The organism is Geodermatophilus sp. SYSU D00879 (assembly GCF_054050375.1).
The window spans coordinates 561,747-658,782 of the sequence record NZ_JBJGZF010000001.1 but is presented as its reverse complement, the minus strand read 5'-3'; the positions used below and the strand labels follow the sequence as shown (position 1 = coordinate 658,782).

At 76.2% G+C, this 97,036-nt stretch carries 103 protein-coding genes, 2 tRNA genes and 1 riboswitch (1 of these 106 running past the window's edge); of the genes, 71 read left to right on the top strand and 34 right to left on the bottom strand.

Annotated elements, in window-relative coordinates; translation table 11 throughout:
• Nucleotides 1-44: 44 nt before the first annotated feature.
• From ACI79B_RS03360 to ACI79B_RS03345, 4 genes are all read left to right on the top strand, one after another.
• Entirely contained in the window at nt 45-368 is a 324-nt protein-coding gene (locus ACI79B_RS03360; RefSeq protein WP_456930025.1) for a hypothetical protein, read from the top strand.
• Entirely contained in the window at nt 365-1,933 is a 1,569-nt protein-coding gene (locus ACI79B_RS03355; protein WP_456930026.1) for an alpha/beta hydrolase, read from the top strand. Before ACI79B_RS03360 ends, ACI79B_RS03355 begins: the two co-directional genes overlap by 4 nt.
• Nucleotides 1,934-2,133: 200 nt before the next feature.
• Nucleotides 2,134-5,034 carry a type I DNA topoisomerase gene (gene topA / locus ACI79B_RS03350; protein ID WP_456930027.1) on the top strand — a complete coding sequence of 967 codons (2,901 nt, stop codon included), beginning with the start codon at nt 2,134-2,136 and terminating at the stop codon, nt 5,032-5,034.
• A 2-nt stretch (nt 5,035-5,036) separates the two neighbouring features.
• Nucleotides 5,037-5,804, top strand: coding sequence for a class I SAM-dependent methyltransferase (locus ACI79B_RS03345; protein WP_456930028.1), 768 nt, complete (start codon nt 5,037-5,039; stop codon nt 5,802-5,804).
• Here the strand turns inward: ACI79B_RS03345 and ACI79B_RS03340 are convergent.
• The 3 genes from ACI79B_RS03340 to ACI79B_RS03330 are packed head-to-tail and all read right to left on the bottom strand — an operon-like array spanning nt 5,791 to nt 7,378.
• Nucleotides 5,791-6,105, bottom strand: coding sequence for a winged helix-turn-helix domain-containing protein (locus ACI79B_RS03340; protein ID WP_456930029.1), 315 nt, complete (start codon nt 6,103-6,105; stop codon nt 5,791-5,793). The genes ACI79B_RS03345 and ACI79B_RS03340 overlap by 14 nt on opposite strands.
• Complete coding sequence (locus tag ACI79B_RS03335; RefSeq protein WP_456930030.1) at nt 6,102-6,533, bottom strand: hypothetical protein; 432 nt, start codon at nt 6,531-6,533, stop codon at nt 6,102-6,104. Before ACI79B_RS03335 ends, ACI79B_RS03340 begins: the two co-directional genes overlap by 4 nt.
• A gap of 53 nt (nt 6,534-6,586) precedes the next feature.
• The gene (locus tag ACI79B_RS03330) at nt 6,587-7,378 is read right to left on the bottom strand and encodes a trans-aconitate 2-methyltransferase (protein WP_456930031.1); all 792 of its coding nucleotides are present in this window, start codon (nt 7,376-7,378) and stop codon (nt 6,587-6,589) included.
• Nucleotides 7,379-7,422: 44 nt separating this feature from the next.
• Between ACI79B_RS03330 and tmk the strand changes: the two genes are divergently transcribed.
• From tmk to ACI79B_RS03290, 8 genes are all read left to right on the top strand, one after another.
• Entirely contained in the window at nt 7,423-8,124 is a 702-nt protein-coding gene (gene tmk, locus ACI79B_RS03325; protein ID WP_456930032.1) for a dTMP kinase, read from the top strand.
• A complete protein-coding gene (locus tag ACI79B_RS03320; protein ID WP_456930033.1) occupies nt 8,121-9,293 on the top strand; it encodes a DNA polymerase III subunit delta' in 1,173 nt (390 codons plus the stop codon). Before tmk ends, ACI79B_RS03320 begins: the two co-directional genes overlap by 4 nt.
• Nucleotides 9,294-9,350: 57 nt before the next feature.
• Nucleotides 9,351-9,423: transfer RNA gene (locus ACI79B_RS03315), tRNA-Thr, on the top strand.
• 82 nt (nt 9,424-9,505) lie between these two features.
• Nucleotides 9,506-9,952: a helix-turn-helix transcriptional regulator gene (locus tag ACI79B_RS03310; RefSeq protein ID WP_456930034.1), complete on the top strand. Its 447-nt coding sequence runs from the start codon at nt 9,506-9,508 to the stop codon at nt 9,950-9,952.
• Nucleotides 9,953-9,957: 5 nt separating this feature from the next.
• Nucleotides 9,958-10,365 (top strand): VOC family protein, encoded by a 408-nt coding sequence (locus ACI79B_RS03305; protein WP_456930035.1) that lies wholly within the window; start codon nt 9,958-9,960, stop codon nt 10,363-10,365.
• Between the two features lie 133 nt (nt 10,366-10,498).
• Nucleotides 10,499-12,886, top strand: coding sequence for an ATP-binding cassette domain-containing protein (locus ACI79B_RS03300; RefSeq protein ID WP_456930036.1), 2,388 nt, complete (start codon nt 10,499-10,501; stop codon nt 12,884-12,886).
• 184 nt (nt 12,887-13,070) lie between these two features.
• A complete protein-coding gene (locus ACI79B_RS03295; RefSeq protein WP_456930037.1) occupies nt 13,071-13,718 on the top strand; it encodes a flagellar brake protein in 648 nt (215 codons plus the stop codon).
• A gap of 27 nt (nt 13,719-13,745) precedes the next feature.
• The gene (locus ACI79B_RS03290) at nt 13,746-14,492 is read left to right on the top strand and encodes an SAM-dependent methyltransferase (RefSeq protein ID WP_456930038.1); all 747 of its coding nucleotides are present in this window, start codon (nt 13,746-13,748) and stop codon (nt 14,490-14,492) included.
• A 93-nt stretch (nt 14,493-14,585) separates the two neighbouring features.
• On the opposite strand, the gene ACI79B_RS03285 is transcribed toward ACI79B_RS03290, so the two are convergent.
• Nucleotides 14,586-15,077, bottom strand: a complete 492-nt coding sequence (locus ACI79B_RS03285) for an inorganic diphosphatase (RefSeq protein WP_387987239.1) — start codon at nt 15,075-15,077, stop codon at nt 14,586-14,588.
• 68 nt (nt 15,078-15,145) lie between these two features.
• Between ACI79B_RS03285 and dacB the strand changes: the two genes are divergently transcribed.
• The 10 genes from dacB (at nt 15,146) to ACI79B_RS03235 (ending at nt 24,415) form a co-directional block, all read left to right on the top strand.
• Entirely contained in the window at nt 15,146-16,567 is a 1,422-nt protein-coding gene (gene dacB / locus ACI79B_RS03280; protein ID WP_456930039.1) for a D-alanyl-D-alanine carboxypeptidase/D-alanyl-D-alanine endopeptidase, read from the top strand.
• 39 nt (nt 16,568-16,606) lie between these two features.
• Complete coding sequence (locus ACI79B_RS03275) at nt 16,607-17,692, top strand: zinc-dependent metalloprotease (protein WP_456930040.1); 1,086 nt, start codon at nt 16,607-16,609, stop codon at nt 17,690-17,692.
• Nucleotides 17,693-17,705: 13 nt separating this feature from the next.
• Complete coding sequence (tilS, locus tag ACI79B_RS03270; RefSeq protein WP_456930041.1) at nt 17,706-18,716, top strand: tRNA lysidine(34) synthetase TilS; 1,011 nt, start codon at nt 17,706-17,708, stop codon at nt 18,714-18,716.
• The gene (gene hpt / locus ACI79B_RS03265; protein WP_456930042.1) at nt 18,713-19,300 is read left to right on the top strand and encodes a hypoxanthine phosphoribosyltransferase; all 588 of its coding nucleotides are present in this window, start codon (nt 18,713-18,715) and stop codon (nt 19,298-19,300) included. The genes tilS and hpt overlap by 4 nt, the downstream gene beginning before the upstream one ends.
• 201 nt (nt 19,301-19,501) lie before the next feature.
• Nucleotides 19,502-21,538, top strand: coding sequence for an ATP-dependent zinc metalloprotease FtsH (ftsH, locus tag ACI79B_RS03260; RefSeq protein ID WP_456930043.1), 2,037 nt, complete (start codon nt 19,502-19,504; stop codon nt 21,536-21,538).
• Nucleotides 21,535-22,152, top strand: coding sequence for a GTP cyclohydrolase I FolE (folE, locus tag ACI79B_RS03255; RefSeq protein ID WP_456930044.1), 618 nt, complete (start codon nt 21,535-21,537; stop codon nt 22,150-22,152). The genes ftsH and folE overlap by 4 nt, the downstream gene beginning before the upstream one ends.
• Nucleotides 22,149-23,012 carry a dihydropteroate synthase gene (gene folP / locus ACI79B_RS03250; protein WP_456930045.1) on the top strand — a complete coding sequence of 288 codons (864 nt, stop codon included), beginning with the start codon at nt 22,149-22,151 and terminating at the stop codon, nt 23,010-23,012. The genes folE and folP overlap by 4 nt, the downstream gene beginning before the upstream one ends.
• Complete coding sequence (gene folB / locus ACI79B_RS03245; RefSeq protein WP_456930046.1) at nt 23,005-23,385, top strand: dihydroneopterin aldolase; 381 nt, start codon at nt 23,005-23,007, stop codon at nt 23,383-23,385. The genes folP and folB overlap by 8 nt, the downstream gene beginning before the upstream one ends.
• Nucleotides 23,382-23,885, top strand: coding sequence for a 2-amino-4-hydroxy-6-hydroxymethyldihydropteridine diphosphokinase (gene folK / locus ACI79B_RS03240; protein ID WP_456930047.1), 504 nt, complete (start codon nt 23,382-23,384; stop codon nt 23,883-23,885). The genes folB and folK overlap by 4 nt, the downstream gene beginning before the upstream one ends.
• A 5-nt stretch (nt 23,886-23,890) precedes the next feature.
• Nucleotides 23,891-24,415 (top strand): DUF3180 domain-containing protein, encoded by a 525-nt coding sequence (locus tag ACI79B_RS03235; RefSeq protein WP_456930048.1) that lies wholly within the window; start codon nt 23,891-23,893, stop codon nt 24,413-24,415.
• A gap of 4 nt (nt 24,416-24,419) precedes the next feature.
• Here the strand turns inward: ACI79B_RS03235 and ACI79B_RS03230 are convergent, their stop codons facing one another.
• The gene (locus ACI79B_RS03230; RefSeq protein ID WP_456930049.1) at nt 24,420-25,604 is read right to left on the bottom strand and encodes an ABC transporter ATP-binding protein; all 1,185 of its coding nucleotides are present in this window, start codon (nt 25,602-25,604) and stop codon (nt 24,420-24,422) included.
• 3 nt (nt 25,605-25,607) lie between these two features.
• On the opposite strand from ACI79B_RS03230, the gene ACI79B_RS03225 reads away from it, so the two are divergent.
• From ACI79B_RS03225 to ACI79B_RS03210, 4 genes are all read left to right on the top strand, one after another.
• On the top strand, nt 25,608-26,339 hold the full coding sequence (locus ACI79B_RS03225) for an ABC transporter permease (protein ID WP_456930050.1): 732 nt from the start codon (nt 25,608-25,610) through the stop codon (nt 26,337-26,339).
• A complete protein-coding gene (locus ACI79B_RS03220; RefSeq protein ID WP_456930051.1) occupies nt 26,336-27,076 on the top strand; it encodes an ABC transporter permease in 741 nt (246 codons plus the stop codon). The genes ACI79B_RS03225 and ACI79B_RS03220 overlap by 4 nt, the downstream gene beginning before the upstream one ends.
• A 161-nt stretch (nt 27,077-27,237) precedes the next feature.
• The gene (locus ACI79B_RS03215; RefSeq protein ID WP_456930052.1) at nt 27,238-28,248 is read left to right on the top strand and encodes a glycine betaine ABC transporter substrate-binding protein; all 1,011 of its coding nucleotides are present in this window, start codon (nt 27,238-27,240) and stop codon (nt 28,246-28,248) included.
• Nucleotides 28,249-28,331: 83 nt separating this feature from the next.
• A complete protein-coding gene (locus ACI79B_RS03210; protein WP_456930053.1) occupies nt 28,332-29,327 on the top strand; it encodes a DUF6779 domain-containing protein in 996 nt (331 codons plus the stop codon).
• 125 nt (nt 29,328-29,452) lie between these two features.
• Here the strand turns inward: ACI79B_RS03210 and ACI79B_RS03205 are convergent, their stop codons facing one another.
• On the bottom strand, nt 29,453-30,199 hold the full coding sequence (locus ACI79B_RS03205; RefSeq protein ID WP_456930054.1) for an SDR family oxidoreductase: 747 nt from the start codon (nt 30,197-30,199) through the stop codon (nt 29,453-29,455).
• 308 nt (nt 30,200-30,507) lie between these two features.
• On the opposite strand from ACI79B_RS03205, the gene ACI79B_RS03200 reads away from it, so the two are divergent.
• From ACI79B_RS03200 to ACI79B_RS03155, 10 genes are all read left to right on the top strand, one after another.
• A complete protein-coding gene (locus tag ACI79B_RS03200) occupies nt 30,508-31,452 on the top strand; it encodes a Rossmann-like and DUF2520 domain-containing protein (RefSeq protein ID WP_456930055.1) in 945 nt (314 codons plus the stop codon).
• Entirely contained in the window at nt 31,449-32,303 is an 855-nt protein-coding gene (panC, locus tag ACI79B_RS03195) for a pantoate--beta-alanine ligase (RefSeq protein WP_456930056.1), read from the top strand. Before ACI79B_RS03200 ends, panC begins: the two co-directional genes overlap by 4 nt.
• A complete protein-coding gene (gene panD / locus ACI79B_RS03190) occupies nt 32,300-32,725 on the top strand; it encodes an aspartate 1-decarboxylase (protein WP_456930057.1) in 426 nt (141 codons plus the stop codon). The genes panC and panD overlap by 4 nt, the downstream gene beginning before the upstream one ends.
• Complete coding sequence (locus ACI79B_RS03185) at nt 32,722-34,401, top strand: L-aspartate oxidase (RefSeq protein ID WP_456930058.1); 1,680 nt, start codon at nt 32,722-32,724, stop codon at nt 34,399-34,401. The genes panD and ACI79B_RS03185 overlap by 4 nt, the downstream gene beginning before the upstream one ends.
• Nucleotides 34,395-35,303, top strand: a complete 909-nt coding sequence (nadC, locus tag ACI79B_RS03180) for a carboxylating nicotinate-nucleotide diphosphorylase (protein ID WP_457000057.1) — start codon at nt 34,395-34,397, stop codon at nt 35,301-35,303. Before ACI79B_RS03185 ends, nadC begins: the two co-directional genes overlap by 7 nt.
• A 5-nt stretch (nt 35,304-35,308) precedes the next feature.
• The gene (locus ACI79B_RS03175) at nt 35,309-36,103 is read left to right on the top strand and encodes a type III pantothenate kinase (RefSeq protein ID WP_456930060.1); all 795 of its coding nucleotides are present in this window, start codon (nt 35,309-35,311) and stop codon (nt 36,101-36,103) included.
• Between the two features lie 46 nt (nt 36,104-36,149).
• A complete protein-coding gene (gene lysS, locus ACI79B_RS03170) occupies nt 36,150-37,652 on the top strand; it encodes a lysine--tRNA ligase (protein ID WP_456930061.1) in 1,503 nt (500 codons plus the stop codon).
• 161 nt (nt 37,653-37,813) lie between these two features.
• Nucleotides 37,814-38,167: a histone-like nucleoid-structuring protein Lsr2 gene (locus tag ACI79B_RS03165; RefSeq protein WP_456930062.1), complete on the top strand. Its 354-nt coding sequence runs from the start codon at nt 37,814-37,816 to the stop codon at nt 38,165-38,167.
• Between the two features lie 294 nt (nt 38,168-38,461).
• Nucleotides 38,462-41,002, top strand: a complete 2,541-nt coding sequence (locus ACI79B_RS03160) for an ATP-dependent Clp protease ATP-binding subunit (protein WP_456930063.1) — start codon at nt 38,462-38,464, stop codon at nt 41,000-41,002.
• A 79-nt stretch (nt 41,003-41,081) separates the two neighbouring features.
• Nucleotides 41,082-41,288, top strand: a complete 207-nt coding sequence (locus tag ACI79B_RS03155; protein ID WP_456930064.1) for a hypothetical protein — start codon at nt 41,082-41,084, stop codon at nt 41,286-41,288.
• 7 nt (nt 41,289-41,295) lie between these two features.
• Here ACI79B_RS03155 and ACI79B_RS03150 read toward each other — a convergent pair whose 3' ends face one another.
• The gene (locus ACI79B_RS03150; RefSeq protein ID WP_456930065.1) at nt 41,296-42,171 is read right to left on the bottom strand and encodes an A/G-specific adenine glycosylase; all 876 of its coding nucleotides are present in this window, start codon (nt 42,169-42,171) and stop codon (nt 41,296-41,298) included.
• Between the two features lie 77 nt (nt 42,172-42,248).
• On the opposite strand from ACI79B_RS03150, the gene ACI79B_RS03145 reads away from it, so the two are divergent.
• Complete coding sequence (locus ACI79B_RS03145) at nt 42,249-42,947, top strand: MucR family transcriptional regulator (RefSeq protein WP_456930066.1); 699 nt, start codon at nt 42,249-42,251, stop codon at nt 42,945-42,947.
• Between the two features lie 88 nt (nt 42,948-43,035).
• Here ACI79B_RS03145 and disA read toward each other — a convergent pair whose 3' ends face one another.
• The 3 genes from disA to ACI79B_RS03130 form a co-directional block, all read right to left on the bottom strand.
• A complete protein-coding gene (disA, locus tag ACI79B_RS03140; RefSeq protein WP_387987151.1) occupies nt 43,036-44,124 on the bottom strand; it encodes a DNA integrity scanning diadenylate cyclase DisA in 1,089 nt (362 codons plus the stop codon).
• Between the two features lie 87 nt (nt 44,125-44,211).
• A complete protein-coding gene (gene radA, locus ACI79B_RS03135; protein ID WP_456930067.1) occupies nt 44,212-45,582 on the bottom strand; it encodes a DNA repair protein RadA in 1,371 nt (456 codons plus the stop codon).
• A 77-nt stretch (nt 45,583-45,659) separates the two neighbouring features.
• Complete coding sequence (locus tag ACI79B_RS03130) at nt 45,660-46,340, bottom strand: hypothetical protein (protein WP_456930068.1); 681 nt, start codon at nt 46,338-46,340, stop codon at nt 45,660-45,662.
• A 797-nt stretch (nt 46,341-47,137) separates the two neighbouring features.
• Between ACI79B_RS03130 and ACI79B_RS03125 the strand changes: the two genes are divergently transcribed.
• The 3 genes from ACI79B_RS03125 to ACI79B_RS03115 all read left to right on the top strand — a co-directional run bounded on the left by ACI79B_RS03125 (nt 47,138) and on the right by ACI79B_RS03115 (nt 49,032).
• Entirely contained in the window at nt 47,138-47,356 is a 219-nt protein-coding gene (locus ACI79B_RS03125; protein ID WP_456930070.1) for a hypothetical protein, read from the top strand.
• A 78-nt stretch (nt 47,357-47,434) separates the two neighbouring features.
• Nucleotides 47,435-48,055 (top strand): RNA polymerase sigma factor, encoded by a 621-nt coding sequence (locus ACI79B_RS03120; RefSeq protein ID WP_456930071.1) that lies wholly within the window; start codon nt 47,435-47,437, stop codon nt 48,053-48,055.
• Entirely contained in the window at nt 48,052-49,032 is a 981-nt protein-coding gene (locus ACI79B_RS03115) for a hypothetical protein (RefSeq protein WP_456930072.1), read from the top strand. Before ACI79B_RS03120 ends, ACI79B_RS03115 begins: the two co-directional genes overlap by 4 nt.
• An 18-nt stretch (nt 49,033-49,050) precedes the next feature.
• On the opposite strand, the gene ACI79B_RS03110 is transcribed toward ACI79B_RS03115, so the two are convergent.
• Nucleotides 49,051-49,896 carry a UbiA family prenyltransferase gene (locus tag ACI79B_RS03110; RefSeq protein WP_457000056.1) on the bottom strand — a complete coding sequence of 282 codons (846 nt, stop codon included), beginning with the start codon at nt 49,894-49,896 and terminating at the stop codon, nt 49,051-49,053.
• 130 nt (nt 49,897-50,026) lie between these two features.
• Here ACI79B_RS03110 and ACI79B_RS03105 point away from each other — a divergent pair, with 130 nt between their 5' ends.
• Genes ACI79B_RS03105 through ACI79B_RS03080 form a run of 6 tightly spaced genes read left to right on the top strand, consistent with a single transcriptional unit; the run spans nt 50,027 to nt 54,451 of the window.
• Nucleotides 50,027-50,509 carry a CarD family transcriptional regulator gene (locus tag ACI79B_RS03105; protein WP_073418385.1) on the top strand — a complete coding sequence of 161 codons (483 nt, stop codon included), beginning with the start codon at nt 50,027-50,029 and terminating at the stop codon, nt 50,507-50,509.
• 32 nt (nt 50,510-50,541) lie between these two features.
• On the top strand, nt 50,542-51,204 hold the full coding sequence (ispD, locus tag ACI79B_RS03100) for a 2-C-methyl-D-erythritol 4-phosphate cytidylyltransferase (RefSeq protein WP_456928033.1): 663 nt from the start codon (nt 50,542-50,544) through the stop codon (nt 51,202-51,204).
• The gene (gene ispF, locus ACI79B_RS03095) at nt 51,201-51,704 is read left to right on the top strand and encodes a 2-C-methyl-D-erythritol 2,4-cyclodiphosphate synthase (protein WP_456928034.1); all 504 of its coding nucleotides are present in this window, start codon (nt 51,201-51,203) and stop codon (nt 51,702-51,704) included. Before ispD ends, ispF begins: the two co-directional genes overlap by 4 nt.
• A 25-nt stretch (nt 51,705-51,729) precedes the next feature.
• On the top strand, nt 51,730-53,133 hold the full coding sequence (gene cysS / locus ACI79B_RS03090; protein ID WP_456928035.1) for a cysteine--tRNA ligase: 1,404 nt from the start codon (nt 51,730-51,732) through the stop codon (nt 53,131-53,133).
• Nucleotides 53,115-54,089: a 23S rRNA (guanosine(2251)-2'-O)-methyltransferase RlmB gene (gene rlmB / locus ACI79B_RS03085; protein WP_456928036.1), complete on the top strand. Its 975-nt coding sequence runs from the start codon at nt 53,115-53,117 to the stop codon at nt 54,087-54,089. The genes cysS and rlmB overlap by 19 nt, the downstream gene beginning before the upstream one ends.
• Nucleotides 53,984-54,451: a cupin domain-containing protein gene (locus tag ACI79B_RS03080; RefSeq protein WP_457000060.1), complete on the top strand. Its 468-nt coding sequence runs from the start codon at nt 53,984-53,986 to the stop codon at nt 54,449-54,451. Before rlmB ends, ACI79B_RS03080 begins: the two co-directional genes overlap by 106 nt.
• 2 nt (nt 54,452-54,453) lie before the next feature.
• On the opposite strand, the gene ACI79B_RS03075 is transcribed toward ACI79B_RS03080, so the two are convergent.
• The 3 genes from ACI79B_RS03075 to ACI79B_RS03065 form a co-directional block, all read right to left on the bottom strand.
• Nucleotides 54,454-55,719: a DUF445 domain-containing protein gene (locus ACI79B_RS03075; RefSeq protein ID WP_456928037.1), complete on the bottom strand. Its 1,266-nt coding sequence runs from the start codon at nt 55,717-55,719 to the stop codon at nt 54,454-54,456.
• A 61-nt stretch (nt 55,720-55,780) separates the two neighbouring features.
• The gene (locus tag ACI79B_RS03070) at nt 55,781-57,046 is read right to left on the bottom strand and encodes a S1C family serine protease (RefSeq protein ID WP_456928038.1); all 1,266 of its coding nucleotides are present in this window, start codon (nt 57,044-57,046) and stop codon (nt 55,781-55,783) included.
• 104 nt (nt 57,047-57,150) lie between these two features.
• A complete protein-coding gene (locus tag ACI79B_RS03065) occupies nt 57,151-57,927 on the bottom strand; it encodes an ABC transporter permease (RefSeq protein ID WP_456928039.1) in 777 nt (258 codons plus the stop codon).
• 151 nt (nt 57,928-58,078) lie between these two features.
• Between ACI79B_RS03065 and ACI79B_RS03060 the strand changes: the two genes are divergently transcribed.
• The gene (locus ACI79B_RS03060; RefSeq protein ID WP_456928040.1) at nt 58,079-58,789 is read left to right on the top strand and encodes a hypothetical protein; all 711 of its coding nucleotides are present in this window, start codon (nt 58,079-58,081) and stop codon (nt 58,787-58,789) included.
• On the opposite strand, the gene ACI79B_RS03055 is transcribed toward ACI79B_RS03060, so the two are convergent.
• Nucleotides 58,759-59,034: a DUF2695 domain-containing protein gene (locus tag ACI79B_RS03055; RefSeq protein WP_456928041.1), complete on the bottom strand. Its 276-nt coding sequence runs from the start codon at nt 59,032-59,034 to the stop codon at nt 58,759-58,761. The genes ACI79B_RS03060 and ACI79B_RS03055 overlap by 31 nt on opposite strands.
• A 56-nt stretch (nt 59,035-59,090) precedes the next feature.
• On the opposite strand from ACI79B_RS03055, the gene ACI79B_RS03050 reads away from it, so the two are divergent.
• Nucleotides 59,091-59,163, top strand: a tRNA-Thr gene (locus ACI79B_RS03050).
• Here ACI79B_RS03050 and ACI79B_RS03045 read toward each other — a convergent pair.
• Complete coding sequence (locus ACI79B_RS03045) at nt 59,163-59,591, bottom strand: DUF5313 family protein (RefSeq protein ID WP_456928042.1); 429 nt, start codon at nt 59,589-59,591, stop codon at nt 59,163-59,165. The two genes, ACI79B_RS03050 and ACI79B_RS03045, sit on opposite strands and share 1 nt — an antisense overlap.
• A gap of 120 nt (nt 59,592-59,711) precedes the next feature.
• Here ACI79B_RS03045 and ACI79B_RS03040 point away from each other — a divergent pair, with 120 nt between their 5' ends.
• The 6 genes from ACI79B_RS03040 to ACI79B_RS03015 all read left to right on the top strand — a co-directional run bounded on the left by ACI79B_RS03040 (nt 59,712) and on the right by ACI79B_RS03015 (nt 67,167).
• Nucleotides 59,712-60,143, top strand: coding sequence for a CBS domain-containing protein (locus ACI79B_RS03040; protein ID WP_456928043.1), 432 nt, complete (start codon nt 59,712-59,714; stop codon nt 60,141-60,143).
• Nucleotides 60,144-60,167: 24 nt separating this feature from the next.
• Nucleotides 60,168-61,085, top strand: a complete 918-nt coding sequence (rarD, locus tag ACI79B_RS03035; RefSeq protein WP_456928044.1) for an EamA family transporter RarD — start codon at nt 60,168-60,170, stop codon at nt 61,083-61,085.
• Nucleotides 61,086-61,168: 83 nt separating this feature from the next.
• Nucleotides 61,169-61,501, top strand: coding sequence for a DUF3263 domain-containing protein (locus ACI79B_RS03030; RefSeq protein WP_456928045.1), 333 nt, complete (start codon nt 61,169-61,171; stop codon nt 61,499-61,501).
• Nucleotides 61,502-61,566: 65 nt separating this feature from the next.
• On the top strand, nt 61,567-63,270 hold the full coding sequence (locus ACI79B_RS03025; RefSeq protein ID WP_456928046.1) for a LytR C-terminal domain-containing protein: 1,704 nt from the start codon (nt 61,567-61,569) through the stop codon (nt 63,268-63,270).
• An 88-nt stretch (nt 63,271-63,358) separates the two neighbouring features.
• Nucleotides 63,359-66,298 (top strand): alpha/beta fold hydrolase, encoded by a 2,940-nt coding sequence (locus ACI79B_RS03020; protein ID WP_456928047.1) that lies wholly within the window; start codon nt 63,359-63,361, stop codon nt 66,296-66,298.
• Nucleotides 66,295-67,167, top strand: a complete 873-nt coding sequence (locus tag ACI79B_RS03015) for an ABC transporter permease (RefSeq protein WP_456928048.1) — start codon at nt 66,295-66,297, stop codon at nt 67,165-67,167. Before ACI79B_RS03020 ends, ACI79B_RS03015 begins: the two co-directional genes overlap by 4 nt.
• A 114-nt stretch (nt 67,168-67,281) precedes the next feature.
• On the opposite strand, the gene ACI79B_RS03010 is transcribed toward ACI79B_RS03015, so the two are convergent.
• The gene (locus tag ACI79B_RS03010; RefSeq protein WP_456928049.1) at nt 67,282-68,103 is read right to left on the bottom strand and encodes an HAD family hydrolase; all 822 of its coding nucleotides are present in this window, start codon (nt 68,101-68,103) and stop codon (nt 67,282-67,284) included.
• Between the two features lie 61 nt (nt 68,104-68,164).
• A riboswitch (SAM riboswitch) is annotated at nt 68,165-68,288 on the top strand.
• A gap of 12 nt (nt 68,289-68,300) precedes the next feature.
• Here ACI79B_RS03010 and thrC point away from each other — a divergent pair.
• The 4 genes from thrC to groL all read left to right on the top strand — a co-directional run bounded on the left by thrC (nt 68,301) and on the right by groL (nt 72,370).
• A complete protein-coding gene (gene thrC, locus ACI79B_RS03005; protein WP_456928050.1) occupies nt 68,301-69,602 on the top strand; it encodes a threonine synthase in 1,302 nt (433 codons plus the stop codon).
• Nucleotides 69,603-69,821: 219 nt separating this feature from the next.
• Nucleotides 69,822-70,022 (top strand): cold-shock protein, encoded by a 201-nt coding sequence (locus tag ACI79B_RS03000; RefSeq protein ID WP_089405184.1) that lies wholly within the window; start codon nt 69,822-69,824, stop codon nt 70,020-70,022.
• A 77-nt stretch (nt 70,023-70,099) separates the two neighbouring features.
• Complete coding sequence (locus tag ACI79B_RS02995) at nt 70,100-70,525, top strand: hypothetical protein (protein WP_456928051.1); 426 nt, start codon at nt 70,100-70,102, stop codon at nt 70,523-70,525.
• A 216-nt stretch (nt 70,526-70,741) separates the two neighbouring features.
• Nucleotides 70,742-72,370: a chaperonin GroEL gene (gene groL / locus ACI79B_RS02990; RefSeq protein ID WP_456928052.1), complete on the top strand. Its 1,629-nt coding sequence runs from the start codon at nt 70,742-70,744 to the stop codon at nt 72,368-72,370.
• 110 nt (nt 72,371-72,480) lie between these two features.
• On the opposite strand, the gene ACI79B_RS02985 is transcribed toward groL, so the two are convergent.
• Nucleotides 72,481-73,005: a VOC family protein gene (locus ACI79B_RS02985; protein WP_457000059.1), complete on the bottom strand. Its 525-nt coding sequence runs from the start codon at nt 73,003-73,005 to the stop codon at nt 72,481-72,483.
• Between ACI79B_RS02985 and ACI79B_RS02980 the strand changes: the two genes are divergently transcribed.
• Nucleotides 72,910-73,695: a DUF72 domain-containing protein gene (locus ACI79B_RS02980; protein WP_456928054.1), complete on the top strand. Its 786-nt coding sequence runs from the start codon at nt 72,910-72,912 to the stop codon at nt 73,693-73,695. The genes ACI79B_RS02985 and ACI79B_RS02980 overlap by 96 nt on opposite strands.
• On the opposite strand, the gene ACI79B_RS02975 is transcribed toward ACI79B_RS02980, so the two are convergent.
• The gene (locus ACI79B_RS02975) at nt 73,696-74,694 is read right to left on the bottom strand and encodes a Gfo/Idh/MocA family protein (protein WP_456928056.1); all 999 of its coding nucleotides are present in this window, start codon (nt 74,692-74,694) and stop codon (nt 73,696-73,698) included.
• A 35-nt stretch (nt 74,695-74,729) separates the two neighbouring features.
• On the opposite strand from ACI79B_RS02975, the gene ACI79B_RS02970 reads away from it, so the two are divergent.
• Nucleotides 74,730-75,005 carry a DUF4031 domain-containing protein gene (locus tag ACI79B_RS02970; RefSeq protein WP_456928057.1) on the top strand — a complete coding sequence of 92 codons (276 nt, stop codon included), beginning with the start codon at nt 74,730-74,732 and terminating at the stop codon, nt 75,003-75,005.
• Here the strand turns inward: ACI79B_RS02970 and ACI79B_RS02965 are convergent.
• Together ACI79B_RS02965 and ACI79B_RS02960 are read right to left on the bottom strand one after the other, a co-directional pair.
• Nucleotides 74,977-75,594 carry an HD domain-containing protein gene (locus ACI79B_RS02965; RefSeq protein ID WP_456928058.1) on the bottom strand — a complete coding sequence of 206 codons (618 nt, stop codon included), beginning with the start codon at nt 75,592-75,594 and terminating at the stop codon, nt 74,977-74,979. The genes ACI79B_RS02970 and ACI79B_RS02965 overlap by 29 nt on opposite strands.
• The gene (locus ACI79B_RS02960; protein WP_456928059.1) at nt 75,591-76,862 is read right to left on the bottom strand and encodes an ArgE/DapE family deacylase; all 1,272 of its coding nucleotides are present in this window, start codon (nt 76,860-76,862) and stop codon (nt 75,591-75,593) included. The genes ACI79B_RS02965 and ACI79B_RS02960 overlap by 4 nt, the downstream gene beginning before the upstream one ends.
• A 51-nt stretch (nt 76,863-76,913) precedes the next feature.
• On the opposite strand from ACI79B_RS02960, the gene ACI79B_RS02955 reads away from it, so the two are divergent.
• Nucleotides 76,914-77,729: a phospholipid scramblase-related protein gene (locus tag ACI79B_RS02955; RefSeq protein WP_456928060.1), complete on the top strand. Its 816-nt coding sequence runs from the start codon at nt 76,914-76,916 to the stop codon at nt 77,727-77,729.
• A gap of 182 nt (nt 77,730-77,911) precedes the next feature.
• Here the strand turns inward: ACI79B_RS02955 and ACI79B_RS02950 are convergent, their stop codons facing one another.
• Complete coding sequence (locus ACI79B_RS02950) at nt 77,912-79,300, bottom strand: glucose-6-phosphate dehydrogenase (RefSeq protein WP_456928061.1); 1,389 nt, start codon at nt 79,298-79,300, stop codon at nt 77,912-77,914.
• A 166-nt stretch (nt 79,301-79,466) separates the two neighbouring features.
• Between ACI79B_RS02950 and ACI79B_RS02945 the strand changes: the two genes are divergently transcribed.
• Nucleotides 79,467-79,589: a hypothetical protein gene (locus ACI79B_RS02945; protein ID WP_456928062.1), complete on the top strand. Its 123-nt coding sequence runs from the start codon at nt 79,467-79,469 to the stop codon at nt 79,587-79,589.
• Between the two features lie 101 nt (nt 79,590-79,690).
• The gene (locus tag ACI79B_RS02940; protein WP_456928063.1) at nt 79,691-82,624 is read left to right on the top strand and encodes a helix-turn-helix transcriptional regulator; all 2,934 of its coding nucleotides are present in this window, start codon (nt 79,691-79,693) and stop codon (nt 82,622-82,624) included.
• Between the two features lie 70 nt (nt 82,625-82,694).
• Here ACI79B_RS02940 and ACI79B_RS02935 read toward each other — a convergent pair whose 3' ends face one another.
• Nucleotides 82,695-84,485 carry a DEAD/DEAH box helicase gene (locus ACI79B_RS02935; protein ID WP_456928064.1) on the bottom strand — a complete coding sequence of 597 codons (1,791 nt, stop codon included), beginning with the start codon at nt 84,483-84,485 and terminating at the stop codon, nt 82,695-82,697.
• Nucleotides 84,486-84,687: 202 nt separating this feature from the next.
• Nucleotides 84,688-84,870: a hypothetical protein gene (locus ACI79B_RS02930; protein ID WP_456928065.1), complete on the bottom strand. Its 183-nt coding sequence runs from the start codon at nt 84,868-84,870 to the stop codon at nt 84,688-84,690.
• Here ACI79B_RS02930 and ACI79B_RS02925 point away from each other — a divergent pair.
• Complete coding sequence (locus tag ACI79B_RS02925) at nt 84,859-85,281, top strand: hypothetical protein (protein WP_456928066.1); 423 nt, start codon at nt 84,859-84,861, stop codon at nt 85,279-85,281. The two genes, ACI79B_RS02930 and ACI79B_RS02925, sit on opposite strands and share 12 nt — an antisense overlap.
• A gap of 119 nt (nt 85,282-85,400) precedes the next feature.
• Nucleotides 85,401-85,493: an LPXTG cell wall anchor domain-containing protein gene (locus ACI79B_RS02920; RefSeq protein WP_456928067.1), complete on the top strand. Its 93-nt coding sequence runs from the start codon at nt 85,401-85,403 to the stop codon at nt 85,491-85,493.
• A 36-nt stretch (nt 85,494-85,529) separates the two neighbouring features.
• Here the strand turns inward: ACI79B_RS02920 and ACI79B_RS02915 are convergent, their stop codons facing one another.
• Nucleotides 85,530-85,682, bottom strand: a complete 153-nt coding sequence (locus ACI79B_RS02915; protein WP_456928068.1) for a hypothetical protein — start codon at nt 85,680-85,682, stop codon at nt 85,530-85,532.
• Nucleotides 85,683-85,686: 4 nt separating this feature from the next.
• Nucleotides 85,687-86,079 (bottom strand): ACT domain-containing protein, encoded by a 393-nt coding sequence (locus ACI79B_RS02910; protein WP_456928069.1) that lies wholly within the window; start codon nt 86,077-86,079, stop codon nt 85,687-85,689.
• A 17-nt stretch (nt 86,080-86,096) separates the two neighbouring features.
• Between ACI79B_RS02910 and ACI79B_RS02905 the strand changes: the two genes are divergently transcribed.
• Nucleotides 86,097-86,357, top strand: coding sequence for a hypothetical protein (locus ACI79B_RS02905; protein WP_456928070.1), 261 nt, complete (start codon nt 86,097-86,099; stop codon nt 86,355-86,357).
• A gap of 60 nt (nt 86,358-86,417) precedes the next feature.
• On the opposite strand, the gene ACI79B_RS02900 is transcribed toward ACI79B_RS02905, so the two are convergent.
• A complete protein-coding gene (locus ACI79B_RS02900) occupies nt 86,418-88,103 on the bottom strand; it encodes a DNA repair helicase XPB (protein WP_456928071.1) in 1,686 nt (561 codons plus the stop codon).
• A gap of 41 nt (nt 88,104-88,144) precedes the next feature.
• The gene (locus ACI79B_RS02895; RefSeq protein WP_456928072.1) at nt 88,145-90,406 is read right to left on the bottom strand and encodes a helicase-associated domain-containing protein; all 2,262 of its coding nucleotides are present in this window, start codon (nt 90,404-90,406) and stop codon (nt 88,145-88,147) included.
• A 57-nt stretch (nt 90,407-90,463) separates the two neighbouring features.
• Between ACI79B_RS02895 and ACI79B_RS02890 the strand changes: the two genes are divergently transcribed.
• The 3 genes from ACI79B_RS02890 to ACI79B_RS02880 all read left to right on the top strand — a co-directional run bounded on the left by ACI79B_RS02890 (nt 90,464) and on the right by ACI79B_RS02880 (nt 92,997).
• Entirely contained in the window at nt 90,464-91,024 is a 561-nt protein-coding gene (locus ACI79B_RS02890; protein ID WP_456928073.1) for a hypothetical protein, read from the top strand.
• A gap of 93 nt (nt 91,025-91,117) precedes the next feature.
• Complete coding sequence (locus ACI79B_RS02885; RefSeq protein WP_387988018.1) at nt 91,118-91,345, top strand: hypothetical protein; 228 nt, start codon at nt 91,118-91,120, stop codon at nt 91,343-91,345.
• Complete coding sequence (locus tag ACI79B_RS02880) at nt 91,342-92,997, top strand: AMP-binding protein (RefSeq protein WP_456928074.1); 1,656 nt, start codon at nt 91,342-91,344, stop codon at nt 92,995-92,997. The genes ACI79B_RS02885 and ACI79B_RS02880 overlap by 4 nt, the downstream gene beginning before the upstream one ends.
• Here the strand turns inward: ACI79B_RS02880 and ACI79B_RS02875 are convergent.
• Together ACI79B_RS02875 and ACI79B_RS02870 are read right to left on the bottom strand one after the other, a co-directional pair.
• The gene (locus ACI79B_RS02875) at nt 92,994-93,299 is read right to left on the bottom strand and encodes a hypothetical protein (protein WP_456928075.1); all 306 of its coding nucleotides are present in this window, start codon (nt 93,297-93,299) and stop codon (nt 92,994-92,996) included. The genes ACI79B_RS02880 and ACI79B_RS02875 overlap by 4 nt on opposite strands.
• A 42-nt stretch (nt 93,300-93,341) precedes the next feature.
• Nucleotides 93,342-94,109, bottom strand: a complete 768-nt coding sequence (locus tag ACI79B_RS02870; RefSeq protein ID WP_456928076.1) for an endonuclease/exonuclease/phosphatase family protein — start codon at nt 94,107-94,109, stop codon at nt 93,342-93,344.
• Between the two features lie 71 nt (nt 94,110-94,180).
• Here ACI79B_RS02870 and ACI79B_RS02865 point away from each other — a divergent pair, with 71 nt between their 5' ends.
• On the top strand, nt 94,181-94,750 hold the full coding sequence (locus tag ACI79B_RS02865; RefSeq protein ID WP_456928077.1) for a nucleotidyltransferase family protein: 570 nt from the start codon (nt 94,181-94,183) through the stop codon (nt 94,748-94,750).
• On the opposite strand, the gene ACI79B_RS02860 is transcribed toward ACI79B_RS02865, so the two are convergent.
• Together ACI79B_RS02860 and ACI79B_RS02855 are read right to left on the bottom strand one after the other, a co-directional pair.
• The gene (locus tag ACI79B_RS02860; protein ID WP_456928078.1) at nt 94,740-95,048 is read right to left on the bottom strand and encodes a DUF202 domain-containing protein; all 309 of its coding nucleotides are present in this window, start codon (nt 95,046-95,048) and stop codon (nt 94,740-94,742) included. The genes ACI79B_RS02865 and ACI79B_RS02860 overlap by 11 nt on opposite strands.
• Complete coding sequence (locus tag ACI79B_RS02855) at nt 95,048-95,416, bottom strand: YidH family protein (RefSeq protein ID WP_456928079.1); 369 nt, start codon at nt 95,414-95,416, stop codon at nt 95,048-95,050. The genes ACI79B_RS02860 and ACI79B_RS02855 overlap by 1 nt, the downstream gene beginning before the upstream one ends.
• Nucleotides 95,417-95,531: 115 nt before the next feature.
• On the opposite strand from ACI79B_RS02855, the gene ACI79B_RS02850 reads away from it, so the two are divergent.
• Nucleotides 95,532-95,927: a cold-shock protein gene (locus tag ACI79B_RS02850; RefSeq protein ID WP_456928080.1), complete on the top strand. Its 396-nt coding sequence runs from the start codon at nt 95,532-95,534 to the stop codon at nt 95,925-95,927.
• A 3-nt stretch (nt 95,928-95,930) separates the two neighbouring features.
• Here ACI79B_RS02850 and ACI79B_RS02845 read toward each other — a convergent pair whose 3' ends face one another.
• Complete coding sequence (locus ACI79B_RS02845; RefSeq protein WP_456928081.1) at nt 95,931-96,431, bottom strand: DUF2771 family protein; 501 nt, start codon at nt 96,429-96,431, stop codon at nt 95,931-95,933.
• Nucleotides 96,428-97,036, bottom strand: partial view of an MFS transporter gene (locus ACI79B_RS02840; RefSeq protein ID WP_456928082.1) — the 3' end only. The gene runs 762 nt beyond the window's last position; the window shows 609 of its 1,371 coding nt (coding positions 763-1,371); the start codon falls outside the window, past its right edge; the stop codon is at nt 96,428-96,430. The genes ACI79B_RS02845 and ACI79B_RS02840 overlap by 4 nt, the downstream gene beginning before the upstream one ends.

Sequence of the window (97,036 nt, the reverse complement as noted above, 5' to 3'; positions counted from 1 at the left end):
GGCGCCGGACCCACCCGGGTCCGGCGCCGACGCCGGGAGGGCCGTTGTCCGCACCCATCGCCATCAAGCTCGACGCCGTCCAGGCGCTCGGCGAGGAGCTCGCCGCCCTGGCCGCCGAGCTGTCCTCCGACGCCGACCTGTGCGCCTCGACCGCGGTCTCGCTGGCCACGGCGGCGCCCGGTGAGGTGTCGGACCGGGCCGGGACGACCGGGCGGCTGTGGGCGGTGCTCGTCGCCGACCTCGTCGCCGGGGCCGACGCCGCGGCCACCGCCCTGCTCGACGCGGTGCGGTCCTACCGGCTGGCCGACGCCGCGGTCTCCGACCGGCTGCTGGCGGCGCGGGCGGCGCTGCCCGTGGGCGACCGGTGAGCGCCCCGGGCCTCACGGCCGTCGCCGCGTGGGACGTCGCCCTCCTCCACGGCGCCGTCTGGACGCTCGAGGCGGTGACCGAGCGGCTGCCGCGGTGGCGCGCCCGGACGGAGGCCGTCGCCCGCGCCCTGGAGGCCGCCGAGTGCTGGTCCGGCGACGCGGGGCGGGCCGCGGCGGGAGCGCTGGGGCAGGTGTCCGCGGTGGTCACGGCGGTGACCACCGCCCTGGGCGCGTCGCTGGACCGGCTGCAGGACACCGCCCGGGAGGCCCGCACCGCCCAGGACCTGGCCGGGCAGGCGCTGGCCGAGGCCGCCGCCCGGGGCCTGACCCTCGACGAGGCCGGCGGGGTCGTCCTCCCGGCACCGGCCGCACTTCCGGCCGGCGCGACGCCGGAGGCGCTGGTCGGCCACTACGACGCGATCGCCGAGCAGGCCGCCGCGGCCGAGCGGGTCGCCGGGCGGGCGGCCGACGCCCTCCGCGCGGCCGCCCGCGCCGCCGCCTGCGCGGCCGACTCGGCCGCGCCGCTGGACGGGATCGGGGCGGCCGGGGGAGTCGCGCCCCCGGGCTACGCCGGCCTCGCGGCGGCCGTGGCCGCGGACGGGGTGTGGGTGCCCTCCTGCCTGCCGGTGCGGGGGACGCCGCCGGAGTCGGTGGCGGCCTGGTGGGCGGGGTTGTCCACCCCGGCGCGCGAGCTCGTGACCTCGGTCGACCCCCGGCTCGTCGGGAACCTGGACGGCCTGCCGGCGTGGGCGCGGGACCGGGCGAACCGGCTGGTGCTCGAGCGGGCTTTGGCCGACCCGTCGGAGGACACCGGGGAGACCGCGCGGGCGGTGGCCGACGAACTGGCGCGCGCGGAGGCGGCCGGCCGGCCGGTGCAGCTGTGGAGCCTCGACCTCGACGACCACCTGGTGGCCGTGGTCCACGACGACCTCGACACCGCCGACGCCGTCGGGGTGTACGTGCCCGGCGTCGGCAACGACGTCGACGACCTCGGCGGCCTGGGGGCCGACGCGCGGGCGGTCGCCGACGCGGCCCGCGCCGCCGCCCCCGCCGCCGCGGTGGCGACGGTCGCCTGGCTGGGCTACCGCCCGCCGGGCAGCGTCGTGTTCCCGACGGCGTGGGGCGAGGGGCGGGCGGCGACCGGCGGGTCGGCCCTGGCCGGCGACCTGGCCGGGCTGGCGGCGGCGCGGGCGGCCGACCCCGTCCGGGGCGGCGAGCCGCCCCGGGTCACCGTCGTCGCGCACAGCTACGGGACCGTCGTGGTCGACCGTGCCGCGGAGGAGCCCGGGCGGCTCGCGGCCGACGCGCTGGTCCTCCTCGGCAGTCCCGGGATGGACGGCCCCGCGTCGGACCTGGAGGTGGCGGAGGTCCACGAGGCCTCGCCGTCGATGGACCTCGTCACCTGGCCGCTGGACGTCCACGGCACGAACACCGGCGACGACGACTTCGGGGCCACGTCGCTGCCGGCCGACTGGGACACCTGGCACACCTGGTACCTCGACCCCCGCCGGCCGACCCTCGCGGGGATCGGGGAGGTGGTCGCCGGGTCCCAGGAGGGCGACTGAGCAGCCGGGACCCGCCCGGGGGAGGCCGGGAACAGCGGCGCCGCTGCACCGTTGGAGGCGGTGACGGCACGCCCGCGCGCAGTCGCCGACCGGTCACGTCCCGGCGTCGTGGCCTACCGTGGCCCGCCGAGGGGGCGCACCGCGTGACGACGAGACCGCACACCGCGCTGCCGCGACCAGCACCACCCGACAGGAGCACCGTGCCCACGAAGACCGCGAAGAACGGCCAGACCGCCGCCACGACCGCCGGCGGCACGAGCACGCCCGCCCGCCGCCGGGCCGCTGCTGCGGGGGGTGGCCGCCCGCTGGTCATCGTGGAGTCGCCGACCAAGGCCGGGAAGATCGCCGGCTACCTCGGCAACGGCTACGTCGTCGAGGCCAGCGTCGGGCACATCCGCGACCTGCCGCGCAACGCCGCCGACGTCCCGGCCGAGCACAAGGGCGCCCCGTGGGCCCGCCTCGGCGTCGACGTCGACAACGCCTTCGAGCCGCTCTACGTCATCAGCCCCGACCGCAAGCAGCAGGTCAGCCGGCTCAAGCAGCTGGTCAAGGACGCCAGCGAGGTCTACCTCGCGACGGACGAGGACCGCGAGGGCGAGGCCATCGCCTGGCACCTGGTCGACACCCTCAAGCCGCGGGTCCCGGTCCGCCGGATGGTCTTCCACGAGATCACCCCCGAGGCGATCGCCCGCGCCGTGGCCAACCCCCGCGAGCTGGACACCGCGCTGGTCGACGCGCAGGAGACCCGCCGCATCCTCGACCGGCTCTACGGCTACGAGGTCAGCCCGGTCCTGTGGAAGAAGGTCCTGCCCCGGCTGTCGGCCGGCCGCGTGCAGTCGGTGGCCACCCGCATCGTCGTCGAACGGGAGCGCGAGCGGATGGCGTTCACCGCCGCCGACTACTGGTCCCTCGACGGCGTCTTCGCCGTCCCCGGCCGGGCCGGCGCCGACGCGGGCGAGCCGACGACGCTGCGCGCCCGCCTGGTCAGCGTCGACGACAGCCGCGTGGCCACCGGCCGCGACTTCGACCCCGCCACCGGGCAGGTGACCGGCGACGTCGTCCACCTCGACGAGGCCGGCGCCCGGGGCCTGGCCGCCCGGCTCGAGGGCCGGCAGGTCACGGTCAGCCGGGTCGACGAGAAGCCCTACCGGCGCCGCCCCTACGCGCCGTTCACCACCTCCACGCTGCAGATGGAGGCCGGCCGCAAGCTCGGCTGGTCCTCGGCGCAGGTCATGCGGGTGGCCCAGCGGCTGTACGAGAACGGCCACATCACCTACATGCGGACCGACTCGACCAACCTCTCCAACGAGGCGATCAACGCCGCCCGCACCCAGGCCCGCGAGCTCTACGGCGACGCCTACGTCCCCGCCGAGGCCCGCCGCTACAGCAAGAAGGCCAAGGGCGCGCAGGAGGCGCACGAGGCGATCCGCCCCGCCGGCGACTCCTTCCGCACCCCCGGCCAGCTCGCCGGACAGCTCGCCCGCGACGAGTTCCGCCTCTACGAGCTGATCTGGCAGCGCACCGTCGCCTCGCAGATGGCCGACGCCGTCGGGCAGACGGTGAGCATCCGGCTGGCCGGCCGCAGCACCACCGACGAGCGGGTCGAGTTCACCGCCAGCGGCCGCACCATCACCTTCCCCGGCTTCCTGCGCGCCTACGTCGAGTCCCGCGACGAGGGCGCCGGCAACGGCGACGACGAGCACGGCAGCGACGACGCCGAGCGGCGGCTGCCCCGGGTCGAGCGCGGCCAGCAGCTCGACACGCGGTCGCTGGAGCCCAAGGGCCACACGACGACCCCGCCGTCGCGCTACACCGAGCCCAGCCTGGTCGCCCGGCTCGAGGAGCTGGGCATCGGCCGCCCCTCGACCTACGCGTCGATCATGCAGACCATCCAGGACCGCGGGTACGTGTGGAAGAAGGGCGCCGCGCTGGTGCCCTCCTTCACCGCCTTCGCGGTGGTGAACCTGCTCGAGCAGCACTTCGCCGCGCTGGTCGACTACGACTTCACCGCGTCGCTGGAGAACGAGCTCGACGAGATCGCCTCCGGCGAGCTCGGCCGGGTCGACTGGCTCACCGAGTTCTACTTCGGCGGCGAGGGCCGGCACGCCGGCGGCATCGCGGCCTCCGGCGGGCTCAAGCAGGTCATCGGCCAGCAGCTGGAGGAGATCGACGCCCGCGGCGTCAACTCGATCCCGCTGCGCGCGACCGGGCCGGCCGGCGAGCCGGTCGTGGTCCGCGTCGGCCGCTACGGCCCCTACCTGCAGGCCGGCGGCGAGGAGGGCCCGCGGGTCAGCCTCCCCGAGGACCTGCCGCCCGACGAGCTGACCAGCGAGAAGGTCGCCGAGCTGCTCGCCGCGCCCTCCGGCGACCGGCAGCTGGGCGCCGACCCCGGGTCCGGTCACCCGGTGGTCGTCAAGGCCGGCCGCTACGGCCCCTACGTCACCACCGTGGTCCCCGAGGGCAGCAAGGACAGCCCGCGGACGGCGAGCCTGTTCGCGTCCATGTCCCCGGAGACGGTGACCCTCGAGCAGGCGCTGCAGCTGCTCACCCTGCCGCGCACCGTGGGGACCGCCCCCGACGGCGAGGAGATCCAGGCGCTCAACGGCCGGTACGGGCCCTACCTCAAGAAGGGCAGCGACTCGCGGTCGCTCGAGGACGAGCAGCGGCTGTTCACCGTCACCCTCGACGAGGCGCTGGCCGTGTTCGCCCAGCCCAAGCAGCGGGGGCGGCGGGCCGCGGCCGCGCCGCTCAAGGAGCTGGGTCCCGACCCGGTCACCCAGGGCCAGATCACCGTCCGCGAGGGCCGGTTCGGTCCCTACGTGACCGACGGCGAGACCAACGCCAGCCTGCGCAAGGGCGACGACGTCGAGACCATCTCCCTCGACCGCGCCGCCGAGCTGCTCGCCGACCGCCGCAGCCGGCCCGCCGCCACCAAGAAGAAGGCCGCCAAGAAGGCGACCAAGACGACGGCGGCCAAGAAGACGACGGCCACCAAGGCCACGGCCACCAAGGCCACGGCGAAGAAGGCCGCCAAGACGACGGCGGCCAAGAAGACGACCGCGAAGAAGGCGGCCGCGTCCGACGCCGTCCCCGCGAGCTGAGCGTGACGGCGACCGGCTCGCTCGACCCCGCCGACTGGCAGCAGCGGCGGACGTCGTTCGGGTCGGTCGCCGCCGACTACGCCGCGCTGCGCCCGGGCTACCCGGCCGACGCGGTGGCGTTCCTGCTCGGCGACCGGCCGCGGCGGGTGCTCGACCTGGGCGCGGGCACCGGCCTGCTCACCGACGTCCTCGTCGCCGCCGGGCACGAGGTGCTCGCCGTGGACCCGTCGGCGGAGATGCTCGCCCAGCTGCGGGTCCGGCACCCCGGCGTCCCGGCGGAGGTCGGCGGCGCGGAGGCGATCCCGCTGCCCGACGCCTCCGTCGACGCCGTCGTCGCGGGCCAGGCCGCGCACTGGTTCGACCCGGCGCCCGCCGCGCGTGAGCTGCGCCGGGTGCTGCGGCCCGGCGGCGTCGTCGGGTTCGTGTGGAACACCCGCGACGAGACCGTTCCCTGGGTCGCCGCGCTCGGCGCCGCGCTGGCCGGCGAGGCCCGCGGCCACGAGGCCGACCAGGGCGTCGTGGCCGCCTTCGCCGCGGCGCTGCCCGCCGACGTCGCCACCGCGCGGTCGCGGGTCGTCCAGCAGGTCCCGCCCGAGCAGGTCGTCGGCGGCATCGGCACCCGCAGCTACGTGGCGATGATGACCCCCGGCGCCCGCGCCGCCTTCCTCGCCGGCATCCGCGACCTGCTGGCCACCCACCCGGACACGGCCGGGCGCGACCTCCTCGAGCTGCCCTACCGCACCGACGCCCACCGGCTCACCCCGCGCTGAGCGCCCGGCCCTCCGCGATCGCCCGCAGCGCCGCCACGTGCGCGTCGAAGGCCGCGCGGCCGCGCGCGGACAGCCGCAGCCAGGTCCGCGGCCGCTTGCCGACGTAGCCCTTGCGCACCTCCACGTAGCCCGCCCGCTCCAGCACGGCCACCGTCTTCGACAGCACCGAGTCGCTGACCTGCACGCCGTCGCGGACGAAGCCGAACTCCGCCTCCTCCGCGGCGGCCAGCGTGGCCACCACCGAGAACCGCACCGGCGCGTGGATCACCTCGTCGAGGGCGTGCCGCGGGTGCCCGGTCACCGCGGCCGCTCCCGCCAGGCGCCGACCAGGCACGGCGCCGCGACGGCGACCGCCAGCGGCGCCCACCAGGCCCAGTCGGCGGCCAGTCCCGGCACGGTGAGGCCCACCGCGAGCCCGAGGCCGAGCACCGCACCCCAAACGCCCATCGCCAGGCCGAACCGGGTGGAGAAGCCGGCGCGCACGGAGCCCCGGCCGGCCAGCAGCGCCGCCGCCGCGCCCAGCACGGCCAGCGCGTAGACCACCGCCGCCGCGGCGACCCCGCGCTCGGAGCCGGCCACCGGCGGGGCGAGGAAGAACCCGGCGCTCGCGCAGCCGAGGGTGAGCAGGAACGCCGCCGCCGCGGGGCTGGCCTCCCGCCGCACCCGGGCGGCGGCCGCGTCGGCCTCGGCCAGCAGGGCGGTGGCGGACTCGGGCGTGGGAGCGGGCACGGCGGCCTCCTCGGTCGGGGTGCGCGACAGAGTGGCAACTACTTTCCACCCGGTCAAGTAGTTGCCGACCGGGATCCGACCGCGAACACCCGGCGGAAGGGCAGCACCGTCGTCCCGTCCGGCCGCGCCGGGTGGGCCGCCCGCAGCGCCGCGGCGTACTCGGCGGTGAACGCGGCGGCGTCGGCGTCGTCGAGCTGGGCCAGCACCGGCCGCAGCACCGTGCCACGCACCCAGCTGAGCACCGGGTCGGCGCCGCGCAGCACGTGCAGGTAGGTGGTCTCCCAGACGTCGGCGGACAGGCCCGCCGCCGTGAGGACGTCGAGGTAGCCCGCCGGGTCCAGCACCGGGTCGGGCGGGGGAGCGACCGCGGCCAGGCGGGGCGCCCACCGCGGCGCGGTGCACAGGTCGGCGAGCAGCCGGTGGGTCGGCGCGCGGTGGTTGCCGGGCACCTGCAGCGCCAGCCACCCGCCCGGGGCCAGCGCCCCGGCCCACCGCGCGAGCAGGTCCGCGTGCCCGGGCACCCAGTGGAGGACGGCGTTGGTGACCACGACGTCGACCGGGCCCTCCGGCCGCCAGCCGCGGACGTCGCCCGGCACGAAGCGCACCCGGCCGGCGACGGCGTGCGCGGCCGCGGCGGCGAGCATCTCGGGGGAGGAGTCGACGCCGGTCACCCGCGCGCCGGGCCAGCGCCGCGCGAGCGAGGCGGTCAGCTCCCCCGTGCCGCAGCCCAGGTCGACCACCTCGCGCGGCTCGCGGGCGTCCACCCGGGCCACCAGGTCGGCGAACGGCCGCGCCCGCTCGCCGGCGTGGCGGAGGTAGACGGCGGGGTCCCAGGCGGCGGTCACGCGCCGACCGTAGGACCCCGGGAGCGTCGCCCCCGGCCGGTACCGTGGACCGGCCGACGCCCGCCCGCCACGACTCCCGGGAGCCCCCGATCGACGCCTCTGGTCGCCTGCCCGGCCGCGGCCTGTTCGTCGCCTTCGAGGGTGGGGAGGGCGCCGGGAAGTCCACCCAGGTCCGGCGGCTGTTCGACTGGCTGGGCCTGGTCGAGGTGCCGGCCCGGGTGACCCACGAGCCCGGCGGCACGCCGCCCGGCGCCCGGATCCGCGCGCTGCTGCTCGACCCGGCCAGCGCCGGGCTGTCCCCACGGGCCGAGGCGCTGCTGTACGCCGCCGACCGCGCGCACCACGTCGACACGGTGGTCCGCCCGGCGCTCGACGCCGGCGAGGTGGTGGTCACCGACCGCTACGTGGACAGCTCGCTGGCCTACCAGGGCGCCGGCCGGGCGCTCGCCCTCGAGGAGGTCCGGCGGCTGTCGGCCTGGGCCACCGGCGGCCTGGTGCCCGACCTCACCGTGCTGCTGGACCTGCCGCCCGAGGCGGGCCTGGCCCGCGCCCGCGGCCGCGCCGCCGCCGACCGGCTGGAGTCGGAGTCGGTGGAGTTCCACGAGCGGGTCCGCGCCACCTTCCTCGCCCTCGCCGCCGCCGAGCCCGGGCGCTACCTGGTGCTCGACGCGCAGCGCCCCGCCGACGAGCTCGCCACGGCCGTCCGCGACCGGGTCGCCGCGCTCATGCCGGGGAGGGTGGCGTGAGCACGGCCGACGGCGTCTGGGCGGAGGTCATCGGCCAGCCGGCGGTGGTCGCCGAGCTCAAGGCGGCCGTCGCCCAGCCCGCGGCGATGACCCACGCCTGGCTGTTCACCGGGCCGCCCGGCTCGGGCCGCTCGGTGGCCGCGCGCGCCTTCGCCGCCGCGCTGCAGTGCCCCGACGGCGGCGACGGCACCTGCCACGCCTGCCGGACGGTGCTCGCCGGCACCCACGCCGACGTGCAGACCGTCGCCCCCGAGGGCCTGTCGATCGGCGTCGTCGAGGCCCGCGAGCTGGTCCGGCTGGCCGGGCGGGCGCCGTCGCAGGGCCGCTGGCAGGTCGTCGTCGTCGAGGACGCCGACCGCATGACCGAGCAGGCCTCCAACGCCGTGCTCAAGATGATCGAGGAGCCGCCCCCGCGGACGGTCTTCCTGCTCTGCGCGCCGAGCCTGCACCCCGAGGACGTGCCGGTCACGATCCGCTCGCGCTGCCGCGTCGTGAGCCTGCGGACGCCGCCGGTCGACGCCGTCGCCGACGTGCTGGTGCGCCGCGACGGGATCGACCCGGCGCTGGCGGCCTGGGCGGCGGCCGCGGCCGGCGGGCACGTCGGGCGCGCCCGGCACCTGGCCCGCGACGAGGACGCGCGGCTGGCCCGCAAGGCCGTGCTCGACATCCCGCTGTCGCTGGTCTCCCTGGCCGCCTGCCTCACCGCCGCCGACGACCTGGTCAGCGCCGCCAAGGAGGAGTCCGACCGGACCACCGCCGCCCTCGACGACGCGGAGACCGAGGCGGTCAAGGCCAGCCTCGGCGTCGGCGCCCGGGGGCCGGGGGTGGCCGCCGCCCGGGGCGGTGCCGGGGTGCTCAAGGACCTCGAGAAGCGGCAGAAGAGCCGCGCCACCCGGCTCGGTCGCGACTCGCTGGACCGCGCGCTGGTCGACCTCGCCGCGCTCTACCGCGACGCGCTGGTCCTCGCCGCCGCGGGCGAGCACTCGCCGGTGCTGTCGCACCCCGACCGGCGGGCCGACGCCGAGGAGCTCGCCCGGCGGATCGGCGCCGAGGGTGCGCTGCGCCGGATCGACGCCGTCCTGGCCTGCCGCACCGCGCTGGAGCAGAACGTGAAGCCGCAGGTCGCCGTCGAGGCGCTCACCGTGGCGCTGCGCCTGCCCGCCACCTGACCGCCGGGCCTGCGGGGGCGCGGCCGACCGGTGTCGTACTCTGGACGCCGCACGCCCGCCGCCTTAGCTCAGTCGGTAGAGCATCTCACTCGTAATGAGAAGGTCGTCGGTTCGATTCCGACAGGCGGCTCCCCTGCAGCGGCCCTCCCCCTCCGGGGAGGGCCGCTGCGTCGTCCCTGGGGATCGTGGGTCCGCTCTGGCACGATCCGCCCGTGGCCGGCGGACCCGACGAGCAGCGCCTGCGCGACCTCGCGTGGCTGCGTCGCGTCCGCGACCGGATCGACCGGGAGTACGCCCAGCCGCTCGACGTCGAGGCGCTCGCCCGGGGCGTGCACGTGTCGGCCGGGCACCTCAGCCGCGAGTTCCGCCGCGCCTACGGGGAGTCGCCCTACTCGTACCTGATGACCCGGCGCATCGAGCGGGCCATGGCGCTGCTGCGCCGTGGGGGCATGAGCGTCACCGAGGTCTGCTTCGCCGTCGGCTGTTCGTCGCTGGGCACCTTCAGCACCCGCTTCGCCGAGCTGGTCGGCATGCCGCCGAGCACCTACCGGCGCCTCGCGGCCGAGTCCACCGCCGGCATCCCGGCGTGCGTCGCCAAGCAGGTCACCCGACCGGTCAGGAATCGAGAAGCCCCGGTGGGGACGCCGTCCCTAGCGTGACCGCCATGGACCTCACCATCCACTACACCTTCCTCCCGCACGACGACCCGGAGGCCTCGCTGGCCTTCTACCGCGACACCCTCGGCTTCGAGCTCCGCAACGACGTCGGGTACGGCGGCATGCGCTGGCTCACCGTGGGCCCGCCCGGCCAGCCCACCTCGATCGTCCTGCACCCGCCGGCCGTCGACCCCGGCGTCACCGACGACGAGCGCCGCACGATCACCGAGATGATGGCCAAGGGCACCTACGCCTCCATCGTCCTGGCCACCAAGGACCTCGACGGCGCCTTCGAGCGGCTGCAGGCCGGCGACGCCGAGGTCGTCCAGGAGCCGGCCGAGCAGCCCTACGGCGTCCGCGACTTCGCCGTCCGGGACCCCGCGGGCAACCTCGTCCGCGTCCAGGAGGCCGGCTGAGCCGCCCACCGTCCCGCCAGCACGACGCCCGCCCGGTGTCAGCCGGACGGGCGTCGCCCCGTGCCGGCCGTCACCCCCACCAGGTAGACAGCGACAGCGCCCCCGACGCAGGCGCCCACCGGATGGAGAGACGATGAGCACCGCCACCAGCACCGACCGGCAGGCGTCCGGGTCGCACGCGGCCGACTCCCACGACCTCATCCGCGTGCACGGCGCGCGCGAGAACAACCTCAAGGACGTCAGCGTCGAGCTGCCCAAGCGCCGCCTGACGGTCTTCACCGGCGTCTCCGGCTCGGGCAAGAGCTCCCTGGTGTTCGGCACGATCGCCGCGGAGTCCCAGCGGCTGATCAACGAGACCTACAGCGCCTTCGTGCAGGGCTTCATGCCCACGCTGGCCCGGCCCGACGTCGACGTCCTCGACGGCCTGACGACGGCGATCATCGTCGACCAGGAGCGGATGGGCGCCAACCCGCGCTCCACGGTCGGCACCGCGACCGACGCCAACGCGATGCTGCGCATCCTGTTCAGCCGGCTCGGGCAGCCGCACGTCGGCGGGCCCCAGGCGTTCTCCTTCAACGTCGCCTCGATCAGCGGCGCCGGCGCGGTCAGGCTCGAGCGGGGCGGGCGCGAGGTCAAGGAGCGCCGGGAGTTCAGCATCACCGGCGGCATGTGCCCGCGCTGCGAGGGGATGGGCCGGGTCAACGACATCGACCTGTCCGCCCTCTACGACGAGCGCAAGTCGCTCAACGAGGGCGCGCTGACCGTCCCCGGCTACAGCATGGACGGCTGGTACGGCCGCATCTTCACCGGCGCCGGGCTGCCCATGGACAAGCCGATCGCACAGTTCACGAAGCGAGAGCTGGACACGCTCCTCCACAGCGAGCCGACGAAGATCAAGGTCGAGGGGATCAACCTCACCTACGAGGGCGTCATCCCCAAGATCCAGAAGTCGATGCTGTCCAAGGACGTCGACGCGATGCAGCCGCACGTCCGCGCCTTCGTCGAGCGGGCGATCACCTTCACCACCTGCCCCGAGTGCGGCGGCTCCCGGCTCAGCGAGGCCGCCCGGTCCTCGAGGATCCGCGGCGCCAGCATCGCCGACCTGTGCGCGATGCAGATCAGCGACCTCGCCGAGTGGGTCCGCGACCTCGACGAGCCCTCCGTGGCCCCGCTGCTCACGGCGCTGCGCGAGACGCTGGACTCCTTCGTCGGGATCGGGCTGGGCTACCTGTCCCTCGACCGCCCCTCGGGCACGCTGTCCGGCGGCGAGGCCCAGCGCACCAAGATGATCCGCCACCTCGGCTCCGCCCTCACCGACGTCACCTACGTCTTCGACGAGCCCACCGTCGGCTTGCACCCGCACGACATCCAGCGGATGAACGACCTCCTGCTGCAGCTGCGGGACAAGGGCAACACCGTGCTCGTCGTCGAGCACAAGCCGGAGGCGATCGCGATCGCCGACCACGTCGTCGACCTCGGCCCGGGGGCGGGCACCGCCGGCGGCGAGGTGGTGTTCGAGGGGACCGTCGAGGGGCTGCGGGCCAGCGGCACGCTGACCGGGCGGCACCTGGACGACCGGGCCGCGCTCAAGACCTCGGTGCGCACGCCGACCGGCGCGCTGGAGGTCCGCGGCGCCCGCACGCACAACCTGCAGGGCGTCGACGTCGACATCCCGCTCGGCGTGCTCGTCGTCGTCACCGGGGTGGCCGGGTCGGGGAAGAGCTCGCTGGTCCACGGGTCGGTGGCGGGCCGGGAGGGCGTGGTGACCGTCGACCAGACCGCGATCCGCGGCTCGCGGCGGAGCAACCCGGCCACCTACACCGGCCTGCTGGACCCGATCCGCAAGGCGTTCGCCAAGGCCAACGGGGTCAAGCCCGCGCTGTTCAGCGCCAACTCCGAGGGCGCCTGCCCCACCTGCAACGGCGCCGGGGTCGTCTACACCGACCTCGGGATGATGGCCGGCGTCGCCACCCCCTGCGAGCAGTGCGAGGGCCGGCGGTTCGACGCCTCGGTGCTCGAGTACCACCTCGGCGGCAGGGACATCAGCGAGGTGCTCGCGATGCCGGTCGCCGAGGCCCGGGAGTTCTTCGGCTCCGGCGAGGCCCGCACGCCCGCCGCGGCGAAGGTGCTCGACCGGCTCGCCGACGTCGGGCTCGGCTACCTCACCCTCGGCCAGCCGCTCACCACGCTGTCCGGCGGCGAGCGGCAGCGGCTGAAGCTGGCCGCCCAGATGGCCGACGAGGGCGCCGTCTACGTGCTCGACGAGCCGACCACCGGCCTGCACCTCGCCGACGTCGAGAACCTGCTCGCCCTGCTCGACCGGCTCGTCGACTCCGGCCGGTCGGTGGTCGTCATCGAGCACCACCAGGCGGTCATGGCGCACGCCGACTGGATCGTCGACCTCGGTCCCGGGGCCGGTCACGACGGCGGCCGGGTCGTCTTCGAGGGCACGCCCGCCGACCTGGTCGCCGCCCGCTCCACCCTCACCGGCGAGCACCTCGCGGCCTACGTCGGCGGCTGAGGGCCGGCGCTCCGTTCCCCGCCCGACTGGAGATCCCCGTCATCCCTGCCGATGGGGGGACGAGGACTCCGGCAGGACCCACCTCTCCGGGCGACACGGCCGGGCGGGGCAGGTCCTCGCCGGCGCATCGCGCGGAACGATGCCGTCCGCAACTGGTGACGGTACGCAGAGAGGGAGATCGGCCATGGCCACCCCGGGAGTGGACTACCCCGAGGACAGGACCGTGCTCGACGTGAAGGCGGTCAGCCGCGACGACGTGCTGACCAGCTTCGTCGAGGAGGCGACGGGCGGCGAGCTGGTCGTCAGCGTGGCCCAGGACGCCTCGCAGCGCCGGGTCCGGCTGGAGCCGGGGGAGACCCTGGAGCTGGTCTGGCGCGGCCCGGAGGAGCTGCGGTCGGTGCCCGCCGAGCTGCTGGAGGTGCACGGCGGCGACGCGCCGACGTGGCGGCTCCGGCTCACCGGGCCGGCCTCGCGCGGGCAGCGCCGGGCCGCCGTGCGCGCACCGCTCTCCCTGCCCGTCGAGGTCACCGCCGGCGGCCAGAGGCGCTCGGGGACCACGCGGGACCTGAGCGAGGGCGGCACGCACTGCCTGCTCGACGGCGAGCCCGACCGCACCGGGGCCCTGGAGCCCGGCGGCGTGGTGCACGTGCGCCTCGACGTCGACGGCCGGGCCGTCGCCGTGAAGGCGGAGGTCGTCCGGCGCCACCCCCGCGAGGACAAGCGCCCCGAGCTGTCCCTGCGGTTCATCGGCCTCGCCGAGCGCGACGAGGACCTCATCCGCCGGCGGGTGTTCGCCGAGCTGCGCGAGCTGCGCTCCCGCGGCCTCATCTGACCCGGCGGGCTGCGCCAGACTCCCGGCGTGGACAGAGCCCTCCTCAGCGCCGTCGCCCACCGCTGGCACCCGGTCGCGGCCCCCGTCTCCGACGACGCCCTCGCCCGGCTGGTCGCGCGACTGGCCCCGCCGGAGGACGGCCGGGTGCTCGACCTCGGCTGCGGCTCCGGCGCGTGGCTGCTTCCGCTGGTGGCCGCCCACCCCGGCGTCGTCGGCGTCGGGGTAGACACCTCCGCGCCGGCCCTCGACGCCGCCCGGGACCGCGCCGCGCTCGGCGGCCTGGTCGGCCGGGTCGAGTTCGTGCAGGCCGACGCGGCGGCCTGGCGCGGCGGGCGGTTCGACGTCGTCGTCTGCATCGGCGCCACGCACGCCTTCGGCGGACCGGCCGGGACCCTCGACGCGGTGCGCGGCCACCTGCGCCCCGGCGGCCGGGTGCTGTTCGGCGACGGCTTCTGGGAGGCCGGGCCCGGCGAGGCGGCGCTGGCCGGCCTCGGCGCCGAGCCCGGCGAGCTGCCGGACCTGCCCGGGCTGCTGGCCGAGGTGACCCGGGCCGGCTTCGAGCCCGGCTACGGCCACCTGTCCACGCTCGCCGAGTGGGACGAGTACGAGTGGTGCTGGACCGGCGCGGTCACCGAGTGGGCGCTGACCGAGGCGGCGGGGGAGGACCGCGCCGCCGCCCTGGAGGCCGCCCGCACGCACCGGCGGCAGTGGCTGGAGGGCTACCGCGGCGAGCTGGGGTTCCTGACCCTCGTCCTGCACGACGCCAGGCGCTGACACGACGACGGCGGTGCACCCCGCGGAGGGGTGCACCGCCGTGCGTCGTCCGTCGTGCGCTCGGAGGGCCGGTGGATCGCCCGGGGGCGGCGGTCAGTGGCCGCCGGCCTCCTGGGCCCGCTTGATGGAGGCGTCGATCTCGGCCTGGGCCTCGGCCCGGCCGACCCACTCGGCGCCCTCGACCGACTTGCCCGGCTCGAGGTCCTTGTAGGTCTCGAAGAAGTGCTGGATCTCCAGCCGGTCGAACTCCGAGACGTCGGTGATGTCCTGCAGGTGGGCCATGCGCGGGTCCGTGGCCGGGACGGTGAGGACCTTGTCGTCCCCGCCCTTCTCGTCGGTCATCCGGAACATGCCGATGGCCCGGCAGGTGATGAGGCACCCGGGGAAGGTCGGCTCCTCGAGCAGCACGAGGGCGTCGAGCGGGTCGCCGTCCTGACCCAGGGTGTTCTCGATGTACCCGTAGTCGGCCGGGTAGCGCGTGGAGGTGAACAGCATCCGGTCGAGCCGGATGCGTCCGGTGGCGTGGTCCAGCTCGTACTTGTTGCGCTGGCCCTTGGGGATCTCGATCGTCACGTCGAACTGCACGGCACGTAGTGTGGCCCACCGGTATCAGGCCCACCGGCGCAGGTCCGCCCCGGGGTCTCGTACGGGGGGTGGGCAGCATCGCGCCGAACGGTCCGACGACGGTCACGCCGAACTACCGGCGGCTGCGCCGGCGCCTGCTGATCAGCGCCCTGGCGGTGCTGCTGGTGGCCGCGCTGGTCGTCGGCGGGGTCCTGTTCCTGACCCGGGACGACGACGCCCCGGGCACCGCTGCCGGGCCCGCCGCGGTGCTGCCCGACGTCGGCGACCCCGCCCCCGTGCTCGCCGCGCTCGCCTCCGACGCGCCCGCCCCCGACCCCGACGTCCTCGCCGCCGAGCTGGGCCCGCTGCTGGCGGTCCCGGCGCTGGCCGGTGGGGTGGACGCCGAGGTGGTCGACGTCGCCACGGGGGAGACGCTGGTCGACCAGGGCGCCGGTGACCAGGTGACCCCGGCCTCGACGGCCAAGCTGCTCACCGCCGTCGCGGCGCTGACCGCCCTGGACCCCGACGACACGCTCGAGACGACGGTCGTCGCCGGGGCGGCCCCGGACGAGGTCGTCCTCGTCGGCGGCGGCGACCCGACCCTGTCCACGACCAGCCCCTCGCTCACCTACCCGGGCGCGGCCACCGTCGCCGACCTCGCGGCACAGGTGCGGGCCGCACTGCCGCCGGGGACGACGGTGGGCCGGGTCGTCGTCGACACCTCGCTGTTCGAGGGGCCGCTGACCGCGGAGGGCTGGGGGCCGGAGGACGCGCCCTCGAGCTACGCCGCCCCGGTGACCGCGGCCGCGGTGGACGGCGCGCGGGTGGTCCCGGGGGAGAACGCCCGCAGCGGTCAGCCTGGCACCGACGCCGGGCGGGCGCTGGCCGAGGCGCTCGGCGTCCCGGACGCGGCCGTCGAGCTCGGCGCGGCCCCCGACGGCGCGACGACGCTGGGCACCGTCCGCTCGGCGCCGGTCGCGCGGCTGGTCGAGCAGGCGCTGTCGCAGTCGGACAACCTGCTGGCCGACTCGCTGGCCCGCCACGTCGCCCTGGCCCGCGGCCTGCCGCCCACGTTCGAGGGTTCGGCGGAGGCGGTCACCGGGGCGCTGGCCGACGCCGGCCTCGACACCGCAGACGTCGAGCTGTACGACGGCAGCGGCCTGTCCCGGCTGGACCTGGTCACCCCCGACCTGCTCGCCGACGTGGTCACCGGCGCCGCCGACGGGTCCCTGCCCGGCGCCTCGGCGGTCGTCTCCGGGCTGGCCGTCGCCGGCTACGACGGCACGCTCGCCGACCGCGGCGACACCGACCCGGCCACCGCCCCCGGCGCGGTGCGCGGCAAGACCGGCACGCTGCTCGGCGTGCACGCCCTCGCCGGCACGGTGGTCACCGCCGACGGCCGGCTGCTGGCCTACGCGCTCGTGGCCAACGGCACCACCGGCGGCGGCGGTCCCGAGGAGGCGGCGCTGGACGCCGTGGCCGCGGCCCTGGCCGCCTGCGGGTGCCGCTGAACGGGGCCGACGCCCGGCCTGCGCGCGTACGGTGAGGCGATGACGAGCAGCGCACTGGTCGACTGGGAGCTCGCCGGGCGCACCGCCCGCCGCCTGGCCGGGCCCGGGCCCGCCACCACGCGGGAGGAGGCCGCCGCCGTCGTCCGCGAGCTGCACGAGGCCGCCGCGGCCGCCGTCGCCCACGTCGAGGGCCTGACCGGGCTGCACCCGGTCGCGGGCGGCCCCGTGCCGGAGGTCGCCGTCGTCGACCGGCCCGGCTGGATCGACGCCAACACCACCGGCATGGCCGCCCTGCTGGACCCGCTGGTCACCGCGCTCACCGAGCGCTCGGAGAGCCGGCCCGGGCCCCTGGCCACCGCGATCGGCTCGCGCGCCACCGGCGTCCAGGCCGGCGGGCTGCTGGCCTTCCTGTCCTCCCGCGTCCTCGGCCAGTACGAGGTGTTCGGCACCGGCGGGCGGCTGCTGCTGGTGGCGCCCAACGTCGTGGACGCCGAGCGCAAGCTGGGCGTGGACCCGTCCGACTTCCGCATGTGGGTGTGCCTGCACGAGGTCACCCACCAGCTGCAGTTCACCGCCTTCCCGTGGCTGCGCGACCACCTCGAGGCGCAGATCGCCGAGTTCGTCGAGGCCACCGACCTCAGCCCCGACGCGCTGCGCGACCGGATGTCCGACCTGGTCCGCGGGATCGCCGACGCCGTCCGCGGCGGGGACGGCGACGAGGGCTCCCAGGGGCTGATGGCGCTGGTGCGCGACCCCGAGCAGCGCGCCGTCCTGGACCGGGTCACCGCGGTGATGAGCCTGGTCGAGGGGCACGCCGAGTTCGTCATGGACGGTGTCGGCCCCGACGTCGTGCCCTCGGTCCGCACGCTGCGCAAGCGCTTCGCCCAGCGCCGCAAGGGCCGCGGGCCGCTCGACCGCGTGCTGCGCCGGCTGCTGGGCCTGGAGCAGAAGATGAAGCAGTACGCCGACGGGCGGACCTTCGTCGGCGGCGTCGTGGACCTCGTCGGCATGGAGGGCTTCAACCGGGTGTGGACCGGCCCGGAGACCCTGCCGCTGGTCGAGGAGCTCACCGACCCCGCCCGGTGGGTCGAGCGGGTGCACGGCCGCCCGGCCGTGACCGCCTGACACCCGGGGCGCGGTGAGCGGCCCGCCGGTCCCGGTCGCGGAGGTCCGCAGCGCCGTCCGGCCGGGCCTGCGGGCGTCCGGGCGGCCGGTGCTGGTCGCGGTCAGCGGGGGGGCGGACTCCCTCGCGCTGGCCGCCGCGGTCGCGTTCGAGGCCCCGCGCGCCGGGGTGCCCGCGGGCGCGGTGACCGTCGACCACGGCCTGCAGCCGGGCTCGGCGCAGCGCGCGCGGGACACCGCCGACCTGCTGCGCGGGGCGGGACTGGACCCGGTGCTGGTCGTCCCGGTCGCGGTGGGCACCGGGGGCGGCCCCGAGGGCGCGGCCCGCGCCGCCCGGTACGCGGCCCTGACCGGGTGCGCGCGGGAGCACGGCGCGCGGATCGCTCTCGGCCACACCCTCGACGACCAGGCCGAGACCGTGCTGCTCGGGCTGGGCCGCGGCTCGGGGCCGCGCTCGGTGGCCGGGATGGTGGCCGAGCGCCCGCCGTTCTGGCGGCCCCTGCTCGGCGTCCGCCGGGCCACCACCCGGGCCGCCTGCGCGGCCCTGGCCCTGCCGGTGTGGGACGACCCGTGGAACACCGACCCGGCCTACCGCCGTGCGCGGCTGCGCGCCGAGGTGCTGCCGCTGCTGGAGGACGTGCTCGGCGGCGGCGTCGCCCCGGCCCTCGCCCGGACCGCGGAGCAGCTGCGCGAGGACCTCGACGCGCTCGACGCGCTGGCCGACGACCACCTCGCCCGGATCGCCGGCCCGGACGGCCTGCCGGTCGCGGACCTGGCGCCGCTGCCGGCCGCGCTGCGCCGCCGGGTGCTGCGCGGCTGGCTGCGCGGGGCGGGGGTCGGCGACCTGCAGGCGGTGCACCTGGCCGCCGTCGACGCGCTGCTGACCGGGTGGCGCGGGCAGGGGCCGGTGGCCCTCCCGGGCGGTGCGGAGGCGCTCCGGGCGTCTGGCAGGCTGGTGCTGCGGCCCGCCGGCTCCCGGGGCGGGAGGGCCGGAACCGCCCCCGACCCCGAGGAGCAGCGTCCGTGAGCGAGACCGCGTCGACCCCTGTCGTGCTGGGGCCCGACCACGGCTACGGCCCCGACATCGACCACGTGCTGCTGTCCGAGCAGCAGATCCAGGACAAGATCACCGAGCTGGCCGACCAGATCGCGCGGGACTACGAGGGCCGGGAGGTCCTGCTCGTCGGCGTCCTCAAGGGCGCGGTGCTGTTCATGAGCGACTTCGCCCGGGCGCTGCGGCTGCCCACCCAGATGGAGTTCATGGCCGTCTCCTCCTACGGCAGCTCCACCAGCTCCTCGGGGGTCGTGCGCATCCTCAAGGACCTCGACCGGGACATCTCCGGCATGGACGTGCTCGTCCTCGAGGACATCATCGACTCCGGGCTGACCCTGTCCTGGCTGCTCAAGAACCTCGGCAGCCGCCGGCCCGCCTCGCTGGAGGTGTGCGCGCTGCTGCGCAAGCCCGACGCGATCAAGGTCGAGGTGCCGGTGCGCTACGTCGGGTTCGACATCCCCAACGAGTTCGTCGTCGGCTACGGCCTCGACTACGCCGAGCGCTACCGCGACCTGCCCTACATCGGGACGCTCAAGCCCGAGGTCTACACGAGCTAGCGGGGTCCCCAGGACGGGGGAGGGCACAGCGCCTGCGCAGCTCGCTCACAGGGGACGGACAGCCTCCCCGGTGTACCGTCGACCGCAACGACGCTGCCCCGAGCGCCCAGGTGCCCGCCCGGGTCGCGCGGAGCGTCACCGGACGCGATCAGGAGGGTCGACGGGCCAGGCCGGAGCCCCCCGGCCGCCCGGCATCGGTGTATGGAACGCAAGAAGATCTTCCGCTCGGTGTGGTTCTGGGTCGTCCTCGTCGTCCTGGTGGCCCTCGGGCTGTCCACCTTCCTCGGCGGCGGCTCCAGCTACGAGCAGGTCAACACCTCGGTCGCGCTGCAGCAGATCGAGGACGGCAACGTCGAGTCGGTCACGATCAACGACAAGGAACAGACCCTCGACCTCGACCTGCGCGACCCCTACGAGGGCAACGACCAGATCAGCGCGTCCTACCCGATCGGGGCCTCCGACGACGTCTTCGCCCTGGTCTCGGGGATCGACGCGAACGGCCAGAGCACCGGTGACGGCGTCGACTTCACCACGAACGTCACGCAGGACAACGTCTTCGTCAGCGTCCTGATCAGCTTCCTGCCCTTCCTCATCCTCCTGCTGCTGCTGTTCTGGCTGTTCAACTCCATGCAGGGCGGCGGCCGCGGCGTCATGGCCTTCGGCAAGTCCAAGGCCAAGACCGTCAGCAAGGACATGCCGAAGACGACGTTCGCCGACGTCGCCGGCGCCGACGAGGCCATCGAGGAACTGCAGGAGATCAAGGACTTCCTCGCCAACCCGGTCAAGTTCCAGGCCGTCGGCGCCAAGATCCCCAAGGGCGTGCTGCTGTTCGGCCCGCCCGGCACCGGCAAGACGCTGCTCGCCCGCGCGGTGGCCGGCGAGGCCGGCGTGCCGTTCTTCTCGATCTCCGGGTCGGACTTCGTCGAGATGTTCGTCGGCGTCGGCGCCAGCCGGGTCCGCGACCTGTTCGAGCAGGCCAAGCAGAACGCACCGGCGATCATCTTCGTCGACGAGATCGACGCCGTCGGCCGGCACCGCGGCGCCGGCATGGGCGGCGGCCACGACGAGCGCGAGCAGACGCTCAACCAGATGCTCGTCGAGATGGACGGCTTCGACGTCAAGGGCGGCGTCATCATGATCGCCGCCACCAACCGGCCGGACATCCTCGACCCCGCGCTGCTGCGCCCGGGCCGCTTCGACCGCCAGATCGCCGTCGACCGGCCCGACCTCGAGGGCCGCAAGCGGATCCTCGAGGTGCACGCCAAGGGCAAGCCGCTCGCCCCCGACGTCGACCTCGAGACCGTCGCCCGTCGCACCCCCGGCTTCACCGGCGCGGACCTGGCCAACGTGCTCAACGAGGCCGCGCTGCTCACCGCCCGTCAGGGCAACTCGGTCGTCACCGACGCCACCGTCGAGGAGGCGATCGACCGCGTCATCGCCGGCCCCGAGCGCAAGACGCGGGCGATGAGCGAGAAGGAGAAGAAGGTCACCGCCTACCACGAGGGCGGGCACGCCCTGGTGGCGCACGCGCTGCCCAACCTGGACCCCGTGCACAAGGTGACGATCCTGCCGCGCGGCCGCTCGCTCGGGCACACGCTCGTCCTGCCGACCGAGGACAAGTACACCCAGACCCGCTCGGAGATGATCGACACCCTGGCCTACGCCCTCGGCGGGCGCGCGGCCGAGGAGCTGGTCTTCCACGAGCCGACCACCGGTGCCGGCAACGACATCGAGAAGGCCACCTCGATGGCCCGCGCGATGGTCACCCAGTACGGCATGAGCGCCAAGCTCGGCGCGGTGAAGTACGGCAGCACCGACTCCGAGCCGTTCCTCGGCCGGGACATGGGCTCGCGGCCGGACTACTCCGAGGCCGTCGCCGCCGACATCGACGCCGAGGTCCGCGCCCTCATCGAGGCCGCCCACGACGAGGCGTGGGAGATCCTCGTGGAGTACCGGGCGGTGCTCGACCAGCTCGTCCTCGAGCTGATGGAGAAGGAGACCCTCTCCAAGGACGACATGGCCCGCATCTGCGCGCCGGTCACCAAGCGCCCGTCGCTGGCTCCCTACAACGGCTTCGGCAAGCGCACGCCGTCGGACCAGCCGCCGGTGCTGACCCCCGCCGAGCGGGCGGCCCAGGCCAACGGGGCCAACGGCCACGGGGCCACCGCGTCCGGCAACGGGCTGGTCAAGGGCGGCAACAGCCCGGTCGGTGACGTCGGCGCCCCCGTCCAGAGATGAGCGAGATCCCGGAAGAGGCCGAGGACGAGGTCCGTCCGGACTTCTCGCGGGTCGACTCGGCGCGGGCGGAGGCCGCCGTCCGCGAGCTGCTCCTCGCGGTGGGCGAGGACCCGGACCGGCCCGGGCTGCGGGACACCCCCGCCCGGGTCGCCCGGGCCTACGCCGAGACCTTCGCCGGCCTCTGGCAGGACCCCGGCGAGGTCCTCGCCACCGTCTTCGACGAGGACCACGACGAGATGGTCCTGGTCCGGGACATCCCGATGTACTCGACCTGCGAGCACCACCTGGTGCCCTTCCACGGCGCCGCGCACGTCGGCTACATCCCCGGCGACGACGGCCGGGTGACCGGGCTGTCCAAGCTGGCCCGCCTGGTCGACGTCTACGCCCGCCGCCCGCAGGTGCAGGAGCGGATGACCCGGCAGATCGCCGACGCGCTGGCCGAGCACCTCAAGCCGCGCGGCGTGATCGTCGTCGTCGAGGCCGAGCACCTGTGCATGGGGATGCGCGGCATCCGCAAGCCCGGGTCGACGACGGTCACCTCGGCCGTCCGCGGCATGTTCCGGGAGAACGCGGCCACCCGTGCCGAGGCGATGAGCCTCGTCCTGGGCCGGTGACCGGCCGCCGCGCCGAGCTCCTGCACCCGGGGCGGTGCGTGGTGATGGGCGTCCTCAACGTCACGCCCGACTCCTTCTCCGACGGCGGCTGCTTCGCCGACACGGCGTCCGCGGTCGCGCACGGGCTGGCGATGGCCGCGGCGGGAGCCGACTACGTCGACATCGGCGGTGAGTCCACCCGCCCGGGCGCCGACCGCGTGGACGCCGCCGAGGAGCGCCGCCGCGTCGTCCCGGTGGTCCGCGAGCTCACCGGCGCCGGCGTGCGGGTCAGCGTCGACACCACCCGCACCGAGGTGGCCGAGGCGGCGCTGGAGGCCGGGGCGGTGCTGGTCAACGACATCAGCGGCGGGCTGGCCGACGACGGCATGGCCGCGCTCGTCGCCGACGCCGGCGTCCCGTGGGTGCTCATGCACTGGCGCGGCCACAGCCGCGAGATGTACGCGCAGGCCACCTACGGCGACGTCGTCGCCGAGGTCTGCGCGGAGCTGTCCGGCCGGGTCGACGCCGCCCTGGCGGCGGGCGTGGACGCCGCCCAGCTCGTGCTCGACCCCGGCCTGGGCTTCGCCAAGCAGGCGGCGCACAACTGGGCGCTGCTGGCCGCGCTGCCCCGGGTGGTGTCCCTCGGCCTGCCGGTGCTGGTCGGCACCTCCCGCAAGTCCTTCCTCGGCCGCCTGCTCGCCGGCCCCGACGGCGCGCTGCGCCCGGCGCCGGGCCGGGACGCCGCCACCCTGGCCACCACCGTCCTGGCCGCGGAGGCCGGCGCCTGGGGCGTGCGGGTGCACGACGCCGCGGGCTCGGCCGACGCCGTGCGCACCGTGGCCGCCGTCCAGCGCGCCCGGGAGGAGGCCCGTCGTGACTGACCGCCGCGTCCCCGACCGGATCGCCGTCCGCGGTCTGACCGCGCACGCCCACCACGGCGTCTACGGCTTCGAGCGCGAGAACGGGCAGACCTTCTCCGTCGACGCCGTCCTGGAGCTCGACACCGCGCCCGCCGCCGCCGGCGACGACCTGACGAAGACGGTCAACTACGCCGAACTCGCCCAGCGGCTGCACGCCGTCCTCACCGGGGAGCCGGTGGACCTGCTCGAGACCCTCTGCCAGCGGCTGGCCGACGTCTGCCTCGCCGACCCGCTGGTCGAGGCCGCCGAGATCACCGTGCACAAGCCGCAGGCCGACCTCGGCGTCCCCTTCGACGACGTCACCGTCACCATCCGCCGCGAGCGTGCGACATGAGCCGCGCGGTGCTGTCGCTCGGCGCCAACCTCGGCGACCGGGCGAAGGCGCTGCGCACCGCCGTCGAGGCGCTCCGGGCCGACGGCCTGGTCGCCCGCTCGACGCTGTACGAGACGCCGCCGTGGGGGCCGGTCGAGCAGCCGTCCTACCTCAACGCGGTGGTGTTCGTCCGCGGCGACCGCGACGCCGCCGGCTGGCTGGCCCGCGCGCACGAGCTGGAGCAGGCCGCCGGGCGCACCCGCGAGGTGCGGTGGGGCGCGCGGACCCTCGACGTCGACGTCGTCACGGTGACCGCCGACGACGGCACCCCGGTCCTCTCCGACGACCCGGCGCTCACGCTGCCGCACCCGCGGGCGCACGAGCGGGCGTTCGTGCTGGTCCCGTGGCTGTCGCTGGACCCGACCGCGGTGCTGCCGGGGTACGGGAAGGTGGCCGACCTGGTCGCCGCCCTGCCGCCGGAGGACGTGGCCGCGGTCGTGCGCTGGGAGCACCTGCATTGAGGCCGGTGAACCGCCGCGACCTGGTCGTCGTCGCCGTGGGGCTGGCGCTGGCCGCCTGGCTGCTGGTCCGCGTGACCTACGGCAGCCTGCCGCCACTGCGCTGGTGGCTGCCGGTGCCGCTGGCTCTGCTCGCCGTCGTCGAGGCGCTGGGCGCCCGCACGCTGCGCGCCCGGCTGGAGGCCGAGCGCGCCGCCCGGCGCAGCGCCCGCGGGGGAGAGGCGCCGCCCGCCGACCGCGGCGCGCCGCTGGTGCGCCGCGTCGAGCCGCTGCTGGTGGCGCGGCTGGCGGTGCTCGCGCAGGCCAGCGCCTTCGTCGGCGCGGCGTTCGTCGGCATCTGGGCCGGGGTGCTGCTGCACGTGGCCCCCGCGGTGTCCCGGCTGCAGGCGGCCGGCAACGACACCGTCACCGCGCTCGTCGGAGTCCTGTGCGCCGTGGCGCTGACCGTCGCCGCGCTGTGGCTGGAGTCGGTCTGCCGCATCCCGCCGGAGGAGCGCGACGACCCGCGGCCGGGGGACGGCGTCCGGGCCTAGCCGCTCACCCCCGCGCGGGCACCGGGCCGGCGGTCTCCGGAGCCGTCCCCTCCACCGAGCGGCGCAGCGCCGCGTGCAGCGACTCGGGGGTGAGCACCCCGAGGAAGACGTCGCCGTCGAGCACCGCGACCCAGCCGGCCTCGTGCTGGAGCATCGTCGCGAAGGCGGTCTTGAGCGACGCGTCGGCGGGCACCCAGGCCTCCATCCGGTGCGCCGCCGACCCGACCGTGCCGGCGCCCGAGGCCCGCTCGGCCGACAGCCAGCCGTGCAGCCGGCCGTCGTCGTCGAGGACGACCGCCCAGCGGGCGCCCCCGGCCTCCAGCGACGCGCGGGCGTCGGCCAGCCCGTCGGCCACGTGCACGACCGGCGGCCGCTCCAGGTCGTCGGGGCCGATGCCGGTGACCGCCAGCCGCTTGAGGCCGCGGTCGGCGCCCACGAAGTCGGCGACGAAGGCGCTGGCCGGCCGGCCGAGCAGCTCCGCGGGCGGCGCGAACTGCTCGACGTGGCCGCGGGTGCTCATCACCGCGATCCGGTCGCCGAGGCGGACGGCCTCCTCGATGTCGTGGGTGACGAACACGATCGTCTTGCGCACCGTCTCCTGCAGCCGGAGGAACTCCGCCTGCAACCGCTCGCGGACCACCGGGTCCACCGCGGAGAACGGCTCGTCCATCAGCAGGACGGCGGGGTCCGCCGCCAGCGCCCGGGCCACGCCGGCCCGCTGCCGCTGGCCGCCGGAGAGCTGGGCCGGGTACCGCCCGCCGTGGACGGCGGGCTCGAGGCCCACGGTGGCCAGCAGCTCGTCGACGCGGGCCCGGGTGCGCCGCTTGTCCCAGCCCAGCAGCCGCGGCACGGTGGCGACGTTGTCCCGCACGGTCTGGTGCGGGAAGAGCCCGACGTTCTGGATGACGTAGCCGATGCGGCGGCGCAGCCGGTCGGCGTCGACGCGGGTGACGTCCTCGCCGCCGAGCAGGATCCGCCCCGTCGTCGGCTCGATGACCCGGTTGATCATCTTCATCGTCGTGGTCTTGCCGCAGCCGGACGGGCCGACCAGGACCGACAGCTCGCCCGCGGCGAAGGTGAGGTCCAGCCGCTCCACGCCGACCGTGCCGTCGGGGTAGGTCTTGCTGACCCCCTCGAGCCGGATCTCCTCTGCGGTGCTCTCCCGGCCGGCATCGGCAGTAGCGTCCACGGGGTGACCTCCCTGGGTGCGCGCCCCCTGCTGGACGCGGTGAGCGACCCCGTGGCGGGGCTGCTCGCGGTGGACGAGGCGCCGAACCCGTGGTTCGACCCGTCCTACGTGACGGAGAACTGGGACTCCATCCTGTCCTACACCGGCGAGCACGTCCGGCTGACCGTGCTGGCGGTGGTGATCGGCGCGGCCATCGCGCTGCCGCTGGCGGTGCTCGCCCGGCGCAGCCGGTTCCTGTCGGCACCGGTGCTCGGCCTGTCCACGGTCGTCTACACGATCCCGTCGCTGGCGATGTTCGCGCTGCTGGTGCCCTTCACCGGGTTGTCGTCGAACACCGTGCTCATCGGCCTGGTCGCCTACTCCCTGGTCATCCTGGTGCGGAACTTCCTCGCCGGCCTGCAGGGCGTCCCGGCCGACGTCCGCGAGGCGGCGCGGGGGATGGGGCTGTCGGCCGCGCAGACGTTCTGGCGGGTGGACCTGCCGCTGGCCCTCCCGGCGTTCATGGCGGGGCTGCGGATCGCCACGGTGTCCACGGTGGCGCTGACGACGGTCGGCGTCCTCGTCGGCCACGGCGGGCTCGGGCAGCTGATCACCGGCGGGTTCGCGGCGAACTTCTACCGCGCCGAGATCGTCACCGGCGCGGTCGGGTGCGTGCTGCTCGCGCTGCTGGCCGACGTCCTGCTCGCCGGCGCCGAGCGTGCGCTCACCCCGTGGACGCGGGCGGTGCGGGCGTGAACGACTTCTCGAGGGCGCTCGTCTACCTCAACGACCCGTTCAACTGGACCCGCCCCAACGGCATCGCCGACCTGACGATCGAGCACCTGGGCATCTCCGCCGTCGCGGTGCTCGCGGCGATGGTCGTGGCGCTGCCGGTCGGCGTCGCCCTGGGGACGGCGCGCCGCGGTGCGGGCCTGGTCGTCGTCCTGTCCAACGTCAGCCGGGCGGTCCCGACCCTCGCGCTGCTCACCCTCTTCGCCGTCAGCCCCATCGGCTTCGGCAACCGCGCGACGACCATCGCGCTGGCGGTGTTCGCCGTCCCGCCGATCCTCACCAACACCTTCGTCGGCTTCCGCGGCGTCGACGCCGAGGTGAAGGAGGCGGCCCGCGGGATGGGGATGAGCCGGGCGCAGGTGCTCGGCCGGGTCGAGCTGCCGCTGGCCCTGCCGCTGGTGACCACCGGCATCCGCACCGCGGCGGTCCAGGTGGTGGCGACGGCGGGGCTGGCCGCGCTGGTCGGCGGGGGAGGGCTGGGCCGGCTGATCAACCTCGGGTTCGGCCAGCAGGACTACGGCGTGATGATCGCCGGGGCGATCCTCGTGGCGGGCCTGGCGCTGCTCACCGAGCTCGTCCTCGCGGTGCTGTCCTGGGCGGTCACCCCGGGCCCGCGCCGGCTGCCGTTCCTGCACGCCCGGACGGCCCCGTCACGGGACGGCGCCGTGCCGGAACCCACCGCCAGCGGGGTGCCGCTGTGACCTGCGTCTCCGGCTGATCGCGGGCAGGTAACGAGAGCGCAACACATCGGCGGGGGCGGTGTCGGTGTGCGGGACCCGCGGGTTGCATGGGCCGCGCGGGGGACCCCCGCCAGACACGCGTCGCGGCCGCACGCCGCACGGGACACAGAAGGCGGGACACCATGCGCACGCAGCGCGCCCTGACTCCTCTCCTGCTCACCGGTCTGCTCCTGACCGCCGCCTGCGGCGAGTCGGGCTCCTCGGGCACCGGCGGCTCGACCGCGAGCGGCTCGGCCGCCAGTGGCGACGCCTGTGCCCCGGTGGCCGGCGACCAGCTGGTCGTCCTCGAGGACGACCAGGAGCTGCAGAACGCCGACAACATCGTGCCGGCGGTGACCTCGGCCACCGCCGCGGCCAACCCCGCGCTGGTGCCGGCCCTCGACGCGGTCTCGGCGGCGCTGACCACCGACCAGCTCATCGACATGAACGCCGCCGTCGACCTCGAGCGGCAGAGCGCCGAGGACGTCGCGGCGCAGTGGGTCGAGGACAGCGGCGTGACCGAGGGCCTCGAGCAGGGCAGCGGGCCGGTCATCGTGGGCGCCGGCAACTTCACCGAGTCGACGATCCTGGCCAACGTCTACGCCGGGGTCCTGCAGGCCGCGGGCTTCGACGCCACCGTGCGCGAGGTGGGCAACCGCGACCTCTACCTGCCGGCGCTAATCTCGGGCACCGACCTGCAGGTCTTCCCCGAGTACCTGGCCACCGTCACCGAGGCGCTCAACGCCCAGGTCAACGGCCCCAACCCGGCGCCGATCGCCAGCGGCGACGCCCAGGCCACCCGCGACGCGCTGCAGCCGCTGGCCGACCAGGTCGGGCTGACCTTCGGCACGCCGTCGGAGGCCGCCGACCAGAACGCCTTCGCCGTGACGCAGGAGTTCGCAGAAGGGCTGGGCGTGACCACGCTGTCGGAGCTCGCCGACGCCTGCGGCGACGGGTCGCTCGTCCTGGGCGGGCCGGCCGAGTGCCCGACCCGGCCGTTCTGCCAGCCGGGCCTCGAGGAGACCTACGGCCTGCAGTTCGCCGAGTTCCGTGAGTTCGACGCCGGCGGCCCGGCGACCAAGGCCGCCATCCAGCAGGGCGAGGTCTCGATGGGCCTGGTCTTCAGCTCCGACGGCGCCCTCGCGCAGGACTAGCGACTCCAGGCGGGCCCCCGGCCGCGGCACACGGGACGATTCCGTACCGCAGTCGGGGGCTCGCTCAGCGTTACCCTGAGGTCATGCGGACGGGAGGGCGGCTGCGCGTCGCCGGGCAGGTGCTCGGGTGCGTGCTCGCCACCGCCGCGACCGCCGTCGTCTTCCTCAGCGACGACCCGCAGGTCTTGCGGGTGGCCGTGGTCGCCGTCGCCTGGGCCGGCCTCGGCGCCGCCTTCGCGGCCGGGCGCCGGCCGGAGCCGGCCGCCGGCGGTCCCGACGTCGCCGCCCTCGAGGCGCAGCTGCGCCGGGCCCACGAGGCCGAGCGCGACCGCGACGCGGCCGCCCACCGCGAGTCGGAGCGGCAGCTGGAGGCGCGGGTCCGCAGCGAGTCCGAGGCGTCGATGCGCCGCGAGCTCGACGGGCTGCGGGCGGAGCTGGCCGGGCTGCGCGGGGACCTCTCGGACCTCGGCGCGCTGCACGCCGAGGTCGCCGCGATCGGCGCCCTGCGGACCGACCTGGCCGAGCTGGCCGGCCTGCGCGCCGACGTCGGCCGGCTGCGGGCCGAGCTGACCGAGCGGTCCGCGGGCGAGCTGCCCCACACGGGCGAGCTGCACCACTCCGGCGAGATGCACATCGAGCGGGTGGTCATGCGCACCCAGTCGGTGCGGACCGGCCGCGAGCCGCTGGAGCCGGCGACCGCCGCCTGGCACGCCGCCGTCCCGCGGGAGCTGGGCGGCTGGCCCGCGCCGTCCGACGGACCCGGCGCCGGGGTGCCGACCACGGCCGCCGTGCCGCTCCCGGCGCCGGAGCCCGAGCCCGAGCCGGTCGCGCGCGTGGTGACGCCGCCGCCGGTCCCGCGCCGGCGCCACACCGACCTGCCCGCCGGCCTGCTGCCCCCGGCGCCGCAGGAGCAGCTGACCCTCGAGCGCCCCTCCGTGCACTCCTCCGCCGCGCGGCACGGCGGTCACGGGGCGCCCGTGCCCCCGGACGACGAGGCCGGCGCGGCGCGGCTCGCGCAGATCCTCGCCGAGAGCGGGGTCACCCCCGGCGGCCGGCGCCGCCGCTACCGCGACGCCTGACGGAGGACCCCTCCTTCCACCGCTCGCAGGCTCGCGCCAGGCCCCGTCCACAGGCTCGCCGCGAGCCTGCGAGCGGTGGGGAGGACGGGGTCCTCCTGCCTGCGAGGGGGCCGATGGGCCGTCGGCTACGCCGGGCCGCGGGAGAGCGCGCCGCCGTCGAGCACGAGCGTCTGACCGGTGACCCAGCCGGCGCCGAGCAGGTAGGCCGCGGCCTCGCCGACGTCCTCGGGCTCGCCGAGCCGGCCGGCCGGGTAGGCGCGGGCGGCCTCCTCCTCGCGCCCCTCGTACAGCGCGCCGGCGAACCGGGTCTTCACCACCGCCGGGGCGACCGCGTTGACCGTCACCTTCGGGCCGAGCTCCACGGCCAGCTGGGTGACCAGGTTGACCAGCCCCGCCTTGCTGACGCCGTAGCCGCCGATCATCGGCGAGGCCTTGAGCCCGGCCACCGACGCGACGACGAGGACCGAGCCGCCGTGCTCGGACATCCACGCCCGCCAGGCCTCCTGCACCAGGCCGAGCGTGCCGACGACGTTGGTGTCGAGGATCTTCCGGAACGCGTCGAGGTCCAGGTCGACCATCGGGCCGTAGACCGGGTTGATCCCGACGTTGCCGACCAGGTGGTCGAGGCTGCCGAACCGCTCGACCGCGGTGCGCACCGCCTCGGCCCGGTGCGCGGCGTCCCCGGCGTTGCCCGCCACGCCGACGGCGACGTCGGGACCGCCGAGCGACGCGACGGCCTCCTCCAGCGCCTCGGACTTGCGGGCGGTGAGCACCACGCGTGCCCCCCGGTCGACCAGGCTGCGGGCGATGGCCAGCCCGATGCCGCGGCTGCCGCCGGTGACCAGTGCGGTGCGTCCCTCGAACGTGCCCACGTCACTCCCTCGTGTCCGCCGGCGACCGCGTCGGCGCCGGTGCCGCCGCAACCGTAGGACCGCCCCGGACGGGCGTCCCGCCCACCCCGGCGAGCGGAGCGTGAGCCACCCCACACCGCCGTTCCGTTGCAGGCGCCCCGGGGCCGACTCACACTCGCCTTCGGCGCGTCGCCCGCGTGACACACCCGGTCGCAGCGGACGGCCCGCCGGCACCACCCGCACCGCACCCGCACCACCCGGGCCGCCAACGACGACGGTCCGCCCACCGAGTCCGGTACCCGCCAGGGACTGGAACGAGAGGTGACCCGATGCCTGCTGCCCGCAGGACCCCCCGCGCTGCCGGGCTCGAGCCCGCCGACAGCGCCCCCGCCCGGCTCCGCGTCGGCGTCATCGGCGCCGGCCGCGTCGGCGCCGTCCTCGGGGCCGCGCTCGCCGCCGCCGGCCACGACGTGGTCGCCGCCTCCGGCGTCTCCACCGCCTCCGCCGAGCGCGCCGCCCGGCTGCTGCCCGGCACCCCGCTGCTGCCCGCCGACGAGGTGGTCGCCGCCGCCGACCTCGTGGTGCTCGCCGTCCCCGACGACACGCTGCCCGGCCTGGTCGCGGGCCTCGCCGAGACCGGCACCTGGCGCGCCGGCCAGCTGGCCTTCCACACCTCCGGCGCGCACGGCCTGGCCGCCCTCGCCCCCGCGGAGCGGGCCGGCGTCCTCCCGCTCGCCCTGCACCCCGCCATGACCTTCACCGGCGCCCCCGAGGACGCCGACCGGCTCGCCGGCGCCCCGTTCGGCGTCACCAGCCGCCCCGAGCACCGGCCGGTCGCCGAGACCCTGGTGCTGGAGATGGGCGGCGAGCCGTTCTTCGTCGCCGAGGACGACCGGCGGCTCTACCACGCGGCGCTGGTCACCGGCGCCAACCACCTGGTCACCCTCGTCGCCGAGGCCGCCGACCTGTTGCGCCAGGCCGGCGTCGACGCCCCGGCCCGGGTGCTCACCCCGCTGCTCACCGCCGCGCTGGACAACGGCCTGCGCCGCGGCGACCGCGGGCTCACCGGCCCGGTCAGCCGCGGCGACGTCGGCACGGTGGCCGACCACCTCGCGACGCTCACCGACCGGGCGCCCGAGTCGGTGGCCGCCTACGTCGCGATGGCGCAGCGGACCACCGAGCGGGCGCTGTCCGCGGGCCGGCTCAAGCGGCACGAGGGCGCGCCGCTGCTCGACCTGCTGTACGAGGCCGCCGACCCCGCGGGCTCCCGGTGAGCGCCCCCGCCGTGCCGGCCGTCGCGGAGACGGTCGCCGAGCTCCGCGAGCTGATCGCCCGGCTGCCCGGCCCGGTGGCGCTGGTCCCGACCATGGGCGCCCTGCACGAGGGGCACCGCGCGCTCGTCCGCGCCGCCCGCGAGCGGGCCGGCAGCGTCGTCGTGTCGGTGTTCGTCAACCCGACCCAGTTCGGCCCCGGCGAGGACCTCGACCGCTACCCGCGCACCTGGGACGCCGACCTCGCCGCGCTCACCGACGAGGGCGCCGACGTCGTGTTCCACCCGACCGTCGACGAGGTCTACCCGCCCGGCTCGCTCGGCGTCACCGTCGACCCCGGCCCGCTCGGGTCGGTCCTCGAGGGGGCGGTCCGGCCCGGCCACTTCGCCGGCGTGCTGACCGTCGTCGCCAAGCTGTTCGGCCTCACCCGGCCCGACCTCGCGTTCTTCGGCGAGAAGGACTACCAGCAGCTGACGCTGGTCCGGGCCATGGTCCGCGAGCTGGCGCTGCCGCTCGAGGTGGTCGGCGTCCCGACCGTCCGCGAGGACGACGGCATGGCGCTGTCCAGCCGCAACCGCTACCTGGCGCCGGAAGAGCGCGCCCGCGCCGCGACGTTGAACAGGGCGCTGCGTGCCGGGGCGGACGCCGGCCCGCGCGGCGCCGCGGCCGTCCTCGCCGCCGCCCGCGAGGTGCTGGCCGGCGCGCCCGAGCTGGCGCCCGACTACCTCGCGCTCACCGACCCCGACCTGGGCCCGGCCCCCGCCGCCGGCCCCGCTCGCCTCCTGCTGGCCGCCCGCGCCGGCGCCACCCGCCTCCTCGACAACGTCCCCGTCACCCTGGGAGCCCCCCGATGATGCGCACGATGCTCAAGTCCAAGATCCACCGGGCGACGGTGACGCAGGCCGACCTGCACTACGTCGGCTCGGTGACGATCGACGAGGACCTGCTCGACGCCGCCGACCTCATCCCCGGCGAGCAGGTGGCGATCGTGGACGTCACCAACGGCGCCCGCCTGGAGACCTACGTCATCCCCGGCGAGCGGGGCAGCGGCGTCATCGGCATCAACGGCGCCGCCGCGCACCTCGTGCACCCCGGCGACCTGGTGATCCTGATCAGCTACGGCCTCATGGACGAGACCGAGGCCAAGAGCTACATCCCGAAGGTCGTGCACGTCGACGGCGGCAACCGCGTCGTCGAGCTGGGCGGGGACCCCTCGGCCCCGGTGCCGGGCGCGCCCGACCAGCAGCGCAGCGACCTCGGCGTCCCCGTCCGGTGACCCTGGCGGCCCCGACCGTCAGCGGCCTGCCCACCCGGCTGGCCGCGCCCGCGCCGGGCTGGGAGCTGTCGGCCGACGTCTGCGTCGTCGGCTCCGGCGTCGCGGGCCTGTGCGTCGCGCTGCACGCCCGGGCCGCCGGGCTGTCGGTCGCCGTCGTCACCAAGGTCCGCGTCGACGACGGGTCGACCCGCTGGGCGCAGGGCGGCATCGCCGCGGTGCTCGACCCGGCCGACAGCCCCGGGGCGCACGCCCGCGACACCGAGGTCGCCGGCGTCGGGCTGTGCGAGCCCGACGCCGTCCGCACCCTGGTGACCGAGGGCCCGGCGCGGCTGCACCAGCTCATCGGCTGGGGCGCCGGCTTCGACCGCGACGGGTCGGGCCGCCTGCTGCTCACCCGCGAGGGCGGGCACACCGCCGACCGGATCGTGCACGCCGGCGGCGACGCCACCGGCGCCGAGGTCATGCGGGCCCTGTGCGAGGCCGTGCACGCCGACCCCGGCATCACCCTCGTCGAGCACGCGATGGTGCTCGACCTGCTCACCGACGCCGCCGGCCGGGCCGCCGGCGTCACCCTGCACGTCCTCGGCGAGGGCACCGAGGACGGCGTCGGCGCGGTCCGCGCGCGGGCCGTCGTCCTCGCCACCGGCGGGATGGGCCAGGTCTACGCCGCGACGACGAACCCCCCGGTGTCCACCGGGGACGGCGTGGCCCTGGGCCTGCGCGCCGGCGCGGTCGCCACCGACCTGGAGTTCGTGCAGTTCCACCCGACGTCGCTGTACCGCGGCCCGGGCGCCCGCGGGCAGCAGCCGCTGGTCAGCGAGGCGCTGCGCGGCGAGGGCGCGGTGCTGCGCGACGGGGCGGGGGAGCGGTTCATGCTCGGCGTCCACCCGCAGGCCGAGCTCGCGCCGCGCGACGTCGTCGCCAAGGCCATCACCCGCGTGCAGCTGCGCGACGGCGTCGACCACGTGTGGCTCGACGCCCGGCACGTCCCCGGCCTCGCCGAGCGGTTCCCGACCATCGTGGCCAGCTGCCGCGCGATCGGCGTCGACCCGGTCACCGACCTGGTGCCGGTCACGCCGGCCGCCCACTACGCCTCCGGCGGCCTGGTCACCGACCTCGCCGGCCGGACCACCGTCCCCGGGCTCTACGCCTGCGGCGAGGCCGCCTGCACCGGCGTGCACGGCGCCAACCGGCTGGCGTCGAACTCGCTGCTGGAGGGGCTGGTGTTCGCCGCCCGCATCGGCGCGGAGCTGGCCCGCTCGCTGCCCCCGGCCGAGCCGGCCCGCGCGGCCGTCGCCGGGACCTCGGGCCTGCTCGACCCCGCCGGGCGGCGCACGGTCACCGAGACGATGTCCGGACGGGTCGCCGCGCTGCGCTCGGGCGCCGGGCTGGCCGAGGCCACCGGCGTGCTCGCCGGGCTGGCCGCCGGGCTGGCGGCCGGCCCCGGCGCCGCCCCCGGCGTGGCGAGCTGGGAGGCCACCGACCTGCTCACCGTCGCGAGCGCCCTCACCGCCGCCGCCGCCGCCCGCGAGGAGACCCGCGGCTGCCACTGGCGCGAGGACCACCCCGCCACCGAGGAGGACTGGCGGGTGCACCTCGACGTCCGCCTCGACGACGACGGCCGGCTGCGCCTGACCCGCCGGCCGGTGGGGACCCCCGTGGTGCAGCCGTGGTGACCGCCGACCCGCGGTCGCTGGCGGACACCGGGCTCACCGAGGCCTGGGTCGACGACCTGGTCGAGCGCACCCTGGCCGAGGACCTCGCCGGTGGGGCCGTCCTGCCGAGCGCGCCGGACCTGGCCGTCGCCCTCGACGTCACCAGCGCCGCCACCGTGCCCCCGGCCCAGTACGGCACCGCCGACCTCGTCGCCCGCGCCGACGGCGTCGTCGCCGGCCTGCCCGTCGCCGCCCGCGTGTTCGCCCGCCTCGCGCCCGGCGCCACGCTCACCGCCGGCGCGGCCGACGGCGACCGGGTGACCCGCGGCGACGTGCTGCTGACCGTCCGCGGGCCGGTCCGCGCGCTGCTGGCCGCCGAGCGCAGCGCGCTGAACATCGCCAGCCGGGCCAGCGGCATCGCCACCGCCACCCGCGCCTGGGTGGACGCCGTCGAGGGCACCGGCGCCGTCGTCCTCGACACCCGCAAGACGACGCCCGGGCTGCGCCCGCTGGAGAAGTACGCGGTGCGCTGCGGCGGCGGGTCGAACAAGCGGATGGGCCTCTACGACGTCGCGATGGTGAAGGACAACCACGTCGCCGCCGCGGGCTCGGTCGCGGCCGCCGTCGCCGCGGTGCGCGAGCGGGCGCCGCGGGTGCCGGTGCAGGTGGAGGCGGACACCCCCGCGCAGGCGGTGGAGGCGGTCGAGGCCGGCGCGGACTTCCTGCTGCTGGACAACATGCCGCCCGCGCAGCTGCGCGAGGTCGTGGCGCTGGTCGGCGGCCGCGCCGAGCTCGAGGCCACCGGCGGGCTCACCCTCGCCGTCGCCCGCGAGGTCGCCGCCACCGGGGTGGACTTCCTCTCGGTCGGCGCGCTCACGCACTCCTCGCCGATCCTCGACCTCGCGCTCGACCTGCGGAGCTGACCGGCGTGCTGCTCACCGTCGACGTCGGCAACAGCCAGACCGTGCTGGCCACCTTCGACGGCGCCCGGCGGGTCGGGTGCTGGCGCGTGACGACGCACGCGCGGGCCACCTCCGACGAGATCCGGATGCTGTGGCGCGGGCTGCTGCGCGACACCCAGGTCACCGGCGTCGCGGCGTGCTCGACCGTGCCGGCGCTGCTGCCCGCGCTGCGGCAGCTGCTGGACTCCCTCGAGGTGCCGGTCGTGCTCATCGGCCCCGGCGTGCGCACCGGCGTCCCGCTGCACGTGGACAACCCGCGCGAGGTCGGCGCCGACCGCGTGGTCACCGCCCTGGCCGCGCACGAGCTGTTCGGCCGGGCGCCCGACGGCGGCGGCCGCCCCGTCGTGGTGGTCGACTTCGGCACCTCCACCAACGTCGACGCCGTCGGCCCCGACGGGCAGTTCCTCGGCGGCGCGCTGGCCCCGGGCGTCGAGGTCAGCCTGGAGGCGCTGGCCACCCGCGCCGCGCAGCTGCGGTCGGTGGAGCTGACCGTGCCGGCGCAGGCGATCGGCAAGAACACCGTCGCCGCGCTGCAGTCCGGGCTGGTGCTGGGCTTCGCCGGCCTGGTCGACGGGCTGGTCGGCCGGATCGCCGGCGAACTGGTCGCGCAGTTCGGCGACCCGCCGGTCGTCGTCGCCACCGGGGGCCTGGCGCCGCTGGTGGCCGACAGCTGCCGCACCATCGGCGAGCGCGAGCCCGACCTCACCGTGCACGGCCTGCGCCTGGCCTTCGAGCGCTCCCAGGCCGGCGGCCGCCGCTAGGACGTCGCCGGAGGTGGCGCGGCGCACGGCCGTAGGCTCGGACGACGTGACCGACGAACCCCCGGGCGTGCCGGACGACGAGCTCCCCGAACAGCTCCGGGTCCGCCGCGCCAAGCTCGACCGGCTGCGCGAGTCCGGCGTCGACCCGTACCCGGTCACGGTGGAGCGCACGACCTCGCTGGCCGACGTCCGGGCCAAGCACCCCGACCTCGAGCCCGACACGACGACCGGCGAGCGGGTCGGCGTCACCGGCCGGGTCATCTTCAGCCGCAACACCGGCAAGCTGTGCTTCGCGACGCTGCGCGAGGGCGACGCCGAGCTGCAGGTCATGCTCTCCCGCGACCGGGTGGGCGCCGACGCGCTCGACGCCTGGAAGGCCGACGTCGACCTCGGCGACCACGTCTTCGTCGAGGGCGAGGTCGGGACGTCGCGGCGCGGCGAGCTGTCGGTGTTCGCCGACTCCTGGCGCATGGCGGCCAAGGCGCTGCGCCCGCTGCCGGTGGCGCACAAGCCGATGAGCGAGGAGCTGCGGGTCCGCCGCCGCTACGTGGACCTCATCGTCCGCGACGAGGCGCGCCGCACCGTCCGGCAGCGCGCGCAGGTGATGGCCGCGCTGCGGTCCGGGCTCACCGGCCGCGGCTTCCTCGAGGTCGAGACGCCGATGCTGCAGACCGTGCACGGCGGCGCCGCGGCCCGGCCGTTCCGCACGCACATGAACGCCTTCGACCTCGACCTGTACCTGCGCATCGCGCCCGAGCTGTTCCTCAAGCGGTGCATCGTGGGCGGCCTGGAGAAGGTCTTCGAGATCAACCGCAACTTCCGCAACGAGGGCGCCGACAGCTCGCACTCGCCGGAGTTCGCGATGCTCGAGTTCTACGAGGCCTACGCCGACTACCAGGACGTGGCGCGCACCACGCGCGAGCTGATCCAGGAGTGCTGCGCCTCGCTGTTCGGCGACCACGTCGCGCGCCACCACGACGGCACCGAGATCGACCTGTCGGGGGAGTGGCCGCAGGTGCCGCTCTACACGCTGGTCTCCGACGCCGTCGGCGAGGAGGTCACCCCGGAGACGCCGGTCGAGCGGCTGCGGGAGCTGGCGGAGCGACACGACGTCGGCGTCGACCCGGCGTGGCTGCCCGGCAAGGTGGTCGAGGAGCTGTTCGAGGCGCTGGTGCAGGACTCGCTGCAGGCGCCCACGTTCGTCGTCGACTACCCGGTCGACACCTCGCCGCTGACCCGCGCGCACCGCACGACGCCGGGCCTGGCGGAGAAGTGGGACCTCTACATCGCCGGCATCGAGCGCGGCACCGGCTACTCCGAGCTGGTCGACCCGGTGGTCCAGCGCGAGCGGTTCACCCAGCAGGCGCTGCTGGCCGCGGCCGGCGACCCCGAGGCCATGGTGCTCGACGAGGACTTCCTCGAGGCCCTCGAGTACGGGATGCCGCCCAGCGGCGGCGTCGGCATGGGCATCGACCGGCTCATGATGACGCTCACGGGACTCGGTATCCGGGAGACGATCCTGTTCCCATTGGTCCGGCCGATTGGCTGAAACTCCCGGCGCCGTTCCGCTCAATTCCTCCCCGAAATGGGCGACCCGCCGCGCGGGATTGGTCCGCCGGGTCCGTTCTGTGGTGCAATGTGCGCGTCGCCCGGTTCCGGGTGGCTGCAATTGTCCGGCCACGGGGGCCGAGAGGGAGCGAGGAAAGCGGAATGGCGCGCAAGGTCCAGGTGATCCTGAGTGACGACCTCGACGAGGACCTCCCCGCCGACGAGACGGTGAGTTTCTCGCTCGACGGCACGAACTACGAGATCGACCTGTCCGAGAAGAACGCGGAGGAACTGCGCAACGCCTTCTCCCGGTACGTGCAGGCCGCCCGCAAGGTCGGCCGCGGCGGCGGCCGGGCCTCCGGCGGCGGCCGGTCCCGGGCCACCGGTGGCGGCGGCCGGATGGACCGCGAGCAGGCCGGCGCGATCCGCGACTGGGCCCGGAAGAACGGCCACAACGTCAGCGACCGCGGCCGCATCCCGGCCAGCGTCGTCGAGGCCTACGAGGCCGCCCACTGAGGCGGTCCCGCAGCACGTGACCGACGGCCCGGTCCCCGCACGGGGACCGGGCCGTCGGCGTCCCCGACCGACACGCCGTCCGCTGTCGGCGTAACGCTCGCGGAACACCGCCCCGTCACCATCGGTTGGACCGGGCAAGCCACCCACCGCACCGCCGGTCGCGACCGACGGGACGGCGTGGTCCGTGACTACAGTGGAATGACCGGTGCCCCAGCGCGCCGACGGACGTCGGGTGCTCCTCCCCGCTCGTGGGGAGGGACGTGCCGGACCAGCCGGTCAGAGGAGAAGCAGCAGATGTTCGAACGGTTCACCGACCGAGCCCGACGGGTGGTCGTCCTGGCGCAGGAAGAGGCCAGGATGCTCAACCACAACTACATCGGCACCGAGCACATCCTCCTGGGCCTGATCCACGAGGGTGAGGGCGTCGCTGCCAAGGCCCTCGAGTCGCTCGGCATCTCGCTCGAGGGTGTCCGCCAGCAGGTCGAGGAGATCATCGGCCAGGGTCAGCAGGCCCCGTCCGGGCACATCCCCTTCACCCCGCGGGCGAAGAAGGTGCTCGAGCTGTCCCTGCGCGAGGCGCTGCAGCTCGGCCACAACTACATCGGCACCGAGCACATCCTGCTCGGCCTGATCCGCGAGGGCGAGGGTGTCGCCGCCCAGGTCCTCGTGAAGCTGGGCGCCGACCTCAACCGCGTCCGCCAGCAGGTCATCCAGCTGCTCTCCGGCTACCAGGGCAAGGAGCCGGCCTCGGCCGGCGGTCCCTCGGAGGGCACGCCGTCGACGTCGCTGGTGCTCGACCAGTTCGGCCGCAACCTGACCCAGGCCGCGCGCGACTCCAAGCTCGACCCGGTCATCGGGCGGGCCAAGGAGATCGAGCGGGTCATGCAGGTCCTCTCGCGGCGGACCAAGAACAACCCCGTCCTCATCGGTGAGCCCGGCGTCGGCAAGACCGCCGTCGTCGAGGGCCTGGCCCAGGCGATCGTCAAGGGCGAGGTCCCCGAGACGCTGAAGGACAAGCAGCTCTACACGCTCGACCTCGGCGCCCTGGTCGCCGGGTCGCGCTACCGCGGTGACTTCGAGGAGCGCCTCAAGAAGGTGCTCAAGGAGATCCGCACCCGCGGCGACATCATCCTGTTCATCGACGAGATCCACACCCTCGTCGGTGCCGGTGCCGCCGAGGGCGCGATCGACGCCGCCAGCATCCTCAAGCCGATGCTGGCCCGCGGTGAGCTGCAGACCATCGGCGCCACCACGCTCGACGAGTACCGCAAGCACCTGGAGAAGGACGCCGCGCTCGAGCGCCGCTTCCAGCCGATCCAGGTGGGCGAGCCGACGCTCACCCACACGATCGAGATCCTCAAGGGCCTGCGCGACCGCTACGAGGCGCACCACCGGATCAGCATCACCGACGGCGCCCTCGTCGCCGCCGCCACGCTGGCCGACCGGTACATCTCCGACCGCTTCCTGCCGGACAAGGCGATCGACCTGATCGACGAGGCCGGCGCCCGGATGCGGATCAAGCGGATGACCGCCCCGCCGGACCTGCGCGAGTTCGACGACCGGATCGCCGGCATCCGCCGCGAGAAGGAGTCCGCGATCGACGCGCAGGACTTCGAGAAGGCCGCGTCGCTGCGCGACAAGGAGAAGACCCTCCTGGCCGAGAAGGCCGAGCGGGAGAAGGCGTGGAAGGCCGGCGACATGGACGTCGTCGCCGAGGTCGACGACGAGCAGATCGCCGAGGTGCTGGCCAACTGGACCGGCATCCCCGTCTTCAAGCTCACCGAGGAGGAGACGACCCGTCTGCTCCGCATGGAGGACGAGCTCCACAAGCGGATCATCGGCCAGGAAGAGGCCATCAAGAGCGTCAGCCAGGCGATCCGTCGCACCCGCGCGGGCCTCAAGGACCCGCGTCGCCCCGGTGGCTCGTTCATCTTCGCCGGCCCCTCGGGTGTCGGTAAGACCGAGCTCGCCAAGGCGCTCGCGAACTTCCTGTTCGGCGAGGACGACGCGCTCATCCAGATCGACATGGGCGAGTTCCACGACCGGTTCACCGTGTCGCGGCTCGTCGGTGCCCCTCCCGGCTACGTCGGTTACGACGAGGGCGGCCAGCTGACCGAGAAGGTGCGGCGCAAGCCGTTCTCGGTGGTCCTCTTCGACGAGATCGAGAAGGCCCACGCCGACGTCTTCAACACGCTGCTGCAGGTGCTGGAGGACGGCCGCCTCACCGACGGTCAGGGCCGGATCGTGGACTTCAAGAACACGATCCTGATCCTCACGACCAACCTCGGGACGCGGGACATCTCCAAGGCGGTCGGCCTCGGCTTCCAGGCCGGGAACGACGACCAGTCGAACTACGAGCGCATGAAGACGAAGGTCCACGACGAGCTCAAGCAGCACTTCCGGCCTGAGTTCCTCAACCGCATCGACGACATCGTCGTGTTCCACCAGCTGACCGAGGCCGAGATCATCCAGATCGTCGACCTGATGCTCGCCCGCGTGGAGAGCCAGCTGAGCAACAAGGACATGTCGCTCGAGGTCACCCAGGAGGCCAAGAAGCTCCTGGCGGCCCGCGGGTTCGACCCGGTGCTGGGCGCCCGGCCGCTGCGCCGGACCATCCAGCGCGAGATCGAGGACGCGCTGTCGGAGAAGATCCTCTACGGGGAGCTGACCGCCGGTCAGATCGTCGTGGTGGACGTCGAGGGCGAGGGCACCGACGCGAAGTTCACCTTCCGCGGCGAGACCAAGCCGATCGACCTGCCCGACACGCCCCCGGTGGCGCTGACCGTCGGCGACGACGAGGACGGCACCCAGGGCCCGTCGCTCCGCAAGGAGTGAGCAGGTAGCTCCACCGACAGGGGCCGTCTCCCGCGAGGGAGGCGGCCCCTGTCGCGTTCCCGGGGAGGGGGGCGGGGCGATGGCCCGCGGGGACCACCCGAGGCGGACGCCGGTTTACGGCGGGCTGCTGATCGCGCTCGCCATGGTCGGCGCCACGCTGGTCGTGGTGGCCGGCGCCGGCCTGCCGGGCGCCGTCCGCGGCCTCCTGCTCGTCCTGGCCGCGCTAACGGCGCTGGCGGGGTGGCTGCTGACCTTCCGCGACCTCACGCCGCCGCGGCGCCGCTGAGCGGGGCTCAGGCGGGGAGGGCGAACCGGCCGTCGTCGGTCTGCTCGACGAGGCCGTCGGCCAGCAGGGAGTCCAGGCAGCGGGACCGCTGCGCCGCGTCGTCCCAGGCGGCGTCGAGGGCCGGGGCGGACACCGGGCCGTCGGCGGCGCGCAGGACGTCGAGCAGCCGGCCGCGGACCTGCCGGTCGGTCCCCGCGAACCGCTGCACCCGCCGCGGTGGGCCCTCGGCGGCCGGGCAGCCGGCCAGCCGCCAGGCGCACCGGTCGCGCACCGGGCACGCGCCGCACCGCGGGGCGCGGGCCACGCAGACGAGCGCGCCGAGCTCCATGGCCGCCACCGAGAACCGGCACGCCCGCTCGCGGTCCGCCGGTGCCAGCGCCGCGACGTCGGTCAGGTCGGAGGCGCGCGCGGTCCCGGCCTGGGCGCGGCCGTGCACCAGCCGGGCCACCACCCGCCGCACGTTGGTGTCCACGACCGGCTGCGGCGTCCCGTGGCCGAAGCAGGCCACCGCCCGGGCCGTGTACGTTCCGATGCCCGGCAGCGCCTCCAGGGCCGCCACGTCGGCCGGGACGGCGCCCCCGTGCCGCTCGGTGAGGGCGACGGCGGTCTCCCGCAGCCGCAGCGCCCGCCGCGGGTAGCCGAGCTTGCCCCAGGCGCGGATCACCTCGGCCGGCGACGCGGCGGCCAGCGCGGCCGGCGTGGGCCAGCGCTCCATCCAGGCCTGCCACACCGGCTCGACCCGCGCCACCGGCGTCTGCTGCAGCATCACCTCGCTGACCAGCACCGCCCACGGGTCCACCCCGGGCCGGCGCCACGGCAGGTCGCGGGCCGCCGTGTCGTACCAGTCGACGAGGGCGTCCCCGAGTCCGGCGGTGCTGCTCACGGGGGTCCAGTGTGCCCGGCCCGGACCGGCGGCGTGCCCTGCCGGGACGGCCGGGAGCCGCCGACTACGGTCGGCTCGTGCTGCACCCGGTCGGGCCCCTGCCGGCCGCCGTCTACTGGCGACGGCGGCTGCTCGTGCTCCTCCTGCTCGTCGCCGTCCTCGGCGGCGGGAGCTGGCTGGGGGTGGCCCTGCTGGGCGGCGGCCCGGACGGCTCGGCCACGGCCGCCGGCACCTCGGAGGCGGCGTCGACGGCGGCGGCGGCCGCTGAGGAGCCGCCCGCCCTCGACCGGGTCCTCCCGTCGCTGGCCAGCGTGCAGACCCCCACCCCGCCGCCCACCCCGACGCCCGCTCCGCCCGGGGCGCCGGCCGCCCCGGTGCAGGAGGCCGGCGCCCCGTGCGGCGACGACGTCGTCGCGCTGGAGGTGCGCACGCCCGGCACGGTCGCCTCCGGGTCCTCGCCGACGCTCGAGCTCGTCGTCACCAACACCGCCGCGGTGCCGTGCACCCGCGTGCTGGACGCGCAGGTGCAGGAGATGGTGCTGCTCGACGCGGCCGGCGCCCGGCTGTGGGGCAGCAACGACTGCCAGCCCGAGGCCAGCAGCGACACCCACACGCTGCAGCCCGGCGAGCAGGTGGTGTTCCCGCTGGTGTGGAGCGGCCTGACCAGCGAGCCGACCTGCACCGCCGAGCGCGTGCCGGTGGCCCCGGGTCAGTACGTGGTGCGCGCCCGGCTGGACACCAAGACCAGCCCGGACGCCGTCCTGCAGGTGACCTGACGAAGGACCTCCCTGCCCCCACCGCTCGCAGGCTCGCGGCGGCCCCTGCAGGGAGGCCGTTGCAGCTCCGGGGGTGCTGGGCCGCCGGCTAGCTGTAGCGGTCGAGGATCGAGGTCTCGGCCAGCCGGGACAGGCCCTCGCGGATGCCGCGGGCGCGGGCCTCGCCGACGCCCTCGACGGCGAGCAGGTCCTCGATGGTGGCCGCCAGCAGCTTCTGCAGGCCGCCGAAGTGGTCGACCAGCCGGTCGATGATCGCCGCGGGCAGCCGCGGCACCCGGGCCAGCAGCCGGTAGCCGCGCGGGCTGACGGGGGAGTCCAGCGCGTCGGCCGAGGTGGGCAGCCCGTAGCAGCGCGAGACGGCGGAGAGGTCCAGCAGCTCGGTGGCCGACAGCGCCCGCAGCTCGGCGAGCACGTCCTCGATGGTCCGCGGCCGGCGGGTGCCGGCGGCGGGGAGGTAGTCGCGCACCAGCAGCGCGCGGTCCTCCTCGACGCCGGCGAGCATCTCGTCGAGCTGCAGGGCGAGCAGCCGCCCGTCGGTGCCCAGCTCGACGACGAAGCCCTCGATCTCGTCGGCGATCCGCCGGACCATCTCCAGCCGCTGGCTGACGCTCATCGCGTCGCGGACCGTCACCAGGTCCTCGATCTCCAGCGCGGAGAGGGTGCTGGCGACCTCGTCGAGGCGCAGCTTGTACCGCTCCAGCGCCGCGAGGGCCTGGTTGGCGCGGGCGAGGATCGTCGTCGGGTGCTCGAGGGTGTAGCGCCGGCCGGCCACGTAGACGCTGATGATGTGCATCGACTGGCTGACCGAGATCACCGGGAACCCGGTCTGCACGGCCACCCGCTCGGCGGTCCGGTGCCGGGTGCCCGACTCCTCGGTGGGCACGGTCGGGTCGGGCATCAGGTGCACGCCGGCCCGGACGATGCGCAGCCCGTCGGAGGACAGGATCACCGCGCCGTCCATCTTGGCCAGCTCGCGCAGCCGGGTGGCCGACAGCGCGACGTCGAGGGCGAACCCGCCGGTGCAGATCGACTCCACGACCCGGTCGTAGCCGAGCACGATCAGGGCGCCGGTGCGGCCGGCCAGGATGCGCTCCAGGCCGTCGCGCAACGCGGTCCCCGGGGCGATGCGGCCGAGCAGTTCGCGCAGGGCGACCTCGGAGTCCACAGCGGGGGGCACGGGTGCTCCTGACGTCGTCGTGGTACGGCGACCGAGTCTACGTGGCACGCCGACCTGCCGGTCGGGACCGGGGTGTGGTGAGCAGGCTCACCCCGGGAAGAGCCCGGCGAGCGCCGCTCCCAGGTCGGGCACCTCCATGAGCCGGATGCCCCTGGGGGCCTGGCCGGCGTCCGGCGGGACCAGCGCGAGCCGGTAGCCCTGGCGGGCGGCCTCGGCCAGCCGCCGGCTGGTGCCGCCGACCCGCCGGATCTCCCCGGACAGGCCCACCTCACCCAGCGCGATCATCCCCTCGGGCAGCGGGGTGTCCCGCGACGCCGAGGCGATCGCCAGCGCGAGCGCGAGGTCGGCCGCGGGCTCGGCGATCTTCACGCCGCCGACGGAGGCGGCGAACACGTCGGCGTCGGCCAGCCGGACGCCGCCGCGCCGCTCGACGACGGCGTTGACCATCGCGACCCGCTGCGAGTCCAGCCCGCTGACCGCCCGCCGCGGCGAGCCGCCGCCGGTGTTGGTGGCGACGAGGGCCTGCACCTCGGCCAGCAGCGGCCGGCTGCCCTCCATGGTCACCGTGACGCAACTGCCGGGCACCGAGGCGGTGCGGCGCGAGACGAACAGGTGGGAGGGGTCGGGGACGCCGACCACCCCGCCGTCGCCGATCTCGAAGCAGCCGATCTCGTCGGCCGGCCCGAACCGGTTCTTGGTGGCGCGCACCAGGCGCAGGGTGGAGTGCCGCTCGCCGTCGAAGGACACGACGACGTCGACCAGGTGCTCCAGCGCCCGCGGCCCGGCGATCGCGCCGTCCTTGGTGACGTGCCCGACGAGGATCGTCGTCATCCCGCGGGACTTGGCGACGGCGGTGAGCGCGGTGGCCACCGAGCGGACCTGGGTGGCGCCGCCGTCGGTCCCCTCGACCGCGGAGGAGCGGACGGTCTGCACGCTGTCGAGCACCAGCAGCGAGGGCGCCACCTGCTCGACGTGGGCGAGCACGGCCGACAGCTCGGTCTCGGCGGCGAGGTAGAGCCGGTCGTGCAGGGCGCCGATCCGCTCGGCGCGCAGCCGCACCTGCGCGGCGGACTCCTCGCCCGAGACCACCAGCGTGGGCCCGTTGGACTCCGCGACCCGGTGGGCGACCTCGAGCAGCAGCGTGGACTTGCCGACGCCCGGCTCGCCGGCGACGAGGACCACCGCGCCGGGCACCAGGCCGCCGCCGAGGACGCGGTCGAACTCGGGGATGCCGGTGGGCACCGCCCGGGCGCCGTCGAGCTGGACCTGGGCGATCGGCCGCGCGGGCGCGGTGACCGGGCCGGCGGCGACCGAGCGGAGCGCCGGCGCGGCGGGCCCGACCTCCTGCAGCGTGCCCCAGGCCTGGCACTCCGGGCACTTGCCCATCCACTTCGCCGACGAGAAGCCGCACTCGGTGCAGCGGTGGGCGGGACGGGCGGACTTCACTCCGGAGGGCACGCCGCCACGGTAGGTGGGGGTACCGACACTCCCGGGGAGGCCGGGCGGGTCACCGGAGGCAGGTCACCCCGGGCCGGTCACTCGGCCTGGGTGTCCTCCTCGTTCTCCGGGTTCTCCTCCTCGAGGCCCTCCTCGAAGTCGAAGCTCTCGCCCCGCTCGATCTCCTCGTCCGGACCGGCCACCAGCGCCTGCGTGGTGATCTCGCCGGCCTGCTCGAAGGTCAGGGTGAGCGTCACGGTCTGCCCGGCCGTCAGCTCCTCGCCGAGGTCCTGCAGCGTGACCGTCGCGCCGTCCTCGCGCCCGATGTAGAGCGCGGTGTCCGCCGGGACGTCCAGCGACACCCGGGTGCTCGCCGTGCCGCCGGCCGACGTGCCCGGGGTGGCGCCGGTGCTGCCCGGCGTCGGGGTGGCCGTGGGGGAGCTGCCGGCGGGCGACGACGGCGAGGGGGTGGGCCCGGTCGCCGAGACCAGCACACCGTCGAAGCCCTCGCCCTCGATGCCGGTGAGGGTGTCGTCGGCGTCGGAGGCGTTGACGATCGTGAGGATCAGCTCCGCGTCGTCGCCCTCCTCGTACCGGCCGTTCTCCGGCGGGGCGAGCAGGACCTGGCGCAGCAGGATGTCCTCCACCTGCGCCTGGGGGCCGACCTTGTCGCGGTCCTGGGTGCCGGTCTGGGACACCTGGCCGGCGCTGCAGGCGCCGAGCGCGACCGGGCTGAGGACGAGGGCACCCATCACGGCGGCGCGCAGCGCGCGGTTCACAGCGGTCGACCTCCACGGGAAACAGCAGCCGGCCACCGTGCGTCTCGATGGCCCGAGTCGCGCCGAGCCTAACGGTCCGCCCACCGTGTCCGCCGGGAGGTGAGGCCGATGCGGCGCCCAGGACCCGGCGCCGGCGGCGAGCCGAGCGACCCTGCCCTCGCTGACTTCCCCGGACGGGCACCCGGTACGCGTCGGTGGACCTCCGCCGACCAGCTCGGCCCGCACGTCCTCGACGCGCCCGGCCGGCCGGCGAGCGCCGGCCGGCCCACTGCTGCTGTCGCCGGCGATCGACCTCGGCCTGCTCGACCCGCTGGAGGTGGTGCACGCCGCCGAGGACACCGCCCGCGCGGCCGCCGCCGACGGCGCGCCCCTGCCGCTCGACAGCGTGGAGGGCTTCGTCCGCCAGGTGATGGGCCGGCGCGACTGCGCCTGGCACACGTACCGGCACTCCGGCCGCGACCACCGGCACGGCAACCACCTGCGCGCCACCGAGCCGGTGCCGAGGTGGATGGCCGAGCTGGACCGGGACGCCGTCGACGCCCCGTGCCCGTCCGGCGTCCTCACCGACCTGCGCCGCGACGGCCGGGGTGCACCACGTCCCGCGGCTGGTGGTGCTCGGCAACCACGCGCTGCAGCGCGGCATCGACCCGCCGGCGATGACCGACTGGTTCCACCGCCGCGTTCGTCGACGGCTACGACCGGGTGATGGTCGCCAACGTCGTCGGGATGAGCCAGCACGCCGACGGCGGGGCGCTGGCCACCAGGCCCTACGCGGCCGACGGCGCCACACCGACCGGATGAGCGACTCCTGCGGCGGCTGCCCGTACGACCCGCGGCGGCGCCTCGGCGGCGACGCCTGCCCGTACACCGCCGGCTCCTGGGCCTTCCTCGAGCGCAACCGCGAGCGGCCGGCCGGCAACCGGCGGATGCGCCGTCCGCTGCAGGGCCTGGACCGGCTGCGGGACCTGCCGGCCGTCGTCGAGCAGGAGGCCGCCCGGGGCACCTCCGCCCCCTGATCGGGGGACGGGCGGTCCAGTTCCGCGTCCGGCCTGCCGATGCCTCCCCCTGCACGGGGGACGGCACGGGAGGTGCTGATGGCGGTCGGAGCCGCGTTCGACGACGTCCTCGCGGCGGCCAGGACGGGCGCCGCGTGGGCCTTCGAGGTGCTCTACCGGGACCTGTCCCCGGCGGTCACCGGCTACCTGCGGCTGCACGGCGCCCCGGACCCCGACGACGTGGCCAGCGAGACGTTCCTCGCGGTCTTCCGCGGGCTGTCCGGCTTCACCGGCGACGAGGCGGGGCTGCGGTCCTGGGTGTTCACCATCGCCCACCGGCGGCTGGTCGACGACCTGCGCCGGCGCAGCCGCCGCCCGCTGCTGGCCGACCGGGGCGGGGACGTGCTGCCCGAGGTCGCCGGCGGGGACGTGGAGGACGACGTCCTGACCCGGCTGGGCGCCGAGGCGGTGCACCGGCTGTGCGCCGGCCTGCCGGAGGACCAGCGCTCGGTCCTGCTGCTGCGGGTCCTGGCCGACCTGACCGTCGAGCAGGTCGCCGGGGTGATGGACCGCTCCGTGGCCTCGGTCAAGGCGCTGCAGCGGCGCGGGCTGCGCCGGCTGCGCGAGGAGCTGGAGCCCGCCGGGACCACCCCGACGAGGGACACGACGACGGCGCGCGCACCCCTGCGGGCCCGTCCGGCGATGACAGGGGCGAGATGACCACGCCAGCCGATCCCCGGACCGCCGAACAGGCCCTCGAGGCCTGCCTCGCCGGCCGTCCCGTGCCCGAGGGCGCGCAGTACCTGACCGCGTTCACCGACGCGGTGCGGTCCTCCGCCACCGCGCCGGGGCGCCCGAACGCGGCCCTGGCCGAGCTGCTGGCGACCGGTCTGCTCACCGACCAGTCGGACCCGTCCACGCGGACGACCGGGCACCCCGCCCGGACCTCACGGAAGAGAACCCGCATGTTCATCACCTCCCTCGCCGCGAAGTTCGCCGCCCTCTCCGCGGTCGCCAAGGCCGCCGTCGCCGGTGGCGCGGTCGCGGTCGCCCTGACCGCCGGCACCACCGCCGCCGTCGCCCTGCCCGAGGACACCACCCCCGCCCTCGTCGAGGCCGGCGACGGCACGGTCACCGACGACACCCTCACCGACGGCGACGCGCCGACCGAGGGAGACGGGACCGCCGACGACACGACCGACGACACGGACACGACCCAGGACACGCCCGACGGGTCCACCGAGGGCGGCGCCACCGACGAGACCACCGACGGAACCACCGACGAGGAGGTCGCGGAGGAGGGGTCCGCCACCGAGCTCACCACCCCCGAGGACGACCTGCTGGCCGTCCTCGACGGGGCGCCCTTCGGGAACCTCGTGCACGGGATCGTGGCGGCCAGCCGGACGTCCGGCGCCCAGGTCGGGTCGCAGGTCAGCCAGTGGGCGCACGAGCGCAACGACCTCCGTCAGGCCGCCCGCGAGGCCGCCCGTCAGGGCACCGTGACCGAGCCGGTCACCGAGCCCGTCACCGAGGAGCAGGAGGCCGAGGAGCAGGCGACCGAGGAGCAGGAGGCCGTGGCCCCGGCGCCCGCGCCCGCGGAGCCCGTCGCCACCACCTCGACCGGCGGCAACGGCAACGGCCACGGCAACGGCAACGGTGGCGGCAACGGCAACGGCAACGGCAACGGCCGGAAGTGACCGACGGCGGGGCCGCGCTCAGGTGAGCGCGGCCCCGCCCGCCAGCAGCAGCACCACGTCGAGCACGGTCAGCAGCAGGACCGCCGGGAAGGCCAGCCGGCGGAAGGGCGCCGTCCCGGCCAGGGCGGCGACGGCGACCGCGGGCACCGCCAGCACCAGCCCCGCCCAGCCCCACCACGCGGGCGGGCCGGCCGGGCCGAGCACGAGCACCAGCGATGCCGTCCCGAGCAGCAGCGCTCCCAGGACCGCCGACACGCGGGGACCCAGCCGGTGCGGCAGGCCGCGCACCCCGGTCGCCAGGTCGTCGGCGATGTCGGGGGCCACGTTGGCCAGGTGGGCCGCCGCGCCCAGCGCCGCGCCGGCGGCCGGCAGCCACCACGGCGCGACCGGGACGCCCGGCGCCGCGGCCACCACCCCGGCGGGCAGGGCGCCGAAACCGGTGACGTAGGGGAGCCCGGAGGCCACCGTGCGCTTCAGACCCGCGTTGTAGGCCCAACCGCTGGCCACCAGCACCAGCAGCAGCAGTCCGGGCACCCAGCCCAGCGCCAGGGACAGGACGACGGCCGCGGCGGCCGCGCCGAGGGCCGCCGCGCGCAGCGTGGCGGGGGCCACGGCGCCCTGCACGACCGGCTTGTCGGCCCGCGCGACGGCGCGGTCGCGGTCGGCGTCGAGCCAGTCGTTGCTCCACCCGATGGACGCCTGACCTGCGAGGACGGCCAGTCCCACGAGCACCACGCGCCCCGGGGACACCTGCGCGGTGACCGCGAGGAGGGTCGCCACGACGGTGACCGCGACCGCCGGCGGCGCGTGCGTGGCCAGGACGAGCGCGCGGACGGAGGCGCCCCGCGAGACCCGTGCAGGCACACCGACCACGCGCTGTCAACCCCTCCCGGGTACTTCATCAGGCCTCTGACCTGCGGATATCCATCGGCGGACCGTTCCGGCCGTCAGTGTGCCGTGCTAACCTGGGTACAGCGAAAGGGGTCACACACACATGGGCTTCACTGTCGGCGAGACCGTCGTCTACCCGCACCACGGTGCCGCTCTGATCGAGGCGATCGAGACGCGGGTCATCAAGGGTGAAGAGAAGGCCTACCTCGTGCTGAAGGTCGCCCAGGGCGACCTGACCGTGCGCGTGCCGGCCGACAACGCAGAGATCGTCGGCGTCCGTGACGTCGTCGGTCAGGACGGGCTCAACCGCGTGTTCGAGGTCCTGCGGGCCCCGCACACCGAGGAGCCGACCAACTGGTCGCGCCGCTACAAGGCCAACCTCGAGAAGCTGGCCTCCGGCGACGTCAACAAGGTGGCCGAGGTCGTCCGCGACCTGTGGCGCCGCGACAAGGACCGTGGCCTCTCCGCCGGCGAGAAGCGGATGCTGTCCAAGGCCCGCCAGATCCTGGTCAGCGAGCTCGCGCTCGCCGAGGGGACCAACGAGGACAAGGCCGAGGTGCTGCTCGACGAGGTCCTCGCCAGCTGACCCCCGCACCCTCGCTCTCCCGGACCACTCCCGTGTCCGCTGTCGGCATCGTCGCAGCGGCCGGGAGTGGTTCGCGTCTGGGGGCCGACAAACCCAAGGCGCTCGTCGAGCTGGCCGGCCGCCCACTGGTCTGCTGGGCGGTGGACACGCTGCTGGTCGGCGGCGTCGACGAGGTCGTGGTCGCCGTGCCCGCGGCCGAGCGCGACGCCTTCACCGCCGTCCTGCCGGGCGGCGTCGCGCTGGTCGACGGCGGCGCCACCCGCACCGCCTCGGTCCGCGCCGCCCTGGACAGGGTCCCCGATGAGGCGTCCGCCGTCCTCGTGCACGACGCCGCCCGACCGCTGACCCCGCCGGACGTGGTGGCCCGCGTGCTCGCCGCGCTGGCCGCCGGTGCGCCCGCCGTCGTCCCGGTGCTGCCGGTCGTGGACACGACCGTGGTGGTCGACGCCGCCGGCACCGTGACCGCGACCCCCGACCGCGCCGCTCTCCGCCGCGTGCAGACGCCGCAGGGCTTCTCCCACCGCGTGCTCGTCGAGGCCTACGACGCCCTGCCGGCCGGCGAGGAGCTGACCGACGACGCGGCCGTCGTCCGCGCGGTCGGGGTCCCCGTCAGCACCGTGGCCGGCGACGAGCGCGCCGCGAAGGTGACCGTGCCGCACGACCTGCACCTGGCCGCGCTGCAGGCCACCCGGTGAGCGACGACCTGCCCCGCGTCGGCCTCGGCATCGACGTGCACCCCGTGGAGGCCGGCCGCGAGTGCTGGCTGGCCGGCCTGCCGTGGCCCGGCGCCGACGGCTGCGCCGGGCACTCCGACGGCGACGTCGTCGCGCACGCCCTGACCGACGCGGTGCTGTCCGCGGCCGGCCTCGGCGACATCGGCGGCCTGCTCGGCACCGACGACCCGCGCTGGGCCGGCGCCCGCGGCGTCGCCGTCCTCGAGCACGTGCGGGAGACCCTGGCCGCCGCCGGCTGGCGGGTCGGCAACGCCGCCGTGCAGCTCGTGGCACCCACACCGAAGCTCGGCCCGCGCCGGGCCGAGGCCGAGGCGGCGCTGTCCGCGGCGCTCGGCGCCCCGGTGAGCGTCACCGCCACCACCACCGACGGGCTGGGGCTGGTGGGCCGCGGCGAGGGCCGGGCCGCCCTCGCGACGGCGCTGGTCGTCCGGACGGGGTCCGCGGACTCCGCGCTGGGCTGACGCCGCGCTCCGTAGACTCCGCGCAGTGAGCCTCCGCCTGTACGACACGGCCGCGCGCGCGGTCCGGGACTTCACGCCCCTGCGTCCCGGCGAGGCCTCGGTGTACGTCTGCGGGCTCACCGTCCAGGGGCCGCCGCACGTCGGGCACGTGCGCGCCGCCGTCGCCTTCGACGTCCTGCGCCGCTGGCTGACCGCGAGCGGGCTCGAGGTCACCTACGTCCGCAACGTCACCGACATCGACGACAAGATCCTCGCGAAGGCCGCCGAGCACGGCGTCCCGTGGTGGGCCTGGGCGTACACCAACGAGCTGGCCTGCACCCGCGCCTACGACGCCCTCGGCGTCCTGCCGCCCACCTACGAGCCGCGCGCGACCGGGCACGTTCCCGACATGGTGGCGCTGGTCGAGCGGCTGGTGGAGCGCGGGCACGCCTACACCGTCGACGGCGACGCCTACTTCGACGTCCGCAGCTTCCCCCGCTACGGCGAGCTGACCCGGCAGGCGCTGGGCGACCTGCAGCCCGCGGCCGACACCGACACCGACGAGCGCAAGCGCGACCCCCGCGACTTCGCGCTGTGGAAGGCGCACAAGCCCGGCGAGCCGGAGACCGCGAGCTGGCCGACCCCCTGGGGCGCCGGCCGGCCCGGCTGGCACCTGGAGTGCTCGGCGATGGCGGGGCGCTACCTCGGCGCGGAGTTCGACATCCACGGCGGCGGGCTGGACCTGCGCTTCCCCCACCACGAGAACGAGCGCGCCCAGTCGATGGCCGCCGGCCTGCCGTTCACCCGGTACTGGATGCACAACGGCTGGGTCACCCTCGGCGGCGAGAAGATGAGCAAGTCGCTGGGCAACACCGCGCTGGTCGACGAGGTGGTCCGCCGGGTGCGGCCGGTCGAGCTGCGCTACTACCTGGTCGCGCCGCACTACCGGTCCACCGTCGAGTTCACCGACCCCGCGCTGGCCGAGGCGGGCGCCGCCTACCGGCGGGTCGAGTCGTTCGTGCACCGCGCCGCCGAGCGGGTCGGCCGGGACACCCCGGCGAGCCTGCCGCCGGCGTTCCGCGAGGCCATGGACGACGACCTCGGCACCCCGGCCGCCGTCGCCGTCGTCCACGAGGTCGTCCGCACCGGCAACACCGCCCTGGCCGAGGGCGACGACGCCGCGCTGGCCGACGCGCTCGGCGCCGTCCGGGGCATGCTGGGGGTGCTGGGGCTGGACCCGCTCGACCCCCGGTGGGCGGCCGGCGGGGGCACCGGCGACCGGCTGGCCGAGGTCACCGACGGCCTGGTCCGGCTGGCGCTGGAGCAGCGGCAGGCCGCCCGCGCGCGCAAGGACTACGCGGCGGCCGACGCGCTGCGCGACCAGCTCACCGCCCTCGGCGTGCAGGTCGAGGACACCCCGCAGGGACCCCGATGGGAGCTGACCCGCTGATGGCCGGAAACAGCCAGCGCCGCGGCCGCACGAGCGGCGCGGGCAAGAAGGGCGCCACCGCCGGCACGGGCGGCAAGAACCGCCGGGCGCTGGCCGGCCGCGGCGCGACCCCGCCGGCCGAGAAGCGCACGGGCCACCCGGCGCAGCGCCGGGCGCAGGCCGACGCCCGCCGCCGCGCCGAGCGCGACCGCAGCCGCCAGCGCGCCGAGGAGGCGCCGGAGCTGCTGCTCGGCCGCAACCCCGTCGTCGAGGCGCTGCGGGCGCAGATCCCGGCGACGGCGCTGTACGTCGTCACCGGGGACACCGCCCGCTCCGACGAGCGGGTGACCGAGGCGGTGCAGCTGGCCGCCGACCGCGGCCTGCCGCTGCTCGAGGTGGGCAGGGCCGAGTTCGACCGGATGTCGAACAACGCGCTGCACCAGGGCATCGGGCTGCAGGTCCCGCCCTACGAGTACGCGCACCCCGACGACCTGCTCGACGTCGCCCGCGACTCCGGCCGCCCGCCGCTGGTCGTGGCCATGGACGGCGTCACCGACCCGCGCAACCTCGGCGCGGTGGTCCGCTCGGCGGCCGCCTTCGACGCCCACGGCGTCGTCGTGCCGCAGCGGCGCGCGGTCGGGATGACCGCCTCGGCGTGGCGCACCAGCGCCGGCGCCGCCGCCCGGCTGCCGGTGGCCCGCGCGGTCAACCTGGCCCGCGCGCTCGCCTCCTACCAGGACGCCGGGCTGCAGACGGTCGGCCTGGCCGGCGACGGCGACGTGGACATCGCCGACTACGACGGCCTCGCCGACCCGGTGGCGCTGGTCGTCGGCGCGGAGGGCGCGGGGCTGTCGCGGCTGGTGCGCGAGCGCTGCGACGTCGTCGTCCGCATCCCGATCGCCCGCGACACCGAGTCGCTCAACGTGAGCGTCGCCGCCTCCATCGCCCTCTACGCCGCCGCCCAGGCCCGTCGCTGACCCCGACCACCGCGACCCGGCTGGGGCTGGAGCCGCACCCCGAGGGCGGCTGGTACCGGCGCACCTGGACCTCGCCGGCGGCGGTCGGTGACCGTCCGGCCGCGACGGCCATCCTGTTCCTGCTCGCGCCGGGGGAGCGCTCGGCGCCGCACACCGTCGACGCCGACGAGCTGTGGCTCTGGCACGGCCCGGGCGCGCTCGTGCTGCACGTGGGTGACGAGCGCACGGTGCTGGACGCGGCGCACCCGCAGGTGCTCGTGCCCGCCGGCGCCCGGCAGGCGACCGACCCGGCGGAGGACGAGGTGCTGGTCACCTGCGTCGTCTCGCCCGGCTTCGCGTGGAGCGGCTTCCGGCTGGTCTGAGCTCAGCCCAGCAGCTGCGCGAAGGTGTAGATGACCAGCCCGGCCAGGCCGCCGACGACGGTGCCGTTGATGCGGATGAACTGCAGGTCGCGGCCCACCTGCAGCTCGATGCGCCGGCTGGTCTCCTCGGTGTCCCAGCGGGCGACGGTGCTGCCGACCACGTCGGCCAGGTCGCCGGCGAATCGCTCCACCAGGTAGCCGGCCACCCGCACCGACTGCCGCTGCACCCGCTCGCGCGCGAGCGGGTCGGTCTGCAGCAGCCGGGCGGCGTCGCGAATCATGCCGGTCACCCGGGACCGCAGCTCCGAGTCCGGGTCGGCGGCGGCGGCGAGGAACGACGTCTTCGCGTTGGTCCACAGCGACGAGGACCAGGTGCGCACCGCCGGGTGGTCCAGCAGCTCCTTCTTGAACCCCTCGACGCGGGCGGCGGTGTCGGGGTCGGTGCGCAGGGCGTGCACGTAGGCGCGCAGCCGGGCGTCGTAGACCCGCCGCAGCTCGTGGTCGCGGTCCTCGCCGACCTCCTCCAGGAAGCCCTCGACGCCGGCGAACACCCGGTCGAACACTCGGTCGTCGACCCAGTTGGGCACCCAGGACGGCGAGGCGTCCCCGAGCTGGGCGCGGAAGACGACGCGGTTCTCCTCGAGGAACCGGGCGAGGTAGCGCAGGGCCGCCGACAGCACCTCCTGGTGCCGGTCGCCGTCGACCACCAGCTCCAGGACCCGGGCCAGCACCGGCGCGGCCGGCGTCGCGTGCAGCTTGCGGTCGACCAGGCCGGAGACGGCCTGCTGCAGGTCGTCGTCGCGCAGCAGGTCGGTGAGGCCGGAGAGCCCGGCGGCGGCGTCGCCGGCCAGCCGCTCGGCGCGGCCGGGCGCGGCGAGGAAGTTCCCCAGCCGGCCGGGGACGTCGACGGTGGCGAGCTTCTCCTCGACGACCGAGCGGGTCAGGAAGTTCTCCTGCACGAACGTGCCCAGGCTCGCGCCAATCTGGTCCTTCTTGCGCGGGATGATCGCCGTGTGCGGGATCGGCAGCCGCAGCGGGTGCCGGAACAGCGCGGTGACGGCGAACCAGTCGGCCAGCGCGCCGACCATCGAGGCCTCGGCGGTGGCCCGCACGTACCCGACCCAGGGCCCGGCGGTGTCGCCGAGCAGCACGCAGGCGAGGAAGACGGCCGCGGCGAGCAGGAACAGCCCCGTGGCCAGCCGTTTCATCCGTCGTAGTCCGGCGGCGCGCTCCGGGTCGTCGAGCGAGGAGGCGAGCGGAGCGCTCACAGACGACGACACCCTCCCCAGCCTAGAGGCGGGGGAGGGTGCCATCCCGGGCTGGAGGGGGTCAGCCCGCGCTGCTGCCGAGGGTGACCTCGACCGTCGACGTCTCGCCGTCGCGCTGCACGGTCAGCTGCACCTGCGCGCCGGGGGCGGAGCTGCGGATCGCGGCGGTGAGCTCGGTGGAGGTGGTCACCGCCCGGTCGCCGACCGCGGTGACGACGTCGCCGGCCTGCAGGCCCGCCTCGGCGGCGGCGCCGCCGGGCTGCACCTGCACGACCTGCGCGCCGGTGCCCACCTCGGACGATCCGGTGCCGCCGGCGGTCTGGGCGTTCACGCCGAGGACGGCGTGGGTGGCCGAGCCGGTGTCGACGATCTCCTCGGCGATCCGCTGGGCGGTGTTGCTCGGGATGGCGAACCCGACGCCGATGTTGCCGCTCTGGCCCGACGAGCCGGGCGCGCCCGAGGCCACCGAGGCGATCGCGGTGTTGATGCCGATGACCTCGCCGGAGGCGTCCACCAGCGCGCCGCCGGAGTTGCCGGGGTTGATCGCGGCGTCGGTCTGCAGCGCGTCGATGACGGTGGCGTCGTCCTGGGTGGAGCCGGTCGCCACCGCGCGGTCGGTGGCGCTGACGATCCCGTCGGTCACCGTGTCGGACAGGCCGAGCGGGGCCCCGATCGCGACGGCGAGGTCGCCGACCTGCACGTCGTCGGAGTCGGCGAACGTGGCCGCGGTGAGCCCGCTCGCGCCCTGCAGCCGGATGACGGCGAGGTCCGAGGTCGGGTCGGTGCCGACGACGGTGGCGTCGTAGAGCGTGCCGTCGGCCGTGCGCACCTGGATGGCGGCGTCGCCGGTGCTGCTGTCCAGCGTGACGACGTGGTTGTTGGTGAGCACGTAGCCGTCGTCGGAGAGCACCACGCCCGAGCCGCTGCCCGAGCCCGAGCCGCTGGTGACGTAGACGGTGACGACGCTGGGCGAGGCCTTGGCGGCCGCGGCGGTCACCGCGGTCGCGTTCTCGGGGTCGGTGATGACCACCGACTGCGCCGCGGCCGCCGTACCGCTGCCGCCGCTCCCGCCGCCGGAGGTGAGGGCGACGACCCCCGCCCCGGCGCCGCCGCCGACGAGGGCACCGGCGAGCAGCCCGGCGACGCCGATCCGCAGCCGGCCCGCCCGCCGCCTCTCCGGGGCCGGCGCGGGGGCGGGCGCCGGCGGCGGCAGGGTCGCCGTCGCGGGGGCGGCCGGCGGGTACCAGGAGTCGCCGGACGGCGGCGGGGTCCAGCCCGGGGTCGCACCGGTCGGCTGCGCCGGGTTCGGGTACGGGTGTCCGTTCACTGCTGTGGTCCTCCTCTGGGGCGGCCGTCCGCCGCTCTGGGGACCACTGTCGGCGCGGCGTCTGGCGGGGCCCTGCCGAGCGCCTGTGAGGTGTCTGGACGTCCTCAGCGGGGGAGGTCCGGCAGCACCCGGCCCCGCGCGACCAGCTCGGTGACCACCCAGACCGCCGCCACCTCGGCGGCCAGCAGCCCCACGAGGACCAGCAGCTGGGCGGCGCCGGCGGCCAGCGGGCTGCCCCCGCCGAGCAGCACGCCGACGTAGGCGCCGGGCAGCGTGACCAGCCCGACGGTGCGGGTCTGGTCCAGCGGCGGCAGCAGGGCGGTCGCGGCGGAGGGCCGGGCGACCTCGAGGACGGCGTCGCGGGGGAGCAGGCCCAGCGCCAGGGCCGCCTCGACCTCCCCGCGGCGGGTGGTCAGCTCCTCGCGCAGCCGCCGGCCGGCCAGCGACGTCGCCGTCATCGCGCCGCCGACCAGGATGCCCGCGACCGGGATCAGCGCCTCCCCGCGCAGCGGCACCGTGCCGCTGGCCAGCACCAGCGCGACCACCGGCGCCGCCCCGCCGGCCACCGCCAGGGCCGCGGCCCCCACGCGGCGCGGGGCGCCGGGCGTCCGCAGCGGCAGGCCGCTGACCCGCCCCGCCGCCGTGACCGCGGCGACGGTGACCATCAGCAGCACGAACGCCGCCGACAGCCACAGCGAGCGGACGACGACCAGGAGCACCGCCGAGACCGCCGCCAGCTGGACGGTGGCCCGCAGCGCCGCGACGACGACCGGCCGCTCCTGGCCAAGCCCGGACAGCCGCCCGCCCGCCGCCGCCAGCACGGTGAGCAGCACCAGGACGACCGCCAGCGGCGGGCCCAGCTCGACGACGGAGGTCCCCACGGCCGCCGATCCTGCCGTCCGCGACCCGGCCGTCCGCGACACGCCGACCACCGTGTGCGACGGGAGCGTCGCGGGGTAGAGGGGGAGCCCGGTCGCTCCCCTGGGAGCGGGCCGGTCCCCGCTGCCCGGCCTGCGCTCCTGGAGGCTGCTCGTGTCCACCCGCGGTCTGCCCGCCCGCCTGCTCGTGGGCCTCGCCGCCCTCACCGCCGTCGCGGTCGCCGTCGTCGGCGGCCTCGCCCTGCGTCCCCCGGGGCTGCTCGCCGTGGCGCTGGCCGCGGTGGTGACCTCCTGCCTGGCCGGCGGCGTGGCGCGCGAGTCGCACGAGGACGGCCGGCCGCCGCGGTACACGCCGCTGGAGGCGGCCTGGCGGGCCGGCGCGGTCACGATCGGCGTGCTGCTGTTCCTGTCCGGCGTCGCCGTGCTGGGCGGTCCGGCGCTCACCGCCCTGACCGGTGCGGTGCTCTTCCTCGGCGGGCTCGGGCTGTGGCTGCTGCGCACCGGCCGCCCGGTGCGGCCGGCCGCGCCCGACGACGCCCCGGCGCCCGGCCGGCTCGCCGCACCCGCGCCGCAGCGGCCGGTGGCCGGCGCCCGCCCCGGGGAGGCCGTCGGGACGGTCACCTCCCTGCCGCCGGTGGCGGCCCTGACGACCGCGGCGCTGGGCCGCGAGTGGCTGAGCACGACGGCGGCGCTGGCCGGCCGGCTGGACCCGGCGGCGCGGCAGTCGATCGTCCGCCGCCGCCAGGAGGCCCTGGACGAGCTCGAGCGCCGCGACCCCGCCGGCTTCGCCCGCTGGCTGGCCGAGGGCCCGCTGCCCGGCAGCGACCCGGCCGGCTACCTGCGGGAGGGCCCGGCGGCCGCCTGAGGGTCGAAGACGGCGGCCGGGTCGACGTTCATCACGACCTCGCAGTCGCAGAACCCGCCGTACTCCTCGAGCCCCTCGTGCAGCCGGTCGAGGGCGATGCCGTGCCCGGCGGCCCAGGCGTCGGTGGCGCGGTGGGTCCGGTCGCAGCCGCCGGACGCGATGACGGCGTCGAGGTGCTCGCGCAGCGCGTCCAACTGGGTCCGGCCCAGCGGCAGGAGCCCGGCCGGGTCGTCGATCGGTGCCACGCGCTCAGCATCGGCAGCAGGGCCGTCCGGGTCGAGCCCTATCGTGGTCGTCGTACGCCGGCGTGGCGCAACTGGTAGCGCACCCGACTTGTAATCGGGCGGTTGGGGGTTCGAGTCCCCCCGTCGGCTCAGTCGAAGCTGCCCGCCCCGCCCACGCGGTAGGGGTGGTGCCGCTCGGCGCGGGCCGTCCGCGCCCGCTCGGCGCGCTCCTCGCGCAGCCGGGCGGCGGTGCCGGCGGGGTAACCGGCCTTGGCGACCCGGTGCTCCGTGGTCTCCACCACGAACGCCAGCGAGTACATCAGCCCGACCATCAGCCCCCCGGCCGCCGCGGTCAGCCGGTAGCCCATCCCCACCGGGACGGCGACCAGGCAGATCACCACCAGCGGGGCGAGCTGCACCAGCGAACGGGCGACGTGCCGGCGCACCCATCCCGGCCGGGTGGTGTCCGACAGCACCCACGGCGACAGCGCCCGGGGCAGCCCGCCGCCGACGGCGTAGCGGAGCCACTGCAGGGCGGTGGGGCGGGACGTCGCGGGGGCGGCGTGCTGGGTGCGCACGACTCGACGGTAGGCCCCGCTGTCCACCCCGGGAACCGGGACGGGAGCGTCACGTCCGGGCCGTTGCCCCTGCCACGGCGGCGGGTGGACACTGCGACCGCCGAGTGAGGGAGGGCTCCCGTGCAGATCGCCTCGCTGCTCCGCCGCAAGGGCCCCGACGTCGTCACCGTCGCGCCGGACCGACCCGTCCGCGCCGCCCTCGCCCTGCTCGCCGAGCACCGCATCGGCGCGCTCGTCGTCTCCCGCGAGGGAGGCACCGTCGACGGCATCGTCTCCGAGCGCGACGTCGTCCGGGCCCTGCACGCCTCCGGGCCGGAGGTCCTCGACGGGCCGGTGTCGGCGCTGATGACCGCCGAGGTGCGCACCTGCGTGCCCGGCGCCTCGGTGCACGACCTCGCCCGCACGATGACCGACCACCGCATCCGGCACGTGCCCGTCGTGGAGGACGGCCGGTTGCTGGGGATCGTCTCGATCGGCGACGTCGTCAAGGCGCGCCTGGACGAGCTGCAGGACGAGCGCGACCACCTCGTCGACTACATCCAGACCACCTGATCGCGCGGCGTACGGTTGCCCGCCGTGGACGAGCGGCGGGCGGGCACGGCAGCGGGACTCGCCGCCTACGGGCTGTGGGGCGTCTTCCCGCTCTACTTCCCGCTGCTGGAGCCGGCCGGCGGGGTGGAGATCGTCGCCCACCGCATCGTCTGGTCGCTGCTGTTCGTGGCCGTGCTGCTGACCCTGCTGCGGAGGTGGGCGCTGGTCCGCGCGGCGGTCACCGACCGGCGCACCCTGCTGGTCCTGGCCGGGGCCTCGGTGCTCATCGCGGCCAACTGGCTGGTCTTCGTCTACGGCGTGAACTCGGGGCACGTCGTCGAGACCTCGCTCGGCTACTTCATCAACCCCCTGGTCAGCGTGCTGCTCGGCGTCGTGGTCTTCGCCGAGCGGCTGCGCCCGCTGCAGTGGGCCGCGGTCGGGCTGGCCGCGGTGGCCGTCGTCGTCCTGACCGTCGACCACGGCCGGCCGCCGTGGATCGCCCTGGCGCTGGCCGCCACGTTCGGCAGCTACGGCCTGCTCAAGAAGCTGGTGCGGGTGGAGGCGGCGCCGGGCCTGTTCGTCGAGACGGCGGTGACCTTCCTGCCCGCGCTGGTGTTCCTCGGCGTGCTGCAGGCCACCGGGCGCGGGACCGCGGGGTCGGAGGGCACCGGCCACCTCCTGCTGCTCATGGCGTCGGGCGTCGCGACGGCGGTGCCGCTGCTGCTGTTCGCCGCGGCCGCCCGGCGCATCCCGCTGTCGACGGTCGGGCTGCTGCAGTACGTCACGCCGCTCATGCAACTGGCGCTCGGCGTCTTCGTGTTCCACGAGCCGATGCCCCCGGCGCGGCTGGCCGGCTTCGCGATCGTCTGGGCGGCGCTGGCGGTGTTCACCGTGGACAGCCTGCGCTCGGTCCGGGCCGCCGGCCGCCGGGCGGCCGCCGAGCAGGTGCCCGCCGCGGCCTGACCGCGCGTCTCGGGCTGTGGCCTGTCACCCCCCGGGCCTACCGTTGTGGGTGACGGCTTCCCCCCGATCGAACGGACCCGACCATGACCCCCGACCCCGACCCCGCGGTCTCCCCGCCGGGGGGCTCGGAGTCCGGTGAGGGCCCCGCGCAGCCCGCGGGCCTGACCCGGCGCGAGCACGAGATGCTGGCCTTCGAGCGGCAGTGGTGGCGCCAGCCCGGCGCGAAGGAGACCGCGATCCGCGAGCGGTTCGGCCTGCCCCCGACGCGCTACTACCAGGTGCTGAACGCGCTGGTGGACCGCCCGGCCGCGCTCGAGGCCGACCCCCTCCTCGTCCGCCGCCTGCGCCGGCTGCGCACCGCGCGGCGGCAGCGGCGTTCGCCTCACCTGCTGGGCAAGGACTCGTCTGCCCTCTAGATTTGGTGACCGTGGGCAGGCACGCGGCACCAGGCGGTGACCAACCGGACCGGCCGTCAGCCCCGGTGGCAGGCGGCCGGCGCCGCACCGACCACCCCAGCGCGCCCCTGCCCGACCTGCCCACGGCGCCCGGCCCCGGCGTGAACCCGGGCGCCGCGGAGCTGAGCGACCACCCGACGACGCCCGGTACCGGCCGCAGTCGCGCCGACCGCCGCCGCGACGCGCTGCTCGGCGCCGGGGACGAGACCGACCGCCGCCGGCTCACCGGCCGGTCCGCCCGCCCCGCCGTGGCCGCCCGCCCGGCGGCCGCCGCGCCGCCGGCGGCACCCGCGCCCCCGGCGACGTCCGCCCGCGCGGCCGAGCCGCAGCGCCCGCCGGCCCGCGCGCCGCAGCCCGAGGCGCCGGCCGTCCGGTCGCGTCCCGCGCAGCCCGCCGCCCCGGCCCGGCCGCGGGTCCCCGCGCCGGTGGCCGCCGGCGCCGCCACCCGGCAGGCGCCCGCGCCGCAGCGGCCGGCCCGCCCCGCGGTCGAGCCGCCGACCGCGCAGTCGCCGGCCGTCTCCCGCCCGGCGCCCACGCCGCCGGCCCGTCCCGCGCCGCCCGAGACCACGGTCGCCCCGTTCCAGGCGGTCCCCCGGCCCGACGCGGAGGCCGCCGAGCCGGCGGCGCCGCCGCTGGACCCCTGGGAGCAGCCGGCCCGCCCGCCCGCCCGCGGCCGGACGCAGACCCCGCCCGCGGCGGAGCCCGCGCAGCCCCGGGACCGGGGCCGGACCCCGGGTGACGCGGCCCCCGCCGGGAACGGCTACCGCGACTGGACCAGCCCCTCCGGTGCGGGCACCGCCACGCCGGCCGCCCCGCCCACCGAGGCGATCCCCGACCGCGAGGTGTCCCGCGACCGCGCCGGGTCCGGGGCGCCCGCCCCGGCGACCGAGGCGATCCCCGAGCGGGAGGTGTCCCGCGACCGGACCCGGGACCGCGCCCCCGCCGCGCCGCTGACCGAGGCGATCCCCGACCGCGAGGTCGCCGGCCGCCGCGACCGCGCGCAGCGGGACCGCGACGCCGAGCCGGACACCGGCCCGTCGACCGGCGGCACCGGCGTCGTGGGCAACCGCGCCGCGATGCGCGCCGAGCGCCAGGCGAAGGAGGCCGAGCGGCAGGCCATGGAGGCCGAGCGCCGCAAGGCCGCGCGCCGGGCCGGGGTCTCCCGCGCCGCGCTGCGCGCCGCCGACGGCGAGGACGCGCCACCGCGCCGTCGCACCGGCATCGCGCTGCTGGCGGTCGTCGTCGTCGCGCTGGTCGTGCTCGGCGTCTACAGCTTCGCCTCCCCGGCGGCGCAGGAGGCCGGCTCGGCGGCGACGCCCACGAGCGAGCCGTCGGCCTCGGCCTCGGCGTCCGTGGCGCCGTCGTCGGGCCCGCTGCCCCCGCTGTCGGCCCAGCCGCTGCCCCCGGTCGAGGAGGCGCCGAGCACCCCGGTGCGGGTGCCGGTGACCGTCCTCAACGCCACGCAGACCGGCGGGCTGGCCGCCGACGTCGCCGCCGCGTTCGCCGCGCAGGGCTGGACGACGGCCGGCGTCGGGGCCTACGAGGGCGGGGACGTCGCCGCCACCACCGTCTTCTTCGAGGAGGGCGACGAGGCGCAGCGCCGGTCCGCCCAGCAGCTCATGGAGGCCTTCCCGGGCATCACCACCGGGCCCGCGGTGCGGTTCTTCGAGGTGCCGGGCGTGGCCGACCCGGGCCTGGTCGTCGTCGTCGCCGGCGGGTTCCAGCCCTGACCGCCTCCGGTCGCGCCCGTCCCGACACCTGCGGAACCCCGGCGCGGCACCGTCCGTTGGCCGCAGCGTGCGTCCGTTCCGCGGGCCCGTGACACCCCGCCCGCGCCCCGGCGCCCGCGCGGTGGCCGGCGCCCTGCTCGCCCTCCTGCTCACCGGCACCCTCGTCGGCTCGCTGCCCACCCCGGCGGCCGCCGCCGAGGACGTCCGCACCGAGGACGCGCGGGTCCCCTCCGGCTCGGGCGCCGACGCCGTCGAGCTGGACACCACGCTCTACCTCCCGGCCTCGGCCACCGCCGACGACCCGGCACCGGCCGTGGTCCTCGCGCACGGCTTCGGCGGCAGCAAGCGGTCGGTCGCCGACGACGCCCGGGACCTCGCCGGCCGCGGCTACGTCGTCCTCGCGTACTCCGCGCGCGGGTTCGGCGAGAGCACCGGCCAGATCGGCCTGGACGACCCGCGCTACGAGGTCGCCGACCTGTCCACGCTGCTCGACCTGCTCGCCGACCGCGACGACGTCCTCCGCGACGGCGACGGCGACCCGCGGGTGGGCGTGGCCGGCGCCTCCTACGGCGGGGCGCTGTCGCTGCTCGGCGCCGCCTACGACGACCGGGTCGACGCCATCGCGCCGCAGATCACCTGGAACTCGCTGACCGCCGCGCTCTTCCCCTCCCAGACCGGCGCCGCCGACGCGCCGACGGTCGCCGCCACGCCGCAGCCCGCCGACGCCGGCGTCTACAAGCGGCTGTGGTCGGGGCTGTTCTTCGGCGTGGGCGCTGTGCCCACCGGCGGGCTGCTGGACGCGCTCGGCGGCGGGGGAGCGGCCGAGGCCGAGGACGGCGAGGACTCCGGCGAGGAGCCCGGCGACACCGGCGACGCGGCCCCCGTCTCCGGCGACGCCGCGCCCCGCCTGCCGTTCGACCCGGCGTCGGTGGACCCCGCGGTGGTGGAGCAGGCGCTGACCTGCGGCCGGTTCCGCGCCGACATCTGCGCCGCCTACCAGTCCGCCGCGGCCTCGGGCACGCTCACGCCCGAGGTGGCCACGGTGCTCGACCGCAGCAGCCCGGCCGCGGTGCTCGACCGCATCACCGCGCCGACCCTGCTGGTCCAGGGCACCGAGGACTCCCTGTTCGGCCTGGGCCAGGCCGACGCCAACGCCCGCGGCATCGCCGCGACCGGCACCCCGGTCAAGGTCGTCTGGTACGCCGGCGGCCACGACTCCCAGGCGTCGGAGCGGGAGACCGCCGAGCTGCGCGACCAGGTCGCCGGCTGGTTCGACTGGCACCTGCGCGACGAGGACGATCCGGCCCGCGGCGAGGACCCCGGCACCGGCTTCGAGTTCCCCGCGCCCACCGGCCTCGGCAGCGGGCTGGGCAGCGTGCAGGGCGGCACCCGGAGCGTGCTCGCCGGCGCCTACCCGGGCCTCGACGGCGGGGAACCGGCGCAGCGGGAGAGCGTCGCGCTCGACGGCGGCACCCAGCCGGTGGTCACGCCCGCCGGCGGCACCCCGGCCGCGATCACCACCGTCCCGGGCCTGGGTGCGGTGGCCTCGGCGCTCGGCGGCCAGGCCGTGGAGATCCCCGGCCAGTTCGCCGCCTTCGCCAGCGAGCCGCTCGACGAGGCGGTCGAGGTGGTCGGCGCGCCGACCGTCGAGCTCGCCGTCGCCTCGCCCACGGGCAGCGCCACGCTGTTCGCCAAGCTCTACGACGTCGGCCCCGACGGCGCCCAGACCCTGCCCGGCGGGCTGGTCGCCCCGCTGGCGCTCACCGGCCTGTCCGCCGACCCGGCCGCGCCCACCGAGGTCGCCGTGACGCTGCCGGGGATCGTGCACCGCTTTGAGGCCGGGCACACGATGCGTGTCGTCGTCTCCTCGACCGACCAGGCCTTCGCGCTGCCGGCCGAGGCCACCGTCTACTCCGTCGCCCTCGCCGGGGCCGGCAACGGCGGCACCGCGCTGGCCGTGCCCACCGTCGAGGGGCGGCCGCAGGCCGACGGCGGCACCTCCCGCTGGTGGTGGCTGCTCGGCGCCGTCGCCGCCCTCGGTCTGCTCGGCTGGCTGGCCGCGGTGCTGTGGGGCCGCCGCCGGCGCCGGGTCACCTCGGTGGTGGAGCCCGACGGCGAGGACGTCCCGCTGCGCTTCGAGGGCATCACCAAGGCCTACAAGGACGGCTTCGTCGCCGTCCGCGACCTGTCCTTCGAGGTCCGCCGCGGCCAGGTGCTCGGCCTGCTCGGCCCCAACGGCGCGGGCAAGACGACGTCGCTGCGCATGCTCATGGGCCTGATCCGGCCGAACTCCGGGCGGATCACCGTCTTCGGCCACGCGGTCGGCCCCGGCGCTCCGGTGCTGTCCCGGCTGGGCTCGTTCGTCGAGGGCACCGGCCTGCAGCCGCACCTGTCCGGCCGCGACAACCTGCGCCTGTACTGGGCCGCCACCGGCCGCCCGGCCGGGGACGCGCACATGGAGGAGGCGATCGCGGTCGCGGGCCTGGGCGCCGCCATCGACCGGCCGGTGCGCCGCTACAGCCAGGGCATGCGGCAGCGGGTGGCGATCGCCCAGGCCATGCTCGGCCTGCCCGACCTGCTGGTCCTCGACGAGCCGACCAACGGGCTGGACCCGCCGCAGATCCACGCCATGCGCGAGGTGCTGCGCGACTACGCCGCCACCGGCCGCACGGTCATCGTCTCCAGCCACCTGCTCAGCGAGATCGAGCAGACCTGCACCCACGTGGTGGTCATGGCGAAGGGGCAGAAGATCGCGCAGGGGACGGTCGAGGAGATCGTCGGCACCGGCGGCGCGGTGCTGGTCGGGCTCGCGGACGACGCCGACGCCGACCGCGCCGCCGCCGTCCTGTCCGGGCTGCCCGGGGTCGCCGTCGAGCGCACCGACGAGGGCCTGGTCGCCGACCTCGGCCCGGAGACCTCGCGGGCGACGGCGCTGCAGGCGCTCGTGGCCGCGGACGTCGCCGTCGACCAGTTCACGCCGCGCCGCCGCCTGGAGGACGCGTTCCTGGCACTCGTGGGGGAGTCGTGACCGCGACCGAGCACGTCCAGCCCACCGGCGCCGTCGCCGGCTACCGGCCCGAGCGGACGCTGCGGCTGTCGGTCGAGCTGCGCCGGCAGTTCAAGCGGCGCCGCACGATCGGCGTCTTCGCGGCGATGGTGGCGCTGCCACTGGTCCTCATCGCCGCGCTGCAGCTGGGGGCGAGCGAGGACGCCCAGACCAACAGCCGGATCAACCTGGTCGACGTCGCCACCGCCAGCGGGCTCAACTTCACGCTGTTCGTGCTGTTCGCGACGACGTCGTTCTTCCTCGTCGTGGTCTACGCCCTGTTCTTCGGCGACACGGTGGCCAGCGAGGCGCAGTGGGGCTCGCTGCGCTACACGCTGGCCACGCCGGTGCCCCGGATGCGCCTGCTCCGGCAGAAGTGGCTCGCGGCGCTGGTCCAGTCGGTGGGCGCGCTGCTCACCCTCGCCGTCGTCGCGGTGGTCGCCGGCGGTCTGGCGTTCGGGTTCGGCGAGATCCGGACGCCGGTCGGGGTGACCCTGTCGCAGGGCGAGGGGCTCCTCCGGCTGGCCGGGATGCTCGGCTACCTCGCCGTGCACCTGCTCGTCGTCGGCACGCTGGCGTTCTGGCTGTCCACGATCACCGACGCGCCGCTGGCCGCCGTCGGCGGGGCGGTGTTCACGACGGTCGTGTTCGCCATCCTCGACCAGGTCGAGCAGCTCGGGTCGATCCGCGACTGGTTCCCCACCGCGGAGGAGTTCGCCTGGACCGACCTGCTGCAGACGCCGGTCGACTCCTCGGACCTGTTCCGCGGCGTCGTCCAGTCGCTGGTCTACGCCGCGGTCTTCACGGCGCTGGGCTTCCGGCACTTCGCCCGGCGCGACGTGACTTCCTGACGCGCAGCGTCGTCGTGCCCGAGCGGGGCCCCGGACGTGGCCCCCTCCCGGGTCCCGCCCCGAGCCTGCGAGGGGTGGGGAGGAGGAGGTCCTTCCACCGGTGGGACCGCGGTGTCACAGGCTCGCCCGGACCGCCTCGGCCCAGCCGACGCCCATCGGCTCGGCGGTCACCGACACGTTGGGGACGGCGCCCAGCAGCCCGGCCATGCCCTCGACCTCCGCGCCGTTGGCGGTGATCCACAGCCGGCCGACTGCGGGCGCCATCTCCAGGTCGCTCGCGCTGTCGCCGATCGCCACGGCGTCCGCGGGGTCGACGCCGCGCCGCTCGAGGTCCCAGGCGATCGCCGCGCCCTTGGAGATGCCGCGCGGCATCAGGTGGTAGACCCGCGCCAGCTGGCCCTCCGGCGCCAGCCGCAGCCGCGCGGAGGCGGGGATGGCGCCGTTGTCCTTGAGCGTCAGCCAGCCGAGGCCGCGCTCGGCCAGCCACGCGTCGACGGCGAGCGGGTCGACGAACCCGCGCAGCAGCGCGTCGCCGTCGTGCGTGGTGTGCCAGGGCGCGTGCCACTCCAGCCGGCCGGGGTGGGCGGCGCAGAGCGCCTCGACGACGCCGAGCTCGGCCATCACGTCCATCGGCGTGCGGCCGGCGTACTCGGCGGGCAGCTCGCCGGTCAGCTCGTGCCGCTCCCGGCCGCCCTTCCACGTCACCAGCGAGCCCAGCTCGGCGATCGCGCCGTCGGCGGCGAAGATCCGCCCCGCCTCGGTGACCTGGTCGGCGGTGCGCCCGCTGACGATCACCAGCGCGACCCCGGCGGTGTGCAGCTCCAGCAGGGCGGTGGCCGGCTCGGCGGTGGGGGAGCCGTCGGCGGCGTGCCAGAACGACCCCCGCGGTCCGACCATCGTGCCGTCGAGGTCGGTGTAGACGATGCGCGCAGCCACGGCGCCCAGCATGGCCGGGGCCGGGGGCGGTCCCGGCAGCCGGGTAGAGTCGGGCCCGTTCCACTCATCCAGAGGGGCAGAGGGACACGGCCCGGTGAAGCCCCGGCAACCGCGCTCGCGCGAGCGGCGAGAGGTGCCAATTCCGTCCCGCGCGGCTCGACGGCCCGACGCGGGGAAGATGAGGAGGTAGTCGTCGCATGACCCTGACCGCTCCCGGTTCTCTCCAGGCCGACTCCGCCGCCGGCGGCCCGGTCCCGCCCAGCCCCGCCCGTGGCCTCGTCTGTCGCAACTGCGGCGCCACGTTCGGCCTCATCGCCGAGCACGCCTGCGCCCAGTGCTTCGGCCCGCTCGAGGTCGACTACGACCCCGAGCTCATGCGGCAGGTCACCCGCGAGCAGATCGAGGCCGGCCCGCAGAACATCTGGCGCTACGCCGCGCTGCTGCCGGTGGGCCAGGACCCGGCCGACCGCGTCTCTCTCGACCCGGGCATGACCCCGCTGGTCCGCGCCGACCGGCTCGCCGCCGAGCTCGGCATCACCGGCGGGCTGTGGGTCAAGGACGACTCGGCCAACCCCACCCACTCGTTCAAGGACCGCGTGGTCAGCCTCGCCGCCACCGCCGCGAAGGGGCTGGGCTACCGCAAGATCGCCGCGGCCTCGACCGGCAACCTGGCCAACTCGGTGGCCGCGCACGCCGCCCGCGCCGGCCTGCCGTCGTTCGTGTTCATCCCGTCCGACCTGGAGCCGGGCAAGGTCGTGCAGTCGGCGGTCTACGGCCAGACGCTGGTCGCCGTCGACGGCTCCTACGACGACGTCAACCGGCTGACCAGCGAGCTCGCCGAGACCGACGAGTTCGAGGACACCGCCTTCGTCAACCAGAACGTGCGGCCCTACTACGCCGAGGGCTCCAAGACGATGGGCTACGAGATCGCCGAGCAGCTCGGCTGGCGGATCCCGGCCCAGGTGGTCATCCCCATGGCCTCGGGCTCGCTGCTCACCAAGGTGGACAAGGCCTGGCGGGAGCTGGTCAGGGCCGGGATCGTCGCGGACACCGAGTGGCGGGTCTTCGGCGCCCAGTCCGCCGGCTGCGACCCGATCGCCACCGCCTTCGACAACGGCTGGGACGTCGTCAAGCCGGTCAAGCCCACCGGCATCGCCAAGTCGCTGAACATCGGCAACCCCGCCGACGGCCCGTACGCGCTCGACGCGATCCGGCGCACCGGCGGCGCCGTCGGCCGGGTCGGCGACGAGCAGATCGTCCAGGGCATCCGCGACCTCGCCCGCACCACCGGCGTCTTCGCCGAGACCGCCGGCGGCGTGACCGTCGCGGTGCTGCGCCAGCTGGTCGAGGACGGGCGGCTGGACCCGAGCCGGGAGACCGTCGTCCTCAACACCGGCGAGGGCCTCAAGACCCTCGACCCGCTGCTGCCGGTGGTCGGCCCGACCCACCGCGTGGAGCCGTCGCTGCGGTCGGTCCGGTCCGCGGGGCTCATCGGCTGAGCCCCCGGCGGGGGGCGTAGGCTCGCCGACGTCGATCCGGCGGGTGACATCCCGCCCGATCGTCCCCGAGTCGTGTGTCCAGGATCTCCCCACGGCGGCGTGCCTGTTGTACCGTCTCGCGCGGTCGTCAGTTCCACGCACGTGTCCGACGGGCGGAAGAGCTGTACCCCGGTCCCCGGATCACGGGGACCGTCCGCACGCACCAACGTGGGAGCACACGTGGCACAGGGCACCGTGAAGTGGTTCAACGCCGAGAAGGGCTTCGGCTTCATCGCCGTCGACGGCGGCCAGGACGTCTTCGTCCACTACTCGGCCATCCAGATGGACGGCTACAAGAGCCTCGACGAGGGTCAGCGGGTGACCTTCGAGGTCGTCCAGGGCGAGAAGGGCCCCCAGGCCGACGGCGTCCGCGTCGCCTGAGCCCCCTCCGTACCCCCGTGCTGCTGCCCGGTTCCCTCCGCGGGAGCCGGGCCGCAGCCGTTCCCGGGCCGGCGCCGGTGAGCTGGGCGCCGTCGCTGCTGGCCGCCCACGCCGCGGTCCTCGTCCTGCTGGCGGCGGTCTCCGGGGTCCTCCACGTCGCCGGGGTGCGCAGCGGCGGCCAGGACGACGCCGGCCGCTGGACCGGCCCGTCGCCCGCGGTCCCCGTGGCGACCTGGGTGCTCGCGCTGCTCGTCGTCGTGGTGGTGGCGCGCACCGTCGGGCCGCGGCGGCCCGGCCGGCTCGTGTACTGGCTGGCGGGCACCGCGTGCTGGGCGGTCCTGCCGTGGGCCTGGCTGGCGACCGGGCTGTCGGCCTCGCACCCCGAGAGCGGCTGGGCGTGGGTGACCGTGATCGGGTTCTCCGGCTACGGCTGGGTCTGGCTGGTTCCCCTGCTGCTGTTCGGCGCGGCGTACACCGCCGTGCTGGCGCGCCTGACCGACTGACCCGCCCGGGAACAGGCGCCGCCCACCCCCCGTTCTTGCACTCGGCAGGGGCGAGTGCCAGACTTCCGGTTGGCACTCGACAGTGCCGAGTGCCAATCAGGTCGGAACGGTGAGGCACAGGAGCGCGGGCCACATGGGAGCCCGCCGCGCCGGTGTCGTCCGTCGCGGGCGCCGGTCCCGGCCGTGCAGCGATCCATGCATGGAGGACATCACCACATGGCCAAGATGATCGCCTTCGAGGAAGAGGCGCGCCGCGGCCTCGAGCGGGGCATGAACACCCTCGCCGACGCCGTCAAGGTGACGCTCGGCCCCAAGGGCCGCAACGTCGTCCTCGAGAAGAAGTGGGGCGCTCCCACCATCACCAACGACGGTGTGAGCATCGCCAAGGAGATCGAGCTCGAGGACCCCTGGGAGAAGATCGGCGCCGAGCTGGTCAAGGAGGTCGCGAAGAAGACCGACGACGTCGCGGGTGACGGCACCACCACCGCCACCGTGCTGGCCCAGGCTCTCGTCCGCGAGGGTCTGCGCAACGTCGCCGCCGGCGCCAACCCGATGGCCCTGAAGAAGGGCATCGAGAAGGCCGTCGCCTCGGTCACCGAGTACCTCCTCTCGACCGCCAAGGACGTCGAGACCAAGGAGCAGATCGCCGCCACCGCGTCGATCTCCGCCGCCGACCCGGCCATCGGCGAGCTCATCGCCGAGGCGATGGACAAGGTCGGCAAGGAAGGCGTCATCACCGTCGAGGAGAGCAACACCTTCGGCCTCGAGCTCGAGCTCACCGAGGGCATGCGCTTCGACAAGGGCTACATCTCGCCCTACTTCGTCACCGACGCCGAGCGCATGGAGGCCGTCCTCGACGACCCGTACGTGCTCGTCGTCAACTCGAAGATCAGCTCGGTGAAGGACCTGCTCCCGCTGCTGGAGAAGGTCATGCAGTCGGGCAAGCCGCTGGCCATCATCGCCGAGGACGTCGAGGGCGAGGCCCTCGCGACCCTGGTCGTGAACAAGATCCGCGGCACCTTCAAGTCGCTGGCCGTCAAGGCCCCCGGCTTCGGTGACCGCCGCAAGGCCATGCTGACCGACATCGCCATCCTCACCGGTGGCCAGGTCATCAGCGAGGAGGTCGGCCTCAAGCTCGACACCGCCGACGTCTCCCTGCTGGGCCGCGCCCGCAAGGTCGTCGTCACCAAGGACGAGACGACGATCGTCGAGGGCGCCGGCGACAGCGACCAGATCGCCGGCCGGGTGAACCAGATCCGCGCCGAGATCGAGAAGTCGGACTCCGACTACGACCGCGAGAAGCTGCAGGAGCGCCTGGCCAAGCTGGCCGGTGGCGTCGCCGTCATCAAGGCCGGCGCCGCGACCGAGGTCGAGCTCAAGGAGCGCAAGCACCGCATCGAGGACGCGGTGCGCAACGCCAAGGCCGCCGTCGAGGAGGGCATCGTCGCCGGTGGTGGCGTCGCCCTGGCGCAGGCCACCGCCGTCGCGTTCGAGAAGCTCGACCTCGAGGGTGACGAGGCGACCGGTGCCAACATCGTGCGCGTCGCGCTCGAGGCGCCGCTGAAGCAGATCGCCGTCAACGCCGGCCTCGAGGGCGGCGTCGTGGCGGAGAAGGTGCGCAACTCCGAGGTGGGCCACGGCCTCAACGCCGCCACCGGCGAGTACGTGGACCTGGTCGCGGCCGGCATCATCGACCCGGCCAAGGTCACCCGCTCGGCGCTGCAGAACGCCGCCTCCATCGCGGCGCTCTTCCTCACCACCGAGGCCGTCATCGCCGACAAGCCGGAGAAGGCCGCCCCGGCCATGCCCGGTGGCGACGGCGGCATGGGCGGCATGGACTTCTGAGTCCCGCCCTCCCGTAACACCGGCAACGCCCGGCAGGGGCGGTCCCGCTTCGCGCGGGGCCGCCCCTGTCGGCGTTCGGGGGCCGAGAACACCTCGGGTGGGGCGGGCCCTCAGTCCTGCGGCAGCGGGAAGCAGCAGAACTCGTTGCCCTCGGGGTCGCCGAGGACGTCCCAGCCGATCTCGCCGGCGTCCTCGTCGGGCTCGTGGCCCGGCCGGGCGTCCGAGGCGCGCACCACCGTGGCGCCGGCGGCCTGCAGCGCCGCGGAGTCGCCGACGACGTCGAGGTGCACGCGGTTCTCGACCACCTTCTCCTCGGGCACCGGGTCGAGCCAGATCAGCGGCCCGGCGCCGGTGGGGTCCTCGATCGGCACGGGCCGGTCCCGCTCGCGCGGCGTGCCGTCGGGCAGGGTGTCGCGGCGGACGCAGCCCAGCGCGGCGCACCACCAGTCGGCCAGGGCCTGGTGGTCGCGGGCGTCGACGCAGAGGTCCTCGAAGCGGGCGGGCGCGTCGGCCGTGGGCGCGCAGGGTAGGCCGACGTCGTGGCCGTGGTGATCGGGACCTCGGGGTGGCAGTACCGCGACTGGCGCGGCCGCTTCTACCCGCAGCGCCTGCCGCAGCGGCTGTGGCTGGAGCACCACGCCCGGCACTTCGCCACCGTGGAGAGCAACGCCGCGTTCTACCGGCTGCCCGAGCGGGACACCTTCGCCGCCTGGCGCGAGCGCACGCCGCCCGACTACCGCTGGGCGGTCAAGGCCAGCCGTTTCCTCACCCACGTCCGGCGGCTGCGCGAGCCCGAGGAGCCGGTGGCCCGGCTGGTGGAGCACGCCGCAGGCCTCGGCGACCGCCTCGACGTCGTCCTGCTGCAGCTGCCGCCCACGCTGAAGGCGGACGCCGGGCTGCTGCGCGACTGCCTGGCCTGTTTCCCGCCGGGCATCCGCGTCGCCGTCGAGCCCCGGCACGACAGCTGGTGGACCGACGAGGTCCGGGCACTGCTCGAGCGCTACGGCGCGGCGCTGTGCTGGGCCGACCGCGCCGAGCGGCCGGTGACGCCGCTGTGGCGCACCACCGGCTGGGGCTACCTGCGGCTGCACACCGGCGCCGAGGGCTGGGCCTACCCGCCGGCGGTGCTCGAGGAGTGGGCGCAGCGCCTGGCGGAGACGTACGCCGACGACGAGGACGTGTTCGTCTACATGAACAACGACCCGGGCGGCGCCGCCGTCGTCGACGCGGTCACCCTGGCCGGCGCCGTCCGCCGGGCCGGCCGCACGCCCACCCGGGTGCCGACGCCGGAGGAGGCGACCGGCGCGGCCTGGGCCGCCGCCTGATCAGCCGAGGACGTGCGGGTCCTCGCGGTGCCGCACGCCGAGCTGCTCGGCGGCGCGGCCCAGGATCTCCTGCACGGCGAGGGTGTCGGCCAGCGGCATGACCGCGGACTCCGTCCGCCCCTCCTGCAGGCAGCGGGTGACCTCGGCGAGCTCGTGCGAGTACCCGACCCCCTCCGCGGGGCGGGTGATCTCCTCGGGCTCGGCGCCGGTGCGGTGCAGCACGATCGTGGCCGGGTGGTGGAAGCGGGGGAGGACGTCGATCCAGCCGCCGGTGCCGAACACCCGCGCCTGCCCCGGCGTCGGGTAGCGCAGCGAGGTGGTCAGCGTGGCCGAGCGGCCGTCCTCCCAGCCGAGCAGCAGCGCCGCCTCGGCGTCGGCGCCGGTGGGGTAGGTGGACCCGGCCGCGGTGACGGTGTCGGGGGTGCCCAGCAGCATCTGGGCGAAGGAGACGACGTAGACGCCGAGGTCGAGCAGCGCGCCGCCGCCGAGCTCGAGGGCGAACAGCCGGTCGGCGGGGTCGTAGGCGCGGTCGACGCCGAGGTCGGCCTGCACCGAGCGCACCTCGCCGATGGCGCCGTCGGCGATGAGCTCCCGCATGCGGACGACGGCCGGCTGGAAGCGCGTCCACATCGCCTCCATGACGAAGACGCCGGCCTCGCGGGCCGCCGTCACCACCTCCTGCGCGCCGGCGGTCGTGGCGGTGAACGCCTTCTCCACCAGCAGCGCCTTGCCGGCCTCGACGGCGGCGAGCGCGATCGCGTGGTGCTGCGGGTGCGGCGTGGCGACGTAGAGGACGTCCACGTCGGGGTCGGCGAGGAGCTCGGCGTAGGAGCCGTACGCGCGCTCCAGCCCGTGCTGCTGCGCGAACGCCCGCGCCCGGTCGGCCGAGCGGGACGCCACGGCCACCGGCCGCGCCCCGTCCACGTGCGCGAAGTCGCCCATCACGCTCTGCGCGATGCGCCCCGGCCCGACGATGCCCCAGCGGATCTGCTCGCTCACGGCGACGACGCTAGTCGCCGGGCAGACTGCACCCCGTGGCCGTGCTGATCGACAGTCCCGTCTGGCCGTGGCGCGGCCGCCGCTGGTCGCACCTGGTCAGCGACGTGTCGCACGACGAGCTGCACGCCTTCGTCGCCGCCGAGCTCGGCATCCCGCGCCGGGCGTTCCAGGGCGACCACTACGACGTCCCGGAGGACCTCTACGACATCGCGGTGGCCGCCGGCGCCGAGCCGGTCGGCGCCCGCGAGCTGCTCGCCCGGCTGACGGCCGCGGGGCTGCGGGTCAGGAAGCGCGACCGCGCAGCAGGGTGAGCTCGGCGGCCAGGTTGGCCCGCGCCCGCGGCTCCCACCCCCGGGTCGCCGGCAGCCGGTAGAGCGCCGGCAGCGCGAGCAGGGACTCCAGGACGGCGATCCGCCCGGCGGTGAACACCTCGTCGGGCAGGTGCCCGTACTCCTCGCGGACGGCCGACGCGTAGGCGGCGTACGCCTCGGGCGGCCCGGCGAGGACGGCGAGGTCGGCGTCGCAGAGGACGGCGCCGTTCGCGTCGCCGTCGGCCGCGTCGTGGCCGGCGGTCAGCAGCACCAGCCGGACCACCTCGTCCAGCCGCGCCGCCGGCACCAGGCCGGTCAGGCCCGCCCGCGCCCGCTCCGCGCTGGCCCGTTCGTTGTCGTCACGGCGGGGGTCGTAGACGACGTCGTGGTACCAGGCGGCCAGCGCGACGGCGGCCGGGTCGTCCGCGGCCGCGCCCAGCCCGCCGACCAGCCCGAGGACGGCGGCCAGGTGGTGCAGGTCGTGGTAGCGGCGGTGCGGCTCGCTCCACGCGGCGACGACGGCGGCCCACTCCGTGCGTGCGGTGGGGGAGTCGCCGGTCAGCGCGGCGAACTCCTCGAAGCCGATCACGCGACCCCGCAGCGGCGCAGGGTGAGCAGCGCCAGCGCGCGGGCCACGGCGGTCACCTCGGCCACCGGCACCCGCTCGGCCGGGCCGTGCGCGAGGTGCAGGTCGCCGGGGCCCAGGTGCAGCGCGGGGACCCCCGCGGCCGCGTACAGCCGCAGGTCGGTGCCGGCCGCGACCGCCCGCTCCGGCGGCGGCGCCCCGACCGCGTCGAGGACCGCGCCCCGCACCTGGCCGAGCAGCTCGTGCCCCGGCGGCAGCTGCCCGCTGGCGAACGCGCCGCCGGTCCAGGCGACCCGCACCGGGTGCGCGGCCAGCCACGGGTGCCCGGCGCAGAACGCCGCCACCCGCTGCTCGAACGCCGCACGGGCCGCCGCGACCGGCTCGCCCAGCCGCACGCCGTAGCGGCCCTCGGCGACCAGCCGGTCGGGCACGCTGGAGGCCCAGTCGCCGGCGCGGACCGTGCCGATCGACAGCCCGAACGGGTACCGCTCGCCGGCGAAGCGGGGGTCGGCGTCGCGCTGCCGCTCCGCCTCGAACGCGCGCAGGTCGGCGTGCACCTCGGCGAACAGCTCCACCGCGCTCACCCCGCGGTCGCGCACCGCGGCGTGCGCCGCGTGGCCGGTCACCTCCAGCCGGAAGGTCAGCGCGCCGGCCGCGGCGGTGACCACGGCGCCGTCGGTGGGCTCGGGGATGACGCAGGCGTCGCCGCGGTGCCCGCGGGCCAGGGTGGCCCACGCACCCAGGCCGCCGTCCTCCTCGCCGACGACGCTGTGCAGGGCCGCCGGCCGGCGCAGGCGCACGCCCGCGGCGCGGATCGCGGCCAGCGCGGCGAGCGCCGAGACGAGGCCGCCCTTCATGTCGCAGGCGCCGCGGCCGTGCAGCGCGCCGCCGTCCAGCCGGGGGGTGAACGGGTCGCCGGCCCACAGCGCGCGGTCGCCGGTCGGGACGACGTCGGTGTGCCCGCACAGCACCAGCGCCGGGGCGCCGTCCTCGGCGCCGGGCAGCGTGCCGACGACGCCCCACGCCTCGTCGCGCTCGACCTCCTGGCCGGGCGCGTCCGGTGCGGTGGCGGCCGCCGCGAGGTCGATCGCCCAGTGGTCGACGTCGCAGCCCAGCGCGTCGAGCTCGCCGGCGACCAGGGCCTGCGCCTCGCTCTCGGCCGCGGTGCCGCCCACCGAGGGGACGGCGACCAGGCGGCAGAGCAGGGCCACCGCGGCGGCCTCGTCGACGGCGTCCAGGACGGCGGCCTCGGCACGGCTCAGGTCGGTCACGGCCCGGCAGTCTGGCACGCACGGACGGTCGCGACGGTTACCGTCGCCGCCGTGACACAGCCCCTCCCGCCGCCCGGCTGGTACCCCGACCCCGCCGGCAGCGGCGGCTCCCGCTGGTGGGACGGCCGGACCTGGACCGAGCACGTCCAGCAGCCGGCCCCGCAGCCCGCCGCACAGCCCACCCCCGCACCGGCCCAGCCGGTGGCCCCGCAGCCGGTCCCGCAGCCGTACGGCGCGCAGCCGCAGCACCACGGTGCCCAGCCGCGCCGCTCGGTGCTCCACGACCAGCCGGTGCTGCTCGTCAACCAGAAGACCAAGCTGGTCGAGCTCACCAACGAGTACGCCGTCCTCGACGGCAACGGCACGCAGATCGGCGCCGTCGTCGAGGTCGGGCAGTCGGCGGCCAGGAAGGTCGTCCGCTTCATGAGCAGCCTCGACCAGTACCTCACCCACCGCCTCGAGGTGCGCGACGCGTACGGGCCGGTCCTCGTCCTCACCCGCCCGGCGAAGCTGGTCAAGTCGCGGGTCGTCGTCGAGACGCCGGAGGGGGCGCCGGTGGGGGAGATCGTCCAGGCCAACGTGTTCGGCCGGATCCGCTTCGACCTCGTCGTCGGCGGTCAGCTCGCCGGCGCGATCCAGGCGGAGAACTGGCGGGCCTGGGACTTCTCCATCACCGACTCCCTCGGGAACGAGGTCGCCCGCATCACCAAGACGTGGGAGGGCCTGGCGCGCACGCTGTTCACCACCGCCGACCGCTACGTCGTGCGGGTGCACGCCCGGCTGCCCGAGCCGCTGGCGAGCCTGGTTCTGGCCTCGGCGCTGACCGTCGACACGGCGCTCAAGCAGGACTCCCGCGGATTCGGCTGACCCGCGCGTGTCGCGGCCGGGAGCGGGGTACCGTCGGTGGTGTCCGGACCGGGCGATCTGTGTCCCCGGGTGCCAATTGGATACCGCCTTCGCGGACCACCGCCCCGGCCTCGGCCGGGGGTCTGGAGCCGCGTCGTGCTTCTCGCCGCGAGGCGACCAGAGCCCGGTCCGGACCCTCCTCCTCAGCTCCCCAGCGCCCAGCCGCACGGGTCGGCCAGCGCCGCCGCCTCCGCGGGCCCCCAGGAGCCCGGCTCGTAGGGGTGCACCTCCGGCCGGTCCGCGAGCACCGGCGCGACCGCCCGCCACGCCCGCGCCAGCCCGCCGCTCGTGGTGAACAGCGACCGGTCGCCGACCAGGACGTCGTACAGCAGCGTGGCGTAGGGCGGCAGCGGGTCCCCCTCGGGCACCGCGCCCAGGTCCAGCGAGGACTCCGCCACCGCCAGCTCCAGCTCCGGCCCCGGGCGCTTGGCCACCAGCCCGAGGTCCAGCGCGCCGGGGCCCGACAGCGACAGCGACACGGTGTTCCCGCCGCCGGGCACCGCGCCCACCGGGCCGTCGGGCCGGCGCAGCACCAGCGTCACCCGCTGCTCGTCCTCGGCCAGCCGCTTGCCGGTGCGCAGCAGGAACGGGACGCCGTGCCAGCGGTCGGTGTCGATCCACAGCCGCGCCGCGACGAAGGTGTCGGTGGCGCTGTCGTCGGCGACCTCGTCGAGGTCCCGGTAGCCGGTGAACTGCCCCAGGACGACGTCCTCGCGGGTCAGCGGCCGGAACGCCGCGAGCACCGCCTCGCGGGCCTCCTGCAGGTCGCCCGGCCCCAGCGACACCGGCGGCTCCATCGCCACCTCGGCGGCCACCTGGAACAGGTGGGTGACCAGCATGTCCAGGGTGGCGCCGGTGGCGTCGTAGAACTCGGCGCGGTCGGCGACGTCGAGGGTCTCGGGGACGTCGACCTGCACCTGCGCCACGTGCTCGCGGCTCCACACCGACGAGAACAGCCCGTTGGCGAAGCGCAGCACGTGCAGGTCCTGGGTGGCCTCCTTGCCGAGGAAGTGGTCGATGCGGAAGACCTGCTCCTCGTCGAGCACCGCGTGCACCAGCTCGTCGAGCTCGCGGAACCCGTCGGGGGAGGTGCCGTAGGGCTTCTCGTAGACGACGCGGGCACCGTCGGCCAGGCCGTGGGCGTCCAGGGCCCGCGTGATGCCGCCGAACGCCTCGGGCGGGACGGCGAGGTAGTGCACGAGCTGGACGTCGTCGCCGAGCTCCTCGCGGGCGCGGGCCACGGCGTCGGGCAGCTGCCCCGGGTCGTCCGGGGCGAAGCCGCCGCCGGCGAAGCGCAGCCGCTCGGGCAGCCCCTCGGCGGGCTCCCCGTCGCCGTGCTCGGCCAGGGCGTCCCGGACCAGGTCGCGGAACTCGTCGTCGGAGCGCTCGCCGCGGCCGCTGCCGACGATCCGCCAGTCCGGCGGGAGCAGCCCGCGGCGCTGCAGGACGTCGAAGGCCGGCAGCACCATGCGCGCGGCCAGGTCGCCGGTGGCGCCGAACAGGACGAAGACGGTCGGGCGGAGGTCGGCCATGCGCCCAGCCTCGCCGCCCGGCCCCTCAGGCGCGCGCCGGCTGCGCCTGAGGGGACCTCAGACGCCCGGGGTGGGGGAGGACTGCCCGGTCGCCCGATGCCCGCGCCGCCGCCTCAGCACGACCGTGGTCGCCGTCCCCACCGGACGACGACCCGAGGAGCCCATCGTGAACACCTACCCCAACCCCGGACTCGAGGCCGAGCTCGCCTACCGCCGCGAGGTGCTGCAGGAGCTCGGGCGCGGCACCCGCACCCGCCGCGGGCCGTGGCGCTCCCGGCGGTCCCGCTGAAGGAGGACCCCCTCCTCCCCGCCCCTCGCGAGCTCGGGGCGGTGCCCCGGAGGGGGCCGCTGGCGGCCGTCCCGTCGGGGGCCCGTGCCACGATCGCCGACGTGGCGCGGTGGGACGAGCGGCCCCTGGTGGGGCGGACGGCGGAGCTGGCCACCCTCCTGTCCGCCGTCGACCGGGCGGCCGCCGGCCGCGGCGCGGCCGTGCTGCTGGCCGGGGACGCCGGCGTCGGCAAGTCCCGCCTGCTCGACGAGCTGACGGGACGGGCGGCCGCCCGCGGCCTGCGGGTGCTCACCGGCCACTGCGTCGACCTCGGCGAGGTCGGCCTGCCCTACCTGCCCTTCGTCGACCTGCTGCGCCCCGTCGCCGACGAGCTCGGCGACGGGGCCGCCGCGCTGTTCGCCGCCCGCTCGGCCGCCGCCCGCGAGCCCGAGGCGGCCGACCTGGGCAGCCCGGTCCGCGCCCTGCGCCCGCCGGTCGACGACGGCCGGCTGCAGCTGTTCGAGGCGGTCGCCGCCGCGCTGTCCGGGCTCGCCGCCGACACCCCGCTGCTGGTGGTGCTCGAGGACCTGCACTGGGCCGACCGCTCCAGCCGCGACCTGGTCCGCTACCTGCTGGCCCGGCTGACCGGCGAGCCGGTCGCCGTCGTCGCCTCCTACCGCTCCGACGACCTGCACCGCCGCCACCCGCTGCGGCCGCTGCTCGCCGAGCTGGTCCGGCTGCCCGGCGTCGAGCGGCTGGACCTCGGCCCGCTGCCCGACGCCGACGTCGAGCAGCTCGTGCGGGGGCTGGCCGCAGGCGTGCCCGACCGCACCGTCGACGACGTCGTCGCCCGCGCGGAGGGCAACGCGTTCTACGCCGAGGAGCTGCTGGCCGCGGGGCTCGCGGGGGAGTCGCTGCCGCTCCTGCTCACCGACGTGCTGCTGGCCCGGGTGGAGCAGCTGACCCCGGCCGGGCAGCAGGTGCTGCGGGTGGCCGCGGTCGCCGGCCGGCGGGTGCGGCACGAGCTGGTGGCCGCGGTGGGCGGGCTGGCGCCGGCCGACCTGGAGGCGGCGCTGGGCGAGGCGGTGCACTCGCACCTGCTCGTCGTCGACCCGGACGGCGCCTACCGGTTCCGGCACGCCCTGGTGCGCGAGGCGGTGCTGGCCGACCTGCTGCCCGGCGAGCGGGTCCGGCTGCACGCCGCGGTCGCCGCGCACCTGGCCGGCGTCCCGGGGGCGGGCACCGCCGCGGAGCGGGCGCACCACCTGCGGGAGAGCAACGACCTGGCCGGCGCCCTGTCGGCCTCCCTGGACGCCGCCGACGAGGCGCGGCGGCTGGCGGCCCCGGCCGAGCAGCTGCAGCACCTGGAGGCGGTGCTGGCGCTGTGGCCGGCGGTGCCCGACGCGGCGGCGCGGGCCGGGCGGTCGCAGGCGGAGCTGCTGCTGGACACCGCGGCCGCCGCCCGCCGCGGCGGGGAGCTGCACCGGGCGGTGGCGCTGCTGCGCTCGGCGCAGGACCTGCTCGGCCCGGACGGCGACCGGGGGCTGCGCGCGCGGGTGCACTCGACGCTGGCCCAGGCGCTGGGCCGCATCGAGGACCAGGCCGCCGCGCTGCGGGAGAGCACGGCGGCGATGGAGCTCGTGCCGGCCGACCCGCCCTCGCCGGTGCGCACCTGGGCCGCGGCCACGCACGCCCGCGTCTGCTACGACGTGGGCCGCCGCGCCGAGGGCGACGCCGCCGCCGAGGAGGCGCTGGCCGCGGCCGACGCGTTGGGGCTCGACGGCGCGTGGGCCGACGTCGCGGTGTCGCTGGCCCGCTCGCGCGGCGGGGAGGAGCTGCCCGCGCGGCTGGAGGAGGCGCTGGCCCGCGCCCGCCGGTCGGGGGACCCCGACGTCGAGATGCGGGTGCTGTTCAACCTGGCGATCGTCGCCTACGAGGCCGGCTGCTCGGGCGAGACGCTGCGGTGGAGCGACACCGCGCTGGCCCGGGCCGCGGAGCTCGGCGTCGAGTGGTCCTTCTACGCCGCGGAGCTGCGCCACCTCGGCGTCGTCTCGCGGTACGTCGTCGGCGACTGGGACGGCAGCCTGGCGCTGGCCGACCGGCTGGCCCGGGTGCCCGAGATGGCCGCGCACGTGCGGGCGGCCGGGCTGCTCGTGCAGGTCGGCCGCGGCGACCCGGCCGCCGCGGAGCGGATCGCGTGGGCGCGCGGCCTGGTCGGCCGGCTCGACGCGCACGTGCTGCTGCTCCTGGCCACCGCCGGCGCGGAGATCGACCTGGCCGCGTGGGCCGGTGACCCGGCCACCGCCCTGGCCACCGCCCGGTCGGCCACGGAGACGCTGACCGGGCTGTGGGGCGACGATCGCCTCGCCGTCGTCCGGCTCGCCGCGACCGCGCTGGCGCCCGTCGGCGACGCCGCGGCCACGGCCCGGCTGACCGGGGACGCCGCCGCGGAGCGGGAGTGGGCGGCGGCGGGGGAGTCGCTGGTGGGGATCGCGCGCTCCGCGGTGGAGGCGCACGCCCGCCTGATCGGCCCGCACGGGGTCGAGGCGGCGGCGTGGACCGCCCGGGTGGAGGCCGAGGCCGCGCGGCTGGCCGGGCGTCCGGCGCCGGAGCTGTGGGCGGCCGCCGTCGAGGCGTTCGGCTACGGGCACGTGTACGAGCAGGCCCGCAGCCGGTGGCGGCTGGCCGAGGCCCTGGTCGCCGCCGGCGACCGGGAGGCGGCGCTGGAGCCGCTTGCTGCCGCCGCCCGGACCGCGCGCGAGCTGGGCGCCGCGCCGCTGCTGGCCGCGGTCACCGCGCTGGCCCGCCGGGCGCGGCTGGAGCTGCCCGGCGCCGGGCGGGTGGTGGAGACGGCGGCGGTGTTCACGCCGCGCGAGACCGAGGTGCTGGCCCTGCTCGCCCGCGGCCGCACCAACCGGCAGATCGGCGGCGAGCTGTTCATCAGCGAGAAGACCGCCAGCGTGCACGTGAGCAACATCCTGGCCAAGCTCGGCGCCGGCAGCCGCACCGAGGCCGTCGCCCTGGCCGCCGCGAAGGGCCTGCTGCCGACAGGCTGACGCCGTGCCCGCCCGTCGTGGGGACGCGGCGCCGGAGCGGTGTGCACTCCCGCGGAAGTGCACACCGTCCTCAGAGCATCGTGCGCAGGCGCTCGCGGCGGGCGCGCAGGACCTCGACCGGCGCGGAGGCCGACGGCGGGCCGGGCACGTGCTGGCGCAGCTGCGTGTGCACCACCGCGTGCGGCGTGGACGTCTTCGCCGACACCCGGCTGACCAGGCGGTTGATCTCCCGCCGCAGCTCGGCGACGTCGCGCCAGCCGCGGCCGGCGTCGTCCTCGTCGGGGTGGTCCTCGACGATCGGCAGCTCGCCGGTGTCCTCCTCGTGCACCCGCTGGGCGATCCGCAGCCGCAGCTCGTCGTCGCGCTTGGCCAGCAGCGACGCCGTCTGCTCGGCGGTGAGCAGGCCGGGGATGCCGAGGAACTCCTCGTCCTCCGGCGCGACGGCGACCGCGCCGGAGCCCTCGCCGGTGTGCGCCGTCCCGCCGTGGAGCACGTGCGCGAACCGGGCCTCGGCCTCCAGCGCCTCCCACTGCTTGAGGCCGACCGCCTCGCGCTCCTTGGGCGGCAGCGGGTCGAGGTCGAGCGCCTCGGGGTCCTTCGCCTTCGGCGGCGGCATGACGTGGTTGCGTTCCTTCTCCATGGACGCGGCCAGGCCGAGCAGCGGCCGCACCGCGGGGAGGAACACCGTCGCCGTCTCGTGCGCCGCCCGGGAGCGGACGACGCGGCCGACGGCCTGGGCGAAGAACAGCGGCGTCCGGTAGGAGGTCATCCACGCGAGGACGGCGGCCCGCGGGACGTCGACGCCCTCGGAGATCATCCGCACGCAGACGGCGATCCGCGCGGACCCGGCGGAGAAGCGCTCGATCTTCTTCGACGCCTTGGGGTCGTCGGACAGGATCAGCTCGGGCGCCTTGCCGGTGATCCGCTTGACGATGCGGGCGTAGGCGCGGGCGTCGTCCTGGTCGCTGGCGAGGATCAGCCCCGCGGCGTCGGGCATGCCGCCGTGCTCGCGCAGCTGGGTGATCCGGTCGTCCATCGCGGCGACGACGTGCGGCACCCACTGGCCCTTGGGGTCCAGCGCGGTGCGCCAGGCGGCCATCTCCACCGAGCGGGTGCCGGCCTCCGACAGGGACGCGGCCACGACCTCACCGGCCGAGTTCCGCCAGCGCGAGGTGCCGGTGTAGGCGGCGAAGACGACCGGGCGGACGACGTTGTCGGTCAGCGCCTCCTTGTAGCCGTACGTGTAGTCGGCGCGGCTGACCAGCCCGGCGCCGGCCTCCCCGGCGTCGCCCTCGAAGCCGTCCTCCTCGTAGCGCACGAAGGGGATCCGCTCGTCGGGCTTGGTGCGGAACGGCGTCCCGGTCAGGCACAGCCGGCGGGCGGCGAAGCCGTAGGCCTCCTCGATCGCCTCACCCCACGACAGGCCGTCCCCGGCGTGGTGCACCTCGTCGAGGATCACCAGCGACTTGACGGCGGTGGCGCGCGCGGCGTGCAGCATCGGCTTGCCCGCGACCTGCGCGTACGTCGTCACGTAGCCCTGGGTCCCGGCGCGCACCGGGCCGACGGCGTTGGTCAGGCCGGGGTCGAGCACGATGCCCATCCGGTCGGCGGCGTCGGCCCACTGCATCCGCAGGTGGTCGGTCGGGCAGACCACGATCACGCGGGCCACCTCGCGCCGCTGCAGCAGCCGCGAGGCCAGGGTCAGCGCGAAGGTGGTCTTGCCGGCGCCCGGGGTCGCGGTGACCAGGAAGTCCTTGGGGGAGGTCTCCTCGTAGCGCTCGAGTGCCGCCTGCTGCCAGGCCCGGAGCGGTCGGCTGGTCGTCTGCGGGGCGACCGCCCCCGCCCGTGCTGCACTCGCCATCTCGCGGCCCATCCTGCCTGGCGCACGCCGGACACGCCCGACCGGCCACCTCCCGCGCGCCCGCCCGCGGCCGTCGTATACGTGGCACGTGGCACGCGTCTGACCTGCGGTTTCGTTCGTCCGGACTGGGCCGGCGTGGCAGGCCTCACATCGGGAACGGACCGGTCCGGCGCGTCCCGCCGGCCCCATCCGTCTCCGCCGCTCAGGGCAGCCCGGGCAGCACCTCGTCCAGCGTCACCGGCAGGTGCCGCACGCGGACGCCGGTCGCGTGGAGGACGGCGTCGACCACCGCGGCCGCCGTCCCGACGATCCCGATCTCGCCCATGCCCGTGCTGCCCATCGCGTTGACGTACGGGTCGTGCTCGTCGATCCAGTGCGCCTGCACGTCGCCGGCGTCGGCGTCGACCGTGACGTGGTACTCGGCGAGGTCGTGGTCGGCGGCCTGGCCGATCCGGGGATCCCAGGCGCTGTTCGCCCGGAGACGGCGTTGCCGGCGCGGGCGGTGGCGGCGTTCGCTGCCACCCGGTCGGTGTCTGCCGATCGTCCGCAGGGCTCGCCGGGGGCGACGTCCGCTGAGCGCTGGGCCGCGCGTCCCGATGCGCTGCGGCCGGTGAGCGAGCAGGCGACGCAGGAGCCGGCGGTGGCGCCGGGGCTGTCCGCGGAGGCGGCGCAGGGGCTGCTGGGGCGGCCGCTGACCCCGTGCACCGGCTGCCCGTCGACGCCGGCCGCACTCGACCCGCCGTCACCACTCCGCCGCCCTGCTGAGCCGGGGCCCATCAGGCTCGGGTCGCGGTGAGCGCACTCCTCGTCCGCGTGGGGTGACGCCCGCGCGCGGAGGTCCGGTGCAGGCTGACGGTCGCGAGCAGGTGCGACAGGGGCGGCATCGCGCCCACGGACGACCGATGGGAGCGACCGATGAACGGCTGGCTCATGTGGGGCGTGATCCTCCCGTTGCTGCTGGTCGTCGCAGGGATCATCACCATCCGCCGCCGCAACAACCGGCCCTGACGAGGCATCCCGGCGTCCTCTGTCAGAGGGCCGGGCTCAGTGCGTGAGCTCGAGCCCGATCACGCAACCGACGATGCCGAGCAGGAGCAGCACGCGCAGGGCCGACGGTGGCTCCTCGCCCGACGCCACGGCGTGGCCGGCGGTCCACCGCCGCGCACCCCGGCCGTCCCGGGCGGTGAGGACGGCCACCGCCTCAGGAGGTCAGGCCCTGCAGCACCGAGAGCGCGCGGTCGGCGTCGCCGACGGGGACCAGCAGGTGGTCGTGGTGGTACCCGGCCACCACGTTGCAGCTGATCCCGGCGGCGGCCAGCGCGGTGCTCACCGCCGCGGTCAGCCCCACGGCGGCGAGGTCCGAGTGGACGTGCAGCGTCACGCGGGCGGCGGGGAAGTCGTACGCCAGCCCGGCCCGGTCGGCCTCCTCGCGGAGGAGGACCACCGTCAGGCCCTCGTCCTCCCGCACGGTGGCGAAGGGCGTCAGCCCGGCCGGCACCTCGGGGCCCGGGACGGTCGCGAACACGTACGTCCCCGGCGCGCGCCGTGGCGCCATGCCGGTCAGGAGCCGATCCAGGTCCCGTTCGCCGGCCACGCGAGCATCCTGCAGGCATGACCGAGCCCGAGTACGCGGGACTCCGCGAACGCGCGGCGAAGGGCGACCGTGACGCCGTCGACGAACTGATCCAGCTCGCCGGGGAGCGCGGCGACCTCGCCGAGCTGCGCCGGCTGGCCGACCTCGGCTCGCGTGACGCCGCGGACGAGCTCGTCGCGCGGGCGAGCGAGCTCGGCGACCTCGCCGAGCTGCGCCGGCTCGCCGGGGAGGGCAACGCCGATGCCGCCGACGTCCTGCACGAGCTCACCGAGGAGTGAGACGACCGCGGCCCCCGGGTCACGGGGACCAGGGGGCCGCGGAGAGGGCTCAGGAGGGCTTCAGTCGGCGGGCTCGTCCACCCAGTCGGGGCCGTTGACCTCGCCCGGGCCGGCCAGGTCGGCGGCGTCGACGATCGTGTACGCGTAGCCCTGCTCGGCGAGGAAGCGCTGCCGGTGGGCGGCGTACTCGGCGTCGAGGGTGTCGCGGCTGACCACCGTGTAGAAGTGCGCCTGCCGGCCGTCGGCCTTCGGCCGCAGCACCCGGCCCAGCCGCTGCGCCTCCTCCTGCCGCGACCCGAAGGTCCCCGACACCTGGACGGCGACCGCGGCCTCGGGCAGGTCGATGGAGAAGTTGGCGACCTTCGAGACGACGAGCGTCTTGACCTCCCCGGCGCGGAACGCGTCGAAGAGCTTCTCCCGCTCGCGGTTGGTGGTCGACCCCTGGATCACCGGGGCGTCCAGCGCCCGCCCGAGCTCCTCGAGCTGGTCGAGGTAGGCGCCGATGACCAGCTTCTGCTCGTCGGGGTGCCGGTCGAGCACCCGCCGGATCACCGGCAGCTTCGACGACGCCGTCGCCGCGATCCGGTACCGCTCCTCGGGCTCGGCGACCGCGTAGGTCATCCGCTCCTCGTCGTCGAGACCGACCCGCACCTCGATGCACTCGGCCGGGGCGATGTAGCCCTGCGACTCGATGTCCTTCCACGGCGCGTCGTAGCGCTTGGGCCCGATCAGCGAGAAGACGTCGTCCTCCCGGCCGTCCTCGCGCACGAGCGTCGCGGTCAGCCCGAGCCGGCGGCGGGACTGCAGGTCGGCGGTGAGCCGGAAGATCGGCGCGGGCAGCAGGTGCACCTCGTCGTAGACGATGAGGCCCCAGTCCTGCGCGTCGAACAGGTCCAGGTGCCGGTACTCGCCCTTCCGGCGGGTGGTCATCACCTGGTAGGTGGCGATGGTGACCGGGCGGATCTCCTTGCGCTCGCCCGAGTACTCGCCGATCTCGTCCTCGGTCAGCGTGGTGCGCGCCAGCAGCTCGCGCTTCCACTGCCGCCCGGAGACGGTGTTGGTCACCAGGATCAGCGTGGTCGCCCCGGCCTGGGCCATCGCCGCGGCGCCGACCAGCGTCTTGCCCGCGCCGCAGGGGAGGACGACGACGCCCGAGCCGCCGGCCCAGAACCCGTCGACGGCCTCCTGCTGGTAGTCGCGCAGGTGCCAGCCGTCCTGGGCCAGCTCGATCGGGTGCGCCTGCCCGTCGACGTAGCCGGCGAGGTCCTCGGCCGGCCAGCCCACCTTGAGCAGCGCCTGCTTGAGCCGGCCGCGCTCGGAGGGGTGCACCACGACCGTGTCGGGGTCGATCCGCGCGCCGAGCATCGGCGCCACCCGCTTGGAGCGGATGACCTCCTCGAGCACCGCGCGGTCGGTGGTGGTGAGCACCAGCCCGTGCACCGGGTTGTTGACCAGCGTCAGCCGGCCGAAGCGGTCCATCGTGTCGGCGACGTCGACCAGCAGCGCGTGCGGCACCGGGTAGCGCGAGTAGCGCACCAGCGCGTCGACGACCTGCTCGGCGTCGTGCCCGGCGGCGCGGGCGTTCCACAGCGCCAGCGGGGTGACCCGGTAGGTGTGCACGTGCTCGGGCGAGCGCTCGAGCTCGGCGAACGGGGCGATGGCCGCGCGGCACTCGCGGGCCGCCGGGTGGTCGACCTCGAGCAGCAGCGTCTTGTCCGACTGGACGATGAGGGGTCCGTCGTTCACGGGGATGGGGGCCTCTCCTCGGCGGGTGGGCGTCTGTCAGGTCAACCGTTGCCGGCGGCCGGTGCTTCCTCGTCGACCAGCGCGACCGAGGTGATCCGGTGCACCGCGAAGGTGCGGTTCTCCTGCCGGCGCTCGTCCCACCCCTGGAGGAAACCACCGGCCAGTGACACCGGCTGCACCACGCGCTGGCTGCCGCTGCCCTGGGCGTCGACGTAGCCCAGCCACACCGGGGCGCCGTCGCGGATGGCGCGGGACAGCAGCTCCAGCGTGCCCGCGGTGGTCACCCCGGGGACCTGCCGGATCGGGGCGGTGGGCCGGGCGGCGAGCGCGGCGTCGCCGGCCCGGATCTCGCGGACGGTCGCCTCCGCCTCGGCCGGCGTCAGCGGGCGCCCGGCGGCCGACGGCGGCGGCCCGGGACGGCGGCCGGCGGCGCGGGGCCGGGCCGGCGGGCGGGTCAGCACCGCGCCGCCTGGCGACTCCCCGGCCGGCGCGTACCCGGCGGCCCGCAGCACGGTGAGCACCTCGTCGGCGCCCAGCCCGCTGACCAGCACGCCCGGGGCCAGCCGGCGCAGCTCGGCACCCGCCGTCCGCCGGTCGCCGAGCACCTGGGACAGCAGGCCGTGGTCGTCGGAGCGGACGTAGCACTCGATCGCGCCGACCCGCAGCCGGCCGTGCTGCCGCGCCACGTCGTCGACCAGGTAGCGCAGCGCCTGCGGCACCGGCGTCCGCGAGGCGCCGGCGAAGAACTCGTGCAGGTCGGTGGCCGACCACCCGGCGTCCAGCGCCCGCCGCACCGAGGACTCCGACACCCGGAACACCGTCGCCCCGCCGGAGGACTCGACGTCGGCGACGACGGCGAGGGTGTCGGCGAGGTCGGACACCAGCGGACCGGGCGCGACGAGGGTGAGGTCGGGCTGGGCGAGGACGTGGTCGACCGGCTCGGGCAGCAGCCCCTGCACGCCGTCGGCGGCGCCCTCCTCGCCGCGGGTCAGCAGGCCGCGCCCGCCGGAGGACAGCACCCCGCCCACCAGGACGCCGAGCCGCGCGGCCTCGGCGAGCATGTCCGGCACCGGCGCGAGCCGGTCGGCGCGGCGCGGGGTCCGCCAGCGCAGCAGCGCGACCAGGTCGTCGGGCGCCAGCCCGTGGCCGGGCGGGGCGTCCAGCAGCGCGGCCAGCGCCGAGCGGCGGATCGTCGGGGCGGTGTGCCGGACCAGGTCCGGGGACAGCGCGTTGACCGCCTTGCCCGCCATGTCCCGCGACCCGACCAGCGAGGGCAGCCGGGTGCTGTCCAGCCAGCCCGCGACCAGCGTCGCCCACCGGTCGGGCAGCGGCTGCTCGCGCCACAGGTCGTAGCCGCGGGTGGGCAGCCACTCGTCGCGGTGCGGCCCGCCCACGTCGAGCAGCCCCGCGGCGAAGGCCAGCTCCAGCAGCCACCCGGCGTCGGCCTCGGACACCGACAGCGCCCTGGCCAGCCGCTTGCGGTCGCGGACGGCGACCCCGCCGCTGCGCAGCAGCCCGGCCGGCTCCTCCTCGAGCACCGCCAGCAGCTCGCCGACCCGCCCGACCGCCTCCAGCGCCGCGCCGGCGGCCTGCCGGTCGACCGCGGCCGGGTCCCGTTCCACGGCGGCCGGCTCCGGGCGCAGCCGCGGCGGGCCGTAGGGGAGCTCCCCGCGCAGCAGCAGCCCGATCTCGCGCGGCAGCTCGACGTTGAGCGCGTCGATGCGGGCCAGCAGCCCGGCCTGCAGCAGCCGCCGGGCGGGGGAGGCGGCGCCGCCGCCGGTCTCGGGCAGGTGCCCGACCGGGCGGTCGCCGGCCAGCCGCGCGAGCACCTCGCGCTCGGCGGGGGCCAGCCCGCCGACGGCGGCGGCCAGGTCGGCGGGCAGGGTCACCCGCAGCTCGACGGCGCGGCGGCCCAGGCCCGCGGGATGGCGGACGGCGCGGCGCACCTGGTCGGGGGCGTGCAGGACCTCGTCGCCCCACAGCAGCGCCCGGGTGGTCAGCCGCTCGATCGCCGCGTCGACGACGTCCTCGGGCAGCCCGGGCAGCGCCGCGACGACGTCGGCGGCGTCCACGCCGTCGGTGGGGGCGAGCAGCACGACGTCGAGCACCTGCAGGGTGGCGGCGTCGAGGTCGTCGAGGGCGCGGTCCACCGACACGGGCACCGCCAGCCGGCTGGCCAGCGCGACGACGTCGGAGGGCGCGGGCCGGGCCACGTCGGGCCGCGCGGCCAGCAGCGCCCCGAGCCGGGCGTCGCTGCGGGTGCGCAGCCACGCGGCCAGCGTGGCGGGGCGGTCGGCAGGCATCCGGACCACGTTACGTCCGCGCCCGTCCGTGCCGCCCGGACGGCCGGTCCTGCCAGCATGGACGCCGTGCAGCCGGCCGCCGACGACCCGCACACCCGGACCGCCCTCGAGGGCTACCGGGCCGGCGCGCTGCGCTGGCTGGCGGGCGGGCTGATCGCCGTCGTCCTGGGCGTGCTGCTCGGCGCGGTCGCCGTCGCGGTCGCGGAGGACCGCGGCCGCCCGGTGCCGCTGGCCGGGACGGTCGTCGTCGCGCTGGTCTTCGTCGGGCTGGTCGCCGCCGGCGCGGGCCTCGGCGCGCTGGCCCGCGCCCTGCGCTGGCGGCGGGCGCTGGCCGCCGTCCCGTGGCAGCGCGGGCTGCTGCGCATCGCCGGGCCGGCGATCGTCGCCTTCGAGCCCGAGGGCTACGACGAGTGGGACCCCACCCACGAGCCGGTGCGGCTGACGCTGGCGAGCACCTCGGTCTGGCGCACCCGCCAGGTGCAGGGGCTCGACGGCGGCGAGGTGCGGCTCGCGCCGGTCGGCCCGGGGGAGTGGGTGCTCACCGCCGAGGGGCTGCCCACCCTCTACGGCGCCCGGTCGGCCCGGGCCGCTCGCCGCGCTCCCCGCGAACGGGGGTGACGTGGGCGGGGCTGCTGCGGGTAGGACCAGGGGCACGCGAGAATGACGCCGCACGTGCGCCCCCCGGGGGAGCGCACCGGACACGGAGGCGAGATGGCCAAGCGCAACGAGAAGCACGCCCACCTGGTGGAGCCGACCTGGGGCCAGTCGGAGAACGCCGGCCCGCCGGTCACCGAGTTCCTCGGGGAGATGGCCGGCCCGCTGTCGCCGTTCGGCGAGGACCACAGCTTCCCGCTCCCGCCGGACCGCATCCGCTACGCGCACCCCACCGACAAGCCCAACCGGGCCGGGGTGCAGCTGCCCGAGAACCGGCGGCCGTGACCACCCCCGCGCTGCCGTCCTACGCCAGCGGCACCTCGACCGTCCCCCTGCTGGGGGACACGATCGGGGCGGACCTCGACCGGACGGCGGCGCGGGTGGGCGACCACGAGGCGCTCGTCGAGTGCGCCACCGGCCGCCGCTGGACGTACCCGCAGCTGGTCGCCGACGTCGACGCCTGCGCCCTCGGCCTCGACGCCCTCGGCGTGCAGAAGGGCGACCGGGTCGGCATCTGGGCGCCCAACTGCGCCGAGTGGGTGTTCGTCCAGTACGGCACCGCCAAGCTCGGGGCCGTCCTGGTCAACATCAACCCGGCGTACCGCACGCACGAGCTCGCCTACGTGCTGAAGCAGGCGGGCATCTCCGTGCTGGTCGCCGCGCCGGAGTTCAAGACCAGCGACTACCGGGCGATGGTGGCCGAGGTCCGCGACGACTGCCCCGACCTGCGCGAGGTCGTCTTCCTCGGCGACCCGGAGTGGGAGCGGCTGCTGGACACCGGCCGGGCCGCCGACCGCGGGCTGCTGGCCGAGCGCGCCGCCGAGCTCTCGCCCGACGACCCGATCAACATCCAGTACACGTCGGGGACCACCGGCTTCCCCAAGGGCGCCACGCTGTCCCACCACAACCTGCTCAACAACGGGTTCTTCGTGGGCGAGGGCTGCGGCTACACCGAGGCCGACCGCATCTGCATCCCGGTGCCCTACTACCACTGCTTCGGCATGGGCATGGGCAACCTCGGGGCCACCAGCCACGGCGCCACGATGGTCATCCCCGCGCCCGCCTTCGACCCGGCGGCCACGCTGCGGGCGGTGCAGGACGAGCGGTGCACGTCGCTGTACGGCGTCCCGACGATGTTCATCGCCGAGCTGGCGCTGCCGGACTTCGGCACCTACGACCTCTCCAGCCTGCGCACCGGGATCATGGCCGGCTCGCCGTGCCCGGTGGAGGTGATGAAGCGGGTGGTCGCCGAGATGGGCATGACCGAGGTGACCATCTGCTACGGCATGACCGAGACCTCCCCGGTCTCCACCCAGACCGGCGCCGACGACGACCTCGACCGCCGCACCTCCACCGTCGGCCGGGTGCACCCGCACCTGGAGGTCAAGGTCGTCGACCCCGAGACCGGCATCACCGTGCCGCGCGGGACGCCGGGGGAGTTCTGCACCCGCGGCTACTCGGTGATGCTCGGCTACTGGGACGAGCCGGAGAAGACCGCCGAGGTGATCGACACCGCCCGCTGGATGCACACCGGCGACCTCGCCGTCATGGACGAGGCCGGCTACCTCAACATCGTCGGCCGGATCAAGGACATGGTCATCCGCGGCGGGGAGAACGTGTACCCGCGCGAGGTCGAGGAGTTCCTCTACACCCACCCCGACGTCGTCGACGCGCAGGTGATCGGCGTCCCCGACGAGCGGTACGGCGAGGAGCTGATGGCCTGGGTCCGGCTGCGCGAGGGCGCCGAACCGCTCACGCCGGAGGCGCTGCGGGAGTTCTGCGCCGGGAGGCTGGCGCACTACAAGGTGCCCCGCTACGTCAAGGTCGTCGAGGGCTTCCCGATGACGGTGACCGGCAAGGTCCGCAAGGTCGAGATGCGCGAGGTCTCGGTGAAGGAGCTGGGCCTGGAGGCTGCCGCCGCGGTGGAGAACGCCTAGGGGGCGAGCTTCACCAGCAGCCTGGACACCAGGGTGCCGACGACGACCCAGACCAGCGCGGCGATCGCGGCGTTGACCGTCTCGCCGATGCGCGGGTCCGACGGGCGGAACAGGTCGACGGTGAACCAGCCCAGGTCCTCCCGGACGTCCGCGGCGGCGGACACCAGCGTGTTCGCGGGGTTCGCCTCGAAGAAGGTGAACACCGCGTGGACCACGATCACCACCGCCACCAGCGAGGCGACCAGGCGCACCGCCGAGGCGACCAGGGTGAACGCGCGGGTGCCGACGTCGGACGCAGCCATGGGCTGATCGTGACACCCGCCGCTGTCACGACGCCAACCGCCTCACCCGACCGCGCACGGCACCACCAGCGCCCGGTGGTCCGACAGCGGCAGCCGCACCACCTCGGCCGGGCCGGTGGCGGTCACCGGCCCGCGGGCCAGCACGTGGTCCAGCTGCCGGACCGGGACGTCGGCGGGGAAGGTCAGACCCGCGGCCAGCGGCCGCAGCCCGCTGACCCGGGCGGCCTTGCGCGGCTCCGTGTTGAGGTCGCCGAGGACCACCAGCGGCTCGCGCGTCCCCCGCAGCGACCGCACCAGCCGGCGCAGCTGGACGGTGTTCCAGTACGGCACGAACGACAGGTGCGTGCAGGTGACGGTGAACTGCCCGGTCGGCCCGTCGACGACGGCGGCGACGGCGACCCGCGGCTCCTCGCTGACCAGCTGCGGCGCCCGCGCGCCGCGGAACCACACCGGCACCCGCCCGGGCAGCGTCGGCAGCCGCACCACCCGCCAGGACACCACCGGGTACCGCGACAGCAGCGCGACGCCGTAGCTGGCCGCGCCGGGCTGCTCGTCGCCGGTGGCGGCCATCCACGTGCCGCCGGGGGTCCCCGACAGCGCGGCCACGAACTGGTGGTCGAGCGCGCCCATCGCCTCGGCGGCCACCGCGGTGAGGTCGGCGTTCATCGAGCGGGGCTGGTCGCGGTCGACCTCCTGCAGCGCCAGGACGTCGGCGTCCAGCGTCTTCACCGCCGTGGCGAGCCGGTCGACGTCGACCCGGTCGTCCTCCGGTGAGCGCCCGTGCAGGATGTTGAAGGTCGCGATGCGCACGGGGTCTCCCGTGCCCCCGCGGGCGGGGCTCAACCGTGCGTGACCGGCCGGACGCCGGGTAGACGCACCCCGTGCTGCCCTCCGACCGCGACGAGATCCGTGACCTCCTCAAGCGCACCGCCGTGGCCCTCAAGGAGGGCGGCGTGCCCTTCGCCCTGTGCGGCGGCTACGCCGCGTTCGTGCGGGGCGCCCCCGAGCCCGACCACGACGCCGACTTCCTCGTGCCCGCGGCCGAGGCCGAGCGGGCGGTCAAGGTGCTCGCCGACGCCGGCCTGCAGGTGGAGGACCCGGCCGAGGACTGGCTGACCAAGGTGGTGCAGGGCAACTCGTTCGTCGACGTGCTGTGGCGCACCTGCGGCAAGCCGGTGGAGACCGACCTCATCGACCGCGCCGAGGACGTCTCGGTCCTCTCGGTGCACATGCCGGTCCTCGCGGCCACCGACATCCTGATCACCAAGATCATGACGCTGGACGAGCACTACTGCGACTTCTCCCGGCTGCTGCCGGTGGCCCGGGCGCTGCGCGAGCAGGTCGACTGGCCCGCCGTCCGGCGGGAGGTCGCCGGCAACGACTTCGCCGTCGTGTTCCTCGACCTGCTCGGCCGGCTCGGCGTCGTCGAGCCCGAGGTGGTCAGCGGCTGAGCAGGGTCGCGGCGGCCGCCAGCGCCGTCGCGACGACGGCGACGGTGACCACCGCGACCGCGGCCGGCGCCGGCCCGGGGGTGCGGGCGAGCGCGCGGGCCCGCCGCCGCGCGAGGACGCCGAGGACGCCGAGGACGCCGAGGCCGGTGAGCGCCACCGCGGCCGCGAGGGCCAGGGGCAGCACCCGCTCGTCGAGCACGGCGTGCGAGCCGAGCACCGCGGCGACGCCGAGCAGGCCCAGCCCGGTGCGCTGCCAGGAGAGGACGGTGCGCTGCGGCTGGGTCTCCGGCGCGGTCATCAGGCGACCTCGACGACCAGCAGCACCGCCACCAGCAGCACCACCGCCGTGACCAGCGCGACCAGCACCGGGACCTCGGGGCCGACCTGCAGGGGGCCGTCGGTGGCGATCGCCCGCTCGTTGCGTCGCCACCGCCGGTAGCCGGCTAGCGCGGTGCCGAGCCCGGTCGCGACGAGCGCCAGGCCGACCGCGCCGCCGCCCCAGGACGCCCCCAGCCGGGGCACGTACGCCGCCACCGCCACCCCGCCGGCGACCAGCGCCAGCCCGGTGCGCAGCCAGGCCAGCAGGGTGCGCTCGTTGGCGAGGGTGAACCGGTAGTCCGGGTGCGGGGGGCCGGGGTGCCCGGCGGACTCGGACGCGGGCGGCACCCGGCCAATCTAGGTGCGCGGGACGGCTAACCTGGCAGCGAGCGGTGCGCCCGCGCCGCCGTCCGCCGGCCCCGCGCCGGGACACCCGCGAGCAGAAGCGACCCGAGGGATCAACGTGCCCACCGGCAGAGTCAAGTGGTTCAACCCCGAGAAGGGCTTCGGCTTCCTCTCGCGCGAGGACGGGCCCGACGTCTTCGTGCACAAGGACGCCCTGCCGACGGGCACCGCCGAGCTCAAGCCGGGACAGCGCGTGGAGTTCGGCATCGTCGCCGGCCGCCGCGGCGACCAGGCGCTGCAGGTGCGGGTCCTCGACCCGCTGCCCTCGGTGGCGGCCAAGGTGGCCGAGTCGCGGCGGAAGAAGCCCGACGAGCTGGTCCCGATCATCGAGGACCTCATCAAGCTGCTCGACGACGTCTCGAACTCCCTGCGCCGCGGCCGGCACCCCGACCGCGCCGAGTCGCGCAAGGTCGCGGCGGTGCTGCGGGCGGTCGCCGGGGACCTCGAGGCCTGAGGGTCAGCCGGCCGGCGTCGGGGTGGGTGTGGTGCCCACCTCGCCGCCGGCGCGCAGGAAGCCGACCGGCCAGGAGCCGGTGAGCAGGCAGTCGTCGTGCTCGTCCTCGACGACGACGAGGTAGTACGCCGGCGGGACGACGTCGGAGCTGTTGATCCCGTCGAACGTCGTCGTGCCCGCGTCGACGTCGACCTCGCCGAGCCGCTCCTCGAGGCGCTCGTCGAACACCTGCACGCTCCAGCCGTTCGCGGCGACGTCCTCGGGCACGGTCAGCTCGATCGGGGTGTCGGGGGAGACCTCGACCACCGGCGGCGTGACGTCGTAGCGCTGCCCCTGGCCGGACCCGCAGTACTGCGTGGGCGGGGCGGTGACCTCCTGCGGCCCGGCGGCCACGGTCACCTCCGGGGGCGTGCCCGAGGAGCCGGACGAGCCGCCGCACCCGGTCAGCACGGCGGGGAGCGCGCCGGCCAGCAGGACTGCGGCGGCGCGGGTGGGGGTGTTCACGGGCGGGGTGCCTCCGGCACGGTCGGGGCGTCGGGGGCGGGGACGGCGCCCGGGACGGTGGGGGCGTTCGGGTCGACCGGCGCCCACCGGCGGCGGCGCGGCGTCCACAGCACCAGCCCGACGGCGAGCACGAGCAGCGCGGCGGCGACGGTGAAGCCGAGCCAGCCGATCGGCGGCAGTGCGATCCCGAGCGCGCCGCCGAACACCCAGGCCAGCTGCAGGACGGTCTCGGAGCGGGCGAACGCCGAGGCGCGCAGGCTCTCGGGCACCTCGCGCTGGATGATCGCGTCGAGGGCGACCTTGCCCAGGGCGTTGGCGACCGCCGCGACCCCGGCGACGGCGGCCGCGGTGGCCAGGCCGAAGAACACCGCGGCGAGCACGGTGACGGCGGCGGCGACGCCGGCGGACCACACGACCACCCGGTCGGGGTCGGCGTGGTGCAGCCGGGACCCGATGCCGGTGCCGAGCACGCTGCCCGCCCCCGCGGCGCCGGCGATGGCGCCCAGCGCGAGGCTGGCCTCCCACCCGCCGGAGACGGTGGCCTGGACGAGGAACGCGGAGAAGATCGTCAGGAAGCCGCCGAGGCCGCGCAGCGCCGCGTTGGC

What these genes read in the sequence shown, in the direction of transcription:
- ACI79B_RS03155 (WP_456930064.1), top strand. Translation starts at nt 41,082, where the DNA reads ATGGCCCGCGGGGACCACCCGAGGCGGACGCCGGTTTACGGCGGGCTG.
- rlmB (WP_456928036.1), top strand. Translation starts at nt 53,115, where the DNA reads ATGGGAGCTGACCCGCTGATGGCCGGAAACAGCCAGCGCCGCGGCCGC.
- ACI79B_RS03215 (WP_456930052.1), top strand. Translation starts at nt 27,238, where the DNA reads ATGCGCACGCAGCGCGCCCTGACTCCTCTCCTGCTCACCGGTCTGCTC.
- ACI79B_RS02905 (WP_456928070.1), top strand. Translation starts at nt 86,097, where the DNA reads ATGACCGAGCCCGAGTACGCGGGACTCCGCGAACGCGCGGCGAAGGGC.
- ACI79B_RS02920 (WP_456928067.1), top strand. Translation starts at nt 85,401, where the DNA reads ATGAACGGCTGGCTCATGTGGGGCGTGATCCTCCCGTTGCTGCTGGTC.
- ACI79B_RS03115 (WP_456930072.1), top strand. Translation starts at nt 48,052, where the DNA reads ATGACCACGCCAGCCGATCCCCGGACCGCCGAACAGGCCCTCGAGGCC.
- ACI79B_RS02885 (WP_387988018.1), top strand. Translation starts at nt 91,118, where the DNA reads ATGGCCAAGCGCAACGAGAAGCACGCCCACCTGGTGGAGCCGACCTGG.
- ACI79B_RS03210 (WP_456930053.1), top strand. Translation starts at nt 28,332, where the DNA reads ATGCGGACGGGAGGGCGGCTGCGCGTCGCCGGGCAGGTGCTCGGGTGC.
- panD (WP_456930057.1), top strand. Translation starts at nt 32,300, where the DNA reads ATGATGCGCACGATGCTCAAGTCCAAGATCCACCGGGCGACGGTGACG.
- ACI79B_RS02895 (WP_456928072.1), bottom strand. Translation starts at nt 90,406, where the DNA reads ATGCCTGCCGACCGCCCCGCCACGCTGGCCGCGTGGCTGCGCACCCGC.
- folE (WP_456930044.1), top strand. Translation starts at nt 21,535, where the DNA reads ATGAGCGAGATCCCGGAAGAGGCCGAGGACGAGGTCCGTCCGGACTTC.
- ACI79B_RS02860 (WP_456928078.1), bottom strand. Translation starts at nt 95,048, where the DNA reads ATGACCGCGCCGGAGACCCAGCCGCAGCGCACCGTCCTCTCCTGGCAG.
- ACI79B_RS03165 (WP_456930062.1), top strand. Translation starts at nt 37,814, where the DNA reads ATGGCGCGCAAGGTCCAGGTGATCCTGAGTGACGACCTCGACGAGGAC.
- ACI79B_RS03300 (WP_456930036.1), top strand. Translation starts at nt 10,499, where the DNA reads ATGAGCACCGCCACCAGCACCGACCGGCAGGCGTCCGGGTCGCACGCG.
- ftsH (WP_456930043.1), top strand. Translation starts at nt 19,502, where the DNA reads ATGGAACGCAAGAAGATCTTCCGCTCGGTGTGGTTCTGGGTCGTCCTC.
- ACI79B_RS02875 (WP_456928075.1), bottom strand. Translation starts at nt 93,299, where the DNA reads ATGGCTGCGTCCGACGTCGGCACCCGCGCGTTCACCCTGGTCGCCTCG.
- groL (WP_456928052.1), top strand. Translation starts at nt 70,742, where the DNA reads ATGGCCAAGATGATCGCCTTCGAGGAAGAGGCGCGCCGCGGCCTCGAG.
- ACI79B_RS02890 (WP_456928073.1), top strand. Translation starts at nt 90,464, where the DNA reads ATGGACGCCGTGCAGCCGGCCGCCGACGACCCGCACACCCGGACCGCC.
- ACI79B_RS03295 (WP_456930037.1), top strand. Translation starts at nt 13,071, where the DNA reads ATGGCCACCCCGGGAGTGGACTACCCCGAGGACAGGACCGTGCTCGAC.
- thrC (WP_456928050.1), top strand. Translation starts at nt 68,301, where the DNA reads ATGACCCTGACCGCTCCCGGTTCTCTCCAGGCCGACTCCGCCGCCGGC.
- ACI79B_RS03105 (WP_073418385.1), top strand. Translation starts at nt 50,027, where the DNA reads ATGGGCTTCACTGTCGGCGAGACCGTCGTCTACCCGCACCACGGTGCC.
- ACI79B_RS03160 (WP_456930063.1), top strand. Translation starts at nt 38,462, where the DNA reads ATGTTCGAACGGTTCACCGACCGAGCCCGACGGGTGGTCGTCCTGGCG.
- ACI79B_RS03200 (WP_456930055.1), top strand. Translation starts at nt 30,508, where the DNA reads ATGCCTGCTGCCCGCAGGACCCCCCGCGCTGCCGGGCTCGAGCCCGCC.
- ACI79B_RS03030 (WP_456928045.1), top strand. Translation starts at nt 61,169, where the DNA reads ATGACCCCCGACCCCGACCCCGCGGTCTCCCCGCCGGGGGGCTCGGAG.
- ACI79B_RS02935 (WP_456928064.1), bottom strand. Translation starts at nt 84,485, where the DNA reads ATGGCGAGTGCAGCACGGGCGGGGGCGGTCGCCCCGCAGACGACCAGC.
- folK (WP_456930047.1), top strand. Translation starts at nt 23,382, where the DNA reads ATGAGCCGCGCGGTGCTGTCGCTCGGCGCCAACCTCGGCGACCGGGCG.
- ACI79B_RS03275 (WP_456930040.1), top strand. Translation starts at nt 16,607, where the DNA reads ATGACGAGCAGCGCACTGGTCGACTGGGAGCTCGCCGGGCGCACCGCC.
- ACI79B_RS03120 (WP_456930071.1), top strand. Translation starts at nt 47,435, where the DNA reads ATGGCGGTCGGAGCCGCGTTCGACGACGTCCTCGCGGCGGCCAGGACG.
- ACI79B_RS02950 (WP_456928061.1), bottom strand. Translation starts at nt 79,300, where the DNA reads ATGGCCGACCTCCGCCCGACCGTCTTCGTCCTGTTCGGCGCCACCGGC.
- ACI79B_RS03305 (WP_456930035.1), top strand. Translation starts at nt 9,958, where the DNA reads ATGGACCTCACCATCCACTACACCTTCCTCCCGCACGACGACCCGGAG.
- ACI79B_RS03125 (WP_456930070.1), top strand. Translation starts at nt 47,138, where the DNA reads ATGAGCGACTCCTGCGGCGGCTGCCCGTACGACCCGCGGCGGCGCCTC.